The following is a 114,852-nucleotide window of genomic DNA, read 5'->3' on the forward strand; positions in this document are numbered from 1 at the left end:
CCGTCGGGTCTTCCGCGCGCTCTCGACCGAGCTGGCCGACGTCGACACCGCCGACACCGACGCGTACTACGCCCTCATCGCGCGCTTCGACGCGGCGGTCGACGCCGCTGTCGACAACCCGTATCTGTCCGCGGCCCTGCGCAGCGTCCGCACGCACCTCGTGCGCGTGCGCCGCATGGCCCGCTTCAACCCCCTTCGCCTCTCGGCCTCGGCCGGGGAGCATGGATTGATCGCGCGAGCGATCGCTGCCGGCGACCCCGAACTCGCCGCGCACGCCACCCACGTGCACCTGCACAACGCCCTCACCACCATCCTCGAAGCCCTGACGGAGGACCCCTCATGACGATCACCCACCACGTGCGCGTGCACCGCAGCGATGAGAACCTCGCCCGCGAAGGGCAGCTCGCCTGGTCTCTCGCCCGGGTTGCGGTCGACCCGGTGGCCGTCGACGACGACGTGGTCGACATGATCGTCAACCGCCTGATCGACAACGCCGCCGTCGCTGCGGCCTCGATCACGCGGCAGCCCGTCAGCGCCGCCCGTCAGCAGGCCCTCGACCACGCCGTGTCGATCGGCGGCTCGGGTGCGACGGTCTTCGGATGCCTTCTCGAGCGGCGCACGAGCCCCGAGTGGGCCGCGTGGGCCAACGGTGTCGCCGTCCGCGAACTCGACTACCACGACACGTTCCTCGCCGCCGACTACTCGCACCCCGGCGACAACATCCCGCCGGTGCTCGCTGTCGCCCAGCACACCGGACGTGACGGCGCGGCCCTCGTGCGGGCCCTCGCGACGGCGTACGAGATCCAGATCGACCTCGTGCGCGCGATCAGCCTGCACAAGCACAAGATCGACCACGTCGCCCACCTCGGCCCCGCCGCGGCCGCGGGAATCGGCACCCTGCTCGACCTCGACCAGGAGACGATCTATCAGGCCATCGGCCAGGCGCTTCACACCACGACCGCCACGCGCCAGTCGCGAAAGGGCGAGATCTCGACGTGGAAGGCGCACGCCCCCGCCTTCGCGGGCAAGATGGCGATCGAGGCCGTCGACCGCGCGATGCGCGGCGAGACCAGCCCCTCGCCGATCTACGAGGGCGAGGACGGCGTCATCGCCTGGCTGCTCGACGGTCCCGACGCCTCGTACGACGTGCCGCTCCCCGGCGACGGCGAGAGCAAGCGCGGCATCCTCGACTCGTACACGAAGGAGCACTCGGCCGAGTACCAGGCGCAGGCGTGGATCGACCTCGCTCGACGCCTCGGCACGGAGCGCCCCGATCTGCGCGACCCGGCGAACGTGGCATCCATCGTCTTGCACACCAGCCACCACACGCACTACGTGATCGGCTCGGGTGCGAACGACCCGCAGAAGTACGACCCGACCGCGTCGCGCGAGACGCTCGACCACTCGATCCCGTACATCTTCGCCGTCGCCCTGCAGGACGGCGCGTGGCACCACGTCGACTCGTACACCCCCGAGCGCGCGGGACGTGCTGACACGGTCGAGCTGTGGCACAAGGTCACGACGGCGGAGGATGCCGAGTGGACGCGCCGCTATCACTCCGAGGATCCGAACGAGAAGGCGTTCGGGGGCCGCGTGGTGATCACCCTCTCCGACGGCTCGACGGTGGAGGACGAGATCGCCGTCGCCGACGCGCATCCGCTCGGCGCCCGGCCGTTCGCGCGGGAGGACTACGTCCGTAAGTTCCGCACCCTCGCCGAGCCGGTGCTGCTGCCCGAGGAGATCGAGCGCTTCGTCGAGCTCGTGCAGCGCCTGCCCGAGCTGACGCCCGCCGAGGTCATGCAGCTGTCGATCGTCGCCAAGCCCGGTGTGCTGGCGCTGGCGCCGGCGCCGAAGGGCCTGTTCTGATGCGTACGCCGAGCACGACGGCGGGGCGTCGTGGGAGCACAGCGCGCACGACGGCGGCGTTTCTCACACCTGGGACGAGCGCAACGGCGGGGAGTTTCCCCGGCACGCCGATTCAGGATGCCGCGTGCCGGCGTGTCGCGTCCAGCGCCCGCCGTTGTGCACGGACGCGCGGCGGTGGATGCGCCCCCGAGAAGCCGGAGCCGCCGGTGCGGGAGTGGCGGGGCCTCGGTCGTGCTCGGCGCGCAGCTCCGGAGTATCCGAGCCGCCAATCGGCGGGGGCCGCGGGGTTTCGCTGGCGTGAGGCGGCGGGCCGTGCGACGTTCCGGAGTCATGCACGGCCATCCGGCGCGCCCGCACGGCCGGCGCGCGACGACGTCCGCGCGATGGGAGGCCACTGATGCTGTACGCCCAGACCACCGCGGCCCAGAAGCGCCGCGCGCTGCGCGAGAAGCTGGCATCCGGAGAACTCGTGCGGATGCCCGGGGCGTTCAATCCGCTGTCGGCCCGGCTCATCGAGCGCAAGGGCTTCGACGGCGTCTACATCTCGGGCGCCGTGATCTCGGCCGACCTGGGCCTGCCCGACATCGGGCTCACGACCCTCACCGAGGTCGCCGGGCGCGGCCAGCAGATCGCCCGCATGACGGAGCTGCCGGCGATCATCGACGCCGATACTGGCTTCGGCGAGCCGATGAACGTCGCCCGCACGATCCAGACCCTCGAAGACGCGGGGCTCGCCGGCGCGCACATCGAAGACCAGGTCAACCCGAAGCGCTGCGGCCACCTCGACGGCAAGAGCGTCGTGGATGCCGACACCGCCATCAAGCGCATCCGCGCCGCCGTCGATGCCCGCCGCGACCCCGACTTCCTCATCATGGCCCGCACCGACGTGCGGGCGGTGGAGGGGATGGATGCCGCGATCGACCGCGCGAAAGCCCTGGTCGACGCCGGTGCCGACGCAATCTTCCCCGAGGCGATGCGCGACCTCGGCGAGTTCGAGGCGATGCGTAAGGCGCTCGACGTGCCGATCCTGGCGAACATGACGGAGTTCGGGAAGAGCGAGCTGTTCTCCACCGCGCAGCTGCGCGACGCCGGCGTCAACATCGTCATCTGGCCGGTGTCGCTGCTGCGCCTCGCGATGGGCGCGGCGGGCCGCGGCCTCGACGCCCTGGCATCCGAGGGACACCTGCGCGACCAGCTCGGCGAGATGCAGCACCGCGCCGACCTGTACGACCTCATCGATTACGAGGGTTACACCCGCTTCGACGCCGACGTCTTCGACTTCACCGTCGAGCGCTGAGGCGGCGGCGGGAGCGGCGGGCGTGTCCCACTTGGTGCAGCATTGCCGCCCTTTTGTCGCTCCAAGTGGGACATGGGTGGGGTGGCCGACGGCGGGAGTGATGAGCGTGTCCCACTTAGCGCAGCGTTGCCGCCCTTCGATCGCACCGAGTGGGACATGGGCGGGGTGGCCGACGGCGGGAGCGGTGAGCGTGTCCCACTTCGTGCAGCGTCGCCGCCCCTTTTGTCGCACCGAGTGGGACATGGGTGGGGTGGCCGACGGCGGGGGCGGTGAGCGTGTCCCACTTCGTGCAGCGTCGCCGCCCCTTTTCCGCACCGAGTGGGACATGGGCGACCGGTGCCGAGGAGGAACGGCCACCCGGCGAGGGCGTGGGGCAGAGTAGAACCGAGCACGACTCGAAGGAGAGACGATGACCGACATCAAGAAGGGCCTCGCCGGCGTCACGGTCGACGAGACCGCCGTCAGCAAGGTCAACCCCGAGACCAACAGCCTGCTCTACCGCGGATACCCGGTGCAGGAGCTCGCCGCCACGCAGCCCTTCGAGGCGGTGGCGTATCTGCTCTGGAACGGGGAGCTTCCGGATGCCGAACAGCTCGCCGCCCTGCGTCGCACCGAGCGTGAGCACCGGGCGCTGCCCGACGACGTGCGTGCTGCGATCGACCTGCTGCCGACGTCCGCCCACCCCATGGACGAGGTGCGCACGGCCGTGAGCGTGATCGGCGCGCGCGAGACCGCGGGGATGTCGAACGTGATGGATGCCGTGGGCACCCCGGAAGAGAACCTCGACCGGTCTGTCCGCCTGTGGGCGCAGCTGCCCGCGGTCGTCGCGTACGGCCAGCGCCGCCGCCGCGGCGAGGACCTGGTCGAGCCCCGTGACGACCTCGACTACGCGGCGAACTTCCTCTGGATGACGTTCGGTGAGGAGGCCGCCCCCGTCGTCGTCGACGCCTTCACCCGCTCGATGATCCTCTACGCCGAGCACTCCTTCAACGCCTCGACCTTCACCGCGCGGGTCATCGCCTCGACACTCAGCGACCTGTACTCCGCGGTGGTCGGCGCGATCGGCGCGCTGAAGGGTCCCCTGCACGGCGGGGCGAACGAGGCGGTGCTGCACGTGCTCCGCGAGATCGGCTCGGCCGAGAATGTCGGGCCCTGGCTCGACACCGCCCTCGCCGAGAAGCGCAAGATCATGGGCTTCGGGCACCGCGTCTACAAGCGCGGCGACTCGCGCGTGCCCACGATGAAAGCCGCCCTCGACACCCTCGTCGCCCATTACGACCGCCCCGAGGTCGCCGCGCTGTACGACGCGCTCGAGGCGCAATTCGTCGAGCGCAAGGGCATCTACCCGAACCTCGACTACCCCTCGGGCCCGGCGTACGACCTCATGGGCTTCGACACCCTCACTTTCACCCCGCTCTTCGTCGCCGCCCGCGTGACGGGCTGGACGGCGCACATCCGCGAGCAGCAGGCGGCAAACGCCCTCATCCGACCGCTGTCGGCCTACGTCGGCCCCGACGAGCGTCACGTCGAGGGATACGTCGCGGATGCCGCCGACGTCGAGGCCCAGGCGCGCCCCGCGGAGGCGGCGAGCTGATGTCGGCGCCGAAGATCGTGCTCGTCTCGGGTGCGCGCACGCCCATCGGCTCGTTCGGCGGGTCGCTCTCGAGCGTCGACGCGTACGAGCTCGGCGCGGTGGCCGTCACCGAGGCGCTGCGTCGCGCCGGCGTTGCGGAAGAAGACGTCGACGAGGTCGTCATGGGCTGCATCGCCCAGAACGGCCCCGACGCCTACAACGCCCGCCGCGTCGCGCTCGCCGCGGGGCTCCCGACCCGCGTGCCCGCCTTCACCGTGAACCGCCTGTGCGGCTCGGGCCTGCAGGCGATCTGGTCGGCGGCGCAGGAGCTGCGCTGGGGCGGTATCGACGTCGCGGTCGCGGGCGGCGACGAGAGCATGTCGCGCACACCGTTCCTGGAATACGGGGCCCGCGGCAACAGCCGGCTCGGCGACCGCACCCTGCTGGACGGCACGCTCGCGATCCTCACCGACCCCTTCAGCGGCCGGCACATGGGCACGACGGCCGAGGTCGTGGCATCCCGCTACTCCGTCTCACGCGCGGAGCAGGACGCCTTCGCCGTCGAGAGCCAGCGCAGGGCGTCGACGGATGCCGCCCGCGCGGCCTTCGCGGAAGAGATCGTGCCCGTGACCACCGGCGGACGGAAGCCCGTCGAGGTCTCGGTCGACGAGCACCCGCGGCCCGGCACGACCCTCGAGACGCTGGCGGGATTGCGCCCGGCCTTCGAGAAGGGAGGGTCGGTCACCGCCGGCAACTCGTCGGGCATCAACGACGGCGCCGCCGCGATGGTGCTGCTGCGCGAGGACGACGTGCGCGAGCGCGGCCTGACCGGCCTCGCGACGCTCGAGGCCGTCACCACCGCGGGCGTCGACCCCGAGATCATGGGCTACGCCCCGGTGATCGCGCTGCAGCGGCTGTGGGAGCAGACCGGGCTCACGCCCGCCGACGTCGACGTGGTCGAGCTGAACGAGGCGTTCGCCGCGCAGGCCGTGGCCGTGATCCGCGACGCGGGCCTCGACCCCGAGAGGGTGAATCCGTACGGCGGTGCGATCGCCCTCGGTCACCCCGTCGGCGCGACGGGCGCGATCCTCACCGTGCGTGCGGCCCTCGACCTGCAGCGCCGCGACCTCGAATACGCCGTCGTAACGATGTGCATCGGCGGCGGTCAGGCGCTCGCGGCTCTGCTGCGGCGGTACTGACCCGGTCTCCTTCTCGCGCGAGGGGTCAGGAACTGTCGCCGCGCCGGTTTGGAAGCGACAGAAAGTGACCCCTCACGCGGGTTGTGCGCGGGGGGCGGAGGCGAGAGACAGGTAGACATCTACCTCGTCCTCGGCGTCCAGGGTGAAGCCGGCGCGCTCGTAGAGTCGGCGGGCGGGGCTGCCCTGCAGCACGTTCAGGCGGGTCGGGCCGTCGTGCGGCTCCGCGAGCACGCGCGCGAGCACCTCGCCGCCCACCCCTCGACCCTGCAGAGCGGATGCCAGGTAGAAGTGCTCGATCCACCGCGCGGCCCCGTCGGGTCGGACCGTGATCGAGCCGGCATCCGCCCCGTCGACGACGATGATGCGCGTCCACTCCGGGCGGAAGCCGTCGCGGAGGCGCTGGCGCACCCGATGTTCGTCGAAGCGACCGAGGCGCTCGAGGTCGGCGCGCAGAACCTCGGCGCGAAGCTCGACGAGCCACTCGATGTCGGCGGGCACGCTCGGCCGCACGCGGATCTCCACCCGTCGAGCCTAGAGCCGCGTGAGTCGCCAGGATTTGTCGTTCGCTGGTGCCCTGAAGCGACGAATTCCGGCGAGTCACGCGGACACCGATCCCGGGATACTGGGCGCATGAGTGTCTTCCTTCTCGGCGGCGGGCGCGACGTCGCGCGCTGCGGCGATCTGCTGCGTCCCTTCGTTCGCGAGGCGCGGGAGCGCGCCGGTGACCGGCCGACCGTGATTGCGGTGCTGCTCGTGCGCGAGGCCGACGACGAGTCCTCGGTCGCTCGCTTCGTGGCGGTGCTCGAGGCTGCGGGGGCGACGGCGACCGAGCTGCGGGTCGCGGCCATCGTCGAGGGCCAGGTCTTCGACACCTCGGTGCTCGACGCCGACGCCCTGTTCGTCGGCGGCGGCCTCACCCCGGCGTACCAGGCGGCGGTGGGACCGATCCGGGATGCCGTGACCGACCGCGTCCGCGACGGAATGCCCTACGCCGGGTTCTCGGCCGGCTCGTCCATCGCGGCCGGACCCGCGCTGGTCGGCGGACATCGCGTGGGCGGGGTCGAGGTCGTGTCGGAGGATGCCGGCGAAGAGCTCGACGAGGTCGAGGTGCGCCCGGGCCTCGGGCTCCTAGATTTCGCCGTCGACGTGCACGCCGCCCAATGGGGCACCCTCTCCCGTCTCGTCGCCGCGGTCGAGGCGGGGCTCGTCTCCGACGGTGTGGCGATCGACGAGCACACGGCCCTCGTCATCTCGGCGCAGGCCGCCCCGGCCGTTCACGGCAGTGGGCAGGTGTGGCGCGTGGAGTCCGCGGCATCCGGGGTGCTCGTCGGCGTGCTGCGACCCTGACGGGCCCGCGGGGAACCCGTGGGACGCCCCTCGCCGCGCGGCGGTTGCGGGCGCGCGTGCGGGCGGCGCGCACGGGCCGCGAGGCCGCACCCGGTTGCCGAGAACGCAGGGAATTCGCGGCAACCGCATGCGGTCTCGGCAAACGGGTGCGGTCTCGGTACTCCGCTCGCAGATCGTGCCCGAGCGCGCGCCGCGCCGCACAACGACAGCGGCCCCCACCCGTCAGGGGTGAGGGCCGCTACCGTCTGCGCGTGTCAGACGCGACGGCGCCGCAGCGCTGCGGCCACACCTCCCGCGAGCAGGAAGAAGCCGCCCGCGAGGGCGATGCCCCACGGCAGCTCGGCACCCGTCTTCGCGAGCGCAGCCGTGCCGGACCCCGCGGCGGGGCTGCTCGACGGCGAAGCGCCGGGCGCGGCGGACGGCGATGTGGTCGGCGCGGGGGTGGCCGTCGGCGTCGGCGTGACGGTCGGGGTCGGGGTCGGCGTTCCGGCGCCGGTCCCCTCGTCGACCGGGCTCGAACCGAGCAGGTACGCCCGGCCGAGCGGCGAGGGTGCGACCGTGCCCTTCGCAGCGAAGAAGTCGACCGTGGCCTGCAGGTCGATCTGACCCGAGTCGGCCTTCGCCGTGCCCTGCGCGAAGGTGGTGAAGTTGTCACCGCCCGCGGCGAGGAACGAGTTGGTGACCACGCGGTACGACGCAGCCGGGTCGACGGCGACGCCGTTCAGCGCGATCGACGAGATGCGCGCGCCCGCGGCCGCGTTCGGGTCGTAGGCGAAGGTGAAGCCCTTCGAGACGCCGAGCGCGAGCACGGGACGCGATGCCGTCGACGGTTGCCACTGCTCCTCGAGCACCGACTTCAGCTGCGCCCCGGTCAGCGACAGCGTGACCAGCGTGTTGCCGAAGGGCTGCACGTTCGCGGCCTCGCGGTACGAGACCGAGCCGTTGTCGGAGCCGTAGAGCAGGTCGGCACGCAGACCGCCCGGGTTCATGAACGCGATCTGCGCGTCCTGCCCGTTGAACGAGGGGTTCTCGGTCGTGGCCCACAGGTACACGTCGGCGACGGTGTTGCCGAGCGTCGAGTAGGCGCCGCGGTCCTCGTCTCCCGAGGCGTTGCGGGCTCGGGTGATGTCGGCGGTGATGGTGCCGACCTCGACCTGACCCTTCACGTCGGCGACGGCCTTGGCATCCGCCACGATCTTCGCCGTCGTCGCCTGCGGGTAGGCGACGTACTGGCTCGTGGCGTCGAGCAGCGGGCGCACACCGGGCGTGATGGAGGCGAGGTCGCCGGCGGCATCCAGGTCGATGTCCAGCGTGCCGAGGTTGGTGCCGTACTGACCGGCCTGGATGACGGGACGCCCGCCGATGGTGCACGCGTACTTCTGGTGCGTGTGGGCCGAGACGATGGCGTTCACGTCGCCGGAGACGCCGCGCACGAGGTCGCCGTAGTCGCCCGTCTCGGTGGCGATCTTCGCGCAGTCGGTGCCCTCGGAACCCTCGTGGGCGAGCAGCACGACGATGTCGGCCCCGGCGGCGCGGGCGTTCTTCGCTTCGCGGTTCGCGGCCTCGACCTGGTCGCCGAACTCGATCTCGGTGATCTTGGAGGGGTCGACCATGCCGGCCGTCTGGCGGGTGACCGTGCCGACGAAGGCGATCTTGGTGCCGCCGACGTCTGTGATCGTGTACGGCTTGAGGGCGGGGGTCTTCGTGCCCTTCAGGTACACGTTCGCGCCGAGGGCGAAGTCGCTCCGGTCGCCCGCGTTGTCGCCGTAGCGGGGGATGACCCGGTCGGTGAGGTCGGCGAAGCCGCGGTCGAACTCGTGGTTGCCGACGGCGCTGACGTCGAGGGTCGCCGCCTTCAGGGCGTCGATGGTGGGGTCGTCCTGGTCGATGAACGACTCGAACGCGCTCGCGCCGATGTTGTCACCGGCCGAGACGAAGAGCGTGTTCGGATTCAGCTCGCGGTACTTCTCGACCGCGCCGGCCAGCACCGCCGCCCCGGCGACCCCGCCGGTCTCCTGCACCAGGCGGCCGTGGAAGTCGTTGATCGTGAGGATCTGCACGTCGGGCTTCTTCGGCTGCGTCGGACGCACCTCGAACACCGTGGTGGTCCCCGACACCTCGTTGCCCGTGATCAGCAGCGGCACGCCCGTGGGCGAGCGCAGCGCCGAGACGAACGTGATGCCCTCGGGCCCGAGGTCGCCGGCCGCGGCGGTCTCGACGTCGGCGGTCGCGTCGCGGTTGTTGACGTACGTGACGTAGGCGGGGCTCTTCGGGTCGGTGACGTCGTAGACCATCACGCCGCCCGCTCGCTCCAGGCCGATGAAGGCGTACGTGCGGCCGTCGACGACGCCGAGCGCCACGTTCTCGGGCTCGGGACCCTTGTCATCGCTGCGGTCGTCGACGACGTTGTTGTCATTGGAGACGTTGAACAGCTGCGGTGCGACCTCCTTCAGCTTCTGTTCGAACTGGTCGCCTGAGTCGAAGACGAGCGTGCCCTTGGTGTCCCAGATCGAGAACGAGCGTCCGCCGTAGGCGTAGAGCTCGCTGTAGCAGCCCTCGGCGGTGAGTCCGAGGTCGGTGACCACCTTGAGGCGGCCGAGGTCGGTGTCGGCGGAGCGACCGGCGAGCGGCGAGGTCGCGCAGACCGGGGCGAGCCCGTCCTTGCCGAGGGTCTTCACGCGGGCCTCGTCGGTGAAGGTGCCCCACTCGCGTCCGTCGCCCTCGTTCGCGGTGACGAGGTAGGTGCCCGCCTTGCCGCCGACGGCGGCGGTGTACGACGCGATGCCGTCGGGCATGTAGAGGCCCTTGAGGCCCGCGACGGTGCGGATGTTCGCGCCGTCCTTGTCGCTCGGGTCGAGACCGACGGCGCCCCAGTCCTTGTAGCCGAGGGGCAGGATGCCGGTGACCTGGGCCTTCGCGAGGTCGACCGTCGCGAGGGCGTTCGCCTCTTGCAGCGTGACGTAGGCGGTCGTGCCGTCGACGGTGATGTACTCCGGCTCCAGGTTGCGCGAGACGCGGTTGGACGACAGCGTCGCGGGGTCTTGGCCGGGAGCGGCGACGTCGGGTCCGAAGACGCGCACCTTGGGGTCGAGCGTCTTCGTGCCGCCCGGCTCGAAGGCGCGGAACCCCGCGGTCTTGACCGCGCTTTGCGCGGGGGCGGTGAGGGCGGACGAGAGTGCGATGACGCTGACCGAGCCCTCGGGGTCGACCGAGAAGTCGGCGGCGGGCTCGCCCTCGTTGGCGACGACGGCGTACGAGCCGTCCTTCGAGAAGGTCACCATGTCGGGGAGCGCGCCGACGGTGACCTCGCCGAGCTTCGCGCTCGCGGCATCCGTCTTGTTCGCGTCGAAGAAGACGAGGTGACCGGCGTCGGTCTTGGTCGTCGCCTCGAAGGCGATGACGCCGAGACCGTCGTCGCGGACGGCGACCGAGTTGGCGACACCGGTGGAGCCGATGTCGAACAGCTTGACGGGCTTGGTCGGGTCGCTGTTGTCGAGCACAGTCACGGTGCCGGCCTGCGCGTTGACGACGAACAGACGGTCGCGGTAAGCCTGCACGATCTCGGCGGCCGACTCCTTGTAGACGCCGGTGTCGTACGAGTTGACCGGGGTGACCGACAGGGCAGCGCCCGTGGCGCTGTTCGAGACGGGCTGGGGGACGATCGCGGCGGAGGCCGCGGTGACGCTCGACAGGGCGAGCGCGCACACCGCCGCGGTCGTCGCGGTGAACGCGGCGGCTCGGCGCAGGAGGGGCGAAGGCATGGGCTGTGTCCTCGGATTCGGGTGGGGGAGCGACCCGCGCGGGGAGCGCGAACCTGTGGATTGTGCCTGGATCGCGTGACGGCCCGGTGAACGGCGAGCGAACGCGGCGCCGGCCCGCCCGCCGGCGCGGGATCGCCGGCGGTGATGCGCGAGGGTGCGCGAGAAATGCTCGGGCGTCACCCGCGCGGGTGCGTCGTGAACGCTCGCGTTGCGCGCGAGGGTGCGCGAGAAACGTTCGCGCGTTGCGGAAACGCCTCGACACGGCGTGTGTGGCACGGCGCGGCATTTCTCGACGCGGGGGGCGTTAGTCGCTCCCCCTATCAATTACTAGGACGTCCAGGTAAAGTTCGACGTGCGACGACGACGTCGCCCTCACGAAGGAGAGTCGCATGGACACCACCCCTGCCCCCGCGCTCGACGCTTCGCCCGCCGGTACCCTCTCGGCCGACGAACGCGCCGCGATCCTCGACGCCGTCCGCGATTTCGCTGCGACCGAGCTCGCCCCGCACGCCCTCGAATGGGATGCCGAGAAGCACTTCCCCCGCGACGTGCTGCGCCGCGCGGGGGAGCTGGGCCTCGGCGGCGTCTACGTCAACGACGACGTCGGCGGCGCCGGGCTGACACGGGCCGATGCCGTGGCCATCTTCGAGGAGCTCGCCTACGGCGACCCCACCGTCACCGCCTACGTCACGATCCACAACATGGTGGCGTGGATGATCGACGCCTACGGCACGTCGGCGCAGCGCGAGCAGTGGCTGCCCGGCCTGATCGCCATGGACGACCTCGGCGCCTACTGCCTGACCGAACCGGGCGCGGGCTCCGATGCCGCGGCCATCACGACCTCGGCGATCCGCCACGGCGACACCTACGTGCTCACGGGCGTGAAGCAGTTCATCTCGGGTGCCGGCGCGGCATCCGTCTACATCGTCATGGCGCGCACGGGCGAACCGGGCGCGCGGGGCATCAGCGCGTTCCTCGTCCCCGCAGATTCGGAGGGACTGTCGTTCGGTCCGAACGAGAAGAAGATGGGGTGGAACGCGCAGCCCACCCGGGCGGTCGTGCTCGACGAGGTGCGCGTGCCGGCCGAGAACCTGCTCGGCGGCGAGGGTCGCGGATTCTCGATCGCCATGACCGCCCTCAACGGCGGCCGGCTCAACATCGCGACGTGCTCGATCGGCGCAGCGCGCTGGGCGCTCGACCGCGCGATCGCCTACGTGCACGAGCGCTTCACGTTCGGCGAGGCGCTCGCCGAGAAGCAATCGGTGGTGTTCGCGGTGGCCGACATGGCGACCGAACTCGAGGCCGCACGCCTGCTCGTGCGCGACGCCGCGACGGCACTGGACGCCAAGACCCCCGACACCGCGACACGATGCGCGATGGCGAAACGCTTCGCGACCGACGTCGGATTCCGGGTGGCGAACGAGGCGCTGCAGCTGCACGGAGGCTACGGCTACCTGCAGGACTACGGCATCGAGAAGGTCGTGCGCGATCTGCGGGTGCATCAGATCCTCGAGGGCACCAACGAGATCATGCGGCTCATCGTCGGCCGGAGCGTGCTGGCGGCGTGAGCCTGAGCGGTCCGGGCGGTGTGGTCGACGTGCCGCGAGTGGGCGGGATCAGCGTTCGGAGGTCCGTTTCGCTGGATCGGGGCGGAATCCGCACTTTGGGGCGAAATTTTTCCGCCCCAAGGTGCAGAACGCGCCCCGAACCGGTCACCGTCGCCGGCCCGTCGTGGGCGCCGGCCGGACCGATGGGGAACCCCCTCGATCGATGTCGGGGGTGCGTGCGAGCATGCGAGGGCGGGTTCGTCCGCACCGTCACGAACAGGAGTGAGATGACTGATCAGGATGCCGGGTACGAGACGATCCGCGTCGAGCAGCGCGGCCGCGTCGGGTGGATCACGCTCGATCGCCCCGAGGCGCTGAACGCGCTCAACACGCAGACCATGCGCGAGGTGGTCGCCGCTGCCGAGGCGTTCGACGTCGACGAGGGCACCGGGGCGATCGTCGTGACGGGCAGCGAGAAGGCCTTCGCCGCCGGGGCCGACATCAAAGAGATGGAGCAGAAGTCGGGCCTCGACATGATGCTCACCGATCACTTCGGCGCGTGGGCGCGCTTCGCCGCCGTCCGCACCCCCGTGATCGCGGCCGTGTCGGGCTACGCGCTGGGCGGCGGGTGCGAGCTGGCGCTCATGTGCGACGTCATCTTGGCATCCGACCGTGCGAGATTCGGCCAGCCCGAGGTGCAGCTCGGGGTCATCCCCGGCATGGGCGGCACGCAGCGCCTCGTGCGCGCGCTCGGGTATTACAAGGCCGCCGAGATCGTCTTGACCGGTCGCATGATCGATGCCGCCGAGGCCGAACGCGCAGGTCTCGTGTCGCGCGTGGTGGCGGCCGCCGACCTGCTCGACGAGGCCGAGTCGGTCGCCCGCACGATCGCCGAGAAGCCGCTGCCCGCCCTGTACGCGGCGAAGGCGGCCCTCGACGTGGCGTTGGAGTCGACGCTCGCCGAGGGCGTGCGCTTCGAGCGGCAGGCATTCGCCGCACTCTTCGACACCGCCGATCAGAAAGAGGGGATGGCGGCGTTTCGCGAGAAGCGAGCGCCGTCGTTCACGCACCGATGAGCGGCGCGGCGCGGCGGCTGCCGGGCGTGGGCGATTTCGTCCGCGCCGACGGCGCCGCGCGCGAGCACGCGCTTCCGGCGCCGACAGCGCACGGGCTCGGCCGTCAGAGCGGCTTGCGCACCGGCGTGAGCTCACCGACCTGCCGATCTTCTCGACGTCCGAGCCGCTCAGTCAGAGGCGGCCCGGGGTCGCCGACCTGCCGCTCTCCGCGCCGTCAGAGCGGCTCGGGCAGCGGCGCGGGGTCGGCGAAGTCGCCGGCGCCCTTGCGGAACCGCGCGATGATCCGCACGAGGGCCGTCGCGTCGTCGTCGCCCAGTCCGAGGTCGGCGAACACGACGTTCAGGGCGGCGGTCGCCTCGTCCACCCGGCGGCGACCGGCGTCGCTCAGCACCAGCAGCGCGGCCCGCCCATCGGTCGGGTGCGGCTCGCGCGCGAGCAACCCATCGCGCACGAGGCGGTCGACCGTGTTCGTCACGCTCGTCGGATGCACCTGCAGCCGCGCGATGGCGCTGGCCATCGGCATCCGTTCCTCCCGGGCGAAGGCGAGCAGGCGCAGCATCTCGAAGCGCGAGAACGACAGGTCGAAGGGCTTCAGAGCCCGGTCGATGGATGCCATGAGCAGCTGGTGCGCGCGGATCACCGAGGTCACGACCGTCATGCCGTCGGCCGCGTCGTCCCACCCGTGCGCGAGCCACTGTCGCTTGGCTTCGGCGATCGGGTCGACCGGCAGTCGTCGCGTCATCGGTCCTCCTCGCGTTTCACGGTACCGCTCCCGCGTCGCGGGCGCCCCGCGGGGCGGCGGTGCCATTCACCGTTCGCTTGGCGGGCGCGGGGGCGTCTGCGCCGCCGAACCGATGGCCGAGCCTCGCGAGTCCCCGGCGCCCCGACCCCGGCTGCGGCGCCGGCGCCGCGGCATCCCGTTCCCGACGAAGGAGACGCATCGATGAAGATCGTGGTCCTGACCAAAGAAGTCCCCGACACGTGGGGCGAGCGGCGGCTCGACCTCGAGACGGGGTTGATCGACCGCGGCGCCGCGGCGGCGCCCGTGCTCGACGAGATCGACGAACGCGCGGTCGAAGCGGCCCTGGCCCACGCCGACGCCCACCCGGGCACCGAGGTCACGGTGCTGGCGATGGCGCCCGCCTCGGCGACCGCGACGATCCGCAAAGCCCTCGCGATGGGGGCGACCTCGGCGGTGCACGTCGTCGACGACGCCCTGCGCGGCGCCGACCTGCTGCTGACCGCCGAGGTGCTGGCGGCGGCGATCCGGCGCACGGGCTACGACCTCGTGATCGCCGGCAACCTCTCGACCGACGGAGGCGCGGGGGTGATTCCGGCCATGGTGGCCGAGGTGCTCGGTGTGCCGCAGTTGACGGGACTCGCCGCCCTCGAGGTGTCCGACACGATGGTGACCGGCGACCGCGTGAGCGACGCCGGCACCATGCGGGTGAGTGCCGAGCTGCCCGCGGTCGTCTCGATCACCGAGGCGCTCCCCGAAGGGCGTTTCACGACGTTCAAGGGCATCATGGCGGCGAAGAAGAAGCCCTTCGAGACGGTGGATGCCGCGTCCCTCGACATCGAGCCCGACGATCCCGCGACAGCGCGCTACATCATGCTCTCGGTCGCCGAGCGGCCCGCGCGTCACGCCGGCATCAAGATCGTCGACGAGGGCGACGCCGGCGAGAAGCTGGCCGCCTTCCTCATCGCCGAGGGGGTGACCCGATGAGCGTCGCTCTCGTGCTGCTCGAGGTGCTGCCGAACGGCGCGCTCGCCGCGTCCGCGCCGGGGTTGCTCGCCGCCGCGGCGACGGTGGGCGAGCCGGTGGCGCTGATCGCCGCCGCCGCGCCGACGCTCTGGGCGATGCCGCCGCCGAAGCGGCTGGGCTCGGTGCCGTGCGGGTGCTCACGGCCGAAACCCGGTCCGACGAGCTGACCGTGCCCGTCGTCGACGCGCTCGCCGCCGCCCTCGACCGGGAGAAACCTGATCTCGTGCTCGCGTCGAACGCCGTGGAGTCGCGCGACGCGCTGGCCCGTCTCGCTGCGCGACGGCGGTTGCCCCTCGCCGCCGATGTCGTGGGCATCGAGCGCGACGAACTCGGCGTGGTCGCGCACCACTCCGTGCTCGGGGGAGCGTTCACCGTCGACGGCGCTACCACCTTCGGGCCGCTGCTGGCGACCCTCCGGCCCGGGGCGATCGACACGCGGCTCGCCGCGCGGCCCCTCGTGGTCGAGGGCCTCGAGGTTTCGGCATCCGGTGTGCGTGCCGCCCGGATCGAGACGTTCTCCGAGACGCCGGCGCCCTCGTCGCGCCCCGAACTGCGCGGCGCGGCGGTCGTGGTCGCGGGTGGGCGCGGTGTCGGCTCACGAGAGGACTTCGCGCTGGTCGAACAGCTCGCCGACGTGCTCGGCGGCGCCGTCGGTGCGTCGCGCGCGGCGGTCGACGCCGGGTTCGTGCCGGCCAGCGCCCAAGTCGGCCAGACCGGCGTGACCGTGTCGCCGCGGCTGTATGTCGCGCTGGGTATCTCGGGGGCGATCCAGCACCGCGCCGGCATGCAGACCGCGACATTGATCGTCACAATCGACAAGAATCCCGACGCGCCGATCTTCGAGATAGCCGATTTCGGTATCGTCGGAGACCTGTTCACCGTTGTCCCGCAACTCATCAGCGCGCTCGAGGCCCACAAGAAGTAGATGGCGTCCACACCCCGCACTCCGCGTCGCGGGCTGCCGCGCGTTCCCGGTGGGGAGCCCTGGCCGCCCGCGGCCTCCGGCGTCCCCGACACGTCGCACGGCGCCGACGCGCCCGCGGCCCCCGTCGATCCCGCACCCGCTCAGGTCGGTGTCGACGGCGACGGCCAGGCGACGGGCGCGGCGGCGCGGATCCCGCAGAACGGCACGGATGTCGCAGCGTCGTCGCCGCACGGTGTGCGTCCGGCGCACGTCCCCGAGGTTTCGACGGGGGATGCCGTGGACGTGGGCGCACCGACCGGCGCGAGCGCCCTCGCCCCGGCGACCCCCGTTCGACGGGGCCTGCCGCGCGAGGCGGGTGGGCAGCCGTGGCCGCCGGCATCCGCTCCGTCCGTTGACTCCGCGGAGGCCGACGCGCCGGCGGCGGAGGGCACCGCGTCCGACCAGCACGTCGGAGCGGCCGGTCCGGCGCCCGTGCCTTCGGTTCCGCAGCCGGCCACCGCTGCCTCCGACGTCAGCACGCGTCTCGCCTCCACTCCGGGGGAGGCCACGACCGGCAGCGTGCGCCGCGGGTTGCCGCGCGAGCCGGGCGGAGAGCCCTGGCCGCCGGTATCCGCAGCCCCCGCGCGGGCGTCCGTCGCCGACGACGACTCGGAACGCCGCAGCGCATCGTCGAGCCTGCACCGTGCTGAGGCCGGCCATGCCGCCGCGGATCCGGCGACCAGCGCGTCCGGTTCGCGAGACGACACCGCATCGCCCGCGCGCTCGTCGCGCCCGTCCGCTCTGGCCGGGGAAGGAAGCGTTCCGCGCCCGCCTCTCACCGTCCCGCGCACCGTGTGGCCCGGGGCCGCGGCTTCACGCAGGTCGATGCGGGCGGCGTCTGCGCACAGCGCCCGACCCGCGAGCGCGAAACCGCCCCGCACCGCTCTCGGCGACTTCTCGCCCGTGCAACTGCTCGGCTCGACGGCCGTGCTCGGGATCTTCGCGCTCGCGCTGGCGGGCATCTTCGTGCTGCTGGCGCGCTTCGTTCTCGCGCTCGGGCCGGGGCAGGAGTTCCTCGCCGCGTACCCGGGGGAGTATCACCTGCCGGAGGCTGCGCCCGTCGGCATCCCGGCGTGGCTGAACTGGTCGCACTTCCTCAACGGCTTCTTCCTGCTGTTCATCATTCGCACGGGCTGGCAGGTGCGAAACGAGAAACGCCCCGCCGCGTTCTGGTCGCCGCGGAAGAACAAGCGGCGCCGCATCAGTCTCACGCTGTGGTTCCACCAGGCCATCGACATCCTGTGGATCGCGAACGGCGTGATCTTCGTCGTGCTGCTGTTCGTGACCGGTCAGTGGATGCGCATCGTCCCCACCTCGTGGGAGGTCTTCCCCAACGCGCTGTCGGCGGCGTTGCAGTACGTCTCGCTCGACTGGCCGACCGAGAACGGCTGGGTGAACTACAACAGCCTCCAGCAGCTGTCGTACTTCGCCATCACTTTCGTCGCCGCCCCGCTCGCGATCGTCAGCGGCGTGCGCCTGTCGGGCGTCTGGCCGAAGGATGCCGAGAGGCTCAACCGCCTGTATCCGATCGAGTGGGCGCGCAAGGTGCACTTCCCGGTGATGCTGTTCTTCGTCGCGTTCATCGTCGTGCACGTGGCGCTCGTGCTGGCCACCGGCGCCCTGCGCAATCTCAATCACATGTACGCCGCGCGCGGCTCCGTCGACCCCGACGCCTTCACGACCGACCCGACCGGGCTGCTGCTCTTCGCGGCATCTCTCGTCGTGATGGCCGCGGGGGTCATCGCGGCGCGTCCGCGCGTCCTCGTGCCGATCGCGCGTCTGTTCGGCGAGGTCAAACAGCGCTGATCCCGGCGGAGCAGGCAGCGGTCGACGGGATGCCGGGTGCCCGGCGTCCGCCGAGCCGCACGCCGGCGCCGACGGGAGCCTGCGGCGCCGGCGTGCAGCCAGGACGAGGCGCGAGGCCGTCCGTCGCGCCGGACGTCTCACGCACCGATCGTGAGACCTCGGCGCGACGCGCGGTCAGACCCGGCCGCGCGCCCGCAGCCCGGCGGTGATCAGGTCGAGACCGAAGGCGAAGTCGTCGGTCGCGAGCCCGGCGGCGCCGTTGCCAGGCGGGTCGACCGGGTCACCGGCGCGCACGCCCACGCTGTCGTACTGCAGTCGCTGTTGCTCGTGCCACGCGAACCCGAGCACGTAGTGCAGCACGGTCGTCGCCGCGCGGCGCGCGGTGTCGGCGTCGAAGCCGTCGTGGCACACCGCGGCCGTCAGTCGGTCGTGCGCGAGCGACGATCCGAGGCCGAGCGCCAGGGTGCTCGAGACGACCTCGGCGCCGTCGCGGTAGGCGAGCAGGGCGTCGCGCAGCGCGAGCGCCTCGGTGCGGAGGTCGACCGGGTCACCGGATGCCATGCGGCCGACGATCCGGTCGGAGAGCTCGGCGAGCAGCGACTGCTTGTTCGGGAAGTGCCAGTACAGGGCGCTGGGCTGCACCTCGAGCGCGGTCGCGAGCCGGCGCATCGTGAGGTCGGGGAGTCCGTGATCGTCGAGGAGGCGCAGCGCCGTACGCGCGACGTCGTCGGCGGAGTGTCCGCGAGGAGCCATGGAATGAGTATAGTGAACGCCGTTCAGGTGAACAGTGTTCAGGAAGGAACCCCATGCGCGCACCCGACGCCACCGACCTCGCCCGCATCGCCGTCTTCGCCGCACTCATCGCGGTGCTGGGCCTGCCCGGCAGCTTCCCCGTCTTCGGCGGGGTGCCGATCACCGCCCAGACTCTTGGCGTCATGCTGGCCGGCGCGGTGCTCGGTCCGATGTTCGGCGCCCTGTCGGTGACGGTGCTGCTCGCGCTCGCCGCGGTGGGCCTTCCCGTCCTGGCGGGCGGGCGCGGTGGGTTCGGTGTCTTCCTCGGCCCCACCGCCGGGTACGCCCTGGGGTGGATCCTCGGCGCCGTCGTCATCGGCCTCATCGTGCACGCCGGCGGACGCCGCCCCGTGGTCTGGCGCACCGCCCTTGCCATGGTGGCCGGCGGGATCGGCGCGATCTACGCCCTCGGCATCCCGGTGCAGAGCCTCGTCACCCGCCTGCCGCTGGCGGAGACGGCGCTCACGAGCCTCGTCTTCGTGCCCGGCGACCTGCTGAAGGCCGCGGTGGCGACCGTCGTGGTGACGACGCTCGTGCGGGCCTACCCGCGCGGGTTCCGCCGCGAGTGGGCGACCCCTGCGCGCGAGCGCGAGACGGCCGGCGCGGGCGTGTGATCCGCTGCACCGACGTGGCCGCGCGCCTCGGGGAACGTCACGTGCTCCGGGGGGTGACCCTCGACCTCGACGCCCGCTCTGTCGCGGTGATCGGCGACAACGGCTCCGGCAAGTCCACGTTCGCGCGCATGGTCGCCGGGCTCCTTCGCCGTACGACCGGCGACCTGCGCGTGCTCGGCCTCGATCCGGATCGGGATGCCGCCGAGCTCCGCCGCCGCGTGGCGCTCGTGCTGAGCAACCCCGACGCGCAGATCGTCATGCCCACCGTCGCCGACGATGTCGCGCTGTCGCTGCGCCCCGCCCGGCTCCCGCGCGCGGAGCGCGACCGCCGCGTCGCCGCCGCCCTCGAGCGCTTCGGGCTCGACGGCCTCGCCGACCGTCCCGCTCACGACCTGTCGGGCGGTCAGAAGCAGCTGCTCGCCCTGTGCGGGGCGTTCGTCCGCGCGCCCGACCTCGTCGTCGCCGACGAACCGACGGCCTTCCTCGACGCCCGCAACGCCCGCCTCGTCTCCGACCACCTGCTCGCCGACGCCGGGCACCGCCTGCTCATGGTGACGCACGACCTCGGCCTGGCGCGCCGCTGCGAACGGGCGGTGTTCTTTTGCGAGGGGCGGGTCGTGGCATCCGGAACCTCTGACGAGGTCATCGACGCCTACGAGAGGGCGGTGGCGTGCTGAGCCTGTACCGGCCGGGCGGCGGCTGGCTGCACCGGATGCCGGCGGGCCCGAAGCTGGTGTTCCTGGCGCTCGTGGCGGGGGTACTGGCCGCACTGCCGTCCAGCTGGGGGAGCGCGCCGGTGGCGCTGGGGGCCGCGAGCCTGCTCTACCTCGCGAGCGGCGTGGGAGCTCCAGAGCTCGCACGGCAGACGTGGGCGCTGCGCGGGATCATCGTCGTGACGGTCGCGGGGCAGCTGCTCTTCCTCGGGCCCGAGGCCGCCGTCGCCAACACCGCGCGGGTCGTCGCCGCGCTGCTCGTGGCCGCACTCGTGCCGCTGACGACCCCCGTCGCCGCGATGCTCGACGCGCTCGAGCGCGGACTCGAGCCGCTCGGGCGCGTCGGCGTCGATCCGGGCCGCGTCGCACTGCTGTGGACGATCGCTCTGACGACCATTCCGGTGCTCGCGCGGCTGGCCGCCGAGGTGCGTGACGCGCAGCGCGCCCGGGGGCTGCGACCCTCGCTCGCGCGCGGCGCCATGCCGTTCCTGGTGCTCGCGCTGCGTCACGCCGACGACCTCGGTGACGCGCTCGCCGCCCGCGGCATCCGCTGAACGCGGTGGGCCCCGGGGCGTCAGTCGCGCGCCGCGCGCCCCGCGGCGAAGCCCTCGGCGTACGCCTCGTCGGCGCCCTGACGGAACATGTCGCGGGCGGGGTCACGCACGATGGAGCGGGCGCCGGGCAGGTCGAGTTCGCCCACCAGGTCTCCGCGGCCGCGCACGATTGCGACGGGCCGACGCGACGCCTTGCCCTTGACGAGGTCGGTGGCGGCGGCGATCTCGTCGGCCACGCACGGCAGGGTCACCACGAGGGGGCGGCCCTCGGCATCCGTGGTCCCGCGCAGGTCTTCGAAGACGTGGATGCCGCCCGCGCCGATCGCGTGATCGGTCTGGCCCTCGCGCCACGCACGGCCCAGCGTGTCGGTGATGATGACGCCCACGCGCGCGACGGCGCGCAAGCCCTCGGCGAGTCGCCGCGCCGAGGCGTCGGGGTCGACCGGCAGCAGCAGCACCGTGCCCTCGGGGGTGTTGCTGGCATCCACTCCGGCGGCGGCCGAGACGATGCCGAGCGGATTCTCGACGATGCGCGTGACGTGCCCGGTGGGGGAGGTGCGGGATGCCACGAGCCGCACCGTCTCGCGGGTGATCGCGTCCTCCCGGTCGTCGGCGCGGATGATGCGGCCCTCGGCCTTCGAGACGATCTTGCTGGTGACGACGACGATGTCGCCGTCGCGCAGAGGCTCGGTCAGGGCATCGAGGATCACCCCGACGAGGTCGTCTCCCGGGGTGATCTCTCGGATGCCGTCGAGGGCCCAGACCTGCAGCACGTCAGCGGACGAAGCGCACCTCGGTGAGCTCCTCGCCGAGGAAGGGCTGCACCTGCGACGCCCCGTCGAGCGTGAAGCCGTTGCGCGTGTAGAAGCGGTGAGCGCGCGGGTTGTCGTCGGCGACCCACAGGTACACGCCCTCACCCTCTTCGACGGCGGCGTCGAAGAGCTGCTGGCCGATGCCGGTGCCGTGGTGGGCGTCGAGCAGGTAGATGAAGTACAGCTCGCGCTCGCGCGGCGCGTCGTCGTCGCGGGCGGGGCCCGAGCCGACGAAGCCGACGATCTCGCCGTCGACGAGGGCGGCGTGCATGCGGTAGCCGTCGCCCTGCGAGGCCCAGTGGGTCCACAGCTCGGCCATGCGGCGGGGGGAGACGGCCTCCAGGGCCGCCTTGCTGATCAGGTGATCGTAGGTCTCGTGCCAGCAGGTGGCGTGCACGCGGCCCAGGGCCTCGGCATCCACGTCGCGCACCGGACGGACGACGATGTCGGTTCGGGTTTCCGCAGTCATGGGGCGACTCTACGCGTGGGATTCGCGAGGGTGAAATCGAGGGCGACAGCGCTGCGAATGGGGTAAGGGAGCGTGCGATGCGGCCCCGCTCCGCGATGCGCACCCCGTGATTGTCGAGGGGAGACAACGAGATGGAGGATTCGTCGTCGGATCGCTACGCTCGCCCCTCGTGAACGTCCTCTGGCGCACGCTCCTCGTGCTCTTCCGTGCCCGCCGTCGCCTACGTCGTGAGGGCCCCCTCGACCCGAACACGGTCGTCCGCATCCGTCTGCGCGTGCTTCCCACCGACATCGACATGCTGCGCCACCTCAACAACGGCCGCTACCTCTCGCTGTTCGACCTCGGGCGGTGGGACCTGCTGACGCGCGCCGGCCTTGTGGAGGCGATGGCGAAGGAGGGCTGGTACGCCGTCGTCGCGGCCGAGACCATCACCTTCCGCCGGTCGCTCGAACTGTGGCAGCGTTTCGAGCTCGAGACGCGCCTCATCGGGCACGACGACCGGGCCGTCTACCTCGAGCACCGCGCCCTCGTCGGCGGGGAGATCTACGCGCGCGCGATCATCCGCGCCCGCATCCTCCGTCGCTCCGGCGGCACCGTGCCGCACGATGAGCTGTTCGCCGCCGTCGGGCGCCCCGACGGGCTTCCCGACATCGAGGAGTGGGTGCACGACTGGGCGGCGGGTTCGGCCCTGCCCTCCACGCGCCGACCGGCGCCGAGCGTCTGGGAGTGACCGCCGGCTGACGCGGTGGCGGGGTCCGGGCGCGGTGCGCAAGCGTGACGAGCGGAGGGTGAGGGACGAGCGGAGGACGAATGCGCGCCGAGCGTCCTCCGCTCGTCCCTCGCCCTCCGCTCGCCACAGCTGCGGCTCGGCCGCCCGCAAACGGTCAGAGACCGAAGCGCGCGTCGAGCCAGGCCACCTGCTTCATCCAGTGGCGGTGTGCGCCGCCCTCGTGGCCGTTGTAGGTGTACTCCTCCATCGCCGCGTCGTCGGACGACAGCGCGTGGAACGCCGCGAACACCCCCGACGGCAGCACGACATCGTCCATCAGCCCGACCGAGAAGTACGCCGGAGCGTGGATGCGCCGCGCGAGCACCGCGCCGTCGACGTGCGACAGCGTGTGCAGCACCCGGTCGGCCTCGTCGCGGTGCACCGAGAGGAACCGCGTGATCTCGGTGAACGGCGCCGAGGGGGTACGCACGATGCCGTTCGGGAAGTCGCAGAGGAACGGCACGTTGGGCATGACCGCGGCGACGGCGTCACCCGAGAGGGCGGCAGCGGCGATGGCGAGCCCGCCGCCCTGGCTCGTGCCGGTCACGGCGACCCGGTCGGCATCCACGCCCGCCATCGTGCGCACCTCGTCGACGAGGCGGACGGCGTCGGTGTAGAGGCGGCGGTAGTAGTAGTCGTGGGGATCGAGGATGCCGCGTGTCATGACACCGGGGAAGGCGGCGGCCGAGCCGTGCGGGTCGGGTGTCGATCCCAGGCTCCAGGCCGAGCCCTGGCCGCGTGTGTCCATGACGACGTGCACGTAGCCCGCCGCAGCCCACTTCAGGTGTTCGCCGGGCAGGCCCCGACCGCCTCCGTAACCGATGTACTCCACCACCGCGGGCAGCACCTCGTCGCCGTGCGGGCGGATGACCCAGCCGCGGATCTCGTCGCCGCCGAAGCCGGTGAAGGTGAGGTCGGACACGCTCAGCGCCCGCACCGGCGCCTCGACGGGGGCGAGGCGGGTGGGGCCGGCGGCGGCGCGCGCGGCGTCGAGGGTCTCGGTCCAGAACTCGTCGAGTCCGGCGGGCTCGACGAGGGCGGGGCGGTATGCGCGCAGCAGGTCGAGCGGCATGTCGGTGAAGGTCACGGCCATGAAGATCGACAGTAGTGGCAGGCGGCGTCGGCACGGTTCGGGGGCGCGCGGAGATGACGACGTATCGGGGCGCGGGCTCGGCTGCGGGGATGCGTCCGACCCCGCGAGGCATCAGAGGTCGGCCGGCGGGCGCGTCGCGTTCGTGCGACTCGCGGGCGCATCGGGACCGAACCTCTCCGCCAACGAGGACCGGCGAACCTTCCCCGCCTCATTGCGGAGGGGAGTCGGCGAGACATGGAGGGCGACGGGTGCATGACGGCCGAGGCGTTCGCGAGCGACGTCTGCCACGGCCGAGAGAGCGCCGGGATCGGCGAGGTGCACGGCGGCGTGGACGCACTGCCCCAGATCGTCGTCGGCGACGCCGAATGCCACCGCCTCGATGACGCCGGGGTGGGAGCACAGCGCCGCTTCGACGGCCGCCGGGTCGATCGTCTCGGCGCCGCGGCGGATGACGTCGTCGGCCCGGTCATGCAAGAAGAGGAAGCCGTCGGCATCCACATGCCCCAGGTCTCCCAGCGTGTCCCACCCCTCTTCGTCACGGCGAGACGGCGCTCCGGCGTAGGAATAGGCGGCCACGTCGCCGCGCCGCATCCAGATCGACCCGCGTTCCCCCGTGGGCACCTCGGTCCCGCGGGCGTCGCGGATGCTGATGACGGTTCCGCCGATCGGGCGGCCGACGCTGCCCGGCCGTTCCAGCCATTGCGTCCCGGTGATGTGGGTGAGGCCGTTCGATTCGCTGCCGGCGTAGACCTCGTCGACCCGCTCGGGGCCGAGCCACTCGAGGAATGCCCGCTTCACCTCGGGGGTGCAGGGCGCACCCATGTGCAGAACCCTGTCGATGCGGGAGATCCGCTCGCTCCCGCGCCGCTCGGGGTCGACGCGCAGCAGGCGGGCCATCATCGTCGGGACGAGCAGACCCCAGGTGACGCCCTCCTTCTCGACGGTGTCGATCCAGCGCTCCGCATCGAAGCGATCCAGGATGACGAGCCGGTGCCCCGTGAGCAGGCCGCGGAAGGCGTAGGTGAAGACGGCCGAATGCCAGAGGGGACCGGACACGATCTGCGTGGCGCTGCGCGGCAGGAACGCGGCGACCGGTCGTGACGGATCGAGGGTTGCCGGTGCCGCCGCACGCACGATCTTCGGCCTCCCCGTGGATCCCGACGTGGCGAGAGCCTTCCAGCACGCGGCCGCCGCGTCGGGGAGGTGGCCCGCGCGGGCTGCGACACGCACGTCCGGCAGCCACGGGACGCCCGTCGAGGCGGGTCGGGTGCCCACGGCGGCGGCCGGCGGCGCGATGCGTTCGAGGTGCTGTCGCTGCGCGATCGGAAGGTCGGCAGCGATGGGCTGCGGTGTGGCACCCGCGCGCCAGATGCCGAAGCAGGCCGTGACGACGTCGCGTCCGTTCGGCAGAGACACGACGACGGTGTCGTCGCGCTTGACCCCGTGGGCGAGCAGTTCGTGCGCGAAGGCGGTCGCGGCGGCATCGAGCTCCGACGCCGTCATGACGCCTTCTCGGTCGGTGACGATCGGCGCGTCGGGAGCCTGCGTTGCTCGTTCCGCGAGCAGCGCGGAGAACGTGCGCTCGGTCACGGGGCGCTTCCGACGCGGACGCGGGCGTAGAAGTCCTCGTGGGCGCGCGCCGCTCGCTCCCAGGTGTGCGCGCGGGCAAGGGCCGTGCCGGCACCGGGTTCGAGCGCGCCGTCGCCGCTCACCGCCGCGCCGAGCTGCGCGGCGATCTCGGCGGGCGAGGAGGCGTAGCGCACCGTGTCGCCGAACACCTCGCGGATAACCGGCAGGTCGCGCGCGACGACGGGCGTCGACGCCGCGAGCGCCTCCATCGCGGCCAGGCCGAAGCCCTCTTTGGTCGAGACGAATGCGAGCGCCCGGGCCTCGGCGACGAGCGCCGGCAGGGTGGCGTCGTCGACCGGCCCCAGGATGATCGGACGGATGCCGAGCTCCGCGGCGCGCGCCTCGAAGCGCTCCCGGTACTCGCGGTAGTCGAACAGCGTCTCGCCGCCGCCGAACACCAGGCGCAGGTCGGGGTGCTCGTCACGCATGAGCGCGTAGGCCTCGAGCAGGTCGATCGAGCCCTTGCGCGGCTCGATGCCCCCGAGGGCCAGGACGTACGCGCCGAGCTGCGTTCGCCATGCCGCCCGGGCGTCGTCTGCCTCGGCCGCGGCGGCGAACCGCTCGGCATCCACGCCGTTCGCGATGACCTCGGGGCGTACGCCGTACCCCTGCTCGACCTCGCGCGCCACCGCCTGCGAGACGCACAGCCGGGCGACCGGCTCGATGACGGCCCGGTCGTGGCACGCCACGAGCTGGGGCGTCGTGAAGGTGTCGAGGTGGTGGATCGTGCGGACGACCGGGATGCCGCGACGCAGCGCCGCGTTCGCCGAGATGCAGTCCTGCGCGTGGACGATGTCGGCATCCGGGTCCAGCGCCGCGGCCATCAGCTCGATCGAGCGCTCGATGCGCTCCCCCACGCCCTCGCCCTCCTGCGGGGGGAAGGGCACGACGCGCACGCGGACGCGCGGGTCGACCGGACGGAAGAACGCGGTGTCGTCGCCGCGCCCCAGCGTCCACACCTCCACGTCGTGCCCGCGTGCGGCCAGTGCCTCGGCGAGCGCGAGGGTGTGCACGACCCCGCCGCGGGGCTTGGTGGAATAGGTCAGCTGCGCGATGCGCATGGGTCGTCCTTTCCGCGGCGAGCGCGCGGTCTATGCCGGCGCGCTGAGCCGGTAGGCGTGTTCGGCGCGCTGCGCGAGGTGGTTGAGCGAGCGGCGCGCGCGGGCGATGTCGCTCGAGACGTCGGCCTCCGCGACGGCGAGCCCACCCTTCGCCCAGGTCTTGGCGACGATCTCGCCCGCGGGGTCGACAACCTTCGCCTGCCCGAGGAAGCGCAGGCCGCCCAGCACGCCCGTCTGGTTCGACGACACGAGGTAGACCTGGTTCTCCGCTGCCCGGGCGCAGTCGTACAGGTCGAACAGGTGGGCCTGCCGGTCGTTGCGGATCCGGTCGGAACGGTCGGTCACGCTCGCCGGCCACGCGCTCAGGCACGCGATAACCTGGGCGCCGTCGAGCGCGACCGACCGCGCCGCCTCGGGGAAGGTCTTGTCGAAGTCGATCAGCATGCCGATGCGACCGACCGGGGTGTCGAAGGCGCGGAAGTCGTCACCGGCGGCGTAGACCTCCGATTCGCCCAGCGGCAGGTGCACCTTGCGGTGCACCCCCAGCACGCCGTCCCCGTTCACGCAGACGGCGGTGTTGTACCGCCGCTCCTCGCCCCCGTCGACGGCACGCTCGGCGATCCCGAAGCACACCGTCATGTCACCCGCCAGGGCGACGATCGCGGCCACCTCGGGTCCGTCGATCTCGACGGAGTGCGGGATGCCGTCGCCCTCCTCCACCGGGTGGTGCAGGTCGAGCAGGTAGCCGCCGATCGTGGCATCCGGGAGCACGAGAAGGTCGACGCCGCGCCCGCGTGCGTCCTCGACGATGCCGGGGAGCTTGGCGAGCGTGCGGTCCACGTCGCGGCCGAAGTGGGCCGCCACCGCAGCCATCGTGACGGATGCCATTCCCCGAGAGTACGCGCTGGCCGCTCAGCGCACCGCGAGGACGCCGCGCGACGCCGCCACGATGCCGGCGGCGACGTGCTCGGCATCCCGTGCGATCGCGTGGAAACGTCCCGAGCCCCACGTGTGCAGCCACGGGAGCCCCACGAAGGAGAATCCGGGGACCGCCGTCGCGCCGCGGTCGTGCGCCGGGTGCCCGGCCGCATCGAGCACGTCGAGGTCGCCGAGCCACGACCAGTCCGCGCGGAAGCCGATGGCCCAGACGACGGCGTCGATTTCGTCGAGGTCGAGTCGGGTGGGGCCTCCAGCGGGCGTCCACACCGGCTGATAGCGCGGCTCGACCGGAGCGTCGATGCCCTCGCGGGCGACGTAGGCGTCGATGTCGTTCTTGATCGACTCGGCGACCGAATCGGCGCGGTCGAGGTTGGCCGTGAGGCTGTCGTCGAACGCGAGGCTTCCGTCGGCGACGCCGATCGCCCGTCCGTGCAGGCCCATCCCCTGCGCCGCGAAGAGACGGAGGTCGATGTCGCGTCCGCCGTCGCGCCCGGTGACGTAGTGATTGGTCGCTGCGCGTTTGGCCGCGGCTTGCTCCCCCACCGGCACGTCGTAGACGCCCATGTCGGCGAGCCACGTCATGCAGTCCCGCCCTCGGTAGAACCGCGCCACGCGCGGCGCGCGCCCCACGGCGAGGTGCACCTGGCGTCCCTCGAGGTGGAGGTCCTCGGCGATCTGCGTGCCCGACTGCCCCGTGCCCACCACGAGCACGGAGCCCGGGAGCTGTCCCGCGTTGCGGTAGTGGTGCGAGTGCATCTGCACGATGCGCTCGGGCAGGTCATCGGCCCACGACGGCGTGATGGGGCGGTGATAACCCCCGGTCGCCGACGTGACGGCATCCGCGGTGATCTCGCCGGCGCTGGTCTGCACGACGAACACCCCGTCGTCGCGGCGGTCGACCCGCCGCACCTCCACGCCCTCGGCGATCGGCGCGTCGAACGTGTCGGCGTAGCGGCGCACCCAGGCGTAGACCTCGTCGCGGGTCATGAACCCGTCGGGGTCGGGGCCGTCGTACGCGTAGCCGGGCAGCCGGCAGTGCCAGTTCGGCGTGACGAGAGTGAAGTTGTCCCACCGGCCGTCGCGCCACTCGTGCGCCGCGGACTCCCGCTCGATCACGACGTGCCGCACCTCCGCCTGCGCGAGGTGCCAGCTGACCGACAGGCCCGCCTGCCCGCCGCCGACGATGACCGCGGGGTAGTGATCGCCCGGCTGCAGGTCGACGGCGATCATGCCGCACCCACCGGGAGGGGAGGCTCCATGCGCAGCACGGTGACCTCGCCGCCGTCGTAGGCAGCCGCCGACCGCACGATCTCGTCACGGGATGCCATGGCCGAGGTGCACGCGAAGCCGTAGGCGGCCCGCACGCGTTCGCCCGCGGCATCCAGGGCCTCGCTCGATCGCGCGACGAAGTCGGCGACGTCGTAGCGGCTGCCGGTGGTGAGGTAGTCGTGCATCACGAGGCTCGGCGAGTAGTGCGAGGACTCGACACCGTCGGGCCAGCGCACCGCGAAGCGCATCTCAGGCACGGGCCAGCTCCTTCCATCCCTCGACGTGCTCCCCGGCCGTCTCGGCGACCGGGGCGTACACGTCGGGTCGACGGTCGCGCAGGTGGAACATGCCCCCGCGCATCGTCCGGAACGTCTCTTCGATGTCGATCTCGGCGATGGCGAGCCCGGTGCCGAGCAGGGTCGTCGCGAGGATGTTGCCGCCCGGGTCGACGACCTTGGCGTTGCCGACGTAGCGGAGCGAGCCGAAGGTGCCCGACTGATTGGATGCCATCCAGAACACCTGGTTGTCGAGGGCCCGCGCGATGTCGAACTGGTTGAACCGGTAGGTCCACCGGTCGTCCTGCAGGTTCTCGGCGGTCGCGGTGCGCGCCGCGGGCCACGCCGACATGCTCACGACGATCTCGGCGCCGTCGAGGGCGAGCATGCGCGCGGCCTCGGGGAACGCCTTGTCGTAGCAGATCTGCATGCCCACACGCCCGACGGGGGTGTCGAAGGCGCGATAGGTGTCACCGGCCGAGTACGACATGTTCTCGCCCAGCGGCTGGTGCACCTTGCGGTACGAGCCGTAGATGTTCTCGCCGTCCAGGCACACCGCGGCGTTGTACCGCGTCTCACCGTCGTCGGCCAGCTCGCAGAAGCCGATCGTCACGACCATGTCGCCGACGAGCTCCTGCACGCGGGCGATCTCGGGTCCGTCGAGCCGGATGGCCGGCGGCATCGAGCGCTTCGTGGTCTTGACGGTGTCGCCGTGGTTGCCGAGCGAGGAGAGGTATCCGCCGATGGCGGCCTCGGGGAACGCGAGGAACGACACCCCCGCGGCGCGCGCCTCGGTCACCAGGTCGGCGATGAGCGCGTAGTTCTGCTCCAGGTCTCGGGTGAAGTTCGCCGAGACGGAAGCGACTTTCATGGTCATGCCGGGCCTCAGAGGTTGTAGGTGGAGTTGATGATCGCGCCCTTGCGCGCGTAGTAGATGAGCGCGTCCTGCACGTCGAGCGGGTGCGCGGGGATGACGCCCTCGATGAGGTCTTCTTCGCGGATGCCGTGCAGGGCCAGGCCGAAGCGGCAGCAGTAGACCGTGCCGCCTTCCTTGATGAACGTCTCGAGCGAGTTGTTCATGTTGAGCTCGCCGGGGAAGCCCGCGTCGCCCGTGGTCGGGAAGCCGCGGTTGGCGGTGGCGGCCAGCGTGCCCGGACCGTACAGGTAGATGGCCGACTCGAAGCCCTTGCGCAGGGCCCGGGTCGCCTGGAGGATCGCGACGAAGCTCACCGAGGACTCGTGCGGGATGCCGTGGATGAGGGTGAAGTAGGTCTCGCCGTCCTCCGCCTGGAAGTCGGGGAAGAGCTTGGTCGAGCCGTAGATGTTGCTGCCCTTGGGGAGCGAGGGGTGGGGGACCTCGCCGAGGGACTTGGCGATGTTCTCGGCGATCTGAGCGTCGATGTCGGTGGTCATGATGATGTCCTTCGCGTCGGTGGAGCCGGGGATGGAGCGTCTGTCTGGTAACAGGCTCGTCGGTTCGTGTTTCGGATTGGTTTCGGTCGGAAAGAGCTTGCGTTACGCCTGGCCGAGGCCGGTGGCATCCGTGTTGAGCGCACGGGTCTCGACGCCGTCGGGCCACCGCAGCACGACGCCGGGCTCGGCGCTCAGTTCGCCGATCGTGGCCGAGTGCGCGAGCGGCGAGGGGATCTCGGGAGCATCGGCGGTGAGCATGCCGTACCCCGGAAAGCAGGTGAGCCAGTCGCCGAAGGCGACGTCGGGCGGCGCGGGGATGTCGGCCACGTCGATGCGCGCACCGGTACCGGAGGCCTCGGCGAGCATCGCCGTCGTGCCGACGATGCCGGCCATGCTGACGTCTTTCGCCGCAGCGGGCCGGTGCGCGGCGAGGAGCCCCGCCAGGTGCCGCAGCTCCTCGCCCGTCCGGGTGGAGGTCGAGTCCCACTGGCGTCCCTCGAAGCCGCGGCGCCAGCGGCCGTGCAGGTCGACGGTGAGACCCAGCCGGTGCCCGGCCCGCCCGCCACCGCCGGGGATCGGCGCGGTCGTGCGCCCGAGCGCCGTCACCGCCAGCGACGACGCCCCCCGCAGCTGCGTGTGCCCGCCCAGGACCGGGACGTCCCATGCGACCGCGGCGCTGCGCAGTCCCGAGACGATCCGGCGCACCGCCGACGGGGTGGCCGCCGACACGGCATCCATCAGTCCCACCGCCCGCGCACCCATCGCCGAGAGGTCGTTCACGTTGACCAGCACCCCGCACCACCCGGCCCACTCGGGGTCCTTGTCGATGAGGGCGGGAAGGATCGCGTCGGTGGCGACCACGACATCGGTGCCTGACACGAGCGCCCCGTCGTCTCCGACCCAGCCGTCGCCGCCGAGCGCTTCGGGATGGTCGTCGCGGATGCCGGCGAGCACGTCGCCGAGGGGCAGCTTCATGGCCCCGACGAGGTCGGCGATGCGGTCGATGGGCCAGCGCATCCGCACGTGCGGGGCGCCGCCGATCACGGCCTCCCCCCAGCGCACCCACCCGAGGTGGCGGAAAAGAGGCTCGTTGCGTTGCTGCACCGTCGCGTCGAAGCGCAGCACGCCCCGGCTCACCGCCTCACGACACGCTTCGCGAACGAGAGCGGAACCGATCCCGCCCGCGTGGCGAGCACCGCGCCGCACGACGAGACGCCCGCCCGTCCACCAGCCGATGTCGCGCGCGGTGGCGGGGGCGAGTCGCACCCCGCCGAGCACGTCACCGGTGGCGGTGGCCGCGACGAGCACCACCGTGCGGGGGTCGTCGTCGATGTCGTCGTGGTCGGTGCCGGCGAAGAGCCCCTGCTCGCCGACGAAGACGTCGCGCCGGATCGCGCGGTACGCGGCGAGGTCGGTGGCATCCGCCACCCGGATGACCCACGCGGGCGCCTCCTGCGCACGGGGTGCGCCGGTCAGCACCGGCACGTCGAACATCACGCGCCCGCCGTCTTGAGGATGCTGCACGCGCCGCACGCGGCACACCCGGCCTTCTGGTCCTCACCGCGCATGCCGGCCGCGTGCAGCAGCTGCGCGACCCGCGAGGTGATGTCGTCGACGACCGCGCGGTGCGGGGCCGGCACCTTGTCGACATCGGTGGCGAGCGTGCCCTTGAGCGGGCGGAACGGCACGACGAACGGGTACACGCCCATCTCGATCAGCTCGCGCGCCCCCTCGACCGCCTCGTCGGGGTCTTCGCCCATGCCGACGATGAGGTAGGTCGACACCTGGTTCCAGCCGAACACCCGCACGGCCTCGCGCCACGCGGCGCGGTACTCGTCCATGCTCACGCGGGACTTGCCCGGCATCCATCGGCGGCGCACGTCGTCGTCCATCGACTCGACATGGATGCCGATGGAGCGGGCGCCGGCGTCGTAGAGGTCGGTGATGGCCTGCAGGTCGGCGGGCGGCTCGCACTGCACCTGGATCTCGAGCTGCGGGACCGCGGCCTTGACCGCCCGCACGCAGCGCGCGAGGTGTTTGGCGCCGCGGTCCCAGCCGTTCGAGGTGCCGGTGGTCATGACCATGTGCGTCACGCCGTCGAGCCGCACGGCCGCCTCCGCGACCTCGGCGAGCATCGCGGGCGTCTTCACCGCGATCGTGGTTCCCGCATCGAGCGAGGCCTCGATCGCGCAGAAGCGGCAGCGCTCGCTCTCGTCGTAGCGGACGCACGTCTGCACGACCGTGGTGGCCAGCACGTTCTTGCCGTGGAGCTTGGCGATCTTGTCGTACGCCACGCCCTCGTCGGTCTGCAGGTCGTAGAACTTCGGCCGGACGACCGGGGCGACGTCGAAGCCGAGATCGGCGCCGTCGCGGGTGAGGCGCCCCGACGCGGTGATGACGTACGGGCTGTTCGGGTTGAGGGGAATGGCCGCCCCGTCGCCGTCGACGACGAAGTGGCCGTCGTCGCTCGGGCCGGCTCCGCCGGTGCGGCGGACGGGGGCGTCGCTGCGGACGCCGAGCAGGGCTAGGCTGACACGCGTCGAGACGCGATCACGGTCTGCGGGTGCGAGCGCTGAAGCGTTGTCCATGCACTCCAGTAGAACCATGCAGTGTTTCGGGACGACGACGACCGGATAGCAGTCGTGTTTCGCGCGCGGACAGGCGCGCCGGGCGCACGGTGCGGAGCGCGTCGTCCAGCACCCGCGGTCCTCCGGCCGGCGTCGTCGGACGACGCGCCCTCACCCTCCCTGGGTGAGGCCGGTGATCAGGTTGATGGCGACCGCGACCACGAAAGTGCCGAAGAAGTACGACAGGAGTGCGTGACCCAGCGCGATGCGGCGCGACGCGGTGGACGACTGGGTGACGTTGCTCGCGCTGTACGCCATTCCGATCAGGAACGCCGTGTAGGCGAAGTCGCTGTAGGCCGGGTCTTCGTCCTGGTCGAAGTCGAACCGGTGCCGGTCGTCGAGGTAGTACATCCGGGCGTACTTGAAGGCGTACACGGTGTTGACGAGGGCCCACGCTGCCACGACACCGACGACGGCGAGGATCGCGGCGAGCGATCCGATCAGGTCTTGCTGCTGGCTGCGGATGAGGGCGAAGACGACGAGCACGACGCTGAACAGGGTCGCCGCGATGATCAGCGTGTCGACCAGTCGGCGCGAGCGTTCCTCGTGACGGGCGAGGGTCCGCGTGCGCTCACTGTCGGCGGGCCAGGCTCGCGGCCAGGCCCATGTCAGGAAGATCCCGGCGGCGATCACCCAGCCCAGCAGCGGCGACAGATCCGGGATGCCGAGCAGCGCGGCGACCACCGCTGCTCCGGCGCCCACGATGGCGCCGATACCGGCTTTGATGGCGAGGTGCGACATGACGTTTCCTTTCCCCGGTGATGGTGACGTCTCCCGGTCGCCGCAGCGCTCAGCCGGTGCCGGTGCGCGGGACCGGCACGTACAGGCCGGCCCGCTCGGCGCGGACGGCCGCGAGCGCACGCGAGGTGGCATCCAGCTTGAACAGGATGTGCTCGATGTGAGCGGCGACCGTGCGCGGAGACACCGTGAGCGCGCGGGCGATCTCGAGGTTGGAGCACCCCTCGATGACGTGTCCGAGAACCTCGAGCTCCCGCGGCGCCAACCCGTGCAGGTCCGGTGCGAGCGAGAACACGACCACTCCGCACGCCACGGCCTCCAGGTCGCTCTCGCAGACCAGGACGGTGACGCGGACGTACTCGTCCGGGGCCCGTGGTGTGCCCCGGGGCCAGAGGAACGAGGCGTAATCCCGCCCTTCGTGGAGCGCGTCGCGGGCCGTTTCGACGAGGTCGGAGTCGGCGGCGAGGAGCGGGTCGTCGGACAGGCCCGGGAGACGAGCGACGCCGTGGTCGGGAAGGAGCACCACTCCCGCGGTGGCGCCCGCCGATGAAGACCGCGGATGCGGCGAGTGAGCGGAGCGGGTCGATGCCGGACGCGACCTGGGGGATCAGACGCGCCAAGCGGCGTCGGAGCGCCGTGTCGGGAGGGTCCGCTCGTCGGAACAGCACCGTCATGAAGCCGACGTGCCGACCGCCGGACGCGAACAGCGCCGACGACAGCGCCTCGTTGAACCCCGCGGGGGGAGGCATTCGGCCCAAGTACGGAGGTCGCGCGAGGAGGAGGGCAGGTCGGAGAGGCTGGTGGGCGATCGATGCCGATCGGCGCCGGTCAGAGCGATGTCGTGCGCCATCTGCGGGCCGCTCAGGTAGCGCACGCTCGAGCCGTCGAGGTCGGTGCTCGCCAACGAGGTGTAGCCCGCGCCGTCGGGTTCGGCCAGCGCCATCCAGGCGCCGTCGAACGGGATCCGGCGCTGCAGTTCATCGAGCATCGCCTGTGCGCGCTCGTGAACGGGGCGGGGGCTCGCCGCGATCTCGGCGAGTTCCGCTGAGCCGCTTCCTGCCACTGTTCGACCGGTCCTCTCACCTCGGTCGTCGGAGCATCCGCCCCGACCGTCATGGCCTACCACGGGGGTCCGTGGTTTGACCACGGCCTGGCACCGATTCCCAGATGGGCAGTTCTGCCGATGGTGCCGCGTCGCTGCGAGGAGTGGCATGGAGTCATCGCGGGGTCCCACGTGGCCGGCGAATCCGAGGACAGCTCACGCACGGAAGGAAACGGACATGAAAGCAGTCGTGTACGAGGGGCCGCGGCAGGTCACGGTGAAAGACGTTCCGGATGCGCGCATTGAGCGCCCCACCGACGTCCTGGTGCGCGTCACCACGACCAACATCTGCGGCTCGGACCTCCACATGTACGAGGGACGTACCAGCTTCGAGACCGGGCGATGGTTCGGTCACGAGAACATGGGGGAGGTGATCGAGGTCGGCTCCGGTGTCGACAAGGTCAGGGTGGGGGAGCACGTCGTCCTGCCCTTCAACGTGGCGTGCGGGCACTGCAAGAACTGCGAGCGGGGACTCACCAACTACTGCCTCACGGCGCAGCCCGTTCCGGAGTTCGCCGGCGCAGCCTACGGGTTCGCTGACATGGGACCGGCCTGCACTGGTTCAAGGGCCAGACCATGGGCACGGGGCAGGCGCCGGTGAAGAAGTACAACCGGCAGCTGCGCGACCTCGTCGCCGCGGGAAAGGCGACGCCGTCGTTCATCGTCAGCCACGAGTTGTCGCTCGACGAGGCGCCCGACGCCTACGAGCACTTCGACAACCGCGACGACGGGTGGACGAAGATCGTGCTCAAGCCCGGAAAGGCGGCCTGATCATGGCGGGCAAAGCGGCCGCGGCCGTCGGCATCGGGGTCGCCTCCGTGGCGGCAGGGCTCGTCGCGCGGACCCTCGTGAAGAAGGAACGCGAATCGGACGGCGACGGGGAGCACCCCGAGGGGTGGAAGGCGGTCACCATCCTGGGCGACGCCGATGACTTCTCGCGCGATGGCTACCCGGAGCCGCTCGGTCGGATCGCCCCTTCGCTCGAGATCCGTATCGAGCCGGCGCCCGGCGACAAGGGCTTCGAGGTTCACGCCCGGGTGCGGGAGGGGAGCGACCTCGCCGGCGAGAAGGACGCCCCGCGGGAGTTGAGACAGGCGCTGCGCGACGCCAAGCAGGTCTTCGAGACGGGTGAGATCCTCCGCGCCACGCCGCGGCCGCACGGGGAACGCCCACCCACTCTCCTCGGTGGGGTCGTCGACAAGGCGCAGGACGAAGCGAAGGGCGAGGGTGTGCTGTGAAGGCGCTGTGTTGGACCGGAGTGAACGAGCTCTCGGTCGAGAACGTCGAGGATCCCGGCATCCTGAATGCCCAGGATGCCATCGTGAAGGTGACGCTCAGCACGACCTGCGGATCGGATCTGCACCTGCTCGGCGGGTACGTCCCCACGATGCGCGCCGGAGACGTGCTCGGGCACGAGTTCATCGGCGAGATCGTCGAGGTCGGATCGGAGGTCGCGAAACACAAGGTCGGCGACCGGGTCGTGGTCTGCTCGTTCATCAGCTGCGGGAAGTGCTGGTACTGCCGCAACGAGCTCTTCTCCCTCTGCGACAACGGCAACCCCAACGCGGGAATCCCCGAGATGCTGTGGGGGCAGGCGCCGGGTGGATGCTACGGCTACTCCCACGCCCTGGGCGGCTGGGCGGGCAGCCACGCGGAGTACATCCGGGTGCCGTACGCCGACCAGGGGGCCTTCCCCGTCCCCGGGGGGCTGAGCGACGAGCGCGCGCTGTTGGCTTCGGATGCCGCCCCGACGGGGTGGATGGGAGCGGACCTCGGTGGTGTGAAGCCCGGCGACACCGTGGCGGTGTGGGGAGCCGGCGGCGTGGGGCAGATGGCGGCGCGCGCGTCGCTGCTGCTCGGTGCGGAGCGCGTCATCGTTATCGACCGATTCTCGGAGCGCCTGGCCCAGGTCGAACGGATCATCGGTGCGGAGACGATGAACTACGAAACGAGCGAGGTCACCGCCGAGCTGCGGGAGCTGACCGGTGGGCGCGGGCCCGACGTCTGCATCGAAGCGGTGGGCATGGAGGCGCACCACGACGGTCCCGATTTCGCCTACGACCAGCTGAAGCAGCAACTGAGACTGCAGACCGACCGGCCGACGGCCGTGCGCGAGGCGATCTTCGCGGCGCGCAAGGGCGGGAGCCTGTTCGTGCTCGGTGTCTTCGGCGGGTTCGTCGACAAGTTCCCGTTGGGAGCGGTGATGAACAAGGGCCTCACCCTGAGATCGGCTCAGCAGCACGGTCACCGGTACATCCCCATGCTGCTCGAGCGGATGGCGCGGGACGAGCTCGTCACCGAGCATCTCGCCACCCACGTCATGTCGCTCGATGAGGGACCGGAAGGGTACGCGATGTTCAAGAAGAAGACCGACGGGTGCGTTCGAGCCGTGTTCCGGCCGTGACACCCGTTCTCACCGCGGAGAAGCCCCGACCGCCATGAGGCGGCCGGGGCTTCGGGTGCCCGGGGGGAGGGCGGGATCAGCTGGTGAGGAGGCGCAGGCCGTAGGTCTGCAGGATCTCGTTCACGGGCTGGAAGTAGGTCGTGCCGCCGGTGGTGCAGTCGCCGGAGCCGCCGGAGGTCACGCCCTGCGCCTGGTTACCGGCGAGCAGCGAGCCGCCCGAGTCGCCGGGCTCGGCGCAGACGTTGGTGCGGATCAGGCCCGACACCGACCCCTGCGGGTAACGCACGGTGGAGTTGTAGCCCTGGATCTGGCCGCAGTGCCAGCCGGTCGTGGAGCCGGAGCGGCACACGGTCGCGCCGACGGCGGCCTGCGTGGAGCCCTTCACGGCGACGGCACCGCCGGAGTAGTCCATGACCTGGCCGACCGGGGTGTGAGTGGGGGTCGAGACCCAGGCGTAGTCGTTCGTGGGGAACGACGATCCCTGGAAGGTGCCGTACGTGGTGCTGTCGCCGCGGACGCCGCAGTGGCCGGCGGTGACGAAGCCGCCCTGAACGGCGAAGCCGACCGAGCAGCGGCTGGAGTTGTTGATGATGTACGACATGCCGCCGCGGATCGTGGCGAAGGTGTCGGGAGCTTCGACGCCGGTCTGCAGGCGCACCGCGTCGGCCGGCGTGCCGAGCGAGGCCACGAAGTCGGTCGCCGACTGCTCGCCGCCGGCGACGACATCGACGACGACGTCGTTGGCCTCGACGTCGATCCACCACGAGGGGATCGTGTCGGGCACGGGGCTCGCGGCGATCTGGGCGGCGATGGCCTCGAGGTCGGCGAGGGAGTGCTCGGCGACGACCGGTACGGCCCCGGCGTCGGCGGCCGCGTCCAGAGCGGCGTCGGTGGTGGCGGCGGCGTAGACGGTCCGGGTGGACTCGTCGAGCCAGGTGCCGGCGAAGGCGTCGCCGGTGGCGCCTTCGACGTCGTCGGCCGTGTCGGCCGCGTCGGCCTGGAAACGCAGCACGTCCTGTGCGCCCGACACGTCGGTGCCGAGGTCGGCCGCCATCGCCGCGAGCAGCTGCGCGTCGACGCCGTCGACGGCCGCGTCGGGGGACGACGTGGGTGTCTGCGCCAGCGCGGGGGCGGTGGCGGCGGTGGTCAGAAACAGGCCGAGGGCGGCAGCGCCGACGACCGTCTTCGAGAAACGGTTCACTGTGGAGTGACCTTCCATCCAGGGGGGATAAATGGTGGGGTACCCGGGGACATACAAACACGATCGAGACGAAAAGCGAAGAAGTTCCGGCAAATTGATGGTCGCGGTGCAAAAATTGTCGGCCATTCGGGGGACACCGTGAGGCCGAGGGCCGCGCAACCGATCCTGCGGTTGCGCGGCGGGCCGCCGAGGTCGCGCGCGGGCGGTGCTTAGGCTGACGGGCATGAGCCCGAACGACCCTCGCGCCACCGGTCCTGCGCTCTCCTCCGACCTGGCCTCGCGGGCCGCTGCGGCGGCGCGGACGTTCTCGCCGCGCACCGATGAGACCGCGACCCCGCGCCGCGGCATCCTGCCGACGGATCCGGATGCCGCCGCCTTCATCGCCCGCGTGTGCGACGGCGTCGTGCGGCCCGAGAGTCAGACGGCGGCGGCCGCGGCCCTGCACCGTCTCTCGGCCGAGATCCCGTCGGCGCTCCCCTGGTTCGTGCGGGGAGCACTGCAGATCGGCGGGGCCGTCGCCCCGGTGCTGCCCGCTCCCGCGGTTCCGCTCGCCCGCCGCGCGCTGCGCGATCTGCTCGGGCTCCTGGTCCTCGACGCCCGTCCCGAGCGTCTCGCGGTCGATCTCGCCGCCGCCGCCGAGACCGGAACGGTCTTCGACGTGCGCCTCGTCGGCCCCGCCGTGCTCGGTGAGACGGCCGCGCGACGCCGGGTCGACGGCATCCGCTCGCTCGTCTCGCGAGACGACGTCGAGCGCGTGTCGTTCGCCCTCTCCGACGTCGTCGCGTCACGCAGCCGGTGGGCGTTCGCCGCCGACGTGGAGCATGCCGCCGAGCGCGTGCTGCCGGTGCTCCTGGCCGCTGAGGCCGCGGGAACGCATGTGACTCTGATCGCCCCCGGTCGTGACGATCTGGATGCCACGGTGGCGGTGCTGACGCGGGTGCTCGAGGAGCCGCGGCTCGCCGCTGCGAAAGCGGGCATCGCACTGCCCGTCGCGGTGCCCGAGACCCTCGATGCCGTGCGCGAGCTCGCCGCGTGGGCCGCGGTACGGGTCGCGCAGGGCGGCGCGCACGTCACCCTGCGGCTCGGCGACGAGGTGATCGACTCCGCCGAGGTGGTCGCCGCGGCACGGCACGGATGGACCCCGCCGGTGGTCGAGACCCGCGACGAGGTCGACGCCGCGCTCGTGCGGACCGTGCGCGAAGCCCTCGCCCCGCGCGGCCAGGAGGGGCTCGTCGTCGAACTCGCCACGGCCGATCCGGAGCGGGCCGCCCTCGCGCTCGCCCTCGCCGAGGAGGCGGATGCCGCCGTGCGTCTGGTGCTGCCGCGCCAGACCCCCTGGGTGCCCGATGCCGCGCACGTGACCACCACCGCCGCCGCGCACCCCGACGACCTGGACGCCGTTGCCGGTCGCCTCGCGACCGCGTACGCCACCGCGGTGGCCGCCGCCCCCGCCCTGTCGTCCGAGGCGCCCGAGGGAACCGTCGACCCGGGTGACGCCGAGGCCGACGGCACCGCGCCCCCCGAGACGTCGGCCGTCACGGCGCGGGCGCGGCGGGCACTCGCCACCGCCGACGAGCCCGCCCCCGCTGTCCGTGCTCCGCAGCGCGGCGGCGACGACGAGCCGGCGATCCTGCGCGAGCGCGCGGCCGACGACGCGGCCGACCCCGGTCTCACGCAGGCGGTGCTCGGCATCGCGCGCGAGGCAGCGGCATCCGGTGACACCTCCTCTCTCGGACCCGACGTGCAGCAGATGCTGTTCGGCGGCCAGGCGTTCGTCGACACCGCGGTGTTCTCGACCCGCGAGAGCACCGAGCCGGCGGGCGGCGCCCCCGGGTTCCGCAATGCCGCCGACACCGACCCCACGGTCGCCGACGACCGCGCGTGGGCCGCCGAGGTGCTCGAGCGCGTGGCCGACTCGACCGCGGGCGAGGCCACCGCCGCGGCCGGACGCATCGACGACGAAACGGGCCTCGACGCCGCCGTGCAGGGCGTGCGCACGGCCGCCGAGCCGTGGGCGGCGCTTCCCGCGGCCGATCGCGCCGCCGTGCTGCAGAGCGCGGCCCGCACGCTCGCCGCGCGGCGGGCGGAGCTGGTGGAGGTGCTCGCCGACGAAGGCGGGGCACTGTTCGCCGAGGCCGACGCGGAGGTCAGCCAGGCGGTGGATGCCGCCGCCTACTACGCCGCGACGGCGAAGGAGCTCGACCGGGTGCCGGGGGCGGTGTTCGTTCCCGACCGGGTAAGCATCGTCGCCCCGCGCTGGAACGCCTCGGTGGGCCTGTGCGCCGCCGAGACGCTCGCGGCGCTCGCCGCGGGATCGGGCGTGCTGCTGACGCCGTCGCCGCGCGCCCGGCGCGCGGGAGCCGTCGTCGCCGAGGCGTTGTGGGCCGCGGGAGTGCCCCGCGACCTGCTCGTCTACGTCGACCTCGACGAGGAGGCCTCGGGCCGTGCGCTCATCGTGCACCCGGGTGTCGACCGCGTGCTGCTCGCCGGCGCCCGCGCGACGGCGGAACGCTTCGCCGGGTGGCGTCCGTCGCTGCCGATGCAGGCGCTCACCGCGGGGCGCAATGCCGCGATCGTGGCACCCTCGGCCGATGTCGACGCCGCCGTCGCCGACATCGTCGCCGGCGCTTTCGCGCGGGCGGGGCAGGCCGCGACCGCGGTGTCGCTCGTCATCCTGGTGGGGGCGGTCGCTCGGTCGACGCCGTTCCTCGACCAGCTCGCCGATGCCGTCTCGTCGCTGCGGGTCGGGCCCGCCGACGACCCGCTCAGCGACATCGGTCCGCTCGTGCAAGAACCGGCGGGCGAGGTGCGCCGCGCCCTCACCGTGCTGGGCGAGGGGGAGCGCTGGCTCGTGGAGCCGCGCGAACTCGACCTCGGCGCCGACACGGCGGGGCGTTTCTGGTCGCCGGGTGTGCGCACGGGCGTCACCGCCGGCTCGCACCTGACCCGGTCCGCCGTGGCGGCGCCCGTGCTCGGCATCCTGCACGCCCCCACCGTCACCCGGGCGATCGAACTGCAGAACGCCATCGGCTCGGGCTTCGTCGCGGGCCTGCACACGCGCGACGTCGACGACCTCGAGCTGTGGCTCGACACCGCCGAGGCCGCGGTGCTGCGCGTCAACCGTCCCTCGATCGGCGGCGTCGTGCAGCGCGAGCCGCTAGGCGGATGGGGCGAGGCATCGGTCGGTGCCGGCGCGATGTCGGGCGGGCCGCACCGGCTCGTGACCCTGGGCTCGTGGCGGGCGTCGTCGGGCGGGGCGTCGTCGTCGACGCTGCACCTGCGCGGGCTCGACAGCCGCATCACCGCCCTCATCGAAGCCGCGCAGCCCACGCTGTCGTACGAGGCGTTCGAGTGGCTCCGCCGCGGCGCCCTGTCGGACGCGGTGTCGTGGGACCGCGAGTTCGGCCGCGTCACCGATGTCTCGAGACTCGGCGTCGAGCGCAACCTCCGGCGGTACCGACCGGCGGACGTCGCGATCCGTGCGACGGGCGATGCGGCCTGGCACGCGGTGCTGCGCGTGCTCGTCGCGGCGGTACGCTCGGGTTCGACCTTCACCCTCAGCACGCCCGTGGGCCTTCCCGGGCCGGTGCGTCATCTGCTCGGCGAGTCCGACATCGCGGTGTCGGTCGAGAGCGACGAGGAGTGGCTGCAGCGGCTGGCAGGCGGTGTCCCGGATGCCACCGAGGGCGACGCCCCGGTCATCTCGGCGCGACCGAGCCGCATCCGACTGGTCGGCCCGGCCGCGACGGTCGCGACGCAGCGCCGGGCGGTCGCCGAGACCGTCGGGGCCGACGTGTCGCTGACGGTCTACGCCGACGAGGTCACCACCGCCGGCCGTCTGGAGCTGCTGCCGTTCCTGCGCGAGCAGGCCGTGTCGATCGCCGCGCATCGGTACGGCCTTCCCGACCCCTGGTCGACCGCCGTCATCTGAGGCCCGCGCCGCCGCTGCTGCGCGCGCCGGCGCCGTTGTGCGCTGCCGCGTTGCCGCTGCCCGCCGCCGCTGTTGTGCGTCGCGCGCCGCTGCTGTGCGCCGCCGCCGCTGCGCGCTGCCGCCGCCCGCCGGCGCGGCGCGCCGCTGTGCCGTGCCGCCCGCCGCCGCGCGCCGCTGTGCCGCGCCCTCCGTGTCATCGCGCGTGCTCCCCGGCGTACGGCGCCGACGCCGACTCTGCGTGCAGTTTCGAAAACGTTCAGCGCAACGCCCCGCCGAGGGTACGGTCGAGGCGAAAAGGAGCACCGATGACCGCTGCCCGACTCACCGTCGACCCCCGATTCGCCATCGGACCCGTGCGCCGACGCCTGTTCGGCGGTTTCGTCGAGCACCTCGGCCGTCACGTGTACGACGGCATCTACGAACCCGGCCACCCCGCCGCCGACGAGCAGGGCTTCCGTGTCGATGTGCTCGAGCTCGTGCGCGAGCTGGGAGTGTCGATGATCCGCTATCCCGGCGGTAACTTCGTCTCGGGCTTCCGCTGGGAAGACAGTGTCGGTCCCCGCGAGAAACGTCCGCGGCGGCTCGATCTCGCCTGGCACTCGACCGAGACCAACGAGGTGGGCCTGCACGAGTTCGCCGACTGGCTCGACAAGGCCGGCAGCGATCTCATGCTCGCCGTCAACCTCGGCACGCGCGGCACGCTCGAAGCGATCGACCTGCTCGAGTACGCCAACGTGCCGGGCGGCTCGACGCTGTCGCAGCAGCGGGTCGACAACGGCCGGGAGGCGCCGTTCGACGTGCGCGTGTGGTGCCTCGGCAACGAGATGGACGGACCGTGGCAGCTCGGTCACCGCTCGGCCGACGACTACGGCAAGCTCGCATCCCGGACGGCGAAGGGCATGCGGCAGGTCGACCCCTCGATCGAGCTCGTCGTGTGCGGATCCTCCGGCGCGCAGATGCCCACGTTCGGCGAGTGGGAGCGCGTGGTGCTCGAGCACACGTACGACGACGTCGACATGATCTCGTGCCACGCGTACTACCAGGAGCACGACGGCGACATCGACTCGTTCCTCGCCTCCGCGGTCGACATGAACCGCTTCATCGAGGCGGTGGTCGCCACGGCCGACCACGTCGGAGCTGCCCGCGGCAGCAAGAAGCGCATCGACATCTCGTTCGACGAGTGGAACGTCTGGTACATCGACCGGGTGGCATCCGTGAAGCCCACCGCCATCGATGACTGGCCGGTCGCCCCACGTCTGCTCGAAGACGTCTACTCGGTTCTGGATGCCGTCGTCTTCGGCAGCCTGCTGATCTCGCTGCTCGCCCACGCCGACCGGGTGGCATCCGCGTCACTCGCCCAGCTGGTCAACGTGATCGCGCCGATCATGACCGAGCCCGGCGGGCCGGCCTGGCGGCAGACGACGTTCTTCCCCTTCGCGATCACCTCGCGTCTCGCCCGGGGCGAGGCCGTGCGCCTGAAGGTCGAGGCGCCCACGATCGAGACGGCCGCGCACGGCACGGTGCCGGCGGTGGATGCCGTGGCCACCCACGATGCAGACACCGGAGCCGCGGCGATCTTCCTCGTGCACCGCGGACGGGAGCAGCCCGTCGAGGTGGCGATCGACGTGAGTGGTCTCGGCGACGTCGAGGTCGTCGAGACGCACTTGCTGCACGACGACGACTCCTCCGCGAGGAACACGCTCGACGACCCCGATCGCGTGCGTCCCGGAACCGTGCCGACGCGGCTCGCCGACGGCATCCTGCACGTGACTCTGCCGCCCATCGCGTGGGCCGCCGTGGCTCTACGTCGTCGCTGAGGGATGCCGCGCGTGAACTCCGCGATTCGCGCGAGGTCCGTTCTTTCGAAGAGATGTCGGCTGAAGTTGTGCACATCACGGAGGATGTGCGCGCGGCGCCGCGGCCCCGTGACACGCGAAACGCCCGCCCCCGCGGCATCCGGGACGCCGACGGAGACGGGCGTCTCAGATGCGTCAGACCAGCTGCGCGCGACGCTCGGCGAGCTGATCGAACGTCGCGAACGACTCGGCGATCGGGCTGCCGGTGAAGTGGCCCACCCAGCCGTCGTCGTCGTGGAAGAAGCGCACGCTGACGTAGTGGGGGGACGTGCCCATGTCGAACCAGTGCGTGGTGTTCGCCGGCACCGAGATGAGGTCGCCCGCCTCGCAGTACACCGCGTGCACCTTCTCGTTGGCGTGCAGGTAGAACACGCCGGCGCCGCGGGCGAAGTAGCGGTCCTCGTCGTCATCGTGCGCGTGCTCCGAGAGGAACTTCTCGCGGAACGGCGTCTTCAGCTCGTCGTAATCGCTCTGCGCGGGGTCGAGGGCGACGACGTCGACGAGGGTGTAGCCCTCGCGCTCCTTCACGGCGCCGATCTCGTCGGCGTAGAGGGCGAGCACCTCGTCCTGCGAGGCGCCGGTGGGAACGTCCTTGACCTCCCAGCGCGAGAAGCGGGCGCCGAGCTCGGCGAGGGCCTCACGGATCTCGCTCTCTTCGGTGGTCTCGAGCACGGGCGTGCTCGGGTCGGTTTCTTTCCAGACGGTCAGCAGGGTCATGGCCGCTCCTTTCGTGGGGTGTTCTCGGTGGGGTGGATGCCGTCGGCTCAGCGCGTCGCGACGGCGAAGCGCAGCAGCCACTCGGTGATCTCGAGGTGGCGACGGGCGGCCGCGACGTCGCTGCCCCAGGCGTACATGCCGTGGTTCGCCACGATCAGGGCGGGCACTTCGGGCACCTCGGCGGTGGCGGGGCGGTAAACATCGTCGAACCAGGCGGCCTCGACGCTCATGTCCTGGTGGTTGCGGATGACGGGGACGGTCACCGTCTCATCGTCGGCGAGGTGGCCGATGCCCTTGAGCATCTCCATGTCGCGGATCTCGACGCCCCCCGGCCAGCGGTGCCCGGCGACGACGGCGTCGAACGCGTGCACGTGGAACACCGCGTTCGCGCCGGTGCGCGCCGCGATGTGGGCGTGCAGGCCCGACTCGGCCGACGGCGGGCGGTGGTCATCGGGGTCGATCGCGTTTCCCTCGGCGTCGATGAGCACGACGTCGGCGTCGGTGAGCAGCGACTTGTCGAGGCCCGAGGCGGTCACGGCGAGCACGAGCGGATCGCGGTCGACGACGACCGACAGGTTGCCCGAGGTGCCGCGCATCCAGCCGTAGCCCGAGAAGCGCGAGGCCTCGGCGGCGAGGGCGGCGCCGGCGGCCTGCACGCGGTCGCGCGAGGGGAGCAGAACGCTCATCGGGTCACCTCGATCTCGTCGAAGGATGCCACGGCGGGCGCGGCGAAGTCGGCTCCGGCCCACGGCTCGCCGGCGCGGTCGAGGGCGACGACCTGCCAGCCGGCGGCGAGCGCCGCAGCGACTTCGTCGGGGTGGTCGGTGAGGAAGAGGGCGCGCTCGGGGGCGACGTCGAGTGCGGCGGCGATCTTGTCGAACGACGCGCTCTCCTTCTTGGGTCCGGCCTTGACCGTGTCGAAGAAGTCCTCGACGAGCGGGGTCAGGTCGCCCTGCGGCGCGTGACGGAACCACGGCACCTGCGAGGCGACCGAGCCCGACGAGTACACGGCGAGGCGGATGCCGGCTTCGTGCCAGGCCTCGAGGCGCGGCGGAACGTCGTCGAAGAACTGCGAGTGGATCTCACCGGCGGCGAAGCCCTCGGCCCAGATGATGCCCTGCAGCGTCTTCAACGGCGTCGACTTGACGTCTTTCGCCATGAGCTCGCGGAGCGCCTCGGCGATCTCGGCGTCGGTGGCCTCGGCATCCAGGCCCGTCTCCGCGATCGCGTCGGCGCGAGCGGCGCGCACGGTGTCGTCGTCGCGCCCGAGCAGACCCTCCAGGCGCGGACGGGCGTAGTCGTAGAGGTCGCCGAGGATGAAGCCGGCGGCCGAGGTGGTGCCCTCGATGTCGAGCACGACGACGTCGGCGGTGGCGGAGACGGTCATGAGGTGGGGGAGTCCTTTGCGTCGGTGGTCGGGGAGGCGGGCACCGCGGAGCCGGGCGTCTCGGGAGCGGGGGCCTGCGCCGCGAAGAAGGATGCCACGGCGGCGGCGGCGATGCGGGAGTGCTCGACCACGACATCGTCGGACGCCCCGGCGATGTGCGGGGTGAGAGTGACGTTCGAGAACGTGAGCAGCTCGTCGTCGGCGGCGAGCGGCTCGTCGTGGAAGACGTCGAAGCCTGCCCCCGCGATACGCCCCTCGCGCAGCACCGCGAGCAGCGCGTCGCGGTCGACGAGGGCGGCGCGGCCGGCGTTGACGAGGTAGGCGTCGGGGCGCAGCAGCGCGAGCTCGCGCGCGGCGATCAGCCCGGTGGTCTCGGGGGTGAGCGGAACGTGCAGGGTCACGATGTCGCTGGTGGTGAGCAGGTCGTCGAGCTCGAGGTGCTGCACGTCGTCGCCGAGGGCACCCGGGGCGAGGAACGGGTCGTACACGGCGACGCGCATGCCGAAGCCCTGCGCGCGGCGCACCACGCGTCGTCCGACCGCGCCGCCGCCGACCACGCCCAACTGTCGTCCCGACAGGCCGATGCCGCGGAAGCGCGCGTACGGCTCGAAGACGTCGTCGCTGCTCCAGTTGCCCGCGCGCAGCCATGCCGAGGCGGCGGGCACGTGTCGCACGGTCGCGAGCAGCAGCGCGAGGGTGAAGTCGGCGGTGACATCGGCGTTGCGGCCCGGGGTCGTGCGCACCTCGACGCCCCGCGCGGCGCACGCCGCCAGGTCGACGTTGGCGGGGTTGGCACGGCAGGCCACGACCAGCGACAGGCGGGGAGCCGCCGCGAGGGCGTCGTCGTCGATGCGGTCGAGCTCGGCGATCACGACGTCGGCCTCGGCCAGGGCGGCGGCGAACACGGGGTCGGCGGCGGCGCGGGCGCCGAGCGACTGCCCGGTCTCGGCCTCGGATGCCGTGACGACCTCGCCCGGGAGGTCGGCGGCGACGCGCGGATCGAAGGGCGCGGTGATGACGATGCGGGTCACGCGGGAGTCCTCTCGGGGGCGGGGACGTCGAGGGAGGGGGCGTCGAGGTGCGCGGCGGGGGCCGCGGCGGCGGTGCGCTCGACGTCGGCGCGCGCGGCGGCGGGCGGTTCCGAGTCGTCGGCGCGCGCGGCGGCGGCGACCTGCGGGGTGTGGGCGACGGCGGCCGTCTCGCCCGTGCCGGCCGGGGGAGCCGCCGCGGCGAGACGCCCGAGCGACCGCAGCGCGGGCCATTCCGGCCGCAGCGCCGCCCGCACGCGCGCGAACACCTCGCGCGCCGCGGCGAGGGCGGGCGAGGGGCGAGGGGCGAACTCGACGCTGTCGGCGGGGAACACCCGCACGGCCGTCTCGAGGTCGTCGGCGAGGCCGGCGGCGACCAGGGCGACGGTCGCGGCCCCGCGCGCCCCGACCTCGGGGTCGGCGGTGCGCACGATCGTGCGCCCCGACACATCGGCCAGCAGCTGGCACAGCAGGTCGCTGCGCGCGCCGCCGCCGCACACGGGCACGCGGTCCGCGGCATCCAGCAGGTCGAGGCACTCGGCGACCGAGAACGCCAGGCCCTCGAAGACGCTCCGCAGCAGCTGGGCGGGGGTGGTCGTGACGTTCATGCCGACCCACGACGCCGAGGCCGCGGCATCCACGAACGGGGCGCGCTCGCCGCTGGGCGAGCCGTAGGGCAGGTAGATGACACCGCCGCTGCCGTCGGGCGCCGTGCGCGCGAGGCGTTCGAGCTCGGTCCAGCTGCGGTCGGCGAGGCCGAGGGTGCCTCGTACCCAGTCGAGGTTGGGCGTGCCGACCATCGACGACAGGGCTTCGAGCACCTGGGTGCCGCGGCCGGTGGGGATGAGGATGCCGATCCCGCTGTCGGCCGCCGCGCGGTCGACGCGGTTGACGGCCACGGTCGCGGTCGTGCCGAGCACCACCCAGCCGTCCTGGTCGGCGAGCGCGCCGAGACCCACGGGGCAGGCGGCGGAGTCGACGAGGCCGATCGCGACGGGCACGCCGGCGCGGAGGCCGAGCTCGGCGGCGGCATCGTCGGTGAGGGTGCCGCCGTGCTCGTGCGGGGCGCGGACGGGCGGGAGCAGATGCGCGAAGCGGCGGTGGTCGAGCGCGTCGATCATCTCGTCGGAGTACGCGAGGGTCGCCGGATCGAGGTACGTGCGCGACGCCTCGGAGGGATCGGTCGCGACTTCGCCGGCGAGGCGGTGACGCACCGCGTCCTTGCAGTTGAGGTGGTGAGCGGCGCGGGCGAGCACGTCGGGCTCGGTCTCGGCGAAGCCGTCGAGCAGCACGGGGAGGGTGCCGGGGAAGCTGGCCGAGCCGGTGGCGGCGATCACCGTGGCATCCCGTCCGTCGCGCTGCCAGGCGGTCACGCGGTCGGCGTTCCGGCCGTCGAGCCACAGGGCGGCGGGACGCACCTGCCGCCCCTCGGCGTCGACGAGCCACGCGCCGTCGCCCTGCCCGGTCACACCGATCGCGACGACGTCGGGGGCCGTGCTGCGCGCCTGCGACAGCGCCTGGCGCACGGCGCCGACGACAGCCTCCCAGACGAGGTCGATGTCGCTCTCGGCACCGCCGTCGGGGGTGCGCACGACCGCGACCGACCGGTGCCCGGCGGCGAGCGTCTCGCCCTCGAGCGAGTACAGCACGGCCTTGACGGCGGTGGTGCCGGCGTCGATGCCGAGGACGGCGGGGGTCACGCGGTGCCGCCCGGGGTGGTGTCGCCGGTGCGCGGGGCGGCTGCGGCGTCCGGGGCGACCGCGCCCAGACCGGCGGCGCCCGGTCGGGCCGCCGCGACAGCGGGCTTGCGCTCCGCCGCCGCCCGCGCGCGCTGCGCGACGGTGTACGCCAGCACGAGGGCGACCAGCAGCACCACGCCCTGCACCGCGGCCTTCACGTTGAAGTCGAGCCCGAGCAGGTCGAGGCCGTTCGCCAGCACGCCGAGGAACAGCACACCCACGACGGTACCGGGCACGTTGGGCCGCGAGCGCGGGTGCATCGACGCGCCGATGAACACCGCGGCAATGGCATCCAACAGGTAGCTGAAGCCCGCGAGCGGGGTGTACAGCCGCAGCGACGCGCTGAGCAGGATGCCGCCCGCCGCGCACAGCACGCCCGCGCCGACGTAGACGAGCACGCGGATGCGACGGGTGCGCAGCCCCGCGACGACGGCCGCGCGATCCTGCAGGCCCATGGCCTGGATGCGCACACCGGCGGGCGTGCGGTGCAGCAGGATGCCGATGCCCACGGCCGCGACCGCGGCGATGATGACCGGGATGCCGACTCCGAGCACGTCGCCCGAGCCGAGGAAGGTGAAGCCCTCGGGAGCCGCGCGGAAGCTGACGCTCGCGCCGCCGTTCGTACCGATCTGCTGGGCGCTGCGCCCGATGAAGAACGTGCCGAGGGTGGCGAGGAAGGGCGTGACGCCGAGCCCCACGATGAGGAAGGCGTTGAGCGCCCCGATCAGCGCGCCGCCGAGCAGGCCCAGCAGCACGGCGACGGGCCACGGCATCCCGAACGACATCATCGACACGATCGCGAACCACGCGCCGAAGTCCACGGCGACGGCGGCGGAGAGGTCGATGCCGCCGGACGACACCACGACGGTGAGGGCGAGGGCGACCAGCAGCAGGATCGCGACGCCGTCGAGCACGTTGAGCAGGTTGCTCGGACGCAGGAACGCGTCGCTCGCGAACGAGAAGAACACGACCAGCAGCGCGAAGGCGGCGACGAAGCCGTAGCGGGTGACGGTGGCCGCGGCGGAACCGGCGACGCCCGACCAGCGGGTGCGGGTGGCGGTGGTGCTCACGCGCGGGCCTCCTCGCTCTTGCGGGCGGCCGCGGCGGCCACGACGAGCAGGATCAGCACGCCCTTGAAGCCGTCGACCCAGGCGTTGGCGACGCGCGAGAGGATGAGGCCGTTCGACAGCAGCGCCACGAAGAGCGCGCCCAGCACCGATCCTGCGACGGTCACGGTGCCGCGCCGGGTGAAGGCGGCGCCGAGGAACGTCGCCAGCACCATGTCGACCATGAGGCGCTCGTCGATGCCCGGGCTGCTGCCCGAGCCGCGGGCGATGAGCAGCAGCGAGCTGAGACCGGCCACGACCCCCGCGATGACGAACGTCGACATGATGTAGCGCTGGGCCGGGATGCCGGCGAAGATCGCGGCATCCCGGTTTCCGCCCACCGCCTGCAGGCGCCGGCCGTAGGGGGTGCGGGCCATGACGAACACGAGCACCGCGGCGACGATCAGCATGAGGACCGCCGCGAGCGGGATGCCCGCGACGCGCGTGTCGCGCACGGCCACGATCAGCGGGTCGGCGACGTCGATGCGACGGTTGCCGCTGACCACGCGGGTGATGCCGACGACCGCGACGTACACCGCGAGGGTCGCGAGGATCGACGAGAGCCCGACCCAGCCGACGAGGATGGCGTTGAGCAGCCCGAAGACGGTGGTGACCAGGATGCCGAGGGCGAAGGCGACCGCGAAGGGCGTACCGTACGTGGTCAGCTGATCGCTGACGATCGCGGTGGCCAGGGCGGCGGTCGCGGGGATCGACAGGTCGATGCCCCCGACCACGACATCGTCGCCGCCGCCGATCACGACGATGGCGAGGCCCATCGCGACCAGGGCCACCGGCGCCGCCTGGGTGAGGCTGGCGGTGACGTTGGCGACGCCGAGGAAGCCCTTCGCCGTGACGGCGAGGTAGACGGTCATCGCGAGGACGACCAGCAGCGGGCCGCGCCGGGCCAGCAGGCTCCGCACGCGCGGGGCGAGCGCGGGGCGCTCGGGGGCGAGGGTGCTCACGCGGCATCCCCTTCGGTTCGAGGGTCGGCGGTGCTGCCGGTGACCAGCGCACTGAGGTGCTCGAGGGTCAGACCATCGGTCGACACCTCGTGCGCGACGCGCCCGCGCTCGAGCACCACGATGCGGTCGCTGAGTCCGAGCACCTCGGCCGGGTCGGTCGAGACGACGACGACGGCGGTTCCGGATGCCGCGAGCTCGGCCAGCAGGCGGTAGATCTCCTGCTTCGCGCCGATGTCGACGCCGACCGTCGGCTCGTCGAGCACGATGACGCGGGCGCCGGCGGCGAGGCTGCGGCCCAGCACGACCTTCTGCTGGTTGCCGCCGCTGAGCAGGCGCGTCTGCACGGCCGTGTCGCGGGGGCGGATGTCGAGGCGCTCCGCGAGCTGCGACGCACGCTCGCGGGAGGCGGCGTCGTCGAGGAGTCCCCCGCGGCTGCCTTCGCCGAGGGTCGACAGCGTGAGGTTGCGCTGCGTCGAGAAGTCGAGCACGACGCCGTCGTGACGGCGGTCGCGCGGCACGAGCACGACACCCGCGTCGAGGGCCGCGGCCGGGCTCGACGGGCGGAAGCGGCGGCCCGAGAGCGACAGCTCGCCCGTGTGACGGTGCAGGCCCACCAGGGACTCTGCCAGCTCGGAGGCTCCCGAGCCGAGCAGGCCGGTGACGCCGAGGATCTCGCCGGGGCGCACGTCGAGGTCGACGCCCTGCACGACCGACCCGACGCGCAGGCCGCGGGCGCGCAGCACCGGCTCGGCGATGGGGGCCGCGCGGCGGGCGGGGTAGAGGTCGTCGATCTCGCGCCCGATCATCAGGCGGATCATCTCGCGGCCGCTCTCGGCGTCGACCGTCTCGATGCGGCCCACATCGAGACCCCCGCGCAGCACCGTGACCCGATCGCAGATGCGGGTGACCTCGCCGAGATAGTGCGAGATGTACAGACTCGAGATCCCCCGATCGCGAAGCCGCGCGATGATGCCGAGCAGCTGTTCCGCCTCGGCGCTGGCGAGCGGAGCGGTGGGCTCGTCGAAGACGATGAGGCGCGCGTCGTCGTCGACGAGCGCCCGGGCCACCTGCACGAGCTTGCGCTCGGCGGGCCCGAGGTCGCGCACGAGACGGGTCGGCGAGAGCCGGATGCCGAGCACGTCGTGCAGCACCTCGGTGACCCGGGCCTTCATGCGGCGTCCCCGCAGCATGCCCCCCGCGCTCTGCTCGTTGCCGAGCCAGACGTTCTCGGCCACCGTCATATCGGGCACGAGCTGGAGTTCCTGGTGCACGAAGCGGATGCCGGCCGCGTGCGCATCGGCGGGCGTCAGCGTGCCGGCGTCCGTGCCGCCGATGACGACCGAACCGGCATCGCGCGCGTAGATGCCGGCGAGGATCTTGATGAGCGTGGACTTGCCTGCGCCGTTCTCGCCGACGAGGCCGTGCACCTCGCCCGGGCGCACGTCGATCGAGGCGCCCCGGAGAGCCGGGACGCCCGCGAACGCCTTCGTGACGCCGGTCATGTGCAGGACCGGCGTCACGAAGGAGGAGGAGCTGTTCGTCACTGGGTGTAGCCCAGCTCCTTCGAGACCTTCTTCGCCTCGTCGGGGCCGGCGACCGGGATCGTGTCGACATAGCTGACCTTCTCGACCTCTTCGCCGAGGAAGTATTTGCCGACGTTGTCGGCCGAGATCGTCGCGATCTTGCGCGGCAGCTGGGCGATGTTGCCGACGAACGGGCTGTTCGGCTCGCTCATGATCTCGAGCGTGTCGGGGCCGGCGTCGAAGGCGGTGACCTTCACGTCGGTGCGGCCCGAGTCCTCGATCGCCTGCACGACGCCGATGGCCGGCTGGTCCCAGCACGCCACGTGGATGTCCTGGATGGTGCCGACCGGGTACTTCTCCAGCAGCGCGAGCGTCTGCTGACGTGCGTCGTCGGGGGCGTTTGCGAACTGCTCGGCGAGCTCGGGCTCGATCAGCTTGATGTTCGGGTAGTTCGTGGCGAGTTCGTTCTTCCACGCGTCGTAGCGCTCGCCGCAGAACGACAGGCTCGATCCGAACGCGTTGAAGACGGCGATGCTGCCCTCGCCCCCGAGCGCGTCACCGGTGATCTTGCCCAGGGCCGTGCCGCCCACCACGTTGTCGGACTGCGCGTTGTTGACGGCCCACTCCGAGGCGTGGTCCACACCGAACACGGGGATGCCGGCGTCGTGCAGCTGCTGCAGCTTCGGGTCGACCGAGGCGTCGCCGAGGATCGTGATGACGGCGTCGACGTTCTGCGCGAGGAAGATGTCGTGGTTCTGCGCGTGCAGGGTGTTGTCGCGGTTGCCGTCGGTGGTGAGCACCGTGCCGCCGAGCTTCTCGACCTCGTCGACCGCACCCTGGAAGGCCTCGCGGTCCCAGAAGTGCTGCGTGCCGACGACGGCGACGCCGATGGTCTTGCCGGCGAGCGGCTGGCTGGCGTCGACGCCCTCGCCGTTCGGGGCGGAGGACTCGGACGAGACGGTCGTGCAACCGGCGAGGGCCAGGCCTGCCGCCACGACGATCGCCGGAAGGGCGAAGAGGGACTTTCTCACGGTGGGCTCCTGTGGGGCCGGTGGGCGCTCGCGTCGGTGCGCGCGTCGCCGCGGGTGCTGTGTGGGGTATCGCCGAGAATCGGCTTCCTCAGCGTAGGGAGTGCCTCGGGCGACGTTCGACCCGATCGTCACACGATGACATGAAAGCGGCGATGCTCCCGTCGTCAGTAAGATGCGCCCGTCCCACCCCCGCCCGAGGAGACCCATGCCCCCGCTCACCCGTCGCGTCGTCACCGCCGGCCTCCACGTCGCCGATGTGCTCGGCCGCTACGTCGATGCCATCCCGCCCGGGCAGGGTCTCGCGCTGCTCGACGAGATCCGCCTCACCGTCGCCGGTACCGCCGCGGCCACCGCCGTCGACCTCGCGCGGCTCGGGGTCCCCGTCGCGACGGTGGGAGCGGTCGGCGACGATGCCCTGGGCGCGTTCCTGCGCGCCACGATGGCGGGCGAAGGCGTCGATGTGGAGGGCCTCGCGGTGCGCCCCGAACGGCCCACGTCGGCGACGATGCTGCCGATCCGGCGCGACGGCAGTCGTCCGGCGCTGCACGTCATCGGCTCGAACGCGGCGATCCGGCCCGAGGATCTGGCATCCATCGATCTGAGCGACGTGGCGGTGCTGCACCTCGGCGGCACGTGCCTGCTGCCGGGCATCGACGGCGCGCCCAGCGTCGAGCTGCTGCGCCGTGCGCGCGAGGCCGGAGTCGTCACCACCATGGACTTCATCCCGACCGGCGCAGCGGCCGACCGCGAGGCGGTGCTGCCGTGTCTGCCGTACGTCGACTACCTCTTCCCGAGCGAGGAGGACGCCCTGTCGTTCGCGGATGCCGCGACGCTGAGCGAGGCGATCACGTTCTACCTGGATGCCGGGGTTTCCACCCTCGTGATCACCCGCGGTGCCGCCGGCGTCAGCGTCAGCACGCACGCCGACCGGGACATGCGTCTGCCGGCATACACCGTCGACGTCGTCGACACGACCGGCTGCGGCGATGCCTTCAGCGCCGGGTTCATCTGGGGCCTGGTCGACGGGCTCAGCACGGCGGAGTGCGCGGAGCGGGGCCTGGCGTGCGGCAGCCTCGTCGCCACGGGCCTCGGATCGGACGCGGGCCTGCACTCCGCGGCCGACGTCGCCCGGCTGCGGGCGGAGGGCGTGCGCGGCACGGTGTGATTCGGCATCCGGTGGTCGGCGCGCAGGGTCGGCTCGGGCAACCCGTGTACATCGCGGAGGTTGTGCGGCGCGTGCGGGTCCGCCGGTCGCCGTGCAGAAAGTCGGTGATTCGCGCACCCTCCGTCGGGTCGGGGTGGATGCCGCTGAGTTCGTGCACATCGCGGAGGTTGTGCGGCGCGAGTCCGCGCCGCGTCAGGGGGTTGTGCGGCGCCGCTCGCGCCCGCTCGCACGCGCGTGCGAGAATGGCCCCGGCGTGCTCGGACCGACCTTTCCCCGCACGGTGTCACGACACCGACGGGTTCGAAGGGCCACCGAGCCCCAGGACAGCGTCCGCCGCACCTTTCCTCCGAGGAGCAGAGATGTCCGCTACCCCCGCCGCCGCCGCCGTCGCATCCGAGACGGTCGAGCGCGTCCAGCAGCACCGTCGATACCTGATGTGCCGTCCCGACCACTTCACGGTCAGCTACAGCATCAATCCGTGGATGGAGCCCTCGCGCCCCACCGACACCGACCTCGCCCTGACGCAGTGGCAGTCCCTGTACGACACGTACAAGGAGCTCGGCCACGAGATCGAGCTCATCGACCACGTCGAGGGGCTGCCCGACATGGTCTACACCGCCAACGGCGGCTTCGTCATCGACGGCGTCGCATACGGTCCCAAGTTCCGCTTCCGTGAGCGCGCCGCCGAGGCTCCCGCTTTCATCGACTGGTTCGCCGCCAACGGCTTCGAGGTCGCCGAGCCCGTCGAGGTGAACGAAGGCGAGGGCGACTTCCTGCTCGTGGGCAGCACGATCCTGGCCGGAACGGGCTTCCGCTCGACCGGCGACAGCCACCGCGAGGTGGGCGAGGTGTTCTCGCGCGAGGTCGTCTCGCTGACGCTCACCGACCCGCGGTTCTATCATCTCGACACCGCCATCGCCGTGCTCGACCCGGTCGAGGGCCCCGGCGGCGTCGACAAGGCGAACATCGCCTACCTCCCCAATGCGTTCGACGAGCGCAGCCAGGCGATCCTGCGCGAGCGCTACCCGGATGCCATTCGCGTCTCGGATGCCGACGGCTCGGTGTTCGGACTCAACTCCGCCAGCGACGGCAAGAACGTCATCATCTCCCCTCGCGCCGTCGGATTCGAGGCGCAGCTGCGCGAGCGCGGCTATACCCCGGTGACGGTGGACCTCTCCGAGCTGCTGCTCGGCGGCGGCGGCATCAAGTGCTGCACGCTGGAGCTGCGCGGCGGTGCCCGATGAGCGTCACCCTCGACGACCTCGGTGCGCGCCTGATCGCCGACGAGGGCGCCCACCTGGCGCACAACTATCACCCGCTGCCCGTCGTCGTCTCGCGCGCCGAGGGCGTGTGGGTCACCGACGTCGAGGGCAAGCGCTACCTCGACCTGCTGTCGGCGTACTCTGCGCTCAACTTCGGGCACGGCCATCCCGCGATCCTCGCCGCCGCCCGCGAGCAGCTCGACCGCCTGACGCTGACGAGCCGGGCGTACCACAACGACCGTCTCGGTCCTTTCGCCACCGCGCTGTCGCAGCTGTGCGGCAAAGACCTCGTGCTGCCGATGAACACCGGCGCCGAGGCCGTCGAGACCGGCATAAAGGTCGCGCGTGCGTGGGGCTACCGGACGAAGGGGATCGCCCCGGACGCCGCGACGATCATCGTCGCGAACGGCAACTTCCACGGCCGCACCATCACGATCGTCGGCTTCAGCGACGACCCCGTGGCCCACGACGACTTCGGTCCCTACGCGCCCGGCTTCGTGCACGTGCCCTACGGCGACGCGGATGCCATCGCCGCGGCCATCGACGAGAACACCGCCGCGGTGCTGCTCGAGCCCATCCAGGGCGAGGCCGGGGTCGTCCTGCCGCCCGACGGGTTCCTCCGCCGCGTGCGCGAGATCTGCACCGAGAACAACGTGCTGTTCATCGCCGACGAGATCCAGTCGGGCCTCGGCCGCGTGGGCGAGACGTTCGCGTGCGACCGCGAGGGTGTCGTTCCCGACGTCTACCTCCTCGGCAAGGCGCTGGGCGGTGGCATCCTGCCCCTGTCGGCGGTCGTCGCGAACGACGACGTGCTCGGCGTCATCCGCGCCGGTGAGCACGGCTCGACGTTCGGCGGCAACCCGTTGGCGGCCGCGGTGGGGCTGCGCGTCGTCGAGATGCTGGCATCCGGAGAATTCCAGACCCGCGCCAAGGCGCTCGGCGCCCACCTCGAACCGGCGCTGCGCGCGCTCATCGGCCACGGCGTGACCGGCGTGCGCATCGCGGGCCTGTGGGCCGGCGTCGACATCGACCCCGCGTACGGCACGGGCCGCGAGATCGCCGAGAAGCTGCTGTCGCGCGGCGTACTGGTCAAAGACACGCACGGTCAGACGATCCGCATCGCCCCGCCGCTGACGATCCGCGCGACCGAGCTCGACTGGGCCGTCGACCAGCTGAAGCACGTTCTGTCGGCCTGACGCCCCACGCGCCCCGCGCCCGATCCGCGTGAGGGGTCATTTTCTGTCGCTTCCGAGTGTCCTCGGCGACAGAAAATGACCCCTCGCGCGTGCTCAGGCGACCGTGATCCGCACTTCCGCCCACCCCGTCGCGCCGTCGGGGGCGGGTGGGGTGCGGGTCTCGGTCTGCATCTCGCCGGCGGTGGAGATCGCGCGGCAGCGGAGCGTGTGCTCGCCGGCCGCCGCCTGCCAGGGGATGCTCCACTGCACCCACGTGTCGGCCGAGATGGCGGTGGCGAGGGTCGCGGGCTGCCACGGCCCGTCGTCGATCTGCACCTCGACGCCGGAGACGCCGACGTGCGTCTGCCAGGCGACGCCCGCGATGACCGTGTCGCCCGCCGCGACACGCGCACCGGAGCGTGGCACGTCGATGCGCGACTGCAGCTTCACCGGGCCGCGCTCCGACCAGCCGCGCGGCGTCCAGTACCCTTCGGCGCGGTCGAAGCGCGTCACCTCGAGCTCGGTCACCCACTTAGTCGCCGAGACGTAGCCGTAGAGCCCCGGAACGACCATGCGCACCGGGAACCCGTGCTCGATCGGCAGCGGTTCGCCGTTCATGCCGATGGCCAGCAGCGCATCGCGGTCGTCGGTCAGCGCCTCGAGGGGCGAGGATGCCGTGAACCCGTCGATGGAGTGCGAGAGCACCATGTCGGCCTCGGCGGTGGGGCGTGCCCGCGCGAGGACGTCGCGCAGCGGCACGCCGAGCCAGCGGGCGGTGCCGACGAGATCGCCGCCGACGCCGTTCGACACGCACACGAGGGTCGCGACCGTCTCCTGCTGCGGCAGGGCGACGAGGTCGTCCCAGCGCAGCACCACCTCCTGCTCGACGAGGCCGTGGACGCGCAACGACCAGGTCGCGGGGTCGACCTGGGGCACGACGAGGGCGGTGTCGATGCGGTAGAAGTCGGCGGCGGGCGTGATCACGGGGGAGAGGCCGTCGATGCCGAGCTCCGCGCTCGCCGGCACGTCGGCCGTGGTCGACGGGGTCGGCAGGCGCAGTGCCGCTCGGACGGCGCTCACCGCGCGCGCACCGCCGCTCAGGGCGACCGACCCCAGCGCCGCCAGCGCGCCCGCCATCACCGCGACACCCGAGAGCGCGAGCACGCCGCGTCGGGTGAGCCCGGTGTCGGCGGGCGCGAGCGTCGAGGGCCGGCGGAGGCGGCGCAGCAGCAGGGCGGTCACGGTCGCCGCGACGCCGCCCGCGACGATCGACGGCAGGGGCGAGAGCGTGCCCGCGTCGGCGCGGGTCATCGCGACGACGGCTCCGACGACTCCGAGCCCGACGAGCACGACCCGGCCCCACGGCGGGCGGCGCCACTCCAGCAACCCGGCCAGACCCGCCACCACGAGCAGCAGCACGGCGATGCCGACGAGCAGCGCCGCCTTGTCGCCCGTGCCGAAGAGGCTGATGGCGAGGTTCTTCGCCCACGCCGGCGCGATGTCGATCATGCCGCCGCCGATGACGGCGAAAGGGCTGGCCGAGGGCGCGACGACCGCCGCGACGAGCTCGCCGAGCCCCGCGCCGAGCACGGTCGCCCCGATGGCGGCGGCGGAGGCGGGGATGCCGCGGAAGGAAGACGTCGTGCGGGTCACGAACGGAGCCTATGGATGCCGGTGCCCACCGACGCCGTCCGCGCCGGGTTTCACAGCCAACCGGAATCTCGCGCGCCGGTGACTCAGGCGTCGCGGCGGAGCGCCCAGAACGCCGGTTCGCGGCGCTCGTGCGCGTACGCGAGGATCACGACACCCGCCGGCTCGACGGCGTAGACGATCCGGCACGGGAACCCGTGCATGGCCTTGCTCCGGACGATCGTCCCGTCGCCGAGAGTTCGGGCAGGCGGCGACGCATCGGGCCACTCAGCGATATCGTGGCGGGCCTGCTCCGCCCGGTCCAGGAGCAACGCGCCGAGTCCCGTCCGCTCCTGTTCGTACCAATGAACGGCGGCGTCGAGTTCTGCGGCGGCCTCCGGATGCTCGCGCTGACGAGCCGTCACTCGGCGAGCGAGGCGCGGAGGCGCGCGTAATGCGCGTCGGCGTCGATGGTCCCCGATGATCCGTCGCGCGCGGTGTCGAGGCGACGGGCCGCCTCTGTGAGCCAGGGCTCCCCGACGTCGTCGGACTCGGATGACGGGTGGAGACTCTGCAGGAGGGCGTTCGCGACGACCGCACGTTGATCGGGGTCGAGCGCGAGTGCGTCCCTGATGAGGGTGAGGGTCTCAGGCGCCATGTGGCCGAGTGTACGTCGATTCATACCGCAGGCACAGAAGCTCTCCACAGCGGCATCCCGCCCACGCGAGTAGCGTGCTGGCATGCGCGAGACCCCGCGGTCGATCCGCCGCCCCGCCGGGGGAGGTGCGCCGGCGTTCGACCTGACGTACGTGCGCACCGGGCCGCGCGGTGGGACGCCCGTCGTCGTGATCCCGGGCGGCCCCGGGCTCGCCTCCCTCCTGCCCTATCGCGGCCTGCGGCGGTGGGCGGCGCGGGGTGGCCTCGACCTCGTGATGGTCGAGCACCGCGGGGTGGGGCGGTCGCGCACCGACCTCGACGGCCGTCCCCTGCCCTCCGAGGCGATGCGGATCGCGTCGGTGCTCGACGACCTCGTCGCGGTGCTGGATGCCGAGGGCATCGACCGGGCGGTGGTCGTCGGCTCGTCGTACGGCAGTTATCTGGCGATGGCGTTCGGGGCGCGGCATCCGGAGCGCGTGGCATCCATGCTGCTCGATTCGGCCCTGCAGTCCACGCGCGACGTCGGCCTCGAGCGGGCGCGCCTTCGCGAGTTGTTCTGGGATGCCGACGACGAGATGGCCCGCGGCGTGAAGCGTCTCATGGCCGCCGGTGTCGCCCCACGGGTCGTGCTCGACATCGTGCGCGCGGCGTACGAGCTGGGCGGCTGTGACCTCGCTCTGCCGCTGCTGCGCCACCGGCCCGGATTGGCGTGGCGAGTCCTCGGTGCATACGCCACCCGTGATGGCGGGCTGCCGCGCATCCCCGGCGTCTACGAGTTCGACCTCGTCGGCGCCATCGCGTTCCGCGAGCTCGGCTACGCCGGCACCCCCGACGGGCACCCGCTCGATCCGGCGCTGACCTACCTTCCGCTCGCGCACCTGTTCCCCGCTTTCGTCGGTGAGTCCGTCGATCTCGTCGGGGCGGTGCGCTCGTTCGATTTCCCGCTCGTGGTGCTCTCGGGCGACCGCGACCTGCGTACCCCGCCCGCGATCGCCGAGCGGGTGGCGGCGTCGGCCCCGGATGCCACCCTCGTGCGCATCCGCAACGGACACAGCGCCCTCGACACGCACCCGCTGGCGCTGCTGAACGCGACGCGGCGGCTGGTGCGGGGGCAGCAGGCGAGGCTGCCCGGCGACGAGGCCGCCCTCGACCGCCTGCCGCGCAAAGGGGCGTCGGCGTCGTTCCCCCGGTTGCTGCTCGCCGTCGCCCACCTCGACGCGCTGCTGCACGGCCGCGTGCGGTCGCGTCGCTGACCGAGCCGCGCCCTTGCCCGGCACTGCCGGGATCGGGCCGCGATGTCAACGATCTAGACGGAATCCGCAACGATTCCTTCACTGACGTGCGTGACCGACGGTGACCATCCCGCCTTCCCCCTGCTCATCTCCGACCCGACCCCCGGCCTCGACGACGTTCGTGGCGCCCTGCGCCGAGCGGATGCTGTGCCTGCCTTCGGCAGCGACGTCGCCGCCACGCTCGCGTGGGCCACTGCCGTCGCCCCGCCGGCCTCGGTCGCGGCGACGTGGGAACTGCTCGCGTCGGTCGCCGCCCGCGACGTCGCCGCCGCGCGCGTGCTCGAGCCGCACCTCGACGCCCTCGCGATCCTCGACGAGGCCGCGGCGGCCGGTTTCGCGATCGACGTCGACACGGCTGGTTCGTGGGGCGTGTTCGCCGCCGAAGGCGCGGGCCTGCGGCTGGAGGCACGACAGGATGCCGACGGCTGGACGCTCCGCGGCACGAAGCCCTGGTGTTCTCTCGCCGCCGACCTCGATCACGCGCTCGTCACCGCCTGGATCGACGACGAGCGCCGACAGCTCTTCGCGCTCGACCTTCGCGACCCGGCCGTCACCGCACGCTCCGGTCCCTGGTACGCGCGGGGTCTCGATCGCGTCGTCAGCGCGCCGATCGACGTCGACGGGGCTCGGGCCGTTCCGGTGGGGGATGCCGGGTGGTACCTGCGTCGGCCCGGCTTCGCGCACGGCGGGGTCGGGGTCGCGGCGTGCTGGTGGGGCGCGGCGACGCCCCTGCGCACCGCGCTCGCCGCCGCGGCGGGCGGGGAACACGCCGACCAGCTCTCGCGCGTACACCTCGGCCGGGCCGACACGGCGCTCTGGGCCGCGCGCGCCGTCCTCGTCGAGACCGCGGCGGTGTTCGACGCCGGGGGCTCGGCATCCGAAGGTCTGCGGGCCGCACGCGCGCGTGCGGTCGTCGCCGACGCGGTCGAGACGACGATCGCCGAAGCCGCGCACGCGCTCGGGCCGCTGCCGCTCGTCGCCGACGAGGCGCACGCCCGGCGCGTCGCCGACCTGCAGGTCTACGTCCGCCAGCACCACGCGGAGCGCGATCTCACGAAGATCGGCGGCGACGTGGCAGGGGGTGACGGCGCATGGTGAGTTTCGACCACCGCGAGCCGGGCACCGACGAGGGATCCTGGACCGCCGCCCTGCGCCGCGACCTTCCCGCGCTCGACCTCGACGTCGACCGGCTCCTCGTCGTCGCGGCGCACCCCGACGACGAGACGCTCGGCGCGGCGGGGCTCCTCGCCACGGCCGCTGCCCGTGGCATCCCGGTCGACCTGCTGGTCGCAACCGACGGTGAGAGATCGCATCCCGACTCGCCCACGCACACGCCCGCGACGCTCGCGCTGCTGCGCCGCCGGGAGCTTCACGCCGCGATGGGCCAACTCGGGCTGAGCGCCGCCCCGGTCTTCCTCGGCCTGCCTGACGGGGGGACCGACGAGCACCGCGACGCCATCGCCGCGGCCGTGACGCACGCTCTCGACCGCGCCGGTTCCGACCGCGTGCTCGTGCTGTCGCCCTGGCGCGGCGACGGACACCGCGATCACCGCGTCGTCGGCGAGATCGTCGAGGAGGTGTGCGCGGCCCGCGGGGTGCGCTCGCGCGCGTTCCCGATCTGGCTCTGGCATTGGGGCACCTCCGACGATGTGCCGTGGGATCGCGCCGAGCGTCTCGCGCTCGACCCGAGCGTTCAGGATGCCAAGACCCGCGCCCTCGACGCGCACGCGAGTCAGCTGCGACCGCTGTCGCCGGCGCCGGGCGACGAGGCGATGGTGCACGTTCGCATGCGCGCGCACTTCGAGAGGGATGCCGAGGTGTTCTTCGCGCCGGAGGGAGTCGGGGCGAGCGCCGGCGCCGAGGTGCGGGATGCCGAGGGCTCTTCCGTGCCGCAGGGCGCGGGCGCGACGCCGGCGCCGACCGCGAGGATGGCGGAGGGCGCCGGCGCGAGCGTGGTCGTGCCGCGGGAAAGCGCGGACGCGGCGGGGCCGTCGGCATCCGTCGGCCAGGCCTACTTCGACGACATGTACGCCCGGCACGACGACCCGTGGGGCTTCGATTCGCGCTGGTACGAAGAGCGCAAGCGCGCCGTGCTCCTCGCCGCCCTGCCCTGGCGCCACTACCGCGCGACGTTCGAGGCCGGATGCTCGACGGGTGCGCTCACGGCGCAGCTCGCGAACCGCAGCGACAGGGTGCTCGCCGTCGACCTCGCCGAGGCCGCGCTGGAGCGCGCACGCCTCCGGCTGGGCGACCGCTCGACCGTCGAGCTGCGCCGGGCGACCCTTCCCGACGACTGGCCCGAGGGCGCCTTCGACCTCGTCGTGCTGTCGGAGGTCGCCTACTACTGGGCCGGGGCCGACCTCGATCGCGGGCTCGCCGCCGCCGTCGCCTCGCTCACCCTCGACGGTCACCTCGTCGCCTGCCACTGGCGGCATCCGGTCGCGGAGTATCCGCGCAGTGGCGACGAGGTGCACGATGCGCTCGCCGCACGCCGCGACCTCGTGCGTCTCGTGCGGCACGAAGAGGAGGACTTCGTGCTCGAGGTCTTCGCGCACCCGGGCGCGCGGTCGGTCGCGGCCGAGGCCGGGCTCGTCTCGTGAGGGCGGTGGCCGTCGTCATCCCGGCGCACGACGAAGAGGCCTTGATCGGGCGGTGCCTGGCATCCGTCGTCCGCGCGGTGGCGACGGCGCGCCAGCGGCACCCCGACCTGGTGGCGACGGTCGTCGTGGTGCTGGATGCCTGCACCGACACCACGGCCCCGCAGGTCGCGCGCTGGCCGGTCGAGTCGGTGACGATCGCCGCTCGCCGCGTCGGCACCGCCCGTCGCATCGGGGTCACGCACGCGCTGTCCCTGAGCGACGTCGACCCGCGGCAGACGTGGATCGCGATGACGGATGCCGACACCGTGGTGCCCCCCGACTGGATCACGCACCAGCTCGACCTCGCCGACGCGGGGGTCGACCTCGTGCTCGGCACCGTCCGCCCCGACTTCGCCGACCTCAGCGCCCGACACGCGGCCTACTGGCTCGCGACCCATCACCGCGGCCGACCGCCCGGGAACGTGCACGGCGCGAATCTCGGGGTGCGGGCGAGCACGTACACCGAGGCAGGCGGCATCCCGGATCTCGTCGAGCACGAGGACGTCGCGCTCGTGCGCGCGGTGCGGGCTCTCGGCGCGCGCGAGCGGGCGAGCGACGAGCACGAGGTCGAGACGTCGGGCCGCCTCACGGGGCGCACGCCGGCCGGGTACGCCGCCTCCCTCGCGCGCGTGCACGCCTGGATCGACGCACCGCCGCTGGCGGCCCCGGGCGCCTGACGCATGGCCGGGGGGCTCGTCAACCACCCCGGCCGCGCACGCGCGCCGGGCGCAGACTGGCAGACCCCGGAACGAGAGGCACGACCATGAAGGCACTGACCTGGCAGGGCACGCGCAACGTGAGCGTCGAGGAGGTCCCCGACCCCGAGATCCTCGAGCCCACCGATGCGATCGTGAAGATCACGTCCACCGCGATCTGCGGGTCGGACCTGCACCTCTACGAACTCTTCGGCCCCTTCATCGACAAGGGCGACGTGCTCGGCCACGAGCCGATGGGCGTCGTGGTCGAGGTGGGCTCGGCCGTGACGAACCTCGCCGTCGGCGACCGGGTCGTCGTGCCGTTCAACATCTCGTGCGGCCACTGCTTCATGTGCCGCCGCGGACTGCAGTCGCAGTGCGAGACGACGCAGGTGCGCGAGTACGGCAGCGGGGCTGCGCTGTTCGGTTACACCAAGCTCTACGGTCAGGTGCCGGGCGGGCAGGCGGAGTACCTGCGCGTGCCCCTGGCCGACTACAACCACATTCGCGTCGGTGACGACCTACCCGACGACCGCTACCTCTTCCTCAGCGACATCGTCCCCACTGCCTGGCAGGGCGTGCAGTACGCCGACGTCCCCGAGGGCGGCACGCTCGCCGTCATGGGGCTCGGCCCGGTGGGGCAGTTCGCCGCGCGCATCGGCGTGCACCTCGGCTACCGCGTGCTCGCGATCGAGCCGGAGCCCGAGCGTCGCGCGATGGCCGAGCGCCACGGCATCCTGACCTACGACCTCACCGACACGGTGGTCGACGAGCTCGTCGATCTCACCGAGGGTCGTGGGGCGGATGGGGTGGTGGATGCCGTCGGCATGGAGGCCCACGGCAACGGCGGCATCAAGCTGGCCCAGAACGCCGTCGGCCTGCTGCCTGATGCCCTCGCGCGAAAGCTCATGGACAAGGCCGGGCTCGACCGCCTCGCCGCGGTCTACGCCTCGATCGACCTCGTGCGCCGCGGCGGCACGGTGTCGCTGAGCGGCGTGTACGCCGGTGAGGCCGACGTGCTGCCGATGAAGACGATGTTCGACAAGCAGCTGAACCTGCGCATGGGCCAGTGCAACGTCAAGCGCTGGATCGACGACCTGCTGCCCCTCGTGGAGGACCCCGCCGACCCGCTCGGCGTGATGGACCTGGTGACCCACCACGCCCCGCTCGACGACGCCCCCGGCCTGTACGAGACGTTCCAGAAGAAGCAGGACGGCTGCATCAAGGTCGTGCTGCGCCCCGGCTCCTGACGCCCCGCGAGGGCGCGTGAGGGGTCAGGAATCGTCGCCGGGAGAGGCGCCTGGCGACACTTCTCGACCCCTCGCGCGCTCACGCGCGGCCACGCGCGCGGGGGTGCCAGGCCGCGTGAGGGGTCAATTCTTGTCGCCGGGAGAGACGCCAGGCGACACTTCTTGACCCCTCGCGCGCGGCTACGCGCGGAGGGCAGGCGGGCGCGGGCGGGGGGAAGAGGGGGATGCCGGGAGGCGGCGCTCAGACGCGACCGGCGTGCACGGCCTCGAGGGCGGCGGCATCCGTCTCGCTCATCCCGGCGATGGGCTCGCCGTTCCAGACGATGTCGTCGCCGAGTGCGGCGAGCGCCTCCTTGCGCTCTCCGTGCGAGATCTTCGCGCCGTGCACGATCGTGGCCGGGCTCCACAGCATCGCGGCGTCGTCCCACCATCCGGCGCCGACGTCTCGCACGGTGAGCAGATCGTGCAGCGTCTTCGGCAGGTGCGACAGTGGCTCGGTGAACGCGTCGGCGATCACGGCGAGCGTGATTTGCCGCTGCGTGCCGGGGATCGCGACGACGGGCGCGGCGAGTTCGCCCTGGATCGCCTTCGACACGTCATCGGCGTCGAGCAGGATGACGCCGTTGGTGGGCCGCGGGTTGCACTCGATGATCTTGTAGTCGGGGGCGGCATCGGTACCGTGATCGACGAAGTCGAACGAGATCTGACCCGTGAATCCCGGGTCGAGGGCGCCGACCAGCTGTTGCGTGTACCGCAGCGTGTCGGTGCTGTCGACGGCGACGAAGGCGATCGCGGTGGAGTGCGCCCACTGCTCGGCCGCCTTGTAGGTCGTGTGCGCCTGCACCTTCCCGTCGACGACCACGCTGTACGTGCACACCATCGGCCCGTCGACGAAGGGCTGCACGAGCCACGGCTGCTCGGGCGTGGGCACGCAGTCCTCGACCGGCACCTTGCCGGCGAGCGGGCCGGTGTTCGTCAGCAGGCCCACACCGCCGCGCGAGAACGCCGCGCGGGCGAAATAGCGGGGAAAACGGGCGATGGCGCCGCGCAGCTCGTCGGACGAGGTGACCACGACCGTTTCAGGGATGGGCACCCCGGCCTCCTGCGCCAGACGCTGGAAGCTGGCCTTGTCGTGCAGGCGGGCCAGATCGCTGAATCGGCCCGCATACAGGCGGACGCCCGCGGGGAGGTCTGCCGCGCGGGCGGCGAGGTAGAAGACCTCCTCGAACGTGGGGATGATCAGGTCGATGTCGTGCCTCTCGACGTACCTGCTCACGGTGGCGACGAAGGCATCGGTCTCGAAACGCGGCGACGGCGTCGTCAGGTGCCCGGCGAGGAAGCGCGAGTGGCTTCCGACGGCTCCGTCGTACGTGTCGCCGGCGAAGACGGTGTGACCGGCGCTTCCGAGCTTGCGGATCAGATCGAGCGCGAAGGTGTTGCGGGAACTGGTGACGAGCACGCGCATGGAGGCACCCTTGGTCGTGGCGGCGAGGTGAGCGTCACTCTATCCATCCGCCGAGATCGCCGCCGGGGAAACGTGGCGGCAACACGGCGCTGAGTAGAGTCGACGCATGGGTGACCTGTTCGACGGTTACGGCTCCACGCTGGCGCCGCGCAAGACCGCATCCGGCGTCCCGGCGTTCGACGAGATGTTCGGTGTCCCGGTGAGTCCGGGAGAAGCCGCGCCCTCTCGCGCGGCGTACCGGGAGCTGTACCAGACGCTCGCGCAGATGACCCAGGAGGAGCTGCGCGGTCGCACCGAATCGCTCGCGAGCTCCTACCTCGCCCAGGGCGTGACGTTCGACTTCGCGGGCGAGGAGCGGCCTTTCCCCCTGGATGCCGTGCCTCGCGTCATCGCGTACGACGAGTGGTCGCGCATCGAGGCCGGCGTGAAGCAGCGCGTCAAGGCTCTCGAGGCGTTCCTCGACGATGCCTACGGCAACCAGCACTGCGTGCGCGACGGCATCCTGCCCGCGGGCCTCATCTCGTCGTCGCAGTACTTCTACCGTCAGGCCGCCGGCATCCGCAGCGCCAACGGCGTGCGCATCCAGGTGTCGGGCATCGACCTGATCCGCGACGAGCACGGCGAGATGCGCGTGCTCGAAGACAACGTGCGCGTGCCCTCGGGTGTCTCCTACGTCATCTCGAACCGCCGCGTCATGGCCCAGACACTGCCGGAGCTGTTTGTCTCGATGCGCGTGCGGCCCGTCGGCGACTACCCGAACAAGCTGCTCGCGGCGCTGCGCGCCTCCGCCCCGCCCGGGATCGACGATCCGAACATCGTCGTGCTCACCCCGGGTGTCTACAACTCGGCGTACTTCGAGCACACGCTGCTCGCGCGCCTCATGGGCGTCGAGCTGGTCGAGGGCCGCGACCTGCTGTGCATCGGCGGCAAGGTGTTCATGCGCACGACCCGCGGCCCGCAGCGCGTCGACGTGATCTACCGTCGCGTCGACGACGACTTCCTCGACCCGCTGCAGTTCCGCGCAGACTCGATGCTGGGCGCGCCCGGCCTCATGCTCGCCGCACGCCTGGGCAACGTCACGATCGCCAACGCGGTGGGCAACGGCGTCGCCGACGACAAGCTCCTCTACACCTATGTGCCCGATCTGATCCGGTACTACCTGGCCGAAGAACCCATCCTGAAGAACGTCGACACCTGGCGGCTGGAAGACCCGGGTGCGCTCGAAGAGGTGCTCGACCGCCTCCCCGAACTGGTCGTGAAGCCCGTGGACGGTTCGGGAGGCAAGGGGCTGGTGGTGGGCCCCGACGCCTCGCCGGCCGAGCTCGAGCAGCTGCGCAAGCGCCTGCTCGCCGACCCGCGCGGCTGGATCGCCCAGCCGGTGGTCATGCTCTCCACGATCCCCACCCTGGTGGAAGACGGGATGCGACCCCGCCACGCCGACCTGCGTCCGTTCGCGGTCAATGACGGCGACGACATCTGGGTACTGCCCGGCGGCCTCACCCGCGTGGCGCTGCCCGAGGGGCAGCTCGTGGTCAACTCCAGCCAGGGCGGCGGCTCGAAGGACACGTGGGTGGTCGGCGGTTCGGCCCCCTCGCATGTGGAGTACGGCCAGGGCAACGGCGTCTCGGGACTCGTGGCCGATCAGGCGGCGGTGACCGAGGCGATCCCGATCATCTACGACGGTCAGCCCGCGCCCGCCACCTCTCCCCGCGACCCGCGCCCGAGCGAATCGCGCTCAGGGAAGGAGCAGCAGGAGCAGCAGCAACAGGATGCCGGGGTGCAGCACGGTCCGCAGGCCGAGCAGCAGCAACAGACCCGCGAGCGGGTGCCCGACCCGTCGACGAGCTCAGGGGCGAAGGAGGTCGGTTCATGCTGAGCCGCATCGCGGAGAGCCTGTTCTGGATCGGCCGCTACATCGAGCGCAGCGACGGCACCGCCCGCATTCTCGACGTGCACCTGCAGCTGCTTCTCGAAGACCCCTGGATCGATGAGGACACCGCGTGCCGGTCGTTGCTGAGCGTCATGGGGTCGGCCTGGCCCGAGAACGTCGACACGGTACGCCGCGACGACGTGCTCGCCCGCCTCGCCGTCGACCGCATGAATCCGTCGAGCATCGCCTACTCGCTCACCGCGGCGCGCGAGAACGCCCGGCGCGCGCGTGAGATCGTCTCGACCGAGCTGTGGGAGATCCTCAACACCACGAACTCCCGCATGCCACGGCGGCTGCAGACCGACAAGGTGCACGAGTTCTTCCAGTGGGTGCGCGAGCGTGCCGCCCTGGCGATCGGCATCGTCGACTCCTCGACGAACCGTGACGAGGCGTGGCAGTTCTTCACGCTCGGTCGCAGCATCGAGCGCACCGACATGACGGCGCGCCTTCTCGCCACGCGGTCGCTGACCGAGGTGTCGGGTCCGTCGTGGACGACGATCCTGCGCTCCTGCGGCGCGTACGAGGCGTACCTGCGCACGTATCGCGGGATGCCGAGCGCACGCAATGCGGCCGAGTTCCTGCTGCTGGACCGCCTGTTCCCGCGCTCGATCATCTACTCGATCCAGCGCGCCGAAGACTGCATGAGCGCGATCGACCCCCGCGCCGACCGTGTCGGGCACTCCAACACGGTGCTGCGCGCGCTCGGCCAGATCCGCAACGACCTGGAGTACCGGCCGGTCAGCGACGTGCTCACCGATCTGCCCGAGCACATGCAGCGCGTGCAGACGGTGACGCGCGAAGCGTCGGAGGCCATCCGTTCGCGCTTCTTCCCCACGCAGGCCGAGCCGAGCTGGATCGGGGAGATCTCATGAACCTTCGACAGGCTCAGGGACCCTCGGCGCGACGCCAGGGTGAAGGGAACGTGCGATGAAGCGTCTGCGCATCGAGCACCAGACCGGTTTCGTCTACCCGGGCGACGTCTCGGCGTCGTACAACGAGGCCCGGATGCTGCCGCACTCGACGGAGAGCCAGTTCGTGCTGAGCTCGTCGCTCGACATCGAACCGTCGACCTCGGTCAATCAGTACGTCGACTATTTCGGCACGCGGGTCGCGGCGTTCGACGTGTTGTCGCCGCACTCGGCGCTGATGATCACCGCCCGTTCGCTCGTAGAGGTGCGCCCGCGCCCGATCGAGCACACCGACATCACGTGGGAGCAGCTCGCTGCGGAGGCCGCTCGCTCGATCGCGACCGTCGAGCAGCTCACGCAGACGCGCCGCACGGCCCCGCACCCGGAGGTCGCCGAGCTCGCCCGCTCGATCGCCGCGCAGCACGATCGTCCGGGTCCCGCGGCGCACGCCATCGCCGAGGCGATCGGGGATGCCATCGACTACATGCAGGGCGTGACCGGGGTGCATTCGACCGCCGTCGACGCGTGGGAGGCGCGCAAGGGCGTCTGCCAGGACATCGCCCACATCGCCATCGGCGCGCTTCGCGAGGTCGGCATCCCGGCCCGGTACGTCTCGGGGTATCTGCACCCGAAGCCCTCCGCCGAGGTCGGCGAGGCCGTGACCGGCGAGTCGCACGCATGGGTGGAGTGGTTCGCCGGCGACTGGCAGGGCTTCGACCCGACGAACAACATCGAGATCGGCGACCGCCACGTGCTCGTGGGCCGGGGCCGCGATTACAACGACGTGCCGCCGCTTCGCGGGGTGTACGCCGGTCCCGGTCGCAGCAACCTCAAGGTGAAGGTGACGATCACGCGCGAGACGTAGCGGGAGGGCGGCGTGCGGTTCTACGATGTGGTCAGACCACACGAAAGCGAGAACCCATGGTTCAGCGTCAGCTCCCCAAGGTCGGCGAGCTCCTCGAGCTCATGCAGTTCAAGAAGCCCGAGCTCGACGCGCGAACGCGTCGCCTCGATGCCGCCCTGACGATCGGCGACCTCCGCACGATCGCGAAGCGGCGCACCCCGAAAGCGGCCTTCGACTACACCGACGGTGCGGCCGAGGGCGAGTTGTCGCTCGCCCGCGCCCGCCGCGCGTTCGAAGACGTGGAGTTCCACCCCGACATCCTGCGCCCGGCAGCCGACGTCGACACCTCGTGCGAGATCCTCGGGGGGCCCTCGGCTCTGCCGTTCGGCATCGCGCCCACCGGGTTCACGCGTCTGATGCAGACCGAGGGCGAGACCGCCGGAGCGTCCGCGGCGGCGGCCGCCGGCATCCCGTTCACCCTGTCGACGCTCGGGACCACCTCGATCGAAGACGTCAAGGCGGCCAATCCGCACGGGCGCAACTGGTTCCAGTTGTACGTCATGAAGGACCGCAGCATCTCGTACGGTCTGGTCGAGCGCGCGGCGCAGGCGGGCTTCGACACGCTGCAGTTCACCGTCGACACCCCCATCGCCGGGGCACGACTGCGCGACAAGCGCAACGGGTTCTCGATCCCGCCGCAGCTGACGGTCGGCACGATCGTCGACGCGATCCCGCGCCCGTGGTGGTGGATCGACTTCCTCACCACGCCCAAGCTCGAATTCGCCTCTCTCAGCACCACCGGCGGCACCGTCGGCGAGCTGTTGAACGCGGCGATGGACCCCACGATCAGCTACGACGACCTCGACGTCATCCGCGGCATGTGGCCGGGCAAGATCGTCGTCAAGGGCGTGCAGAACGTGCAGGATGCCGTCCGCCTCATCGACCGGGGCGTCGACGGCATCGTGCTGTCGAACCACGGCGGCCGTCAGCTCGACCGCGCGCCGGTCCCGTTCCACCTGCTGCCGAAGGTCGTGCGCGAGGTGGGTGAGGACGCCACGGTGATGGTCGACACCGGCATCATGAACGGCGCCGACATCGTGGCATCCATCGCCCTGGGGGCGACGTTCACCCTCATCGGGCGGGCGTACCTCTACGGTCTGATGGCCGGCGGGCGTCAGGGTGTCGATCGCACGATCGCGATCCTGCGCAGCGAGATCGAGCGCACGATGACGCTGCTCGGGGTGTCGTCGCTCGCGGAGCTCGAGCCGCGGCATGTCACGCAACTCACGCGGCTGGTGCCGGTAGACGGCTCGGCGGTCGACGCGCGAGCGTAGGCGGTCAGGCCGAGGCGCACCCTGACCGCAGCGGCGGGCGCCGGCGCCCGCGGAGACCGACCACTCGGCGTCAGCTCAGCCGGCGTGCGAGCTGTGCGGCCGGTGCCGGCTGAGTGCATGCCCGGCGATCTGCCTCTCATCGGCGCCGTCCGCGCGTTCGCGGGGGAGGGGTCAGCGACAGTACGGTCGGCCGAATCCGAGGAGCGCTCCGCCGATGCGAACCGACTCCGACGACAGCGCGGACCAGGTCGACCCGACGTGGGCCCGGATCGTGACCGTCGACGTGCTGAACAGCGAGTACCACCCGCTCGGGACGCGGGCGGAGCGGCTCTCGGGTGGGAGGTCGGTCAGCACGACGCGGCCGTCGACGAGCATGTCGAAGCTCCGCGCCGGCCAGCCGTCGTAGCGCCACGAGACCGTCGCGCTCGAGAAGAGGCCGTCGGAGCACGTCAGCGACCAGGGAGGCGTGACGCGCCCCGCCGTGACGAAACCCCGCGCCCCCGCGACAGCGCTCAACGCCGCGTGACTCGGTGTCGCCAGGGCGACCATCGCCGCAGTGACCAGTGCCGCGAGGCTGAGGGCCCAGGTGCGCGGTCGCCTGCGCGCGGCATCCGTTGCTGCCGGAGAGCCGCCGGTCGCGGGCTTCGCGAAGCGCCCCTCGCCGTCGGCGTCCCCGTCGGGGCGCGTCTCGTCGTCGTCGATGCCTCGGCGCAGTGCGAGGGCGAGGCACGCGGCGAAGCCGACGACGCTCAGGGTGAGCGGCACGGCATCCCCGCTTCGGAGCCACACGATCGGCAGCCCGACGAAGGGCACGCGCAGCACCCCGACGCCGCGGACGGCGTCGGGGTGCACGGGCGAACTGTCGGGCGCGGTATTCGCGTCACCCTTCGTGACGAGCGAGCCGTCGCCGTCGAAGCCCGTCACGCGGTGCAGGCGCAGGCGGTCGGGCCAGTCCGGGTCGGTCGCCAGCGCGACGCGACCGGGAACGAGGGCGTCGCGGTCGACCGGCCGCGCGACCACCACATCGCCCACCTCGATGGCCGGGGCCATCGAGGCCGTCATCACGGTGGTCGGCACCCACCCCACGGCGACGGGTGCCGCCGCCCAGAAGGTCAGGGCGGCGACCAGGGTCACACATGCCCGCGCGGTCGCGACCGCGACGAGAAGGGTGAGGCGCACCGATCAGCTGTTCTGCGCTTCCCACACGAACGACGTCGATGCGGTGCCGCCCTGCACGCTGTTGGGGGCGTCGTCGACGAGCTTCCAGGTGAGGCGGAACGTGCGCGTCTCGGCAGCGGCGCCCGTCGGGCTCCAGGTCGCGAGCCCGGTCGCGAATGACGAGTGCGCGGCGCCGAAGCCCGCGAGGCGACCGTCGAAGACCGTCTTCTCGGCGGTGAAGCCCGCGCAGCTGCCGTATCCGCCGCCGGTTCCCTGTTCGACGGTGAGCACGAGGTGATCGGCCAGGCTCGCCGTCGACTGCGGGTCGCCCGCGTAGAGGCGCACCTGCGAGGCGAGGGAGCCGGTCGAGGTGACGGCGATGCAGTTCACGCCGCCGTCGCCGGGCTTGGCGTTGGGGACGGTGAACAGCGCGCGGCCGGTGGCGTCGTCGGCGAGGTCGACGCTGCCGGCGCGCCACGTGTTCTGCTCGTTCGCGGTGGTGTCGGAGAAGGCGGCGTACGAGCTGGTCGAGACGAGCACGCCGGCCGCGATGACGGCGGCGGGAAGGGCGATCGCGGTGGTGATGCGAGAGGAACGACGAGTGAGCGTGGGCATGCGGATCTCCCCCTGAGATCGGTGTGCGGAACGGACACCTGCACAGTAGGGAAACCCGCCCGCGGAGCGCGTGGCGGCGGTGGGGCTTGACATCCGCGCGCCGCTTTGGTTTCCATTCACGCGAATCGAACGCGATCGGGGCTGCGGGGCGCGGCGTTCGGTGTGCGCCGCATCACGCCCCGAGCGGCGAGATGCGCCCCGACCCGGTCCTACGCCCGGGCGGGACGCAACCCCGGCGGGTACCGCTCAGGCGCCGTGTCGCGGGCGGTGCACCGGGCGCGACGCGCGCTCGCCGGGCGGCAGGGGGATCGGTGTCGTGCCGGCGATCTCGTCGCTGAAGTCCTCGGGCTCCGGCGGGATCGTCGGCAAAGGCCGCGTCTCGTCGACGGTCAGGCGGAACCGCTTCGTCTCGTGGCGGTGCACCCGGCCCGACGCCAGGGTCCACGAGGCGCCGATGCCGCACGCGATCAGGGCGACCACGGCCGCGAGCCCGATGGCCGTGCGCGGGCCGAACTCCGCCGCCACGGCGCCGACGATCGGAGCCCCGACGGGTGTGCCGCCGAGCAGGATCGCCATGTACAGCGCGATCACCCGTCCGCGAAGCGCCGGATCGGTCGTCGTCTGCACGTACCCGTTGGCGGTGGTGAGTGTCGTGACCACGCAGAAGCCCGTCAGCACGAGAGTGGCGGCGTACGTCTCGTACCCGGGTGCGACCACCGACAGGGCGGATGCCACGGCGAAGCCGCCCGTGCCCACGATGACCACGCGCATGCGCGCGCGTTCGCGGCGCGCGGCGAGCAGGGCGCCGGCGAGGGAGCCGATCGCGACGAAGGAGCTGAGCAGCCCGAAACCGTCGGCGCCGCGACCGAACTCGAGGGCCATCGTCGAGGCGAAGATCGGGAAGTTCATGCCGAAGGCGCCCAGAAGGAACACCATGACGAAGATGACGACCAGGTCGGGGCGGCGCGCGACGTAGCGGAAGCCGTCGGCGAGCCGGGCGGGGCCGTTCCGCCGAACGCGGGCCACCAGTTCGTGCGGGCGCATGATCAGCAGTGCGCCGAGCATGGCGAGGAAGGTCACGGCGTTGACGAGGAAGACCCACCCGGTGCCGATGAGAACGATCATGACGCCGGCGACCGCGGGACCGATGAGCCGGGCGGTGTTGAAGGAGGCGGCGTTGAGGGCCACGGCGTTGGAGGCGTTCTGCTGCGACACCAGGTCGGAGACGAAGGCCTGGCGCGCCGGGTTGTCGAACGCGGTCGCGACCCCGAGCGCCAGCGCGAAACCGTACATGAGCGGGAGCGTCATCACGCCGGTCAGAAGCAGGATGCCGAGCGCGAGGGCCAGCAGCAGCAGCGCGCCCTGCGTGCACATGATGAGCCGCCGACGGTCGAAGCGGTCGGCCACCCAGCCGGTGACCCCGACCAGCAACAGGGGAGGGGCGAACTGCAGGGCCATCGTGACGCCCATGGCGGCGGCGTCGTTGTCGGTGAGCTGCGTGAGCACCACCCAGTTCTGGGCGGTGGCCTGCATCCAGGCGCCGACATTGGAGACGAGGGCTCCGATGAACCAGACGCGGTAGTTGAAGATCGACAGCGACCGGAACATCGAGGAGCTCACCTGTCGGCCACCTTCCTCATGATCTGGGCCGCGCGGGCCAGTGTGTCGCGTTCGTCGGGGGTCAGTTCGGCCAGGGCCTCCTCGACGAAGGCGTCGCGCCGGCGGACGGTCTCGTCGACGATCGTGCGACCGAAGTCGGTGAGGTCGATGCTGACGCGGCGGCGGTCGGTCGCATCCGGGATGCGTGTGATGTAACCCGCTTCTTCGAGGAGCGACACCGTGCGGTTCATCGACGGCGCGGTGACGCGCTCACGATCAGCCAGTTGGCCGAGCGTGTGCGCGCCATGCACCGTGAGGGCGGCGAGGACGGCGAACTGCCCGTCGCTCATGGTGTCGACGGCTCGCTGGGCCCGGAGGCGGCGAGCCAGTCGGAACGTCGCCATGCGCAGCTCGGAAGCCGCGGCGCTGAAATCATGACTGTTGTCGGTGAGGGGGGATTCGTCGACGCGGTCGTTCATGTTCCTGACCATTAGCGTAACTCATTAGTCACGCTAACGGTCAGGATGCCGCGCCCCCGGCTCACGCGGCGCGCCGTCACGTGGGTCCGGTGCCCGAACCGGCGGGGTACCAAGACCGCCGGTCGTACACTCGCCCCATGCCCGAGTTCACCGACGCCTACGGCATCCCGATCGTCTACGACGTGCACGCGGCGGCGGAGCCGCGCGCGGTGGTGCAGCTGCTGCACGGGGTGGGAGAGCACGCCGGCCGCTACGGGGCTCTGATCGAGACGCTCGTCGCCGACGGCTACACCGTCTATGCCGACGATCACCGCGGCCACGGGCGCACGGGTCTGCGCCAGTGGGGCGGCGACCGCCGCAAGCTCGGTCGTCTCGGCCCCGGCGGGCTAAGGGCGGCGCGCGACGCCGTGTGGACGCTCACGCAGCGCATCCGCGACGAGAACCCCGGCCTGCCGCTCGTGCTCATCGGGCAGTCGTGGGGCTCGTTCCTCGCGCAGATGCTGCTCGATCGGCATCCCGAGGCCTACGACGCCGTCGTGCTGGCCGGGTCGGCCCTGCGGTGGCCGGGCGCGTTGAACGCGGGCGACCTCAACGCCCCCTGGAAGCACGAGCGGGGCTCGGGCATGGAATGGCTGTCGAGCGACGAGCGGGTGGGCCGCGACTTCGTCGCCGATCCCCTGACCACCACCACGCCGATCCTGCGACTGTTCGGCCCGATCGAGACGCTGAAGCTGGCGGGCCGCCCGCGCCGCGACCTTGGCCGCGACGTGCCGGTGCTGCTCCTGGTGGGTCGCGACGACACCGTCGGCGGCCCGCGCAGCGTGCATCGCCTCGCCGACGCCTACCGCGAGCGTGCCGGTCTGACCGATGTGACGACACAGGTGTACCCGGGGGCGCGGCACGAGCTGTTCAACGAGGTGCAGCAGGCCGACGTGCGCGCCGACCTGCTCGCGTGGCTCGACAAGCGCCTGCCCGTGCGGGGTTGAGCGGCGCCTCATCGGGCGCCGAGTCGGAACACGCCCGAGCTTCGCGCACTTAATGTGCGTTCCGGCTCCACCTTTTGGTTGCCAAGCCGCAAAAGCCTGGGTACTGTCAGGAGCACTGGAACACCTCGACGACGAGACCCGTCCCGAAACACCCCGAACCGCCCGCCATCCCCCTGCAGCGCGCTCTCCCACGGCCCGACCGGCCGATCGATGGCGCGCGCCCGGATGGCTCATCCCTCAATGAAGAACGGATCCCCGCGTGAACACCTCGGACACCCCCTCCACCGCCGACGTCGGAGCCTGGTTCATCGGCGCCCGCGGGTCGCTCGCCACGACGGCGACCATCGGCATCCACGCGCTCGCCCTCGGAGCCGCCTCGCCGATCGGCCTCACCACCGAGACCGATGCGGTGCGCGTCGAGGAGTTCCCCGCCATCGACGAGATCGTCGTCGGCGGTCACGACATCGCCGCGACCCCCCTCGAGCAGCGCGCCGAGCAGCTCGCCGCGGGCGGCATGTTCCCCGCGGCCCTCGTCGACGCCGTGCGCGAGAGCCTGCGCGCCACCGAGCAGAACCTGCGGCCCGTCCCGACGCGCACCACCACCCAGCAGGAGGAGATCGACCTGATGGCCGCCGACATCGCGGACTTCCGCGATCGGCACGGCCTGCGCGAGGTCGTCGTGATCGACGTGTCGTCGACCGAACCCCTCCCGCCCTACCACCCCGGCTTCGAAGACGACGACCTGCTGCAGACCGCACTCACGACCCCCGGCGTCCGGGTGCTGCCTCCGAGCTCGCGCGCCGCCCTCGCGGCCATCGCGGCCGGTGCCGCCTACGCGGCCTTCACCCCCTCGGCATCCCTCAACCTCCCCGTGCTGCGCGAACGCGCCGAGCGCGCGGGCATCGCCTACGCCGGGCAGGACGGCAAGACGGGCGAGACGCTGCTGCGCACGGTGCTCGCGCCCATGTTCGCCCGCGCGCGGCTTCCGCGTACAGTCCTGGGCCGGGACGAACCTGCTCGGCGGTGGCGACGGCGCCACCCTCGCCGACCCCGAAGCGGTGCGGTCCAAGCTCGTGTCGAAGAACCGCGGATTGCACGCCCTCGTCGGCGACGACGTCGTCGCGCCCCTGCACATCGACAACGTGCCCGACCTCGGCGACGTCAAGACCGCGTGGGACCACGTCAGCGCCACCGGCTTCCTCGGCAGCCGTGTCACGCTGCAGACCACGTGGAGCGCGTACGACTCCGCGCTGGCCGCGCCCCTGGTGATCGACCTCGTGCGCTCGCTGTCGCTGGCCACCCGCGCCGGACACGCCGGAGTCGTCGCCGCCCTCGGCTGCTTCTTCAAAGACCCGTGGGGCAGCGACGTGCACGCCTTCGGCGAGCAGACCGCGCAGTACGTCTCATGGGTGCACGACACAGCGGCCGCGGTGGCGGCGGCGCGGGTCGCCGCACCGTGACGCGCGTCGCGGACTACCTCGACCTCGTCCGCGCTCCGGCGTCGCTGACCGTCCTCGGCGATGCGCTCGTCGGCGCTCTCAGCGCCCGCCGCCCCGGTCGCGAGTCGCTCGCGTGCACCGGTGCGCTCGCGACGTCGTCGGTGTGCCTGTACAGCGCCGGCATGGCGCTGAACGACTGGGCGGATGCCGATCTCGACGCGCTCGAGCGACCGGAGCGCCCGATTCCGTCGGGGCGGATCACGCGCTCGCGCGCGCTCGCCGTCGGCGCGGGGCTCACGGTCGTCGGCGTGGGGTCGGCGTTCGCCGCCGGGCGCGCCTCGGGAGCGGTCTCGCTCGCTCTCGCGGGCGCACTGTGGGCGTACGACCTCGTGTTCAAGTCCACCGCCGCCGGCCCCGTGGTCATGGCGGTGTGCCGCGGACTCGACGTGATGATGGGGGCGTCAGGGCCCGGGTGGCGCGGCGCCCTCCTGCCCGCGAGCGCGGTGGCCGTTCACACCATCGCCGTCACCGCCGTCTCGCGCGGCGAGGTCGACGGGTCCACCCGCGTGACGGGCGGCGCCGCCGTCGCCGCGAGCGTGGCCGTGGCGGCATCCGCTCTCGCCGGCTCCGGCGACCGCGCGGCCGCGGCCCTCGGCGGCGCGCGCTACCTGTCCGCCGTGCTGCCGGGCTACCTCGCCGTCGCGGACGATGCCGGCGCCGCCAACGCGAGGAACGCGACCCGCGCCGGCATCCGCGCCGTCGTCCCCCTGCAGTCGGCGCTGGCCGCGCGTGCGGGATCGCCCATCGCCACCATTGCCCTGCTCGGCGTCGAGGTCGTCGGCCGCCTGCTCGGGCGCCGCCGCTCGAGAGGAGACATCACATGAACGACGTGCCCTGGAGCATCGGTTACGGAACCAACGGCTTCACCGATCACCCCCTGCCGTCCGCGCTCGACGTGCTGGAGGGCGAGGGGTACACGGCCGTGGCCCTCACGCTCGGTCACCCGCATCTCGACCCGTTCGCGCCCGACTGGCGCGCGCAGACCGAGGCGCTGTCGGCGGATCTGCGCCGGCGGGGCCTGCGCGTGGTCGTCGAGACCGGCGCGCGCTACCTGCTCGATCCCGTGCGCAAGCACCGCCCGACGCTGGTCGACCGCAACGCCGAACCCCGCATGGTGTTCCTGCGCCGCGCGATCGAGATCGCCGCGATCCTCGGCGCCGACTGCGTGTCGCTGTGGAGCGGCGTGCTCCCCGACGACGTGACGCTCGACGCCGCCCGCGTGCTGCTGGACGAGCGCCTGCTCGAACTCACCGGGGTGGCCGCCGCCGCGGGCGTTCCGCTCGCCCTCGAGCCCGAGCCCGGCATGGTCGTCGAGACCGTCGCCGACGCCCTCGCCGTGCGCGCCCGCCTCGGGCACCCCGCGATCCTGGGCATCACCGTCGACCTCGGGCACTGCGTCGTCGTCGAACCCGACGGTGTCGTGGGCGCGCTGCGCGCGGCGGGTGCGCTCCTGCGCAACGTGCAGGCCGACGACATGCTCCCGCACGCGCACGAGCACCTCCCCTTCGGCGAGGGGGCGCTCGACCTGGATGCCGCGCTCGCCGCGCTCCGCGAGCTCGACTACCGCGGTGTCGTCGCCGTCGAGCTGCCCCGTCACGCGCACGCGGCTCCTGCACTGGCCCGCGCGAGCATGGCGGCGCTGACTGCGGCCTCGGCGCGGTCCGCTGCGGCTTCCGGTGCGGCGGTGCCGGCGGTGGGCGGTGCGGTCGCTGGCCCGGCGGTGGGCGGTGCGGTCGCTGGCCCGGCGGGGGGAGGGGATTCGGCGGCGGGAGGAGATCCGGCGACGGGAGGATCGCCCGGGGTCGTGGCATCCTCCCCTCCCGGGGCGTCCTCCCGCGGCGCGGAACGCGTGACGACGGGAGGGCCGGGGGCCGGGGGAGGACCCGATCCGCTCGCTGCGTCCTCCGCTGGCCCCTCGCCCTCCGCTCCTCACGGCGCGAGTGGCGGAACCGACGCGCCCTCCGCTCCTCACGACGCGGGCGGTGGAACCGGGGCGTCCTCTACGCCGGCCGCGGGCCCCCACCCCTGGACCATCCGGGCCGTCGAGCAGGTGCGAAGGGATGCCGCTAGCGCGGCGCGCCTGTTCGCCGCAGCCGGACGCGAGGTCGGACGCGAGCCCCTGACCGCGGAACCGTTCGCGCCGACCGCCGACGACGCCGCCCGCGCCGCGATCATCGCCGCGCTCGCCGACGGCGGTGCCGACCCGGCCGCGGCGGTCGCGCTGTACCGGCGCGGGGATGACGCCGAGCGTCGCGGCGTGCTGCGTGGCCTCGACGCGATCGCCGATCCGACGCCCGCGTGGCGCGACGCCGGTCTCGATCTCGTGCTCGACGCCCTGCGCGCGAACGACACCCGCCTCGTCGCCGCCGCACTCGGCTCCTTCGCCGCAGCGCACCTCGACGACCATGCGTGGCGCCACGGCGTGTTGAAGTGCGTGTTCCTCGGCATCCCGCTCTCGGTGGTCGTGGGGCTCGATGTGCGCACCGACGACGAACTCGCCGCGATGGCCGCGCGCTTCGCAGAGGAGCGCCGCGCCGCCGGACGCACGGTGCCCGACGACCTCGCGCTCATATCGGGCGCCGACGGTGCCGGCCCCGCCCGCGCCACCCCCGCCCCGGACGCCGCAGCCCTGGGCACCGCCACCCCGGGCGCCGCCACCCCGGGCGCCGCCACCCCGGGCGCCGCAGCCCCCACCGCCACCACCGCCCACCCCACCGCCCACCCCACCGCCCCCACCGCCACCACCGCCCCCGCCGGCCACGCCCCCGCCGTGCCTGACGACCTCACCCTCCTCCGCGCTCGTGAAAGGGCCTGACATGCGCATCTTCGATCCCCACATCCACATGACGGCGCGCACCACCGACGACTACGAGGCCATGTACGACGCCGGCGTCCGCGCCCTCGTCGAGCCGGCGTTCTGGCTCGGGCAGCCCCGCACGAGCGTGGGGTCGTTCCTGGACTACTTCGACACCCTGATCGGGTGGGAGAGGTTCCGCGCGGCGCAGTTCGGCATCCGTCATCACTGCACGATCGCGCTGAACCCGAAAGAAGCGAACGATCCCCGCTGTCGCGAGGTCATGCCCGAGCTGCCGCACTACCTCGCCAAAGACGGGGTCGTCGCGGTCGGGGAGACCGGCTACGACTCGATGACACCGGAGGAGGACGAGATCCTCCGCCAGCACCTCGCCCTCGGCATCGAGTTCGCGCTGCCCGTGCTCGTGCACACCCCGCACCGCGACAAGGCCGTCGGCACGCAGCGCACGCTCGACGTGGTGCGCGAGTCCGGCATCCCGATGGAGCATGTGCTGGTCGACCACCTCAACGAGACGTGCGTCGACGCCGTCGCCGACAGCGGAGCGTGGATGGGCTTCTCGATCTACCCCGACACCAAGATGGACGAGCAGCGCGTGGTCGCGATCATGCAGCGCATCGGCCTCGACCGCGTGATCGTCAACTCCGCCGCCGACTGGGGCCGCTCCGACCCGCTGAAGACGGCCAAGACGGGTCTCGCGATGCTCGACGCCGGTTTCACCGACGACGACGTCGATCGCATCCTGTGGCGCAACCCCCGCGACTTCTACGCGCAGAGCGGCCGGGTGAACACCGACCCGATCGAGGGCTTCACCCCGGCGAGCCAGGGGCCCGAGCTGTTCGAGGGCAACTCGGTGCTGCGTGGTATGGCGTCGCGCGGCCCGGCGGCCGCGGCCGAGAGCCCCGCGCCCCAGGGCGTCTGATGCACCTCTCTTATTGCACCAACGTCCACCCCGCCGAAGACCTCCCCGGTATCGTCCGCCAGCTCGACGAGCACGCCGGCCCCGTGCGCCGGGCGGCGGGCCTCGACCGCCTCGGCGTCGGACTGTGGATGCCGGTGGACGTGGCATCCACCCTCGCCGACGACCCGCGGGCCCGCGCGGCGCTCGCCGACGCCCTCGAGCGCAACGGTCTCGAGCTGCGCACGGTGAACGCCTTCCCGTACCGCGGGTTCCACGACGACGTCGTCAAGCTCGCGGTCTACCGTCCCGACTGGACGACGCCCGCGCGCCTCGCGTACACGCTCGACTGCGCACGGGCGCTGGCAGCGCTGTTGCCCGACGGCGCCGAGGGCAGCATCTCGACGCTGCCGCTGGGGTGGCGTGATGGGTGGGATGCCGCGGCCTCCCGCGCCGCGGAGCAGAACCTCGGACGCCTGGTCGAGGGCCTCGCCGCCATCGAGCGCGAGACCGGACGTACCGTGCGGGTGGCGATCGAGCCCGAACCGGGGTGCATCCTCGACGACGTCGCCGACGTCGTGGCGTGGCTGGGCGCGCGCCCGGCGCTCATCGCCGACGGACGGCTCGGGCTGTGCCTCGACACCTGCCACCTCGCGGTGTCGTTCGCCGATCCGGCCGCCGTCGTCGCGGCCGCGACCGCCGCGGGCGTGCGGGTCGTCAAGGTGCAGGCCTCCGTCGCGCTCGAGGTGCCCGACCCCGAAGCCCCCGGCGCCCTCGACGCGCTGCGCCCCTTCGCCGAGGAGCGCTACGTGCACCAGGTGCGCAGCGCCGGCGGCACGCACGCCGCCGACGACCTGCCCGAGCTGCTCGACGCGGACGAGCCGTGGCCCGGCGATCAGGCGTGGCGGGTGCACGTTCACATTCCGCTCCACGCCCGGCCCGCCGCTCCGCTGCGCGCGACGACCGAGGTGCTGCGCGCGGCCGTCGACGCGGTGCTCGCCGCTCCCGGCGGGGCCGATGCGCACCTCGACGTGGAGACGTACACGTGGTCGGTGCTGCCCGCATCGCTGCAGCCCGACACCCTCGCGGACGGCATCGCCGCCGAGCTCCGCTGGGTGCGCGAGCATCTGCCGCACGCGCTGACCGACTCGGCTCCGGATGCCGCGCCGGCGGCGCCCGCGCCCGAGGATCGGGATGCCACGCCGGCGGTGCCCGCGCCTGAGGACCGCGATGCCGCGCCGGCGGCGCCCGCGTCTGAGGACCGGGATGCCACGGGGGCGGTGCCCCTACCCGCGGTTGGGGCTCCCACCGCGGCGGCACCCCCGCGCGGCCGCGAGCTCGCCGGGGTCGCCGCATCCGGTCCCTCCGCGCGGTCGCCGCACGCGAGCGACATCGCCGGGTCTCCGGCATCCGGAATCGACGGCGGGAGCCGCACATGAGCAAGGTCCTTCTCCTCGACATCGTGGGGCTCACCCCGCGGGCGCTCGCGGCGATGCCGCGGTTGAGCGCGCTCGGTCGCCTCGGCGGTCAGGTGGGGCTCGACACGATCCTTCCCGCCGTGACGTGCAGCGTGCAGTCGACCATGCTCACCGGTCTCGCCCCCCGCGAACACGGCATCGTCGGCAACGGTTGGTACTTCCGCGGGCTCGGCGACCCGCTGCTGTGGCGCCAGCACAACAAGCTCGTCGCGGGAGAGAAGGTGTGGGAGACCGCCCGCCGCTCCCGTCCCGAGCTGCGCACGGCGAACCTCGGCTGGTGGTTCGCGATGGGCGCGACCACCGACGTCACCGTGACGCCCCGGCCGATCTATCACGCCGACGGGCGCAAGAGCCCCGACGCGTACGTGCGCCCGGCGGCCCTGCACGATCAGCTCGTCGGCGCGCTGGGGGAGTTCCCGCTGTTCCAGTACTGGGGGCCGACGGCGACGATCCGAAGCAGCGCGTGGCTGACCGAGGCGACCCGTGGCATCATCACCGAACGGTGGGGATCCGCGCCCGACCTGGCGATGGCGTACCTGCCGCACCTCGACTACGACCTGCAGCGCTTCGGACCGAACGGCGCCGAGGCCGATCGCGCCGCCCGCGAGCTCGACGACACCATCGCGCCGCTGCTCGACGACGCCGCCGACCGCGGCTACACGGTCGTCGCGGTGTCGGAGTACGGCATCGAGCAGGCCTCGCGCCCCGTCGACGTCAACCGCGCGCTCCGGCGGGCGGGATTGCTCGAGGTGTACGTGCAGGACGGCCGCGAGCAGCTCGACCCGTGGACCTCGCGCGCCTTCGCCGTCGCCGACCATCAGGTGGCCCACGTCTACGTTCCGGATGCCGCCGACCTCGCGCGAGTCGCCGCGCTGCTGCGGGGGCTCGAGGGCGTCGACGAGGTGCTCGACCGCGAGGCGCAGGCCCGCTACGGGCTCGACCACGAGCGTTCTGGCGATCTGGTCGTCGTGGCCGAGCCGGGCGCGTGGTTCACCTACTACTTCTGGCTCGACGACGCTCGTGCACCCGAGTACGCCCGGGGCGTCGACATCCACCGCAAGCCCGGCTACGACCCCGCCGAGCTGTTCTTCGATCCGGCCGACCGCCTGGCCAAGGCGAAAGCCGGCGTCAACCTGGTCAAGAAGAAGCTGGGCCTGCGGTACGCCATGAGCACGGTGCCGCTGGATCCCCGTTGCGTGCGGGGCACCCACGGTCGCCTGCCGTCGTCGCGTCAGGACGCGCCGATGATCGTGACGAGCGACCCCGGGCTGCTCCCCGACGTCGAGGCGCTGCCCGCCGCGGGCGTGCGCGACCTCGTACTGCGCGGGCTGGGCGTCTGAGCCGTGCCGGGCAGGCCGGGCAGCTGACGCGCGCCGGGCGTGCGTCGAGAACAGGGGATGCCACGGATACAGGCTGATCGTCGCCAGAACGGCCTGTTCTCGTGGCATCCCCTGTTCTGGTGACGCCGCCCACGCCGCGGCGACGGCGAACCGCCGCGTAGGCCCGCCCCGCCCACCCAAAGCGCCGGGGGACCGCTCACGCGCATGCGCCGCGGGCCGCCTGCACAACTCCTGCACATCACTGATGTCGGTACCCCCGAACCCGCTCACGACTGCACCCGCAGGAGTCGTGCGGAACCGGGGCGGGACCCGGGCGCAAGCCGGGCAGAACCGGGGCGAATCCCGCGCGGAGCCCGGGCAGACAGAAGGGCCGGATGCCCCACGCACCCGGCCCTTCCGCGGCTCGCTTCCGCAGCCCCCCGGTGTTCAGCGCGTGCTGAACGCCGCGTCGAACGCCGCGCCCGAGGGCTCGTACGCCGACAGCTTCCGCACGAATCCGAGCGCCTCGGGCGCTCCGACCAGACGGTCCATACCGGCATCCTCCCACTCGACCGACAGCGGACCGTCGTAGCCGATCGCGTTGAGCATGCGGAACGCGTCTTCCCAGGGCACGTCGCCGTGTCCGGTGGAGATGAAGTCCCAGCCGCGGCGCGGATCGGCCCAGGGCAGGTGCGACGACAGGCGGCCGTTGCGGCCGTTGCCGAGACGCTTCTTCGTGTCCTTGCAGTGCACGTGGAAGATCTTGTCCTGGAAGTCCCACAGGAACGCGACCGGGTCGATGTCCTGCCACACCATGTGCGACGGGTCCCAGTTCAGCCCGAACGCCTCGCGGTGCCCGATGGCCTCGAGCGCGCGCTTCGTCGTCCAGTAGTCGTACGCGATCTCCGAGGGGTGCACCTCGTGGGCGAAGCGCACACCGACCTCGTCGAAGACGTCGAGGATCGGGTTCCACCGGTCGGCGAAGTCCCGGTACCCGGCATCCACCATCTCCTCGGTGGCGGGCGGGAACATCGCGACGTACTTCCAGATGCTCGACCCGGTGAAGCCGGTGACGGTCTTCACCCCCAGCTTGGATGCCAGGCGCGCGGTGTTCTTCAGCTCTTCGGCGGCGCGCCGGCGCACGCCCTCGGGGTCGCCGTCGCCCCACACCCGGTCCGAGACGATGTCGCGGTGGCGCTGGTCGATGGGGTCGTCGCAGACGGCCTGGCCCTTCAGGTGGTTGGAGATGGTCCAGACCTTCAGGCCGTTGCGCTCGAGCACGTCGAGCTTGCCTTGCACGTAGGCGTCGTCGTCCCAGCGCCACGGGTCGAGGTGGTCGCCCCAGCAGGCGATCTCGAGCCCGTCGTAGCCCCATTCCCCGGCGAGGCGCGCGACCTCTTCGAAGGGCAGGTCGGCCCACTGGCCGGTGAACAGGGTGATGGGTCGCGTCATCGCGGACGTCCTTTCGACGGGGATGGATTCAGGATGCCGCGAGCACGCGGTCGACGGAAGCGACGGCGGGCGCCGCCTCGACACCGGTCCAGACGCCGTCGGCCGCGGAGCTGCGCGCCACGGCATCCAGCACCTCCTGCACGTGCAGGCCGTCGGCGAACGAGGGTCGGGGGTCGATGTCCGCGGCGACCGCTTCGACGAAGTCCTTCGCCTGGTGCGAGAAGCCGTGCTCGTAGCCCAGCATGTGACCGGTGGGCCACCAGGCGCCGGCATACGGATGGCCGGGCTCGGTCACCAGGATCCGGCGGAAGCCGTGCTCCGTGTCGGGCAGGGTCGCGTCGTAGAGGTGGAGTTCGTTCGGACTCTCGAGGTCGAACGACAGGGAGCCGAGCGATCCGGCGATCTCGACGCGCAGGCCGTTCTTACGGCCCAGGCGGAAGCGGGAGGCCTCGAACGAGGCGAGGGCACCGGATTCGAGGCGTCCCGTGAACAGGGCGAGGTCGTCGACGGTCACGGCGCCGCGCTCGGTCCCCGCCGAGCCCGACAGGCCCGACGACGACGCCAGCACGGGGCGCTCGGCGACGATGGTCTCCAGCACGCCCGCGACGCGGGTGACGCGCTGACCGGTCATGTACTCGGTGATGTCGACGGCGTGGGCCCCGATGTCGCCGAGGGCGCCGGAACCGGCGCGGTCTTTCTGCAGGCGCCATGTCAGGGGCGCTTCGGCGTCGCTGAGCCAGTCCTGCAGGTACTCCGCGCGCACCTGGCGGATGTCGCCGAGACGGCCGGCGGCGATGAGATCGCGGGCGAACGTGGTGGCGGGAAGGCGCCGGTAGGTGAAGCCCACCATGGACCGGATGCCGTTCTCGGCGGCGGCCGCTGCGGCATCCGCCATGCGCCGCGCTTCGTCGACGGTGTTGGCCAGGGGCTTCTCGCACAGCACGTGCTTGCCGGCCGCGAGGGCGGCGATGGCGATCTCGGCGTGCGTGTCACCGGGGGTGACGATGTCGACGACGTCGACGTCGGGACGCTGGACGACCTCGCGCCAGTCCGTCGCGCTCTCGCCCCAGCCCCAGGTGTCGGCGCATTGCTGCGTGCGAGTGGCGTCGCGCCCCACCAGGACGCTCATCTCGGGGGAGCGGGGGAGGTCGAAGAATCGGGGTGCGACGCGCCATCCCTGGGAATGCGCGGCGCCCATGAATCCCGCACCGATCATGGCGATGCGAAGGGGCTGGGTCACGATGGGATCTTTCTCTGGGGGACGGGGAACGGGGCGCCCGCCTCGTCGGCGGACGCCCCGTTCCGGATCAGGACTCGAAGGCGAGATCGATGAAGTCGGCGACGTTGTCCCGCGTGACGACGGGCGCGTCGAGCACGATGCGGTTGGGGACGCTCGGGGTGATGAGGTCGCCCGCGGTCTTGCCCTGCGCGATGAGGCGCGCCAGCGCGATGCCGTCGGCGGCCTGCGTCGACGGGTAGATGACCGTGGCCTGGAGCGGGCTGTCGCCGGCTTCGATGGTCTCCATCGCGTTCCGGCTGCCGGCGCCGCCGACCATGAAGAACTCGTCGCGTCCGGCGGCCGTGATGGCGGCGAGCACGCCGATGCCCTGGTCGTCGTCGTGGTTCCAGATGGCGTCGATCTTCGGGTTGGCCGACAGCAGCTGCGAGGTCGAGGCCTCGCCGCCCTGCACGGTGAAGTCGGCGGCCACGCGGGGGCCGACCTGCAGGCCGCAGTCCGACAGCGCGTCGGCGAAGCCGGCGGAGCGGTCCTGCGTCAGGGGCAGCGAGTCGATGCCGGCGATCTCGGCGACCACGGCGCTGCTGTTGCCCTCGAGCTGCTCGCAGATGTACGTGCCGGCGCTGACGCCCATGCCGTAGTTGTCGCCGAGCACGGTGGAGCGGGCGGCGAAGGGGCTGGAGAACTCACGGTCGACGTTGATGACCGGAATGCCGGCGTTCATCGCCTTGATGGCCACCTCGGTGAGGGCCGCGCCGTCGCTCGGCAGCAGCACGATGGCATCCACGCCGTCGTTGATGAAGGTCTCGACGGCGGCGATCTGCGCGTTGACGTCGTTGGTGCCCTCGGCCTGACGCAGCTCGACGTCCGAGAAGCTCGCGGCGGCGGCGAGCGCGCCGGAGTTGATCGCGCCGAGCCAGCCGTGGTCGGCGGCGGGGCCGGAGAAGCCGATGACGACGGTGTCGCCGGCCGCGGCGTTCTCTTCGGCGGACGTGCCCTGGTCGACGACGTTCTGGGCGTCGTTGTTCGAGCCGGTGCAGCCGGCCAGCAGACCGACCGAGGCGACGACGGCGATACCGGTCAGAACCAGTCGGGAACGCGACTTCCACTGTGAGCGCATGGGTTTCCTCCTTGAATGTGATGCAGCTGGGGTCATCGCGGCCCCGGGTTCGTTCCGGAAGGAAGGGTCCACTTTGACGATCCCCACGCTAGCAGAAGTGTCGATCAAACAAGCAACTTTTGTTTTTCCAGCTGCATAAGTAAGCGAAGCGCTTCGGAGAGGCCGGTCGGGGCGCGGAAAGACGCCCCCGCCCGCGCGCGCACGAGGCGGCATGCTTCGGCGTTTTCGGGGTCGCGCGACCGATGTGCAGCGTGTTATGTTCGCCGAGTGATCAAAGTTGACCATCAGCCGTCATTACTCAGCGTCCGAGGTGTGACGAAGTCCTTCGCCGGCGTCCGGGCTCTGCGCGGCGTCGACCTCGACATCGTGGCCGGCGAGGTGCATTGCGTCCTCGGCCAGAACGGTGCGGGGAAGTCGACGCTGATCAAGACGCTCGCCGGCGTCCATCGCCCTGACGAGGGCGAGATCGTGTGGCTCGGCGAGAACGTCGAGATCGTCGACCCGGATGCCGCCATCGACCTCGGCATCGCCACCATGTATCAGGAGCTCGATGTCGTCGACGGTCTGACGATCGCCGAGAACATCTTCCTCGGGCACGAACTGGCTCGCGGTGGGTTCACCAACCGCGCCGAGGCCGCGCGCCAGACGCGGGAGCTCGCCTGCGGCGTCTCGGACACTCGTCGCTGTCACCGCACACCGAGGTCGGTTCGCTGAGCGCCGCCAACAAGCAGATCGTGAGCATGGCGCGCGCCCTGTCGCACGACATCAAGCTCATCATCATGGACGAGCCCTCCGCCGTCCTCGACACCGAAGAGGTCAAGAACCTCTTCGCGGTCGTTCGCGAGCTCACGGCCGCCGGCATCGCCGTGGTCTACATCACCCACCGTCTCGAGGAGATCCGCGAGATCGGCGACCGCATCACCGTGCTGAAGGACGGCCGCACCACCGCGGTCGGACTCTCCGCCGCCGACACCCCCAAGGCCGAGCTGATCCGTCTGATGACCGGTCGCGAGGTCGCCAACGTCTTCCCCGTGCGCGAGCCCGTGGCATCCGACGCCCCCGTCGTCCTCGACGTGCAGGACCTGGCGCTCAACGGCGTCTTCAGCGACGTGTCGTTCTCGGTGCGCGCGGGTGAGGTCGTGGGCCTCGCCGGTCTCGTCGGCTCGGGACGTTCCGAGATCCTCGAGACCGTCTACGGAGCCCGCCGCGCCAGCGCCGGCACCGTGCGCGTGCGCGAGAAGACCCTGCCCCGCGGGTCGGTGCGCGCCGCCGTCCACGCCGGCATCGGCCTCTCCCCCGAAGAGCGCAAGAGCCAGGGCCTCGTGCTCGACGAGCCCATCTTCATCAACATCGCCCTCGCCTCGATGAAGCGCTTCGCCAAGGGCGGCTTCCTCGACGACCGCGCGGCCCGAAAGGTCGCCCGCGAGCAGATCGACGCGTTCGAGCTGCGCCCGGCCGACCCCGACCGTCCCGCGCGCACCCTCTCGGGCGGCAACCAGCAGAAGATCCTGCTCGCCCGCTGGCTCGTGCACGGCACCAACGTGCTGCTGCTCGACGAACCCACCCGCGGCGTCGACGTCGGCGCCCGCGCCGAGATCTACGCCCTCATCCGCGACCTCGCCGCCGCCGGCAATGCCGTCGTGGTGGTCTCGAGCGAGATCGAGGAGGTACTCGGCCTCGCCGACGTCGTCCTCGTCGTCGCCGACGGCCGCATCCTGAGCACCCTCCCCTCCCATCAGATCGACGAGCACGGCGTGCTCGATCTCGTCATGAAAGGATCCGCCGCGTGAGCGAGCCGACCACCCCGACCCGTGTGCGCACGGCTCCCGTCGAGACCGGCGCCGTCGCCGCTCCCGCACCCGCCCCGACCTGGCGACGCCTCCTCTCCGGCTCCGCCGGGCGCAACATCGGCCTCATCGTCGCGCTGCTGGTGATCGTCGTCGTCGGCGCCGTCACGGCTCCCACGTCGTTCGCCAGCGTCGACAACCTGCTCGTGATCCTGCGACAGGCCTCGATCATCGGTGTGATCAGCATCGGCATGACGCTCGTCATCATCGCCGGCGGCATCGACCTCTCGGTCGGCTCCGTCATGGGTCTGGCCTCGGTGGTGGCCACCCTCGCCGCGGTGCAGGACCTCGCCGACAACCTCCACTGGAGCGTGATGATCCTCATCGCGCTCGCCGTCGGCGTCGGTGCGGGTCTGATCAACGGCATCGTCATCGCCTACGGCAACGTCGTCGCGTTCATGGCGACCCTGGCGATGCTGGTCGGTGCGCGCGGTCTCGCCGAGATCCTGGCCGAACGCCGCACGCTCGTCGTGCAGGACCGCGGCTTCATCACCTTCATGAACTCCGACTTCCTCGGCGTCGACATCCTCATCTGGATCTTCGCCATCGTCGCGGCCTTCGGCTGGGTGCTGCTGAACCGCACCACCTTCGGCCGGCGCACCGTCGCCGTCGGCGGCAACCGCGAGGCCGCACGCCTGGCCGGCATCGACGTGCGGCGCCACACCATGTGGCTGTACGCCATCACCGGCTTGTGCGCCGGCATCGCCGCCGTCATGATCCTGGGCCGCACCACCGCGGGCACCTCGACGCACGGCCAGCTCTACGAACTGGATGCCATCGCGGCGGTCGTCGTGGGAGGAACCCTGCTCATCGGTGGTCGCGGCACGATCACCGGCACGGTGTTCGGCGTGCTGATCTTCGCGACGCTGACGAACGTCTTCATCCAGAACAATCTCTCTTCTTCGGTCCAGGCGGTGGCGAAGGGTGTCATCATCGTGGTCGCGGTGCTTCTGCAGCAGCGCTTCTCCCGTCCTCCCGGACGGGGCTGACAGACCTTATGTCGCGGGCGGCTGCGTTATCTGCGTAGCCGCCTTCGGCATGTGAATCGAACACATGGCAACTAGTGGTGTACTGAGGGCGTGAAGAGGATGACGACAGATTCCGTGCAGTCGGTCAACGGCGTGAGCCAGTTGTTCCAGCTGCTGCGAGACGGGGTCCCGCGCACACGCGCGGAGCTGGCGAAGTCGACGGGACTGGCACGGTCCACCGTCGCCGTGCGCGTCGACGAGCTGATGCGCATGGGCCTCATCACCCCCGTCGCCGACGCCGTCTCCACCGGCGGACGCCCGCCGTCGCAGTTCGCGATCAACCCCGCGGCGAAGGTCGTCGTCGCCGTCGACCTCGGCGCCTCCCACGGCACGGTGGCCATCGCCGACCTGACCGGCAAGGTGCTCTCCGAGCGGCACGGCGAGATCGACATCGCGCTCGGGCCCGAGCCCGTGCTCACGTGGCTCGTCGAAACGGCATCCCTTCTGCTCACCGAATCCGGACGATCGGTCTCCGACGTCGCGGCGATGGGCATCGGAGTGCCCGGCCCGGTGGAGCACTCGACCGGGCAGCCGGTGAACCCCCCGATCATGCCCGGGTGGGACCGCTTCGACATCCCCGGCTGGATCAACCGCCACATCCCCGCGCCGGTGCTCGTCGACAACGACGTCAACATCATGGCGCTGGGTGAGCGCAGCGTCGCCTGGCCGGCCGTGGAGCACTTCATGTTCGTCAAGGTGGCGACCGGTATCGGCACGGGCCTCATCTCCGACGGTCGTCTGCAGCGCGGCGCCCAGGGGATCGCGGGCGACATCGGTCACGTGCAGGTCGCGCGCGGTGCGGACATCCCGTGCCAGTGCGGCAATCGCGGATGCCTCGAGGCCCTGGCATCCGGTCCCGCCATCGCCCGCGCCCTGCGCGCGCAGGGGATCGAGGCGCACACCGGCTCCGACGTGGTCGACCTCGTCAAGCGCGGCAACATCGACGCCATCCAGGCGGTGCGTCAAGCGGGCCGTGACATCGGCGAAGTGCTCACGACGTGCGTGAGCCTGATGAATCCGTCGGTCATCGCCATCGGCGGGTCGATGGCCCGCGTCGGCGAGCACCTCATCGCGGGCGTGCGCGAGGTCGTCTACACCCGCTCCACGCCGCTGGCCACCGAGTACCTCTCGATCGTGCAGTCGGCCGCGGCCGAGAACGCCGCCGTCATCGGCGCGAGCATGCTGGCCGTCGAGCACGCGCTCGCGCCCGAATCGCTGAACGCCGCGTTCCTGCGCGCCTGACCGCAGGTCGCCGCGCGGGGTGCGGCTTCGCTGTTCCCGCGGTGCGGCGGGGTTCTGCCGCCGTGCCGTGGGGCTGTGCCGCCGTGCCGTCCGGCTGCGCCGCCGTGCCGCCGCGCCGCCGTGCCGTCCGGCTGCGCCGCCGTGCGCGTGCGGGGCTCCTGCGGTTCTCGTGGCGGGGCCGTGCGCTGTACTGCACCGCGTGGTGCACGGCTCCTGCAGTTCTGGTGCGGGCGGCTGGCGCGCGGCGGCTGCGGTGACAGTTTGCAGGAGTTGTGCGCGGAGCGGCGGGCGGGGCGCCGAGTTTCCTGTGGGTGAGGACAGCGTCAGTCGCCGGGTTCCCGCGTTGTGTCCGGGTGGGCCTGTGTCGCTCCACGGGCGCACGACTCCTGCGGATCCGATGCGGGCGGCCGGTGCGCGGCGGCTGCGGTGACAGATTGCAGGAGTTGTGCGCGAAGCGGCGGGCGGGGCGCCGGGTTTCCTGCGAGTGAGGGCTGCGCCGGTCGCGCGGTTGCTGCGTTGAGTCCTGGTGGGGGCGGCGCCGCCCCGCGGGTGCAGGGCTCCTGCCGTTCTCGTGCGGGCGGCCGGTTCACGGCTGCCGTGGTGATGTTTTGCAGGAGTTGTGCGCGAAGCGGCGGATGGAGGCGCGAGCACGCGAAACGCCCGCCGTGCCGCAGCACGACGGGCGTGATGGGTCGCTCACGGCGCGGAGTGTCCCTCTCCGCGCCGCGAGCGGGTCTCAGGGGTCGCGGCGCGAAGCGCGCGTCGCGGTGTCGGGGGAGTCGGTGACCACGCCACCCGCGGGCACCGGCTCCGCTTCGGTCGCCGGCGCGGACTCGGCGCGGGCCGCGGCCACCGCGCCGGCGAGCTCCCGGGCGTGGGCGGCCTTACGGCGGCGGGCGGCGACGATGCGCCAGGCGACGAATGCGGCGAGCACGGCGAGGATCGCCAGCGCGGTCCACGGCATCGCGGCCGTGGCGGCCGACCCGGTCGACGTCAGCGGGTCGAGGCTCGACGGCTCCGCGCCGGCGAGGGTGCGCGAGACCGACCTGCGAGGTCGCGGTCACATCGGCCGACAGCAGACCCAGCGGGACGACGGATGCCACCTCGACCGTGCGCTGCAGGCTGCTCCCGGGCAGCAGCTCGGGCGCGTCGTCGGCGGCGCTCACGCTAGCCAGACCGAACGGACCGCCGAGGGCGACGTCGACCGTGGGATCCAAGCGCGTGTTGCCGGTGTTGGTCAGGGTGTAGGTGACGGTCGCCGATCCCGCTTCGACGGGGTTCGCGGTGCCGTGGTAGTCGACGGTCACGTCGTTCACGGTCAGTGCGGGCGCGAGGTCGCCCTGCACCCGCAGGTGCACGCGCGAGCCGAGGCGCCGCTCGGTGATCGTGCCGTTCTCGGCGGTGACGAGCATGGATGCCACGACTCCCGCGGCGTAGTCGCCCGGAGACGCGTCGGCGGGCACGGCGATGGTGAAGGGCACCTCGGCGCTGGCGCCGCTGTCGAGGGTGACCTCGGTGGTCTCGACCTGGACCCAGCTGCCGAGATCGGTGGATGCCACGCCGCCGGCGAGGATGTCGAGGGCACCGTCTTCGGTGAGGAAGCCGTCGGCCGCGTACACGGTGAGCGTGATCGGCGTGGGGCTGCGGTTGGCCACGTAGAGGGCGTCGCCGACCGTACCGCCGGGGGGCAGGTCGTAGGCGTAGTTGGGCCGGTCGCGCCCCTGCGCGGTGTCGGCGGGTCTGACGCTCCACGTCACCGTGGTGTCGGCGGAAGGAGCGGCGGCCGCGAGGGCGGCGGAGGGGGCGCCGGCCGCGGAGGCGGCGACGGGGGTGCCCAGCAGCAGAGCCAGGGCGGCGAAGGAGGAGAGGAGAAGACGGGGGAGGGTGGTCGCCTGGGACATGGGCGTGGCTTTCGTTCGTGAGGAGGGGGTCCGCCGGGGCCGCACTCGAGGCGAGCGCGACCCCGGCGGGAGGGGATCAGCTGAGGGCGGTCAGCGTCACGGTCGCGGTGTAGGTGCCGCGGGGGGTCTCGAGCGGGAGCTTGAGATCCAGGTCGGCGCCCACGAGGGAGCTGCCGCGGGCGTGGCCCTCGTTCGCCGAAGCGAGCGTGCGAGCGACCGACAGGCCCTCGCCCTCGTCGAAGCCCGAGGGAACGGGAGCACCGGCGATCGCGTCGCCCGCGTTCTCGAGCACTTCGGGCGTCCAGCCGAGGTACTTGCTCGACACCTGCTCGCCACCGGCGGTGAAGTCCGACACCTGAGCGGTCAGCGACCATCCGGGGTTGCCGGCGCGGGTGTCCTGGATGCGGATCGGGATGATCTCGCCCTCGGCGTGGAAGTGGTCGAGCTCCTGCTCGGCCACGCCGAGGTCGACGAGGCGCGACGTGCCCTCGATCGACCAGGTGAGCTCGCCCGAACCCTGCTCGGGCACGGTCACGGCGATCGACTGGTCGCCGGTCGGCGGCGCGGTCGGCGCCTCGCCGGTGTAGTCGCCCGTCGTGGATCCCGCCCGCACGCCCGCGCCGAAGACGGCGCCGGGGGTGTTCGCATCGAGCGCCAGGGCGCCGTACACGGTGGTGTTGGCCACGCGCAGGTTGGCCGAGTTGCCCGTGAGCGACAGGTTGCCGCCGACGGTGTTGGCGAAGGCGTCGCTGCCGCCGTCGGCGGTGGCGCCGATGAGCACGTCGCGCGAGCTGCCGCTCACGGTCACATCGCCCTGGACGACCGCGCCGGTCATCGACACGCCCCAGCCGGAGCGGTCGATCGACACGTCGCCGCCGACCGAGGTGCGCACGACGTCGACGTAGTTCGCCTGCTGCGTCAGCAGCGAGCCGGTGATCGCGCTGTCGACGACCTCGACGTCGATGCCGCCGGCTTCGACCGAGCCTCCGACCCGCAGGTCGTTGACGTAGAGGAAGCCCACCGTGGTGTCGGCCGAGTAGGCGCTGATGTCGCCCTCGACGCTGGTGCCGTCGAGCGACACCCCGTAGGCGTCGGTGGCGATGACGTTCCCCGTGACGGTGACGGAGGTGGCATCCAGCCATCCGCCTTCCTCGACGACGATGTCGCCCTCGACGGTGGCGCCTCCGAGGACGCAGTCCGCGCCGCTGGGAACCAGGAGGTTGCCTGAGACGGTCTGGCTGCCCAGGTCGCCGGTGCAGGTCAGGTCGGCCGCGTACGCCGGGACGGCGACGACGCTGCCCCCGATGACGAGGAGGCCGACGGTGGTGAGTTTGATGATCTTCTTCATGTGATCTTCCTCGTCGCTCAGCCGCGCAGGGCCGCGATGTTGTCGTAGCTGCGGTCGGCGTTGGCCAGCGAGTTGCCGGGGTTGATCGGCACGGTGGAGGCGTTGTCCTGCTCGTACATCCCGTACCGCTGTCCGCGGTCGCGCAGCTGCGACAGGAACGCCGTGTAGTCGATGTTCCCGGCGCCGAACTCGACGATCTCGTAGCCGTTGGCGACGTTCGGGTTCAGCTTGCCGTCCTTGAGGTGAAGGATGGGGAAGCGTCTCGGGTCGCGCTTGATGTAATCGATCGGCTCGAAACCGGGGTAGAGGTGCTTTCCGACGTGCGCCCAGTAGACGTCCATCTCGAAGAAGACGAGCTCTCGGTCGAACTCGTCCCACAGCAGGTCGTAGATACGCTCCTGCGTGTCGGACGTGATCGCGAATTCGCCCGCGTGGTTGTGGGCGTAGAGCTTGATGCCCGCGGCCTTCGCCTTCTCGCCCATGCCGTTCCACGTCTGTGCCGCGGTGCGCCACGCCGTCGAGGTGATGCCTTGCGCGATGGCGCCGCCCTGGCCGAGGTGCGGGGTGCCGAGGATGTGGGCGATCTCCAGCTGCTGGTCGATGTTGCCCGGGTTCAGGTTGACGTGCGAGCCCGCGGCGCGAAGCCCGTTGTCGTCGAGCAGCTGACGGATCTCCTGCGGGGTGATCGCGCCGACGTTGCCCTGCGTGTATCCGGCGAACTCGATCTCCGAGTAGCCGATGCGGGCGAGCTCTTCGAACACGGCGCGGAAGCCCAGGGAGCTGACCTTATCGCGGACGGTGAACAGCTGGATGCCGATGCGGTTGACCGGCACCAGGCGCTTGCCGGCGCTGACCGGCGCAGCGGCGGCCGCGGCGCGGGCACCGACAGCGGTGGAAGCGGACGCTGCGGCGGGCATGGCGGCGGCGCCGATGCCGACGGCGACCGACGAGGCGGCCAGGGCCTTGAGCAGCGTGCGCCGGCTCATGGGCCGATCCGGCACCGTGGGGTGCGCGTGGTCGTGGTGGTGACTCATGACTCTCCTTCGAGGTGGGTCCGCCCCGGTGCCGGGACGGCCGAGGGGGTGGTGGGGGCCGCGCGCGGCGACCCCCACCGGGGTGTTACTTCTGGACGGTCAGGCTGGTGCTGCCGCTGCTCTTCGCGATGCCGGCGGATCCGTTGTAGGAGGCCTGCACCTGGTAGGCGCCCACCGTGCTGAGCTTGGGCAGGGTCACCTGGACGGTGCCGTCTGCGCCGAGCGTTCCGGTGAGGGTGGCGACGACCGCGTTGTTGCGGGCGGATGGTCACCGTGGCATCCCCGGTCGGGACGATGCCCGTCGAAGAAACCACCTGGACCGTGGCGGTGGCGGCCACGGCGGGCTTGACCGGCGTGGGCGACACGGCGACCGTGGTCGTCGAGCGAGCCTGCGACACGGTGAGGCGGGCGATACCGGCCGACGTCTTGAACGTCTCGTCGGCGCCGTAGGTGGCTCGCAGGGTGTGCGTGCCGACCGGCAGGTCCGCGGGGAGGGCGATGACGGCGTTGCCGTCGGCGTCCAGCGTTCCGCGGGCGATCTCGTCCTCACCGACCGTCAGCACGACCTCGCCCGAGGGTGCGCCGCCTTCGCCGCGCACCGACACCGTCACGTCGCCGGGGGCGCCGTAGGTGACGCGCGGGGAGGCGAGCGTGACCATCGTCCGCGTGTCGACCGTCGGCTCGTTGGGAGCGTCGAGGTCGATCGTGAACGACACCGAACCCAGCTCCGACACGTTGCCGCCGGTGTCGGTGGCGCGGTAGCGGAGGTCGTACGTGCCGTTCTGGTCGAACGTCACGCCGTACTGCTGGTTGGCGGCGAGGGTCGTCCAGGTCGCACCGTTGTCGCGCGAGTACTGGACGCTGGCGAGCGTGCCGTTGTCGGCGGCCTGCACCGAGAAACGCACCGGCTCGTTGAACACGCCGCCGACGCCCGTGGGGGTGGCCGGGGCGAGGGTGTGCGCGACCGTGGGAGGCGTCACGTCGCCCACGCCGTCGCCGACCATCTTCAGCGAGTCGACCGCGAGCTCGTCGCTCGAGGTGACATAGAGCGCGCCGGTGCCCTCGGGGGCGTCGAACGAGATCTCCACGTCCTTCCACCCGCTGCCGCCCGGGATCTTCGCCGTGGCGAAGGGCGCGGCGTCGGCGGCGCCCCAGCGCAGCTGGACCTCGCCCGCACCGGTGGCCCGCACGATCGCACCGTCGATGCCCGCGAAGTTGACGGGGTCGTAGGCGAGGAAGTCGCCCTGGCCGAGGCCGCGGATGGCGTTGCCGCCGGAGGCGTCCTCGTCGGCGTACACCGTCACGCCCTGGCGGCGGATGGCGTGCTCGGCCTGCTGCTCCTTCGGGTTCAGGCGAACGGTCGCCTCACCCGTCGCGGCCGGGAGGCCGTTGGCGCCGCGGTCGGTGTAGGTGACCACGACCGCGCCGTACAGCAGGGCACCGGGGCCGTGCTCGGGCGAGTTCGGGTCGGTGCGGAAGACGCCCGTGCAGCCGGTGCCCGAGACTTCGGGGTGGGCGTGCTCGTCGTGGCCGAGACCGTAGGTCCAGCTGACGCGGGCGCAGTCCGTGGCGGTGCCGTCCTCGGCATCCTGGGTCGTCACCTTGAACGGGATGGCCTGACCCCAGTCGAAGAACGCACCGTTACCGGGGAACTCCACGGTCACCTCGGGTGCCTGGTTGCCCACCGAGATGGTGCGCGAGGTCAGACCGAAGCGTCCGCCCGCGTCGGTCACCCGCAGGCGCGCGGTGTAGTTGCCGAGCTCCGTGTAGGTGTACGAGGCGGTGGCGCCGGTGGCGTCGAAGGTGCCGTTGCCGTCGAAGTCCCACTCGTAGGTGAGGGCGTCGCCGTCGGGGTCGGTCGAACCCGAGGCGTCGAACTGCACCGTCAGGGGAGCCTGCGACGACGAGGTGGGCGTTGCGGTGAAGCGCGCCTGGGGCGACTTGTTGCCCGCGACGTAGTCGATGCGGTAGAGGCCGGCATCCGGGTTCGCACGGAAGAAGCCGTCACCGTAGTCGAGCACGTACATCGACCCGTCGGGCCCGATCTCCATGTCCATCGGGTTGTCGTGCGGCGGCTGCGCGAGAGCCGTCAGCGCCGAGTTGGGCAGGAAGTCCTCGATCTCGCTGACTTCGAGAGTCTCCCAGTCGAGCGTGAACGCGGCGATGTAATCCTGCGAGAACTCGCCCATGAACGCCTTGCCGTCCCAGTGGCGGGGGAGCTTGGTGGTCGAGGGGTTGGACTCGTCGTAGTGGTAGACCGGTCCGCCCATGGGGCCCTGCCCCACACCCGTACCGAAGTTGACCAGCTCGTCCCGCGGCTGGTCGCCGGGGTTGTCGCCGTACCAGAGGGTGGCGGGCTGCGCGGGCGGCAGGTCGGTGAGACCGCTGTTCCAGCGCGACTCGTTCTTCAGGTTCTGCGGGTCGAAGAACGCGCCGGGGGTGGCGGTGGCGAAGTCCCAGTCGTTGTACGCCTGGTTGTCGGCGTGCGCGTAGGGCCAGCCGGCGTTCTGCGGCTCGTCGAGGCTGACGGCGTTCCATTCCACCAGGCCCATGGGGCCGCGGCCCGCGGTCTCGGCGACGGCCTTGGTGGCGTCGGGGCCGTAGTCGCCCCACGACAGCGAGTTGGTCTCGGCGTCGACCTCGATGCGGAAGGGGTTGCGCACGCCCATCACGAAGATCTCCGGGCGGGTGAGCTCGGTGCCGGGGGCGAAGAGGTTGCCCTCGGGGATCGTGTACGTGCCGTCGTCCTCGACGTGGATGCGCAGGATCTTGCCGCGCAGGTCGTTGGTGTTGCCGGCGCTGCGGCGAGCGTCGAAGCCAGGGTTGTAGCCGGGGGCGTCGTTGTTGGGCGCGAAGCCGTTGGCGCCCGGGGTGGATGCCGGGGTGTTGTCGCCCGTGCTCAGGTAGAGGTTGCCGTCGGCGTCGAAGCCGATGTCAGCGCCCACGTGGCAGCACTGCCCGCGCTGCACCTCGACGTCGAGGATGGCCTGCTCGGTGGAGAGGTCGAGCTGGTCGCCCGTCCACTGGAAGCGGGCGAGGCGGTTCACGCCCACCCACTGGTCCCAGTACGACTCGTCCGCGCCGGCGGGGAGGGTGTTGGGGGCGTTGCCGGTGGGGGTGTCGGCCACGCCGTCGCCGTCGGCGTCACGCGGCGAGTACACGAGGTAGACCCAGTTGTTGTTCTCGAAGTCGGGGTCGAGGGCGACCGTCTGCAGGCCGTCCTCGGAGTTGGCGTAGACGTCGAGGGTGTTGGTGACGCGCGTGACGCCCGTGGCCGGGTCGGTCAGACGCACGTCGCCGTTGCGGGCGGTGTGGAGCACCCGCTTGTCGGGGAGCACCGCGAGGTCGATCGGTTCGCCCACGTTCTTCGTGAGCAGGACGCGCTCGTAGTTGCTCCAGTCGAGGGCGCCGCCGTCTTCGCCGGTGTCGCCCGGGTCGGCGGTTCCGGGATCGGTGGGATCGCCGTGGTCGCCACCGGGATCGGTGACGACGGGGTCGGTCCCGTGGTCGTGTCCCTCGTGGGCGAAGGCCGCCGAGGGGGTTGCGGCGAGGGCGCCCAGGCCCAGCGCGGTGGCCGTGAGGACCGCCGTCAACCGGGACCTTCTGGCCGGATGCCGAGAAGTAGAGTTCATCGTGAATACAGCTCCTGTGAATGCGTGCGAGTTGTTTTCACCGGGTCGCCACACGGTCGGTCTCAACGACTGTTTCGTGGCGGCCCGGGCTCATCGTGCGGTGGCTGTCGGCCACACGCGGGTACGCTCCTCCGCTCTTCGTCGAGTTCGGATGAGGGGTCGCCGATCATCGCCTCTAGGGGCGGGTGTCGGGCGAGCCTCGGGGGGTGAGTCGTTCGCATGGTCGGCGACGTCGCTCGTTGGTCATACTGACCGATGTTTTTCCATAGGTCAATCAAAAGTTGCGTAATCAGTAACCAACAAAAGTCCGTGCGACGCGAAGGTTGTGATCTGCCCTCGTCGCGAGCTAGCATCGCCGACGGTGCGTCCCCCGCGCCGATCCCCGATGGCCGGCAGAGACGCCGGCACGGCCGAGGAGGCCTCATGCTCCATGGACTGACCGGATGGCACCTGCTGATCGTGCTGGCGGTGATCCTGCTGCTCTTCGGTGCGGCCAAGCTCCCCGCCCTCGCCCAGAGCGTCGGCAAGTCGGCGCGCGTGTTCCGCGGTGAGATCAAGGCGATGAAGGACGAGGATGCCGCTGACGCGCAGGCATCGTCCACGCCGTCGACGCAGGCGCGCGTCGACGCCGTCGCCGTCGATCCACCGTCGTCTCGCTGAGCCGGCAGATGCGCCTGCACGACGCCGCGTCGGTGCGGAGAACCCTCCCGTGACCTTCGGTCTGACGATCGAGAAGATGCTGCTCATCGGCCTCATCGCCGTGATGATCATCGGACCCGAACGTCTGCCCGCCGCGGCCGAGTCGCTGCGCCGCACCATCCAACAGGTGCGGCGCATGGCCCGCACTGCGCAGGAGCGGATGCGCGAGGAGCTCGGACCCGAAGTGGCCGACGTCGACTGGCAGCGTCTCGATCCCCGGCAGTACGATCCCCGGCGCATCATCCGGGAAGCGTTGCTCGCCGAGCCGGATGCCGCCCCGTCCGCGACGGCGTCCGCGACCCCGCCCGACGCGACGGCGGCTCCGGATGCCGCCCCGGTGACCGTGTCGGCGGCGTCGCCGTCGATCGCTGCTCGCGTGGTCGCGCCGGCCGCACCGCCGGCGGAGGCGGTCGAATCGATCGCGCCCGCGCCGACCGGTCCGCCGACGCACGCCGCACCGCCGGTCGCGGACGCCTCCTCCCGCTGACACGGTTCTCCCCCGCGGACGCTGGGCAGTCGTCCGAGGGTGGCCGGTAGGCGAAGATGTTCGCATGACTCAGACGTCCGCGCCCGCCACCCCCGGCGACCCGGCCGGCGATCCGACGGAGGCCCCCCGCCGGGCGACCGTTCCCGTCACGGCGTCGACGTTCGTCTCCGGCGTCTGGAATCGTCGCGGCGACTGGGCCGGCCCCGTCGCCGTCTTCGTGATCGTCTTCATCGGCTACGTGCTGTTCGCCGCGCAGCAGTGGGCCCACTTCACCGCCCGCTCGTGGGATCTCGGCATCTTCACGCAGTTGCTCGCGCACTATGCGGCGCTGCAGCCGCCCATCGTCGACATCAAGGGCGACGGATACAACCTGCTCGGCGACCATTTCCACCCGCTGCTGGCGATCCTCGCGCCCGTCTATGCGCTCTTCCCGTCGGCGTTCACGCTCCTCGTCATCCAGGCCGCCTGCTTCGCGTTCTCGGCCGCGGTCTTCACGCGCGCGGCGGTGACCCGCCTGGGGACCGTCGCCGGGGTGGCGCTCGGCTTCGCTTTCGGCTTCGCGTGGGGCCTGCAGTACGCCGCCGACGCGCAGTTCCATGAGATCGCGTTGGCCGTCCCCCTGCTCACCCTCAGCCTGATCGCCGTGCTCGACCGCCGCTGGGCGGCGGCGACATCGTGGGGAGCGCCACTCGTCTTCGTCAAAGAAGACCTCGGTCTGACGGTGGTCATGCTCGGACTCGTCATCGCGCTGCTGGCCTGGCGGGAGCGCCCGGGGCATTCCGAGCAGGTCGTCGCCGCGACCGCGCCGCGCAGCCCTTCCGGCGCGCACGCGAACCCGCCGCACGGGGACGCCGCGCCGGCACGGGCGGTGCTGCAGGGCCTCGGACGCCTCTCGGGCGTGAGCCTCGGCGCGGGCCTGGCGGTGTGGGGGGTGGTGTGGTTCGTCATCGCGACGATGATCGTGCTGCCGGCGCTCAACCCCGGCGGCGAGTGGGCCTACGCCGACAAGGCCGATCCGCTGAGCGTCCTGACCGACACCGCGATCCTCTTCAATCCGGCCAAGGGCGAGACCATCGCGCTCCTGCTCGCCTCGTCCGCGGTCCTCGTGCTGCGCTCGCCGCTGGCGCTGCTGCTGCTGCCGACACTGGCCTGGCGCTTCCTCTCGACGAACAGCGGGTACTGGGCGCCGACGTGGCACTACAGCGCCGTGCTCATCCCGATCGTCCTCGTCGCGCTTCTGGATGCCATCGAGCGGGGTCGCGAATCGCGCTGGATGCGGATGCGGGCCTATGTGCGCCACGCACCGGCCATCGCGGTGACGGCGGCGATCGTGCTGCTGCCCGGTCTGCCGCTGTTCTCGCTCGTCACGGCTGAGAGCTGGGAGCCGTCGCCGCGCGCGTCGAGCGCCCAGGCGGCGATCGCCGCGGTGCCCGCGGGAGCGAGCGTGGTCAGCGACATCGGACTCATGAACTACCTCGTCAGCGATCACGACGTCTACTGGATCGGCAACGCCAATCCCGAGCCCGACTGCATCGTCATTGACACCGTCGCCGGGGGGACGCCCGGCGAGTGGGGCAGCGTCATCGACGTCGGGCAGCGGTTGTTCCCGGGGGTCGGCTACGCCGCCGTCTTCGACCGCGACGGGTATCAGGTCGCCTGCCGGTGACGCGCCCGGCGGGCCTGATCAGCCTTCCACCGCCGCCACCGTGCGGAGCGTCCGCAGCACGCGGCGCACCGCGGCGTACGCCAGGGTGTCCGGTCGCGCGAGAACGTCGACGTGGCGCACGAGGTCGACGTCGGCCAGGGGACGCAGCACGACGCCGTCGGCGGCGAGCGAGGTCGTGGTCGTCCTCGGCATGACGGCCACCGCGCCGCCCGCTCGCACCACCTCCGCCGTCACCGAGAACTCGTTGATGCGGTGCGCGATGCGCAGGGGCCTGCCGACGCGGGCCGCGAGGTGGTCGAGCACGCCGGCCAGGGGGAAGCCCTCGTGCACCGACACCCACGACGCGTCGGCGAGGTCGGCGGCATGCACGCGGGACCGGGATGCCAGGGGGTGAGCCGCGGGGAGGGCGATGTCGAGGGGCTCCTCGAGCAGCGGCGTGGCGACGACGCGATCGCTAGGCCACGGGGCATCGTGCGCCAGGCGATGGGCGATGACGAGGTCGTGATCGGCGGTGAGCCCGGGAAAATCGCGGTGGGCGACGTCGGCGTCGGTCAGGTGCAGGGGTGGGGTGCCGTCGAGGGCGCGCAACAGCGGACCGAACAGCGTGAGTCCGGCACTGTGGAACGCCGACACGCGCACGGGTCGATCGTCGCTCTCGAGGAACGCCCCCACCGCCTCCCGCGCGGCGGTGAGTGCTTCGTCGACGCGCATCCCCGCCGCGGCCAATGCTTCACCGGCCGGGGTCAGGGCGAGGGTGCGACCACGGCGCATGGTGAGGGGCACGGGTACGCGCGCCTGTAGCGACGCGAGCTGCTGCGACACCGCGGATGCCGAGACGTGCAGGGCCGCGGCGACGGCGGCGACGCTGCCGCGGTCGCCGAGTTCTCGCAGCAGGCGGAGGTGGGCGGCATCCATAAGTCTGAACTTACGGGACGGCGAAGGAAGATGTCATTGTTCTTTCGTCTCGCGGGAGAGACGGTAGGGAGATGGCTCGTCGCACCCCCGAGATCGTCGTCGACCTGCTGCTCATCGCCGTGGCCGCGGTATGGGGCGCGAGCTTCCTCGCGGCGAAAGAACTGACCGGCGAGGTGGGCGTCGCCCCCGCCGTGGCGCTGCGTTTCGTCATCGCCGCGGCGGCGCTCGGGATCGTGTGCCTCATCCGGCGCGAACGGATGCCGCGCGGCCGGGGCCTCGCGATCGCGGCGCTGCTCGGCTGCTCGCAGGCGGCCGTCATCGGTCTCGAGACCGCGGGGGTGCACCTCACGACGGCGACCAACGCGGGCCTGTTGATCAGTCTCGCCCTCGTCTTCACCCCGGTGCTGGAGAGCATCGCCGCGCGGGCGTGGCTGCCGCGGACGTATTTCGTCGCCGCCGTCGCGGCGGTGGTCGGTGTCGCCCTGCTCGTCTCGGACGGCGGGCTTCGCACCCCGACCGTCGGCGACGCCCTCGTCATCGCCGCCGCGGCGGTGCGCGCCGTGCACGTCACCGCCAGTGCGCGCCTCACCCGCGGGCGGCAGGAGAGCACGCTCGCCGTCGTGCTGGTGCAACTCGTCGTGTGCGCGGTGACGTCGTCGGCGGTCGCCGGCGCCGACCTGCCCGCGGCGGCGGGTCGACTCACGGCATCCGGGTGGGCGAATCTGCTGTTCCTCGGACTGCTGTGCTCGGTCTTCGCCTTCGTCGTGCAGTTGTGGGCGGTGCGGCGCACATCGGCGACGCGGGCGAGCATCCTCATGGGAACCGAGCCGGTCTGGGCGCTCGCCGTGGGTGTGGCGATCGGCGGCGAGGCGGTCGGGCTGCCCGGCCTCGCGGGCGCCGTCCTCATCGTCGCCGCGTCGTATGCCGGTCAGGCCATCGAGCGTCGCCACCGCCGCGGGCGCGCCTCGGTGCCGGCGCCGTCCGCGCCGGTCACCATGGCCGAGCCGTTGCGGCGCTGACGTCTGGGCGGCGCCCTACGCGCGAAGATCGTCAGGCGGATGCCGTCTCGCGGCGCCGCGGGCGCCCCGCGGTTCCGCCGCGGCGGCCGTGCCGGCTCCGCCGCGCGCGCCCCGCGGTCCCGTCGCGGCGGCCGTGCCGGCTCTGCCGCGCGCGCCCCGCGGTCCCATCGTGCCGGCCGTGCCGGTTCCGCCGGCGATCGCCCCGCCGCGCCACCCGTCGACACGGCCACCCCGCTAGGCTGCCCGCCGTAGGCTGGACGCATGCACGGCGAGTACAAGGTCCCGGGGGGCAAGCTGGTCGTCGTCGACCTCGAGGAGCGCGAGGGCCGCATCCACGGCTTCCACCTCGCGGGCGACTTCTTCCTCGAGCCCGACGACGCCCTCGACGACATCGACGCCGCCGTGAACGGCCTGCCGGTCGAATCCGACGTGCCCACGATCGCCGCCGCGATCCGTGGGGCGCTCCCCGAGGGGGCGCAGCTGCTGGGGTTCACTCCCGAGTCGGTGGCGACCGCCGTCCGCCGTGCCCTGGTCACCGCTCCCGGCTGGGCCGACTTCGAGTGGGAGGTCGTCCACGACCGTCCGGTCTCCCCACGGATGAACCTCGCCCTCGACGAGGTGCTCACCACCCGCGTCGGCGCCGGGCTGCGCAAGCCCACCCTGCGCCTGTGGGAATGGAACGAGAGCGCCGTCGTCATCGGATCGTTCCAGTCGCTGCGCAACGAGGTCGACCCTGCGGGAGCGGCGAAGCACGGCTTCGACGTCGTCCGCCGCATCTCGGGCGGGGGAGCGATGCTCATGGCCGCGAACTCGATCGTGACGTACTCGCTGTACGTTCCGGCATCCCTCGTCGCGGGCATGACCTTCGCCGACTCCTACGCCTTCCTCGACGACTGGGTGCTGCAGGCGCTGCGCTCGCTCGGCATCGACGCGGTGTACCAGCCGCTCAACGACATCGCCGGTCCCCACGGCAAGATCGGCGGGGCCGCGCAGAAACGCCTCGCCAACGGCGGGGTGCTGCACCACGCGACCCTCAGCTACGACATGGACGGCCAGGTGCTCACCGAGGTGCTGCGCATCGGTCGCGAGAAGCTCAGCGACAAGGGCACGGTCTCCGCCGCGAAGCGCGTCGACCCCCTGCGCAGCCAGACGGGGCTCCCGCGCGACCAGGTCATCGACCGCTTCATCTCGACCTTCACCACCCTGTACGGCGCGACCGAGGGGCACATCTCCGACGAGGAGTACGCCGAGGCCGAAGCCCTCGTGGCGTCGAAGTTCGCCACCGACGCGTGGCTGCAGCGCGTCCCGTGAGCGTCGAGGTCCTCCCCGACGCCCCCGCCCCCGGCCGCGTCGAGATCCACCACGCCGACAATCTCGTCGTCACCCCGGCCTTCGCCGACGGGTCGTTCGCCCTCGTCTACCTCGATCCGCCGTTCAACACCGGCCGCACCCGTTCGAAGGCCGTCGAGTCGGCGACGTGGACGCCCCCGGTCGAGGAGGGTGAGACCCCGGATGCCGCCGAGCCGGAGGTCGCGGCATCCATCGACGATCCGAACATGCTGACGTTCCCCGAGGAGGAGCCGCCCCCGCCTCCCGTGGTGCAGCGCGGCTTCCACGGACGCGAGTATGCACGCCTGCGCGGCGACCTGCGCACGTACGACGACCGGTTCGACGACTATTGGGGCTTCCTCGAGCCGCGGCTGATCGAAGCATGGCGTCTGCTCGCCGACGACGGCACGCTGTACCTCCACCTCGACTACCGCGAGGTGCACTACGCCAAGGTCATGTGCGACGCCCTGTTCGGCCGCGACAAGTTCCTGAACGAGCTCATCTGGGCGTACGACTACGGCGCGAAGACCAAGCGCCGCTGGCCCACGAAGCACGAGACGATCCTCGTCTACGTGAAGAACCCCGCCCGGTACTTCTTCGACTCGGATGCCGTCGACCGCGAGCCCTACATGGCCCCGGGTCTCGTGACCGCCGAGAAGGCCGCCCGCGGGAAGATGCCGACCGACGTGTGGTGGCACACCATCGTGCCGACCACGGGTCGGGAGAAGACGGGCTACCCGACGCAGAAGCCCGAGGGCGTGCTGCGGCGCATGGTGCAGGCCTCCAGCCGCCCCGGTGATCGCGTGCTCGACATGTTCGCGGGCAGCGGCACGCTCGGCGCCGTCGCCGCGCCCCTCGGCCGGCACAGCGTGCTGATCGACGACAACGCGGATGCCGTCGCGGTGATGCGCAAGCGCCTGGAGCCGTTCGCGGGCTGAGGGTGGGGGCCAGTCGGGCGGGCGGTTCCTTTCGCGCTGATGAGCGGGTGGCCGCTGGTATCGCCGTCGTCTTGAGAGGCGCGTTCGTCGAACCGTGGGTGGTGTCGGGGAGTTCGCTGATACGTGCGGCGCTTCAGTCGTTCTCGAGAACGCTGTCCACGAGAGGCGCCGCGCGCAGGGCGCGCATCATCGCGCGTTCCGACGAGAACCCCGAACGCGCGGCAATCGTCTTGGGGTCGTCAGCGCCGACCCGGAACAGCTCGACCGCGTGGCGCGCCCTCAGTTCACCGAGACGACGGTGCGCCGTGGTGCCTGCCGCGTTGTACGCACGCGCGAGGTAACTGTGCGAGACCCCGAGCATTTCAGGCAGCGCTCCCACGGTGAACTCGGGATCGTGAGCGCGGTCGAACATGACCCGGTCGGCGCGAGACCGGAGGCGTGTTGCCGCAGTCGCGACATTCCCAGGGGTCGTCTCGGGCCTCAGCTCAGACATCACTGCCGAGGCAAGGAACTCCAGGGCCGACTGGAGCAGGGGGAATGAGGACACCTCCACATTGATGTCGTTGCTGAGCAGAGTATTGACGGCGCTTGAGAGGAAGTGCCAACCTCCGACTGCCACGTTCGTGGAATGCACCGCACCGTCCAGCGCCCATTGCGAGGGGCCGTGAAGACGGGCGTGAACCTCGATGCGCGCCGTGGGCCGGTCTGCGCTCAGACGGACACCCGCCGGCCGGAAGATGGCCGAACCGCCAGATGCCAGCCGTGCGGCCGTCGACCCCGCCTTCTTTGCAGCTTCCGCCGACGACTGTCGCGTTTCCTGCTCGGAGACGATCAACAGCTCCCCGGCTGCCTGGAGCACGATCACGGGAATATCAGCATCGCGCGCCACGGGTTCTAAAGCGGCGGGCGTGTGCCAAATACGGCGAACGGTCAGAGACGGTGTCCGGAACTCATCGACGTGGATGCGCATCCCGAGGTTTTCGTCGAGTGGTTGCGTCTCCCACCCGCGGAGACCGAACCAGCGGCTCGCGAGATCCCCGCGCAGGGTCAGCCCGCGGGTCATGGTGGAGAAATTGTTTGGTGCGGCGAGTCGCTCCGACATCGATCCTCCCTACGACGCACAACGTTCCCAACGTTCCGATGACCTCTCCCATCGTTGGCAAATCCTCTGTCGCACAGAGCCTGGGTACCGAACCTTCGCCCGGCGAGTGGGCGGAATTCATCCCCGGTCTCCACAATGTGAACCGGTTGTCGCCGATATTTGAACAGCGAGAGGTTGAGGCCCTCTGATGAGTCGCGAGGCAGTCACACTCGGTACGCCGCGGATCCGGCGGGATCGACGCCGGGCGCCAAGCCTGAGAGAGGACCTCCATGACTGACCACACAGAAGCAGACCGCATCACCCTCGACTCCGATGCCTCCACGGGTGGAGGGATCGGGCGCCGCACCATTCTGACGGGTGCCGCATGGACGATCCCTGCTGTCCTGGTGACGCAAGCGACCCCCGCGTTCGCGGCGTCCGGGCTCGTCCTCTCGTTCTCGCAAGCGAGCTACTCCAGCACTGCCTGCGCGCCTATCACGGGCGTGGTGATCTCGGCGGCGACCAACGGCGCGGCAGCCGCGGGTGCATCGGTGACCGCCCTGCTCTCAGACGGATACACCTTCGCGGGCGGAGGTACCTCCTTCACGGGAACGACGGACTCGTCCGGATCCCTGGCGCTGCCCTCGATCACCGTTCCGGCATCGGCTGTCTCGTCGACGATCACGGCCACGTCCTCAACGGCGCAGGCGACAGCTGCCGTGTCGACGACGGCTGCATCCTCGGCGGTCTATGCGGCCGCGTTCACCGCGACGGGACTCGGCTCGGTGCCGCTTGCGGCGAAGAAGTTGGATGACGGTCGGTATCAGGCGTTCGTGCTGGGTAGCGATGGTCGGGCGTATGGGTGTGTGCGGGCGTCGGATGCTGATGGCGCGGCGTGGGAGTCGTCGTGGGCGGCGACGTCGATGACGGGTGTGAAGCTCATGGCGATGAGCAACTGGGGCCAAGTGACGGTCTTGTCGGATGGGGCGTCGGTGATGACGGCGGGTGGTGTTGCGCTTCCCGCGTTGCCGTCGGGGGTGTCGGTGAAGGCCCTGGATGCGAAGAAGTTGGATGACGGCCGGTATCAGGCGTTCGTGCTGGGTAGCGATGGTCGGGCGTATGGGTGTGTGCGGGCGTCGGATGCTGATGGCGCGGCGTGGGAGTCGTCGTGGGCGGCGACGTCGATGACGGGTGTGAAGCTCATGGCGATGAGCAACTGGGGCCAAGTGACGGTCTTGTCGGATGGGGCGTCGGTGATGACGGCGGGTGGTGTTGCGCTTCCCGCGTTGCCGTCGGGGGTGTCGGTGAAGGCCCTGGATGCGAAGAAGTTGGATGACGGCCGGTATCAGGCGTTCGTGCTGGGTAGCGATGGTCGGGCGTATGGGTGTGTGCGGGCGTCGGATGCTGATGGCGCGGCGTGGGAGTCGTCGTGGGCGGCGACGTCGATGACGGGTGTGAAGCTCATGGCGATGAGCAACTGGGGCCAAGTGACGGTCTTGTCGGATGGGGCGTCGGTGATGACGGCGGGTGGTGTTGCGCTTCCCGCGTTGCCGTCGGGGGTGTCGGTGAAGGCCCTGGATGCGAAGAAGTTGGATGACGGCCGGTATCAGGCGTTCGTGCTGGGTAGCGATGGTCGGGCGTATGGGTGTGTGCGGGCGTCGGATGCTGATGGCGCGGCGTGGGAGTCGTCGTGGGCGGCGACGTCGATGACGGGTGTGAAGCTCATGGCGATGAGCAACTGGGGCCAAGTGACGGTCTTGTCGGATGGGGCGTCGGTGATGACGGCGGGTGGTGTTGCGCTTCCCGCATTGCCCAGTGGTGTAACGCTCATGTCTGCGGGAGCCGACTCGACTGTCGCGTTGCCGGCCCTGGCCACCGGCGTCGCGGCGAACCAGATCGCGGCGAAGAAGTTGGATGACGGTCGGTATCAGGCGTTCGTGCTGGGTAGCGATGGTCGGGCGTATGGGTGTGTGCGGGCGTCGGATGCTGATGGCGCGGCGTGGGAGTCGTCGTGGGCGGCGACGTCGATGACGGGTGTGAAGCTCATGGCGATGAGCAACTGGGGCCAAGTGACGGTCTTGTCGGATGGGGCGTCGGTGATGACGGCGGGTGGTGTTGCGCTTCCCGCGTTGCCGTCGGGGGTGTCGGTGAAGGCCCTGGATGCGAAGAAGTTGGATGACGGCCGGTATCAGGCGTTCGTGCTGGGTAGCGATGGCCGGGCGTATGCGTGCACTCGTGACGCGGTCAACACGACTGTGTGGGAGTCGTCGTGGACGGCGACGTCGATGACGGGTGTGAAGCTCATGGCGATGAGCAACTGGGGCCAAGTGACGGTCTTGTCGGATGGGGCGTCGGTGATGACGGCGGGTGGTGTTGCGCTTCCCGCGTTGCCGTCGGGGGTGTCGGTGAAGGCCCTGGATGCGAAGAAGTTGGATGACGGCCGGTATCAGGCGTTCGTGCTGGGTAGCGATGGTCGGGCGTATGGGTGTGTGCGGGCGTCGGATGCTGATGGCGCGGCGTGGGAGTCGTCGTGGGCGGCGACGTCGATGACGGGTGTGAAGCTCATGGCGATGAGCAACTGGGGCCAAGTGACGGTCTTGTCGGATGGGGCGTCGGTGATGACGGCGGGTGGTGTTGCGCTTCCCGCGTTGCCGTCGGGGGTGTCGGTGAAGGCCCTGGATGCGAAGAAGTTGGATGACGGCCGGTATCAGGCGTTCGTGCTGGGTAGCGATGGTCGGGCGTATGGGTGTGTGCGGGCGTCGGATGCTGATGGCGCGGCGTGGGAGTCGTCGTGGGCGGCGACGTCGATGACGGGTGTGAAGCTCATGGCGATGAGCAATTACGGTCAGGTCACCGTGCTGAGCACGGGGGGCTGCTGAGCGTACCCTCGGGTGGGTGTGGCACGATCCACACCCACCCGAACAGGGCTCCCTCTTCAAGGGGTAGCGCTTCGCCGAACGGCTACGGGCGTCCGCCCGCGCATCGCGCCCTGCACCGACTGCTTCCAGCCCATCCGGCCCCGATGTCGGTCACCGCGCCTAGGGTGAGCGCATGGAATTCGGAATCTTCGTCCCCCAGGGCTGGCGCTTCGACCTCGTCGGCATCGACCCCTCCGAGCACTGGCGCGTCATGAACGCCCTCGCGCAGAGCGCCGACGACGGCCCCTGGGCATCGCTGTGGGTCTATGACCACTTCCACACCACCCCCGTGCCCAGCGCCGAGGCGACGCACGAGGCGTGGACCCTCATGGCCGCCTTCGCCGCGGCGACCGACCGCGTGCGCCTCGGGCAGATGTGCACCTGCATGGGGTACCGCAACCCCGCCTATCTCGCCAAGGTCGCCGCCACCGTCGACGCGATCTCGGGCGGACGGGCCGAGATGGGGATCGGCGGCGGCTGGTACGAGCACGAGTGGAAGGCCTACGGCTACGGCTTCCCGCCCATCGCCGAGCGTCTCGGTCGCCTGAGAGAGGGCGTCGAGATCATGCACCAGGCCTGGACCACCGGTGAGGCGACCCTGTCGGGGAAGTACTACGAGGTCGACGGCGCGATCGTGCAGCCGAAGCCGCTGCAGCCCGGCGGCATCCCGCTGTGGATCGCCGGCGGCGGCGAGAAGGTCACGCTGAAGATCGCGGCGAAGTACGCGTCGTACACCAACTTCGGCGGCTCGGTCGAGGAGTTCGACCACAAGTCGGAGGTGCTGCGAGGGCATTGCGACGCCCTCGGCCGCGACTTCGGCGAGATCACGCGCTCCACGAACTTCAACACGATCGTCGCGGCGACCGAGGCCGAGGCCGACGAGCGTCTGGCCGCGGTCGTGGCCCGACTGCGCCCGCACGTGGGCGACGACCGGGCGGATGCCATCGAGGCCGACTACCGCTCCTCCGTCGGCTTCGGCACCCCGGAGCAGATCGTCGAGCGCCTGCGCGAGCGCGCCGACCACGGGCTCGGCTACGCGATCCACTACTTCCCCGAAGCGGCCTATGACACCTCGGGCATCTCGCTCTTCGAGCGCGAGGTCATCCCGCACCTCTGACCTGCGGCGGCGGAGCGCGCCCTGACGCCTTCGTGGAGCAGGGAGGGTCCACCGCTCAGACGGGCGGCGCCACGCTCGGTTTCGGGATGGGTCTGATGTCCGTATCGCCGCGCCGCGGTCGGGTCGTACCGGGTGGCGTCGAGTGCGCCGTCCTGCCCGCACCCTCTCGTGAGGTCCGGCGTCGCCGGGCGCGTCGTCGGCGTCGCACCCGCCCGGCGAAGGCCACAACGTCACGCGTCGCGGCGCGCACCCTCCGACGGGGTCACCGTGAAGATGTTCGGAGTGCGGAACCCGGATGCCGCGAATGCGGCCAGAACGGCTTCGGTCGCGGCCGGAATGAGGCCGGTCGGAATGAGCGCGATCGCCGCCCCGCCGAAGCCGCCGCCGGTCATCCGCGCGCCCAGCGCACCCGACGCCAGCGTCGTCTCGACGGCCAGGTCGAGCTCGGGAACCGAGATCTCGAAGTCGTCGCGCATCGACGCGTGCGAGGCGACGAGCAGCTCGCCGATCGCGGAGGGGCCGTCGGCGTCGAGGGCGGCCGCCGTGTCGAGCACGCGCTGGTTCTCGGTGACCACGTGGCGAACCCGGCGGAAGGTCACGTCATCCAGGATTTCCTCGGCGCGGGCCAGGTCATCGACCGTGAGGTCGCGCAGCGACGACACGCCGAAGGCGGCGGCCCCCCGCTCGCACGCCTCGCGCCGCTCGCGATACCCACCAGTCGAGTGCGCGTGCTCGACAAGCGTGTCGGTGACGAGGATCGACAGCTCCGCGTCGGCGAAGCCGAGCGGCACCGCGCGGGTCTCGAGCGTGCGGCAGTCGAGGAAGGTCACAGCGTCCGCGACGCCCAGCATCGACGCCATCTGGTCCATGATCCCGGTCGGTGCGCCTACGGCGTCGTTCTCGGCGATCCGGCCCACGCGGGCCAGGGCGACCCTGTCGAGGCCGGCGTCCCACACGTCGTTGAGGGCGGATGCCACGGCACCCTCGATCGCGGCGGACGACGACAGCCCTGCCCCCACCGGGACCTCCGACGCCAGGGCGATGTCGACGCCGCGAGGAGTGGCATCCGGAGCCTCCCGGAGGAGAGCCCAGGCGACTCCGAGCGGGTACCCCGCCCAGTCGAGGCCGCCGGCGGCGATGCGCGCATCGAGCTCGCCGAGCGGCACCTCGACCGCGTCGGGGGAGAACGTCGAGCGCACGCGGATGACGTCGTCGTCGCGCAGCGCGACGGCGGCGGCGGTGCGCTGCGCGATCGCGAAGGGGAACACGAAGCCCTCGTTGTAGTCGGTGTGCTCGCCGATGAGGTTGGCGCGGCCGGGGGCCGACCACACCCCGATCGCGGGAGCGGCGAGAAGGGCGCGGGCGTCGTCGACGGCGGTCATGCCGTCACCTCCGGAACGGTGTCGAGGGCGGCGCGCAGGCGCTCGGCCTGCGACTCGGGGGTCACGTCGCCGATCCAGGCGCCCATGGCGGCCTCGCTTCCGGCGAGGTACTTCAGCTTGTCGGCGGCGCGTCGTGGCGAGGTGATCTGCAGGTTGAGGCGCACGGCCTCCCGAGCGCGGTCGACCGGGGCCTGGTGCCACGCCGCGATGTAGGGCGTGGGGGTGTCGTACAGCGCGTCGATGCCGCGGAGAAGCCGCAGGTAGAACGGGGCGAGCTCGTCGCGCTCGGCGTCGGTGGTCTCGGCGAGGTCGGCGACGTGACGGTGGGGGAGCACATGCACCTCGATGGGCCAGCGGGCGGCGAACGGCACGAACGCGGTCCAGTGCTCGCCGCGCAGCACGACGCGCTCGCCGGCC

101 protein-coding genes and 1 pseudogene (2 of these 102 only partly in view) are annotated in these 114,852 nt (G+C 71.8%); 52 read left to right on the forward strand and 50 right to left on the reverse strand.

The window, feature by feature from the left end; all coding sequences use genetic code 11:
• From QE410_RS01520 to QE410_RS01540, 5 genes are all read left to right on the forward strand, one after another.
• Positions 1-343: the 3' portion of a GntR family transcriptional regulator gene (locus QE410_RS01520; protein ID WP_307327031.1), read on the forward strand. The gene continues 287 nt to the left of window position 1, outside the view; the window shows 343 of its 630 coding nt (coding positions 288-630); its start codon lies off the left edge, out of view; it ends in the stop codon at positions 341-343.
• Positions 340-1,866: an MmgE/PrpD family protein gene (locus QE410_RS01525; RefSeq protein WP_307327033.1), complete on the forward strand. Its 1,527-nt coding sequence runs from the start codon at positions 340-342 to the stop codon at positions 1,864-1,866. The genes QE410_RS01520 and QE410_RS01525 overlap by 4 nt, the downstream gene beginning before the upstream one ends.
• A gap of 397 nt (positions 1,867-2,263) precedes the next feature.
• The gene (prpB, locus tag QE410_RS01530; RefSeq protein WP_307327035.1) at positions 2,264-3,163 is read left to right on the forward strand and encodes a methylisocitrate lyase; all 900 of its coding nucleotides are present in this window, start codon (positions 2,264-2,266) and stop codon (positions 3,161-3,163) included.
• 409 nt (positions 3,164-3,572) lie between these two features.
• Complete coding sequence (locus tag QE410_RS01535; protein ID WP_307327037.1) at positions 3,573-4,757, forward strand: bifunctional 2-methylcitrate synthase/citrate synthase; 1,185 nt, start codon at positions 3,573-3,575, stop codon at positions 4,755-4,757.
• A complete protein-coding gene (locus QE410_RS01540) occupies positions 4,757-5,935 on the forward strand; it encodes a thiolase family protein (protein WP_307327038.1) in 1,179 nt (392 codons plus the stop codon). The genes QE410_RS01535 and QE410_RS01540 overlap by 1 nt, the downstream gene beginning before the upstream one ends.
• Before the next feature lie 72 nt (positions 5,936-6,007).
• On the opposite strand, the gene QE410_RS01545 is transcribed toward QE410_RS01540, so the two are convergent.
• Positions 6,008-6,457 (reverse strand): GNAT family N-acetyltransferase, encoded by a 450-nt coding sequence (locus QE410_RS01545; RefSeq protein WP_307327040.1) that lies wholly within the window; start codon positions 6,455-6,457, stop codon positions 6,008-6,010.
• A 108-nt stretch (positions 6,458-6,565) separates the two neighbouring features.
• Between QE410_RS01545 and QE410_RS01550 the strand changes: the two genes are divergently transcribed.
• The gene (locus tag QE410_RS01550; protein WP_307327042.1) at positions 6,566-7,282 is read left to right on the forward strand and encodes a Type 1 glutamine amidotransferase-like domain-containing protein; all 717 of its coding nucleotides are present in this window, start codon (positions 6,566-6,568) and stop codon (positions 7,280-7,282) included.
• Positions 7,283-7,536: 254 nt separating this feature from the next.
• Here the strand turns inward: QE410_RS01550 and QE410_RS01555 are convergent, their stop codons facing one another.
• Entirely contained in the window at positions 7,537-11,043 is a 3,507-nt protein-coding gene (locus QE410_RS01555) for a choice-of-anchor I family protein (protein ID WP_307327044.1), read from the reverse strand.
• A gap of 389 nt (positions 11,044-11,432) precedes the next feature.
• On the opposite strand from QE410_RS01555, the gene QE410_RS01560 reads away from it, so the two are divergent.
• Both QE410_RS01560 and QE410_RS01565 read left to right on the forward strand, forming a co-directional pair.
• A complete protein-coding gene (locus tag QE410_RS01560) occupies positions 11,433-12,611 on the forward strand; it encodes an acyl-CoA dehydrogenase family protein (RefSeq protein ID WP_307327046.1) in 1,179 nt (392 codons plus the stop codon).
• Positions 12,612-12,877: 266 nt separating this feature from the next.
• Complete coding sequence (locus tag QE410_RS01565; protein WP_307327048.1) at positions 12,878-13,666, forward strand: enoyl-CoA hydratase-related protein; 789 nt, start codon at positions 12,878-12,880, stop codon at positions 13,664-13,666.
• Between the two features lie 214 nt (positions 13,667-13,880).
• Here the strand turns inward: QE410_RS01565 and QE410_RS01570 are convergent, their stop codons facing one another.
• A complete protein-coding gene (locus tag QE410_RS01570) occupies positions 13,881-14,408 on the reverse strand; it encodes a MarR family winged helix-turn-helix transcriptional regulator (RefSeq protein WP_307327050.1) in 528 nt (175 codons plus the stop codon).
• A gap of 201 nt (positions 14,409-14,609) precedes the next feature.
• Between QE410_RS01570 and QE410_RS01575 the strand changes: the two genes are divergently transcribed.
• Genes QE410_RS01575 through QE410_RS01590 form a run of 4 tightly spaced genes read left to right on the forward strand, consistent with a single transcriptional unit; the run spans position 14,610 to position 18,201 of the window.
• Complete coding sequence (locus tag QE410_RS01575; protein ID WP_307327052.1) at positions 14,610-15,392, forward strand: electron transfer flavoprotein subunit beta/FixA family protein; 783 nt, start codon at positions 14,610-14,612, stop codon at positions 15,390-15,392.
• The gene (locus QE410_RS01580) at positions 15,389-15,598 is read left to right on the forward strand and encodes a hypothetical protein (RefSeq protein WP_307327054.1); all 210 of its coding nucleotides are present in this window, start codon (positions 15,389-15,391) and stop codon (positions 15,596-15,598) included. Before QE410_RS01575 ends, QE410_RS01580 begins: the two co-directional genes overlap by 4 nt.
• Positions 15,565-16,356, forward strand: a complete 792-nt coding sequence (locus tag QE410_RS01585) for an electron transfer flavoprotein subunit alpha/FixB family protein (protein ID WP_307327056.1) — start codon at positions 15,565-15,567, stop codon at positions 16,354-16,356. The genes QE410_RS01580 and QE410_RS01585 overlap by 34 nt, the downstream gene beginning before the upstream one ends.
• A complete protein-coding gene (locus tag QE410_RS01590; RefSeq protein WP_307327058.1) occupies positions 16,357-18,201 on the forward strand; it encodes a cytochrome b/b6 domain-containing protein in 1,845 nt (614 codons plus the stop codon).
• A gap of 174 nt (positions 18,202-18,375) precedes the next feature.
• On the opposite strand, the gene QE410_RS01595 is transcribed toward QE410_RS01590, so the two are convergent.
• Positions 18,376-18,954, reverse strand: a complete 579-nt coding sequence (locus QE410_RS01595; protein ID WP_307327059.1) for a TetR family transcriptional regulator — start codon at positions 18,952-18,954, stop codon at positions 18,376-18,378.
• A gap of 53 nt (positions 18,955-19,007) precedes the next feature.
• Between QE410_RS01595 and QE410_RS01600 the strand changes: the two genes are divergently transcribed.
• From QE410_RS01600 to QE410_RS01610, 3 genes are read left to right on the forward strand one after another with little or no spacing between them, the layout of a single operon-like run.
• On the forward strand, positions 19,008-19,607 hold the full coding sequence (locus QE410_RS01600; RefSeq protein WP_307327060.1) for a biotin transporter BioY: 600 nt from the start codon (positions 19,008-19,010) through the stop codon (positions 19,605-19,607).
• A 41-nt stretch (positions 19,608-19,648) separates the two neighbouring features.
• On the forward strand, positions 19,649-20,284 hold the full coding sequence (locus QE410_RS01605; RefSeq protein WP_373459312.1) for an energy-coupling factor ABC transporter ATP-binding protein: 636 nt from the start codon (positions 19,649-19,651) through the stop codon (positions 20,282-20,284).
• Positions 20,278-20,874, forward strand: coding sequence for an energy-coupling factor transporter transmembrane protein EcfT (locus QE410_RS01610; protein WP_307327062.1), 597 nt, complete (start codon positions 20,278-20,280; stop codon positions 20,872-20,874). Before QE410_RS01605 ends, QE410_RS01610 begins: the two co-directional genes overlap by 7 nt.
• A 20-nt stretch (positions 20,875-20,894) precedes the next feature.
• Here the strand turns inward: QE410_RS01610 and cofE are convergent, their stop codons facing one another.
• Positions 20,895-21,647 carry a coenzyme F420-0:L-glutamate ligase gene (gene cofE, locus QE410_RS01615; RefSeq protein ID WP_307327064.1) on the reverse strand — a complete coding sequence of 251 codons (753 nt, stop codon included), beginning with the start codon at positions 21,645-21,647 and terminating at the stop codon, positions 20,895-20,897.
• A 1-nt stretch (position 21,648) separates the two neighbouring features.
• Positions 21,649-22,155, reverse strand: coding sequence for a GNAT family N-acetyltransferase (locus QE410_RS01620; RefSeq protein ID WP_307327066.1), 507 nt, complete (start codon positions 22,153-22,155; stop codon positions 21,649-21,651).
• A 169-nt stretch (positions 22,156-22,324) separates the two neighbouring features.
• Here QE410_RS01620 and QE410_RS01625 point away from each other — a divergent pair, with 169 nt between their 5' ends.
• The gene (locus QE410_RS01625) at positions 22,325-22,885 is read left to right on the forward strand and encodes an acyl-CoA thioesterase (RefSeq protein WP_307327068.1); all 561 of its coding nucleotides are present in this window, start codon (positions 22,325-22,327) and stop codon (positions 22,883-22,885) included.
• A 154-nt stretch (positions 22,886-23,039) separates the two neighbouring features.
• Here the strand turns inward: QE410_RS01625 and QE410_RS01630 are convergent, their stop codons facing one another.
• The 13 genes from QE410_RS01630 to QE410_RS01690 all read right to left on the reverse strand — a co-directional run bounded on the left by QE410_RS01630 (position 23,040) and on the right by QE410_RS01690 (position 35,031).
• Positions 23,040-24,017, reverse strand: coding sequence for an acetylxylan esterase (locus QE410_RS01630; RefSeq protein ID WP_307327070.1), 978 nt, complete (start codon positions 24,015-24,017; stop codon positions 23,040-23,042).
• A 111-nt stretch (positions 24,018-24,128) separates the two neighbouring features.
• Complete coding sequence (locus QE410_RS01635) at positions 24,129-25,607, reverse strand: AMP-binding protein (protein WP_307327072.1); 1,479 nt, start codon at positions 25,605-25,607, stop codon at positions 24,129-24,131.
• Positions 25,604-26,707 carry an MSMEG_0565 family glycosyltransferase gene (locus QE410_RS01640; protein WP_307327074.1) on the reverse strand — a complete coding sequence of 368 codons (1,104 nt, stop codon included), beginning with the start codon at positions 26,705-26,707 and terminating at the stop codon, positions 25,604-25,606. Before QE410_RS01640 ends, QE410_RS01635 begins: the two co-directional genes overlap by 4 nt.
• Positions 26,708-26,737: 30 nt before the next feature.
• The gene (locus QE410_RS01645; RefSeq protein WP_307327076.1) at positions 26,738-27,595 is read right to left on the reverse strand and encodes a carbon-nitrogen hydrolase family protein; all 858 of its coding nucleotides are present in this window, start codon (positions 27,593-27,595) and stop codon (positions 26,738-26,740) included.
• A gap of 24 nt (positions 27,596-27,619) precedes the next feature.
• On the reverse strand, positions 27,620-28,876 hold the full coding sequence (locus tag QE410_RS01650; RefSeq protein WP_307327078.1) for an MSMEG_0569 family flavin-dependent oxidoreductase: 1,257 nt from the start codon (positions 28,874-28,876) through the stop codon (positions 27,620-27,622).
• Positions 28,873-29,163, reverse strand: coding sequence for an MSMEG_0570 family nitrogen starvation response protein (locus QE410_RS01655; protein ID WP_307334290.1), 291 nt, complete (start codon positions 29,161-29,163; stop codon positions 28,873-28,875). The genes QE410_RS01650 and QE410_RS01655 overlap by 4 nt, the downstream gene beginning before the upstream one ends.
• A gap of 1 nt (position 29,164) precedes the next feature.
• The gene (locus tag QE410_RS01660) at positions 29,165-30,067 is read right to left on the reverse strand and encodes a carbon-nitrogen hydrolase family protein (protein ID WP_307327080.1); all 903 of its coding nucleotides are present in this window, start codon (positions 30,065-30,067) and stop codon (positions 29,165-29,167) included.
• An 8-nt stretch (positions 30,068-30,075) separates the two neighbouring features.
• Positions 30,076-30,603 carry an MSMEG_0572/Sll0783 family nitrogen starvation response protein gene (locus tag QE410_RS01665; protein WP_210072631.1) on the reverse strand — a complete coding sequence of 176 codons (528 nt, stop codon included), beginning with the start codon at positions 30,601-30,603 and terminating at the stop codon, positions 30,076-30,078.
• A gap of 102 nt (positions 30,604-30,705) precedes the next feature.
• Complete coding sequence (locus tag QE410_RS01670; RefSeq protein WP_307327082.1) at positions 30,706-32,127, reverse strand: MSMEG_0567/sll0787 family protein; 1,422 nt, start codon at positions 32,125-32,127, stop codon at positions 30,706-30,708.
• A complete protein-coding gene (locus QE410_RS01675) occupies positions 32,097-33,191 on the reverse strand; it encodes an MSMEG_0568 family radical SAM protein (RefSeq protein ID WP_307327084.1) in 1,095 nt (364 codons plus the stop codon). The genes QE410_RS01670 and QE410_RS01675 overlap by 31 nt, the downstream gene beginning before the upstream one ends.
• A gap of 150 nt (positions 33,192-33,341) precedes the next feature.
• Complete coding sequence (locus QE410_RS01680) at positions 33,342-33,971, reverse strand: DUF1345 domain-containing protein (protein WP_307327086.1); 630 nt, start codon at positions 33,969-33,971, stop codon at positions 33,342-33,344.
• Between the two features lie 49 nt (positions 33,972-34,020).
• Positions 34,021-34,494, reverse strand: a complete 474-nt coding sequence (locus QE410_RS01685; RefSeq protein ID WP_307327088.1) for a response regulator transcription factor — start codon at positions 34,492-34,494, stop codon at positions 34,021-34,023.
• Positions 34,495-34,638: 144 nt separating this feature from the next.
• On the reverse strand, positions 34,639-35,031 hold the full coding sequence (locus tag QE410_RS01690) for a hypothetical protein (protein WP_307327090.1): 393 nt from the start codon (positions 35,029-35,031) through the stop codon (positions 34,639-34,641).
• A 217-nt stretch (positions 35,032-35,248) separates the two neighbouring features.
• Between QE410_RS01690 and QE410_RS01695 the strand changes: the two genes are divergently transcribed.
• The 4 genes from QE410_RS01695 to QE410_RS01710 are packed head-to-tail and all read left to right on the forward strand — an operon-like array spanning position 35,249 to position 37,474.
• On the forward strand, positions 35,249-35,671 hold the full coding sequence (locus QE410_RS01695) for an alcohol dehydrogenase catalytic domain-containing protein (RefSeq protein WP_307327092.1): 423 nt from the start codon (positions 35,249-35,251) through the stop codon (positions 35,669-35,671).
• A complete protein-coding gene (locus tag QE410_RS01700) occupies positions 35,647-35,841 on the forward strand; it encodes a hypothetical protein (RefSeq protein ID WP_307327094.1) in 195 nt (64 codons plus the stop codon). The genes QE410_RS01695 and QE410_RS01700 overlap by 25 nt, the downstream gene beginning before the upstream one ends.
• 2 nt (positions 35,842-35,843) lie before the next feature.
• A complete protein-coding gene (locus tag QE410_RS01705) occupies positions 35,844-36,308 on the forward strand; it encodes a hypothetical protein (protein ID WP_307327096.1) in 465 nt (154 codons plus the stop codon).
• Between the two features lie 20 nt (positions 36,309-36,328).
• Positions 36,329-37,474, forward strand: a complete 1,146-nt coding sequence (locus QE410_RS01710) for a zinc-dependent alcohol dehydrogenase (RefSeq protein WP_307327098.1) — start codon at positions 36,329-36,331, stop codon at positions 37,472-37,474.
• A gap of 76 nt (positions 37,475-37,550) precedes the next feature.
• On the opposite strand, the gene QE410_RS01715 is transcribed toward QE410_RS01710, so the two are convergent.
• On the reverse strand, positions 37,551-38,675 hold the full coding sequence (locus QE410_RS01715) for a S1 family peptidase (protein WP_307327100.1): 1,125 nt from the start codon (positions 38,673-38,675) through the stop codon (positions 37,551-37,553).
• A gap of 223 nt (positions 38,676-38,898) precedes the next feature.
• Between QE410_RS01715 and QE410_RS01720 the strand changes: the two genes are divergently transcribed.
• Together QE410_RS01720 and QE410_RS01725 are read left to right on the forward strand one after the other, a co-directional pair.
• Positions 38,899-42,606 (forward strand): proline dehydrogenase family protein, encoded by a 3,708-nt coding sequence (locus tag QE410_RS01720; protein ID WP_307327103.1) that lies wholly within the window; start codon positions 38,899-38,901, stop codon positions 42,604-42,606.
• A gap of 305 nt (positions 42,607-42,911) precedes the next feature.
• A complete protein-coding gene (locus tag QE410_RS01725) occupies positions 42,912-44,423 on the forward strand; it encodes an alpha-N-arabinofuranosidase (RefSeq protein ID WP_307327105.1) in 1,512 nt (503 codons plus the stop codon).
• Between the two features lie 174 nt (positions 44,424-44,597).
• Here the strand turns inward: QE410_RS01725 and QE410_RS01730 are convergent, their stop codons facing one another.
• From QE410_RS01730 to QE410_RS01770, 9 genes are read right to left on the reverse strand one after another with little or no spacing between them, the layout of a single operon-like run.
• On the reverse strand, positions 44,598-45,179 hold the full coding sequence (locus QE410_RS01730) for an acireductone dioxygenase (RefSeq protein WP_307327107.1): 582 nt from the start codon (positions 45,177-45,179) through the stop codon (positions 44,598-44,600).
• Between the two features lie 47 nt (positions 45,180-45,226).
• The gene (gene mtnB / locus QE410_RS01735) at positions 45,227-45,865 is read right to left on the reverse strand and encodes a methylthioribulose 1-phosphate dehydratase (protein ID WP_307327109.1); all 639 of its coding nucleotides are present in this window, start codon (positions 45,863-45,865) and stop codon (positions 45,227-45,229) included.
• Positions 45,862-46,566 (reverse strand): acireductone synthase, encoded by a 705-nt coding sequence (mtnC, locus tag QE410_RS01740; RefSeq protein ID WP_307327111.1) that lies wholly within the window; start codon positions 46,564-46,566, stop codon positions 45,862-45,864. The genes mtnB and mtnC overlap by 4 nt, the downstream gene beginning before the upstream one ends.
• A complete protein-coding gene (locus tag QE410_RS01745; RefSeq protein ID WP_307327113.1) occupies positions 46,563-47,597 on the reverse strand; it encodes an NAD(P)-dependent oxidoreductase in 1,035 nt (344 codons plus the stop codon). Before QE410_RS01745 ends, mtnC begins: the two co-directional genes overlap by 4 nt.
• Entirely contained in the window at positions 47,594-49,294 is a 1,701-nt protein-coding gene (locus QE410_RS01750; RefSeq protein ID WP_307327116.1) for an FGGY-family carbohydrate kinase, read from the reverse strand. The genes QE410_RS01745 and QE410_RS01750 overlap by 4 nt, the downstream gene beginning before the upstream one ends.
• Entirely contained in the window at positions 49,291-50,403 is a 1,113-nt protein-coding gene (locus QE410_RS01755) for an ABC transporter permease (protein ID WP_307327118.1), read from the reverse strand. Before QE410_RS01755 ends, QE410_RS01750 begins: the two co-directional genes overlap by 4 nt.
• The gene (locus tag QE410_RS01760; protein ID WP_307327120.1) at positions 50,400-51,401 is read right to left on the reverse strand and encodes an ABC transporter permease; all 1,002 of its coding nucleotides are present in this window, start codon (positions 51,399-51,401) and stop codon (positions 50,400-50,402) included. Before QE410_RS01760 ends, QE410_RS01755 begins: the two co-directional genes overlap by 4 nt.
• Complete coding sequence (locus QE410_RS01765) at positions 51,398-52,945, reverse strand: sugar ABC transporter ATP-binding protein (protein ID WP_307327122.1); 1,548 nt, start codon at positions 52,943-52,945, stop codon at positions 51,398-51,400. The genes QE410_RS01760 and QE410_RS01765 overlap by 4 nt, the downstream gene beginning before the upstream one ends.
• Positions 52,942-53,955, reverse strand: a complete 1,014-nt coding sequence (locus tag QE410_RS01770) for a sugar ABC transporter substrate-binding protein (protein ID WP_307327124.1) — start codon at positions 53,953-53,955, stop codon at positions 52,942-52,944. The genes QE410_RS01765 and QE410_RS01770 overlap by 4 nt, the downstream gene beginning before the upstream one ends.
• Positions 53,956-54,160: 205 nt before the next feature.
• Between QE410_RS01770 and QE410_RS01775 the strand changes: the two genes are divergently transcribed.
• From QE410_RS01775 to rocD, 3 genes are all read left to right on the forward strand, one after another.
• Positions 54,161-55,120: a carbohydrate kinase family protein gene (locus QE410_RS01775; RefSeq protein ID WP_307327126.1), complete on the forward strand. Its 960-nt coding sequence runs from the start codon at positions 54,161-54,163 to the stop codon at positions 55,118-55,120.
• Between the two features lie 359 nt (positions 55,121-55,479).
• Positions 55,480-56,364: a dimethylargininase gene (gene ddaH, locus QE410_RS01780; protein ID WP_307327128.1), complete on the forward strand. Its 885-nt coding sequence runs from the start codon at positions 55,480-55,482 to the stop codon at positions 56,362-56,364.
• Positions 56,361-57,578 carry an ornithine--oxo-acid transaminase gene (gene rocD, locus QE410_RS01785; RefSeq protein WP_307327130.1) on the forward strand — a complete coding sequence of 406 codons (1,218 nt, stop codon included), beginning with the start codon at positions 56,361-56,363 and terminating at the stop codon, positions 57,576-57,578. Before ddaH ends, rocD begins: the two co-directional genes overlap by 4 nt.
• A 93-nt stretch (positions 57,579-57,671) precedes the next feature.
• Here the strand turns inward: rocD and QE410_RS01790 are convergent, their stop codons facing one another.
• From QE410_RS01790 to QE410_RS01800, 3 genes are all read right to left on the reverse strand, one after another.
• A complete protein-coding gene (locus tag QE410_RS01790; RefSeq protein WP_307327132.1) occupies positions 57,672-59,210 on the reverse strand; it encodes a molybdopterin-dependent oxidoreductase in 1,539 nt (512 codons plus the stop codon).
• 83 nt (positions 59,211-59,293) lie between these two features.
• Positions 59,294-59,611, reverse strand: a complete 318-nt coding sequence (locus QE410_RS01795) for a hypothetical protein (RefSeq protein WP_307327135.1) — start codon at positions 59,609-59,611, stop codon at positions 59,294-59,296.
• On the reverse strand, positions 59,608-59,844 hold the full coding sequence (locus QE410_RS01800) for an addiction module protein (protein ID WP_307327137.1): 237 nt from the start codon (positions 59,842-59,844) through the stop codon (positions 59,608-59,610). The genes QE410_RS01795 and QE410_RS01800 overlap by 4 nt, the downstream gene beginning before the upstream one ends.
• Positions 59,845-59,926: 82 nt before the next feature.
• On the opposite strand from QE410_RS01800, the gene QE410_RS01805 reads away from it, so the two are divergent.
• The 5 genes from QE410_RS01805 (at position 59,927) to QE410_RS01825 (ending at position 65,719) form a co-directional block, all read left to right on the forward strand.
• Entirely contained in the window at positions 59,927-61,096 is a 1,170-nt protein-coding gene (locus QE410_RS01805) for an alpha/beta fold hydrolase (protein ID WP_307327139.1), read from the forward strand.
• A 90-nt stretch (positions 61,097-61,186) separates the two neighbouring features.
• On the forward strand, positions 61,187-62,233 hold the full coding sequence (locus QE410_RS01810; RefSeq protein WP_307327141.1) for an acyl-CoA dehydrogenase: 1,047 nt from the start codon (positions 61,187-61,189) through the stop codon (positions 62,231-62,233).
• Entirely contained in the window at positions 62,227-63,735 is a 1,509-nt protein-coding gene (locus QE410_RS01815; protein ID WP_307327143.1) for a PIG-L family deacetylase, read from the forward strand. The genes QE410_RS01810 and QE410_RS01815 overlap by 7 nt, the downstream gene beginning before the upstream one ends.
• Before the next feature lie 5 nt (positions 63,736-63,740).
• A complete protein-coding gene (locus tag QE410_RS01820) occupies positions 63,741-64,451 on the forward strand; it encodes a glycosyltransferase family 2 protein (protein ID WP_307327145.1) in 711 nt (236 codons plus the stop codon).
• A gap of 86 nt (positions 64,452-64,537) precedes the next feature.
• Positions 64,538-65,719, forward strand: coding sequence for a zinc-dependent alcohol dehydrogenase (locus QE410_RS01825; protein WP_307327148.1), 1,182 nt, complete (start codon positions 64,538-64,540; stop codon positions 65,717-65,719).
• A gap of 241 nt (positions 65,720-65,960) precedes the next feature.
• On the opposite strand, the gene QE410_RS01830 is transcribed toward QE410_RS01825, so the two are convergent.
• Positions 65,961-67,184 (reverse strand): carbamoyl-phosphate synthase large subunit, encoded by a 1,224-nt coding sequence (locus tag QE410_RS01830; protein ID WP_307327150.1) that lies wholly within the window; start codon positions 67,182-67,184, stop codon positions 65,961-65,963.
• Positions 67,185-67,290: 106 nt separating this feature from the next.
• Between QE410_RS01830 and QE410_RS01835 the strand changes: the two genes are divergently transcribed.
• The 4 genes from QE410_RS01835 to QE410_RS01850 are packed head-to-tail and all read left to right on the forward strand — an operon-like array spanning position 67,291 to position 72,200.
• The gene (locus QE410_RS01835; RefSeq protein ID WP_307327153.1) at positions 67,291-69,060 is read left to right on the forward strand and encodes a circularly permuted type 2 ATP-grasp protein; all 1,770 of its coding nucleotides are present in this window, start codon (positions 67,291-67,293) and stop codon (positions 69,058-69,060) included.
• Positions 69,054-69,986 carry an alpha-E domain-containing protein gene (locus QE410_RS01840; protein WP_058233492.1) on the forward strand — a complete coding sequence of 311 codons (933 nt, stop codon included), beginning with the start codon at positions 69,054-69,056 and terminating at the stop codon, positions 69,984-69,986. Before QE410_RS01835 ends, QE410_RS01840 begins: the two co-directional genes overlap by 7 nt.
• Positions 69,987-70,041: 55 nt before the next feature.
• Positions 70,042-70,887 (forward strand): transglutaminase family protein, encoded by an 846-nt coding sequence (locus QE410_RS01845; protein ID WP_307327156.1) that lies wholly within the window; start codon positions 70,042-70,044, stop codon positions 70,885-70,887.
• A gap of 56 nt (positions 70,888-70,943) precedes the next feature.
• Positions 70,944-72,200, forward strand: a complete 1,257-nt coding sequence (locus tag QE410_RS01850; protein ID WP_307327158.1) for an alpha-hydroxy acid oxidase — start codon at positions 70,944-70,946, stop codon at positions 72,198-72,200.
• Positions 72,201-72,371: 171 nt separating this feature from the next.
• Here the strand turns inward: QE410_RS01850 and QE410_RS01855 are convergent, their stop codons facing one another.
• The 4 genes from QE410_RS01855 to QE410_RS01870 all read right to left on the reverse strand — a co-directional run bounded on the left by QE410_RS01855 (position 72,372) and on the right by QE410_RS01870 (position 76,051).
• Positions 72,372-73,379, reverse strand: a complete 1,008-nt coding sequence (locus tag QE410_RS01855; RefSeq protein ID WP_307327160.1) for a hypothetical protein — start codon at positions 73,377-73,379, stop codon at positions 72,372-72,374.
• 3 nt (positions 73,380-73,382) lie between these two features.
• Positions 73,383-73,973 carry a TasA family protein gene (locus tag QE410_RS01860; protein WP_307327162.1) on the reverse strand — a complete coding sequence of 197 codons (591 nt, stop codon included), beginning with the start codon at positions 73,971-73,973 and terminating at the stop codon, positions 73,383-73,385.
• Between the two features lie 246 nt (positions 73,974-74,219).
• Positions 74,220-75,581 (reverse strand): MFS transporter, encoded by a 1,362-nt coding sequence (locus QE410_RS01865; RefSeq protein ID WP_307334293.1) that lies wholly within the window; start codon positions 75,579-75,581, stop codon positions 74,220-74,222.
• An 8-nt stretch (positions 75,582-75,589) separates the two neighbouring features.
• A complete protein-coding gene (locus QE410_RS01870; RefSeq protein ID WP_307327164.1) occupies positions 75,590-76,051 on the reverse strand; it encodes a MarR family winged helix-turn-helix transcriptional regulator in 462 nt (153 codons plus the stop codon).
• Positions 76,052-76,188: 137 nt separating this feature from the next.
• Here QE410_RS01870 and QE410_RS01875 point away from each other — a divergent pair, with 137 nt between their 5' ends.
• Positions 76,189-77,037 (forward strand): alpha/beta fold hydrolase, encoded by an 849-nt coding sequence (locus tag QE410_RS01875; RefSeq protein WP_307327166.1) that lies wholly within the window; start codon positions 76,189-76,191, stop codon positions 77,035-77,037.
• 106 nt (positions 77,038-77,143) lie between these two features.
• Here QE410_RS01875 and QE410_RS01880 read toward each other — a convergent pair whose 3' ends face one another.
• Positions 77,144-77,758, reverse strand: a complete 615-nt coding sequence (locus tag QE410_RS01880; protein WP_307327168.1) for a hypothetical protein — start codon at positions 77,756-77,758, stop codon at positions 77,144-77,146.
• A gap of 103 nt (positions 77,759-77,861) precedes the next feature.
• Between QE410_RS01880 and QE410_RS01885 the strand changes: the two genes are divergently transcribed.
• The 6 genes from QE410_RS01885 to QE410_RS01910 are packed head-to-tail and all read left to right on the forward strand — an operon-like array spanning position 77,862 to position 85,064.
• On the forward strand, positions 77,862-78,497 hold the full coding sequence (locus QE410_RS01885; RefSeq protein ID WP_307327170.1) for an inositol-3-phosphate synthase: 636 nt from the start codon (positions 77,862-77,864) through the stop codon (positions 78,495-78,497).
• The gene (locus QE410_RS01890) at positions 78,494-79,360 is read left to right on the forward strand and encodes an SCO3242 family prenyltransferase (protein ID WP_307327173.1); all 867 of its coding nucleotides are present in this window, start codon (positions 78,494-78,496) and stop codon (positions 79,358-79,360) included. The genes QE410_RS01885 and QE410_RS01890 overlap by 4 nt, the downstream gene beginning before the upstream one ends.
• Positions 79,357-81,351, forward strand: a complete 1,995-nt coding sequence (locus tag QE410_RS01895; RefSeq protein ID WP_307327175.1) for an EboA domain-containing protein — start codon at positions 79,357-79,359, stop codon at positions 81,349-81,351. The genes QE410_RS01890 and QE410_RS01895 overlap by 4 nt, the downstream gene beginning before the upstream one ends.
• A 1-nt stretch (position 81,352) precedes the next feature.
• Positions 81,353-82,270 carry a TatD family hydrolase gene (locus QE410_RS01900; RefSeq protein WP_307327178.1) on the forward strand — a complete coding sequence of 306 codons (918 nt, stop codon included), beginning with the start codon at positions 81,353-81,355 and terminating at the stop codon, positions 82,268-82,270.
• Positions 82,270-83,685: a metabolite traffic protein EboE gene (eboE, locus tag QE410_RS01905; protein WP_307327179.1), complete on the forward strand. Its 1,416-nt coding sequence runs from the start codon at positions 82,270-82,272 to the stop codon at positions 83,683-83,685. The genes QE410_RS01900 and eboE overlap by 1 nt, the downstream gene beginning before the upstream one ends.
• Positions 83,682-85,064, forward strand: a complete 1,383-nt coding sequence (locus tag QE410_RS01910; protein WP_307327181.1) for a nucleotide pyrophosphatase/phosphodiesterase family protein — start codon at positions 83,682-83,684, stop codon at positions 85,062-85,064. Before eboE ends, QE410_RS01910 begins: the two co-directional genes overlap by 4 nt.
• Before the next feature lie 426 nt (positions 85,065-85,490).
• Here QE410_RS01910 and QE410_RS01915 read toward each other — a convergent pair whose 3' ends face one another.
• From QE410_RS01915 to QE410_RS01925, 3 genes are all read right to left on the reverse strand, one after another.
• Entirely contained in the window at positions 85,491-86,495 is a 1,005-nt protein-coding gene (locus QE410_RS01915; RefSeq protein WP_307327183.1) for a sugar phosphate isomerase/epimerase, read from the reverse strand.
• A 28-nt stretch (positions 86,496-86,523) separates the two neighbouring features.
• Positions 86,524-87,711, reverse strand: a complete 1,188-nt coding sequence (locus tag QE410_RS01920) for a Gfo/Idh/MocA family protein (protein WP_307334296.1) — start codon at positions 87,709-87,711, stop codon at positions 86,524-86,526.
• A gap of 91 nt (positions 87,712-87,802) precedes the next feature.
• Positions 87,803-88,852 (reverse strand): substrate-binding domain-containing protein, encoded by a 1,050-nt coding sequence (locus QE410_RS01925; protein WP_307327185.1) that lies wholly within the window; start codon positions 88,850-88,852, stop codon positions 87,803-87,805.
• 312 nt (positions 88,853-89,164) lie between these two features.
• Here QE410_RS01925 and QE410_RS01930 point away from each other — a divergent pair.
• From QE410_RS01930 to QE410_RS01940, 3 genes and pseudogenes are all read left to right on the forward strand, one after another.
• Positions 89,165-90,642, forward strand: a pseudogene (locus QE410_RS01930) (sugar ABC transporter ATP-binding protein).
• Positions 90,639-91,688 (forward strand): ABC transporter permease, encoded by a 1,050-nt coding sequence (locus tag QE410_RS01935; protein ID WP_373459313.1) that lies wholly within the window; start codon positions 90,639-90,641, stop codon positions 91,686-91,688. The pseudogene QE410_RS01930 and the gene QE410_RS01935 overlap by 4 nt, the downstream one beginning before the upstream one ends.
• Positions 91,689-91,787: 99 nt before the next feature.
• Positions 91,788-92,969: an ROK family transcriptional regulator gene (locus QE410_RS01940; protein ID WP_307327186.1), complete on the forward strand. Its 1,182-nt coding sequence runs from the start codon at positions 91,788-91,790 to the stop codon at positions 92,967-92,969.
• Positions 92,970-93,705: 736 nt separating this feature from the next.
• On the opposite strand, the gene QE410_RS01945 is transcribed toward QE410_RS01940, so the two are convergent.
• The 5 genes from QE410_RS01945 to QE410_RS01965 form a co-directional block, all read right to left on the reverse strand.
• Positions 93,706-93,903, reverse strand: a complete 198-nt coding sequence (locus tag QE410_RS01945; RefSeq protein WP_307327188.1) for a hypothetical protein — start codon at positions 93,901-93,903, stop codon at positions 93,706-93,708.
• Positions 93,854-94,870, reverse strand: coding sequence for a DUF916 domain-containing protein (locus QE410_RS01950; protein WP_307327190.1), 1,017 nt, complete (start codon positions 94,868-94,870; stop codon positions 93,854-93,856). The genes QE410_RS01945 and QE410_RS01950 overlap by 50 nt, the downstream gene beginning before the upstream one ends.
• A 76-nt stretch (positions 94,871-94,946) precedes the next feature.
• Positions 94,947-96,218, reverse strand: coding sequence for a hypothetical protein (locus QE410_RS01955; RefSeq protein ID WP_307327193.1), 1,272 nt, complete (start codon positions 96,216-96,218; stop codon positions 94,947-94,949).
• A gap of 17 nt (positions 96,219-96,235) precedes the next feature.
• Entirely contained in the window at positions 96,236-97,252 is a 1,017-nt protein-coding gene (locus tag QE410_RS01960) for a sugar phosphate isomerase/epimerase (protein WP_307327195.1), read from the reverse strand.
• Positions 97,249-100,845 carry a PQQ-dependent sugar dehydrogenase gene (locus QE410_RS01965; protein WP_307327197.1) on the reverse strand — a complete coding sequence of 1,199 codons (3,597 nt, stop codon included), beginning with the start codon at positions 100,843-100,845 and terminating at the stop codon, positions 97,249-97,251. Before QE410_RS01965 ends, QE410_RS01960 begins: the two co-directional genes overlap by 4 nt.
• Before the next feature lie 462 nt (positions 100,846-101,307).
• Here QE410_RS01965 and tatA point away from each other — a divergent pair, with 462 nt between their 5' ends.
• From tatA to QE410_RS01980, 3 genes are all read left to right on the forward strand, one after another.
• A complete protein-coding gene (tatA, locus tag QE410_RS01970) occupies positions 101,308-101,544 on the forward strand; it encodes a Sec-independent protein translocase subunit TatA (protein ID WP_307327199.1) in 237 nt (78 codons plus the stop codon).
• Positions 101,545-101,593: 49 nt separating this feature from the next.
• Positions 101,594-102,070 carry a twin-arginine translocase TatA/TatE family subunit gene (locus tag QE410_RS01975; protein WP_307327201.1) on the forward strand — a complete coding sequence of 159 codons (477 nt, stop codon included), beginning with the start codon at positions 101,594-101,596 and terminating at the stop codon, positions 102,068-102,070.
• Between the two features lie 64 nt (positions 102,071-102,134).
• Positions 102,135-103,736, forward strand: coding sequence for a DUF2079 domain-containing protein (locus QE410_RS01980; protein WP_307327204.1), 1,602 nt, complete (start codon positions 102,135-102,137; stop codon positions 103,734-103,736).
• An 18-nt stretch (positions 103,737-103,754) separates the two neighbouring features.
• On the opposite strand, the gene QE410_RS01985 is transcribed toward QE410_RS01980, so the two are convergent.
• Positions 103,755-104,651 carry a LysR family transcriptional regulator gene (locus QE410_RS01985; protein WP_307327206.1) on the reverse strand — a complete coding sequence of 299 codons (897 nt, stop codon included), beginning with the start codon at positions 104,649-104,651 and terminating at the stop codon, positions 103,755-103,757.
• Positions 104,652-104,722: 71 nt separating this feature from the next.
• Here QE410_RS01985 and QE410_RS01990 point away from each other — a divergent pair, with 71 nt between their 5' ends.
• From QE410_RS01990 to QE410_RS02000, 3 genes are all read left to right on the forward strand, one after another.
• Positions 104,723-105,670, forward strand: coding sequence for a DMT family transporter (locus QE410_RS01990; RefSeq protein WP_307327209.1), 948 nt, complete (start codon positions 104,723-104,725; stop codon positions 105,668-105,670).
• A 261-nt stretch (positions 105,671-105,931) separates the two neighbouring features.
• Positions 105,932-106,981: a biotin/lipoate A/B protein ligase family protein gene (locus tag QE410_RS01995; RefSeq protein ID WP_307327210.1), complete on the forward strand. Its 1,050-nt coding sequence runs from the start codon at positions 105,932-105,934 to the stop codon at positions 106,979-106,981.
• Positions 106,960-107,937: a site-specific DNA-methyltransferase gene (locus QE410_RS02000; protein WP_307327212.1), complete on the forward strand. Its 978-nt coding sequence runs from the start codon at positions 106,960-106,962 to the stop codon at positions 107,935-107,937. Before QE410_RS01995 ends, QE410_RS02000 begins: the two co-directional genes overlap by 22 nt.
• Before the next feature lie 133 nt (positions 107,938-108,070).
• Here the strand turns inward: QE410_RS02000 and QE410_RS02005 are convergent, their stop codons facing one another.
• Entirely contained in the window at positions 108,071-109,039 is a 969-nt protein-coding gene (locus tag QE410_RS02005) for a hypothetical protein (RefSeq protein ID WP_307327214.1), read from the reverse strand.
• Between the two features lie 269 nt (positions 109,040-109,308).
• Here QE410_RS02005 and QE410_RS02010 point away from each other — a divergent pair, with 269 nt between their 5' ends.
• Complete coding sequence (locus QE410_RS02010; protein ID WP_307327217.1) at positions 109,309-111,897, forward strand: hypothetical protein; 2,589 nt, start codon at positions 109,309-109,311, stop codon at positions 111,895-111,897.
• 172 nt (positions 111,898-112,069) lie between these two features.
• Positions 112,070-113,053, forward strand: coding sequence for an LLM class F420-dependent oxidoreductase (locus tag QE410_RS02015; RefSeq protein WP_307327219.1), 984 nt, complete (start codon positions 112,070-112,072; stop codon positions 113,051-113,053).
• A 230-nt stretch (positions 113,054-113,283) separates the two neighbouring features.
• Here QE410_RS02015 and galK read toward each other — a convergent pair whose 3' ends face one another.
• Positions 113,284-114,435, reverse strand: coding sequence for a galactokinase (gene galK / locus QE410_RS02020; protein WP_307327221.1), 1,152 nt, complete (start codon positions 114,433-114,435; stop codon positions 113,284-113,286).
• Positions 114,432-114,852, reverse strand: the 3' portion of a protein-coding gene (gene galT / locus QE410_RS02025) for a galactose-1-phosphate uridylyltransferase (RefSeq protein ID WP_307327223.1). Its footprint extends 755 nt past the window's final position; 421 of the gene's 1,176 nt are visible here — the last part of the coding sequence; the start codon falls outside the window, past its right edge; the stop codon is at positions 114,432-114,434. The genes galK and galT overlap by 4 nt, the downstream gene beginning before the upstream one ends.

Origin of the sequence: Microbacterium sp. SORGH_AS_1204, assembly GCF_030818935.1 — a bacterium.
Taxonomy (GTDB): Bacteria; Actinomycetota; Actinomycetes; order Actinomycetales; family Microbacteriaceae; genus Microbacterium.

Bases quoted from the DNA above. Each gene is read 5' to 3' on its own strand.
- QE410_RS01525 (WP_307327033.1), top strand. From the start codon at position 340: ATGACGATCACCCACCACGTGCGCGTGCACCGCAGCGATGAGAACCTC.
- prpB (WP_307327035.1), top strand. From the start codon at position 2,264: ATGCTGTACGCCCAGACCACCGCGGCCCAGAAGCGCCGCGCGCTGCGC.
- QE410_RS01535 (WP_307327037.1), top strand. From the start codon at position 3,573: ATGACCGACATCAAGAAGGGCCTCGCCGGCGTCACGGTCGACGAGACC.
- QE410_RS01540 (WP_307327038.1), top strand. From the start codon at position 4,757: ATGTCGGCGCCGAAGATCGTGCTCGTCTCGGGTGCGCGCACGCCCATC.
- QE410_RS01550 (WP_307327042.1), top strand. From the start codon at position 6,566: ATGAGTGTCTTCCTTCTCGGCGGCGGGCGCGACGTCGCGCGCTGCGGC.
- QE410_RS01555 (WP_307327044.1), bottom strand. From the start codon at position 11,043: ATGCCTTCGCCCCTCCTGCGCCGAGCCGCCGCGTTCACCGCGACGACC.
- QE410_RS01560 (WP_307327046.1), top strand. From the start codon at position 11,433: ATGGACACCACCCCTGCCCCCGCGCTCGACGCTTCGCCCGCCGGTACC.
- QE410_RS01565 (WP_307327048.1), top strand. From the start codon at position 12,878: ATGACTGATCAGGATGCCGGGTACGAGACGATCCGCGTCGAGCAGCGC.
- QE410_RS01570 (WP_307327050.1), bottom strand. From the start codon at position 14,408: ATGACGCGACGACTGCCGGTCGACCCGATCGCCGAAGCCAAGCGACAG.
- QE410_RS01575 (WP_307327052.1), top strand. From the start codon at position 14,610: ATGAAGATCGTGGTCCTGACCAAAGAAGTCCCCGACACGTGGGGCGAG.
- QE410_RS01580 (WP_307327054.1), top strand. From the start codon at position 15,389: ATGAGCGTCGCTCTCGTGCTGCTCGAGGTGCTGCCGAACGGCGCGCTC.
- QE410_RS01590 (WP_307327058.1), top strand. From the start codon at position 16,357: ATGGCGTCCACACCCCGCACTCCGCGTCGCGGGCTGCCGCGCGTTCCC.
- QE410_RS01595 (WP_307327059.1), bottom strand. From the start codon at position 18,954: ATGGCTCCTCGCGGACACTCCGCCGACGACGTCGCGCGTACGGCGCTG.
- QE410_RS01600 (WP_307327060.1), top strand. From the start codon at position 19,008: ATGCGCGCACCCGACGCCACCGACCTCGCCCGCATCGCCGTCTTCGCC.
- QE410_RS01620 (WP_307327066.1), bottom strand. From the start codon at position 22,155: ATGACTGCGGAAACCCGAACCGACATCGTCGTCCGTCCGGTGCGCGAC.
- QE410_RS01630 (WP_307327070.1), bottom strand. From the start codon at position 24,017: ATGGCCGTGACCTTCACCGACATGCCGCTCGACCTGCTGCGCGCATAC.
- QE410_RS01640 (WP_307327074.1), bottom strand. From the start codon at position 26,707: ATGCGCATCGCGCAGCTGACCTATTCCACCAAGCCCCGCGGCGGGGTC.
- QE410_RS01645 (WP_307327076.1), bottom strand. From the start codon at position 27,595: ATGGCATCCGTCACGATGGCTGCGGTGGCGGCCCACTTCGGCCGCGAC.
- QE410_RS01650 (WP_307327078.1), bottom strand. From the start codon at position 28,876: ATGATCGCCGTCGACCTGCAGCCGGGCGATCACTACCCCGCGGTCATC.
- QE410_RS01655 (WP_307334290.1), bottom strand. From the start codon at position 29,163: ATGCGCTTCGCGGTGCGCTGGCCCGACGGTGTCGAGTCCTCGCACTAC.
- QE410_RS01660 (WP_307327080.1), bottom strand. From the start codon at position 30,067: ATGACCATGAAAGTCGCTTCCGTCTCGGCGAACTTCACCCGAGACCTG.
- QE410_RS01665 (WP_210072631.1), bottom strand. From the start codon at position 30,603: ATGACCACCGACATCGACGCTCAGATCGCCGAGAACATCGCCAAGTCC.
- QE410_RS01675 (WP_307327084.1), bottom strand. From the start codon at position 33,191: ATGGACAACGCTTCAGCGCTCGCACCCGCAGACCGTGATCGCGTCTCG.
- QE410_RS01680 (WP_307327086.1), bottom strand. From the start codon at position 33,971: ATGTCGCACCTCGCCATCAAAGCCGGTATCGGCGCCATCGTGGGCGCC.
- QE410_RS01695 (WP_307327092.1), top strand. From the start codon at position 35,249: ATGAAAGCAGTCGTGTACGAGGGGCCGCGGCAGGTCACGGTGAAAGAC.
- QE410_RS01700 (WP_307327094.1), top strand. From the start codon at position 35,647: ATGGGCACGGGGCAGGCGCCGGTGAAGAAGTACAACCGGCAGCTGCGC.
- QE410_RS01705 (WP_307327096.1), top strand. From the start codon at position 35,844: ATGGCGGGCAAAGCGGCCGCGGCCGTCGGCATCGGGGTCGCCTCCGTG.
- QE410_RS01720 (WP_307327103.1), top strand. From the start codon at position 38,899: ATGAGCCCGAACGACCCTCGCGCCACCGGTCCTGCGCTCTCCTCCGAC.
- QE410_RS01725 (WP_307327105.1), top strand. From the start codon at position 42,912: ATGACCGCTGCCCGACTCACCGTCGACCCCCGATTCGCCATCGGACCC.
- QE410_RS01730 (WP_307327107.1), bottom strand. From the start codon at position 45,179: ATGACCCTGCTGACCGTCTGGAAAGAAACCGACCCGAGCACGCCCGTG.
- mtnB (WP_307327109.1), bottom strand. From the start codon at position 45,865: ATGAGCGTTCTGCTCCCCTCGCGCGACCGCGTGCAGGCCGCCGGCGCC.
- mtnC (WP_307327111.1), bottom strand. From the start codon at position 46,566: ATGACCGTCTCCGCCACCGCCGACGTCGTCGTGCTCGACATCGAGGGC.
- QE410_RS01775 (WP_307327126.1), top strand. From the start codon at position 54,161: ATGCCCCCGCTCACCCGTCGCGTCGTCACCGCCGGCCTCCACGTCGCC.
- ddaH (WP_307327128.1), top strand. From the start codon at position 55,480: ATGTCCGCTACCCCCGCCGCCGCCGCCGTCGCATCCGAGACGGTCGAG.
- rocD (WP_307327130.1), top strand. From the start codon at position 56,361: ATGAGCGTCACCCTCGACGACCTCGGTGCGCGCCTGATCGCCGACGAG.
- QE410_RS01800 (WP_307327137.1), bottom strand. From the start codon at position 59,844: ATGGCGCCTGAGACCCTCACCCTCATCAGGGACGCACTCGCGCTCGAC.
- QE410_RS01805 (WP_307327139.1), top strand. From the start codon at position 59,927: ATGCGCGAGACCCCGCGGTCGATCCGCCGCCCCGCCGGGGGAGGTGCG.
- QE410_RS01815 (WP_307327143.1), top strand. From the start codon at position 62,227: ATGGTGAGTTTCGACCACCGCGAGCCGGGCACCGACGAGGGATCCTGG.
- QE410_RS01825 (WP_307327148.1), top strand. From the start codon at position 64,538: ATGAAGGCACTGACCTGGCAGGGCACGCGCAACGTGAGCGTCGAGGAG.
- QE410_RS01830 (WP_307327150.1), bottom strand. From the start codon at position 67,184: ATGCGCGTGCTCGTCACCAGTTCCCGCAACACCTTCGCGCTCGATCTG.
- QE410_RS01835 (WP_307327153.1), top strand. From the start codon at position 67,291: ATGGGTGACCTGTTCGACGGTTACGGCTCCACGCTGGCGCCGCGCAAG.
- QE410_RS01840 (WP_058233492.1), top strand. From the start codon at position 69,054: ATGCTGAGCCGCATCGCGGAGAGCCTGTTCTGGATCGGCCGCTACATC.
- QE410_RS01845 (WP_307327156.1), top strand. From the start codon at position 70,042: ATGAAGCGTCTGCGCATCGAGCACCAGACCGGTTTCGTCTACCCGGGC.
- QE410_RS01850 (WP_307327158.1), top strand. From the start codon at position 70,944: ATGGTTCAGCGTCAGCTCCCCAAGGTCGGCGAGCTCCTCGAGCTCATG.
- QE410_RS01860 (WP_307327162.1), bottom strand. From the start codon at position 73,973: ATGCCCACGCTCACTCGTCGTTCCTCTCGCATCACCACCGCGATCGCC.
- QE410_RS01865 (WP_307334293.1), bottom strand. From the start codon at position 75,581: ATGTTCCGGTCGCTGTCGATCTTCAACTACCGCGTCTGGTTCATCGGA.
- QE410_RS01870 (WP_307327164.1), bottom strand. From the start codon at position 76,051: ATGAACGACCGCGTCGACGAATCCCCCCTCACCGACAACAGTCATGAT.
- QE410_RS01875 (WP_307327166.1), top strand. From the start codon at position 76,189: ATGCCCGAGTTCACCGACGCCTACGGCATCCCGATCGTCTACGACGTG.
- QE410_RS01895 (WP_307327175.1), top strand. From the start codon at position 79,357: ATGAACGACGTGCCCTGGAGCATCGGTTACGGAACCAACGGCTTCACC.
- QE410_RS01900 (WP_307327178.1), top strand. From the start codon at position 81,353: ATGCGCATCTTCGATCCCCACATCCACATGACGGCGCGCACCACCGAC.
- eboE (WP_307327179.1), top strand. From the start codon at position 82,270: ATGCACCTCTCTTATTGCACCAACGTCCACCCCGCCGAAGACCTCCCC.
- QE410_RS01910 (WP_307327181.1), top strand. From the start codon at position 83,682: ATGAGCAAGGTCCTTCTCCTCGACATCGTGGGGCTCACCCCGCGGGCG.
- QE410_RS01915 (WP_307327183.1), bottom strand. From the start codon at position 86,495: ATGACGCGACCCATCACCCTGTTCACCGGCCAGTGGGCCGACCTGCCC.
- QE410_RS01920 (WP_307334296.1), bottom strand. From the start codon at position 87,711: ATGATCGGTGCGGGATTCATGGGCGCCGCGCATTCCCAGGGATGGCGC.
- QE410_RS01925 (WP_307327185.1), bottom strand. From the start codon at position 88,852: ATGCGCTCACAGTGGAAGTCGCGTTCCCGACTGGTTCTGACCGGTATC.
- QE410_RS01940 (WP_307327186.1), top strand. From the start codon at position 91,788: ATGACGACAGATTCCGTGCAGTCGGTCAACGGCGTGAGCCAGTTGTTC.
- QE410_RS01950 (WP_307327190.1), bottom strand. From the start codon at position 94,870: ATGTCCCAGGCGACCACCCTCCCCCGTCTTCTCCTCTCCTCCTTCGCC.
- QE410_RS01955 (WP_307327193.1), bottom strand. From the start codon at position 96,218: ATGAAGAAGATCATCAAACTCACCACCGTCGGCCTCCTCGTCATCGGG.
- QE410_RS01960 (WP_307327195.1), bottom strand. From the start codon at position 97,252: ATGAGTCACCACCACGACCACGCGCACCCCACGGTGCCGGATCGGCCC.
- tatA (WP_307327199.1), top strand. From the start codon at position 101,308: ATGCTCCATGGACTGACCGGATGGCACCTGCTGATCGTGCTGGCGGTG.
- QE410_RS01980 (WP_307327204.1), top strand. From the start codon at position 102,135: ATGACTCAGACGTCCGCGCCCGCCACCCCCGGCGACCCGGCCGGCGAT.
- QE410_RS01985 (WP_307327206.1), bottom strand. From the start codon at position 104,651: ATGGATGCCGCCCACCTCCGCCTGCTGCGAGAACTCGGCGACCGCGGC.
- QE410_RS01990 (WP_307327209.1), top strand. From the start codon at position 104,723: ATGGCTCGTCGCACCCCCGAGATCGTCGTCGACCTGCTGCTCATCGCC.
- QE410_RS01995 (WP_307327210.1), top strand. From the start codon at position 105,932: ATGCACGGCGAGTACAAGGTCCCGGGGGGCAAGCTGGTCGTCGTCGAC.
- QE410_RS02005 (WP_307327214.1), bottom strand. From the start codon at position 109,039: ATGTCGGAGCGACTCGCCGCACCAAACAATTTCTCCACCATGACCCGC.
- QE410_RS02010 (WP_307327217.1), top strand. From the start codon at position 109,309: ATGACTGACCACACAGAAGCAGACCGCATCACCCTCGACTCCGATGCC.
- QE410_RS02015 (WP_307327219.1), top strand. From the start codon at position 112,070: ATGGAATTCGGAATCTTCGTCCCCCAGGGCTGGCGCTTCGACCTCGTC.
- galK (WP_307327221.1), bottom strand. From the start codon at position 114,435: ATGACCGCCGTCGACGACGCCCGCGCCCTTCTCGCCGCTCCCGCGATC.